Source organism: Thioclava sp. ES.031 (assembly GCF_002563775.1).
Taxonomy (GTDB): Bacteria; Pseudomonadota; Alphaproteobacteria; order Rhodobacterales; family Rhodobacteraceae; genus Thioclava.
This window is the reverse complement of record NZ_PDJO01000001.1, coordinates 2179173-2291631: the sequence shown is the minus strand read 5'-3', so window position 1 is coordinate 2291631 and position 112459 is coordinate 2179173. Positions and strand designations below refer to the sequence as shown.

Genomic DNA, 112459 nt, shown 5'->3' with positions numbered 1-112459 from the left:
TGAACTCGCCCGGATGCGGGGTCAGCACGCAGGTCGCGTGAAGCTGGCCGAAAAGCACGCTCGGATCGTCGGCAAAAGCGCTGAGCGCATCGGCATCGAGCACCGTCGCCCGATTGCCCCAAAGCGCGGCCGGCACCATCTCCTGCGCGCGGGCCATGCCCAGACCGGGGCCGAGGCAGAGCGCATTGAGACGTTCGTCGCCGAGCATCCCGCGCAAGGAATAGGCGTCGGGCAGGGCGCTCAGCATGATCGCGTCGAGATGGGCGGCATTCTCGGCCAGCGCTTTGGGCGGGCAGGCGAGCGTCACCAGCCCCGCGCCGATCCGCAGCGCCGCCCGCGCCGCCATCCGCGCAGCCCCGCCTTTGCCGGCACCACCCGAGAGCACCAGCGCATGGCCGTGGCTGTATTTGTGCCCCGTCCGCTTCATCAGGAAATGCGACGGGCGGTCGATCAGCTGCGCGGCGCCAGGGATCGCATCTTGCGGCAGGCCGATATCGGTCACGACCAGATGGCCGCGCATCGTCGCACCGCCGCCGGGCGCGTCGGGCCCGTCCGAGGAGTCGAGGTAATGGCCGCATTTCGCGCGGTGGAAGCTGACGGTCAGATCGGCGGGAAAAGCGCCCCCGAGATTGCGGCCGCTATCGGAGGAAATCCCGCTGGGAATATCGACCGCGACAAAGCGCGGGCGCTGCTCCGGCGGGTTGGAGAACAGCCGCGGAGAAATCGCGCGCCATGTCTTCGCGGTGTCCTCGGGCATCGGGCGGGTCAGGCCTGTGCCGAACAGCGCGTCGATCACCAGCCCGCCCTCCATCTCGTCGATCCGGTCCTCGATCGCGGCATCGTCCCAGGGCAGGACCGCGCCGATCTGCGCCCAGCGGTCGTGATTGGTCTGTGCATCGGGGGGCAGGCGGGTCGGGTCGCCATAGGCGTAGCAGGCGATGTTCCAGCCGCGCTCGGCCAGAAGGCGCGCGATCACGTAGCCGTCGCCGCCATTATTGCCCGGACCGCACAGCACCACCGCCTGCGAGGGCCCCGGATCGGGCCAGCGCGAGAAGATCGCCGTGACGACGCTTTCTCCGGCGCGCTCCATCAATTCAAGCCCCGTCACCGCGCCGCTCTCGATCTCGGCGCGTTCGCATTGGCGCATTTGGCTCGCGGTCAGGATTTCGGGCATGGTCCTCAGGTCTTCAAAGGAATCGTTTTCAAACTGCTGCTTTTTTGTGCTACTTGCACGAATTGCGGGCGCGGCTTTCGGAATTCCGATCCCCATTCCGCTCCCGTCCAGCCTAGCCGATTGCGGGGGCTTTGGGAAAGTGGTCTGAGGGGGTCGGAACGAAGACCTGACGGAGGAGTCGGCGGCATGAAAAAGGTGGAGGCGATCATCAAGCCCTTCAAACTCGATGAAGTGAAAGAAGCACTTCAGGAAGTTGGTATTCAGGGCCTTTCGGTGATCGAGGTGAAAGGGTTCGGACGCCAGAAAGGCCATACCGAGCTTTATCGCGGCGCCGAATATGTCGTGGATTTCCTGCCCAAGGTGAAGATCGAGATGGTGCTGCCCGACGACCTCGTCGATGCCGCCATCGAAGCGATCACGAACGCCGCGCGCACCGAGAAGATCGGCGACGGCAAGATCTTCGTCTCTCCGATGGAGCAGGCGATCCGTATCCGCACCGGCGAGTCGGGCGACGACGCGCTGTAACTTCCGCCATTCCCGACGGGCCCCGTTGCGGGTCCGGGGATAACCCAAGCTCAACGAAAGGGTAATGTGACATGAGCATCAAGGACGCTCTTAAACTGATGAAGGACGAAGACGTCGAATACGTCGACGTTCGCTTCACCGATCCGCGCGGCAAGCTGCAGCACGTGACGCTGATGCATACCGAGGTCGACGAAGATTTCTTCGAAGAAGGCTTCATGTTCGACGGCTCCTCGATCGCGGGCTGGAAGTCGATCGATCAGTCCGACATGAAACTGATCCCGGACGCGTCCTCGGTCTATATCGACCCCTTCTACGCCGAGAAAACCATGTGCGTGCACTGCACCGTGGTCGAGCCCGACACCGGCGAACCCTATGCCCGCGACCCGCGCGGCACCGCCGAGAAGGCCGAAGCCTATCTCGTCGCCTCGGGCATCGGTGACTCGGCCTTCTTCGGTCCGGAAGCGGAATTCTTCCTCTTCGACGACGTGAAGTTCTCGGTCTCGATGAACAAGGTCTCCTACGAGGTCGACGCGCTCGACGCGGCCTGGAACACCGACACCGATTACGAGATGGGCAACATGGGCCATCGTCCGGGCGTCAAGGGCGGCTACTTCCCGGTCAACCCGGTGGATGACGCGCAGGACCTGCGTTCGGAAATGCTCTCGACCATGAAGCGCATGGGCATGAAGGTCGACAAGCACCACCACGAAGTGGCCTCGTGCCAGCACGAGCTGGGCCTGATCTTCGGGACGCTGACCAAGCAGGCCGACGACATCCAGAAGTACAAATACGTGATCCACAACGTGGCGCACGCCTATGGCAAATCGGCGACCTTCATGCCGAAGCCGATCGCGGGCGACAACGGCACCGGCATGCACGTGAACATGTCGATCTGGAAAGACGGCAAGCCGCTCTTCGCAGGCGACAAATACGCCGACCTGTCGCAGGAAGCGCTGTACTTCATCGGCGGTATCCTGAAGCACGCGAAGACGCTCAACGCCTTCACCAACCCGTCGACCAACTCCTACAAGCGTCTGATCCCGGGCTTCGAGGCTCCGGTTCTGCGCGCGTATTCGGCACGTAACCGTTCGGGCTGTGTCCGTATTCCGTGGGCTGAATCCCCCAAGGCAAAGCGCGTCGAAGCCCGTTTCCCCGATCCGTCGGCGAACCCCTACCTGTGCTTCTCGGCTCTGCTGATGGCTGGCCTCGACGGCATCAAGAACAAGATCGACCCGGGCCCGTCCTCGGACAAGGACCTCTACGATCTGCCGCCGGAAGAACTGGCCGCGATCCCGACCGTTTGCGCCTCGCTGCGTGAAGCGCTGGAATCGCTCGAAGCCGATCACGACTTCCTTCTGGCCGGTGACGTGTTCACCAAGGACCAGATCGAGGGCTACATCGCACTGAAGTGGGAAGAAGTGTACGCGTTCGAGCACACCCCCCACCCGGTGGAATACAAGTACTACTACTCCTGCTAAACGGGAGAGGGACAGTGATAGGAAGGGGCGTCCGGTCGGGCGCCCCTTTCGCTTTGGGTCTGAGATATGGCGCTTTCGCATCGCCCGACGTTGGGTAAGGCCCCGTCCCTTGACAGACTCACCCGCGCCGCCCATCTGTCGGGCCTTGGCTGCCGGATGCCTGCCGCCCGCGGGGTGTGACCCATGGTGAAATCCGGTTCACGATCGCTCTCCATTCTTTCGGGGGCTCTTCGGCAATGCGGGCCCCGAGGCGGTGGATTATCCCCGTGGAGACGAGACGATGACTATGAACACAGTGAAAGACGTGAAGGCGCAGGCGCGCCGTCTGGCCGATGCGATGGCGCGCGCGGGCAATCCCGTTGCGCTGTCGAAAGCCTATGAACTGACCGCGCAGGCGGCGGGTCATGCCGATTGGAACACGATGGTGGCGGCGCTCAAGCGCGCCGAACCCGCGACGGAGGCGCCGGGCTATGCCCTGGGCGATACGGTGCGCGGGCGCTATCTGGGCCATCCGGTGAGCGGGCGCGTCCATGCGCTGCGCCGCAAGGGCGCGACCCATTACGACATCGAGATCGCGCTGGACGAGCCGGTCGATGTGGTTGAAAGCCCGGCCTTTTCCTCGATGCGGCGGCGCGTGCGCGCGACCATCGGCGCGGATGGGCGCTCGATCGGGCGGCGCTCTGACGGGGTCGCGCATCTCGAACTGGACTGAGGGGAAGGGGCGCATCAAGCGCCCCTTTTTCTTTGCGCGCGGCTGGGGCAGGATCATCCGGCGATGGGACGGGGAGGGATCATGCGCTCTGAGAAGGACAAGATGCTGGCGGGCGAGCTGTATCGCGCCGAGGGGCCGGAGATCGAAGCCGATGTGGCGCGTGCGGGCGCATGGATGGACCGGTTCAACGCCACCGTGGCGCATAGCGCCGAGGACTGCCATGCGCTGCTGTCGGAGTTGTTCGCCGAAGTCGGGCAGGGCGCGCGTATCCGCCCGCCCTTTCATTGCGATTACGGCAGCAATATCCGGCTCGGGGCCGGGGTTTTCCTGAATTACGACTGTGTCATTCTCGATGTGGTCGCGGTCACGATCGGCGATCGGACGCAGATCGGGCCGAAGGTGCAGATCCTGACCGCCGATCATCCGCGCGATCTCGAGAGCCGCCGGACGGGGCTGGAATTCGGACGGCCCGTACGGATCGGCGAAGATGTCTGGATCGGCGGCGGCGCGATCATCCTGCCCGGTGTCACGGTGGGCGATGGCGCGATCATCGGCGCGGGTGCGGTGGTGACGCGCGACGTGCCTGCGGGTGCCACGGTCGCGGGCAACCCGGCGCGGATCCTCGGTAAGGCTTGAGCGGGGAGAGGGGCAGCGAACTTGCCCCGCCGCGCCCTTCTCGCTAAGGGAAACCAAAGATCAATCAGGAGGATCAGGCATGAGCCGCGCATTCGTATTCCCCGGTCAGGGCGCACAGGTCATCGGCATGGGCAAGGCATTGGCCGACGCCTACCCCGCGTCGAAAGCGGTGTTCGAAGAGGTCGATGAGGCGCTCGGGCAAAAGCTGAGCACGCTCATCTGGGAAGGCGAGCAGGACGAGTTGACGCTGACCGCCAACGCGCAGCCCGCGCTGATGGCGACCTCGATCGCGGCTTTGCGCGCGCTGGAGGCCGAAGGCTATGCGGTGACTGACGCGGCCTATGTCGCGGGTCACTCGCTGGGCGAATATTCGGCGCTTTGCGCGGCGGGTTCGTTGAGCTTGGCCGATACCGCGCGCCTGCTGCGCGTGCGCGGCGATGCGATGCAATCGGCTGTGCCGGTGGGCGTGGGCGCGATGGCCGCGATCCTCGGCCTCGATTTCGAGGCCGCGTCGAAAGTCGCGGGCGAGGCGGCGCAGGGCGAGGTGTGTCAGGCGGCGAACGATAACGATCCGAGCCAGGTCGTGATCTCGGGCGACAAGGCGGCGGTCGAGCGCGCCACCGTGCTCGCCAAGGAAGCGGGCGCGAAGCGCGCCGTGATGCTGCCGGTCTCCGCCCCGTTCCACTGCGCGCTGATGCAGCCTGCGGCGGATGCGATGGATGCCGCGCTGGCGGGCGTCGAGATCAAGGCGCCGGTCGTGCCGCTGGTCGCCAATGTGCGCGCCGAGGCGGTGAGCGACCCGGCCCTGATCCGCGAGCTGCTGGTCGAGCAGGTCACGGGCTCGGTGCGCTGGCGCGAGAGCGTGGCGTGGATGGCCGGTCAGGGCGTCGATGAGATCTGGGAAATCGGCGCGGGCAAGGCGCTGTCGGGCATGATCCGCCGGATCGCGAAAGAGGTGACCTGCCGCGCGGTCGGCACGCCGGAGGATATCGCCGCGCTGAAGGGCTGAGGGCTGCGCCGGGGGATCCTCCCCCGGACCCCCTGGGATATTTCCGTCAAGAAGAAGCGCAGGCCGACCGGTTCGAAATCGAATTGGTCGGCTTTTTCATGCGTTTGTGATCGCGATGCGCGGCTCCCACGGGCAGCGCAACCATGGCGTGTGGCACTTAGAGTTCCCTAACGGCGCATTCGCTGCTAAGAGAGCGCCAACTTAGATATGAGGTAGCATGATGTTCGATTTGAAAGGCAAACGCGCGCTTGTCACCGGGGCTTCGGGCGGAATCGGCGCCGAGATCGCGCGAGCCCTCCATGCGGGCGGTGCGTCGGTGGCACTGTCGGGCACGCGGGTCGAGCCGCTCGAGGCACTGGCTGCCGAGCTGGGCGAGGGCGCCTATGTCTGCCCCGCGAATCTGAGCGATCCGGAATCGGTCGAGGCGCTGCCGAAAGCGGCGATCGCGGCGATGGGTGGTCTCGACATCCTCGTGAACAATGCCGGCATCACGCGGGATCAGCTGACGATGCGGATGTCGGACGAGGACTGGCAATCGGTGATCGACGTGAACCTGACGGCGGCGTTCCGCCTGATGCGCGCGGTTCTCCGCCCGATGATGAAATCGCGCTGGGGCCGGATCATCAACATCACCTCCGTTGTCGGGCAGACCGGCAATCCCGGTCAGGTGAACTATGCCGCGGCCAAGGCGGGTCTCGTCGGCGCATCGAAATCGCTCGCACAGGAAGTTGCGACGCGCGGCGTGACGGTGAACTGCGTCGCGCCGGGCTTCATCGAGACGCCGATGACGGAAAAGCTCACCGATGCTCAGAAAGACGCGATCCTGTCGGGTATCCCGGCCGGGCGCATGGGCACGCCGGAAGAGATCGCGGCTGCGGTGCGCTACATCGCGAGTCCCGAGGCGGGCTACGTCACCGGTGCGGTGCTGCACGTCAATGGCGGCGGGACAATGGCCTGAGCGCAATGCCGGTCAAATTCTGACTGCGGCTGGCGTGACACAGCTTTGTGACCCAACGGCACTAAGGCGTTTGCTAGGCTAGAGAAACGTCTTGCCATGGCGCATCGCAATCGCTAAGAGCGCAGCAGATGAGCTTGGCGGGTCGCCACAGCTCTGAATTGCGGTCTTCGGGTTGACCCGGGGCGCGCGGGTTGAGACGCTCGTAATCGAGCAAGCATGAACGGGCTACGCCCTATAAACTTTGAGGAATTGACATGAGCGACATCGCTGATCGCGTGAAGAAGATCGTCGTGGAGCATCTCGGCGTGGAAGAGGACAAGGTCACTGAGAGCGCCTCGTTCATCGACGACCTCGGTGCGGACAGCCTCGACACGGTCGAGCTGGTCATGGCCTTCGAAGAAGAGTTCGGCATCGAGATCCCCGATGACGCCGCCGAGAACATTCAGACCGTCGGCGATGCGGTGAAATTCATCTCGGAAGCGCAGTAAGCCTTTTACGGCTGACGCTGAGAGAGAGTTAAGGGCGGCGCTTCGGGGAACCGGAGCGCCGCTTTTCTTTTGCGCAAAGCGCGCGCCTGCGTTCGGGGGAGGGAAGATGCGGAGTTTCGTCGCGATCGAGCTGCCCGAGGCGCATATCGAGGCCATCGAGCGGTTGCAGCAGGCTCTGGGCGCGGGCCGGATTGTGCAGCCCGAGAACCTGCACATGACGCTGGCCTTTCTCGACGAGATCGACGCAGGCCAGCTCGAGGCGCTGGACGAGGGGCTGCGGGTGGTCGACTGGGCGCCCGGGCCGGAGGTGGTGCTGGCGGGGCTGGAGATTTTCGGCAGTGCCGCGCGTCCGGAGGCGCTGGTGCTGGGCGTGCAGGCCGATGCCAACCTTGCACGCTGGCATCGTGCGGTGATGGGCGCTGCGCGGATGGCGGAGATCGACCTGCCGCGGCGCCGGTTTCGTCCGCATGTGACGCTGGCGCGGTTCGGCAAGCGCGCGAGCCCGGGGGAGTTGCTGCGGCTGGGGCGATTCATGGCGGCGCAAGGCGCTGTGAAGCTGCCGGCCTTCGCGCCCGAGCAGGTGGCGTTGGTCCATTCCACGCTGGGACACGGGCCGCCACGGCATGAGGTGTTGATGCGCTATCCGAATGAAAAATTTGTGCAATTCGCAAATACTTGACCGAAAGTGCAATAGCGCCCGCGTGAATGTTAACCCTTCGTTAACGAATTCAGCGTCCTGATAGAGAGGACGCGGGTGCCTAATGCAAAACGTCCTTCTGCCCGCGCAGTTGAGGTCTCGTTATGTCTGTGTTTCGCCGGGCCCGGGTTCTGATCCGTCCTCTTTTGGTTTTCGCCGCAGCGCTTGCGGGGTTGGCTATGCTGGCGCAGGTAGCCACCGCTCTGTCGGGCGAGGACATGGTCGGTCGCGCGCTCACGTCGTGGAACGCGATGGGCGCGTGGACGGCGCTGGCCATTCTGGCGATGGCGGGGGCGATCGCGTTCCGGCGCGAGGCGCCGAATGTGGCGCGCGGGCTGGCGGCGGGAACGCTGCTCCTGTGCCTGTTCTGGAGCGTTGCGGAGGTCTATGACCTGAGCTCAGCGGGGGCGATCGGGGGGAGCGCGGCCGCGCTACTGGGGATCACCGCGGCGGGGTTCTTCGCGCTGGAGGCGGGCGCTTATCTGTTTGGAACGGTTGCCTATCTGACGGTGTTCGGCGGAGCGTTGATGTACCTGCTGTCGCACAGTATCGCGACCAGTCGGCTGGCGGAGGGCGTGTCGATCGGGGCGGCGCTGGCGATCATGTGTCTCGCCTATGCGGGGCTCATCTGCCGCAGCGATCGTGGGGTGATGCGGGTGCTGCTCAACGAGCATGCCTCGGGGCGGCAGGCACGGGCGCAGATGCTTCTGGGGGTCGTCGCGCCCTTCCTGCTGGGCACGTTCTACCTGCTCAACGATCAGGGGAGTCAGGTGCGCGCGGAGCTGCTGTTGCTGGTCGCGACCATCGTGGGGGTGAATATCGGGCTGATCATCCTGATGGCGGTCTCGCTGGAGCGGGTGGATCATGCGCGGCGCAAGGCCGAGCGGGAACTGGTGAACCGGGCGATGCGCGACGGGCTGACGGGGCTGTTCAACCGGGAGATGCTCGGGCGGCGTTTCGCGCAGTATTTCGCGCAAGGAATGCGCGAGCAGGTGCCTTTCACGGCGCTGATGATCGACCTCGACCATTTCAAGCAGATCAACGATCTGGGCGGGCATTCTCTGGGCGATCGCGTTCTCCGCCGGACAGCGCGGGCGATGCGGGCGCAGCTGCGGCTGGAGGATACGATGGCGCGGGTCGGCGGCGAGGAGTTCGCGGTGATCCTGCCGGGGGCGGGGCTGGTCGAGGCGCTCGAAGTGGCGGAGCGGTTGCGCGCCTGTGTGGCGGGGCTGCGTTTCGAGGAGCAGAACGGCGCGGTGCTGCAGGTCACTGTCTCGATCGGGGTGGCCGAATGGGAGCGCGGCGAGGAACTGCGGAGCCTCTATGCGCGCGCCGACGGGGCGCTCTACGCGGCGAAGAATGGCGGGCGCGACCGGGTGCTGCTGGCGCCGCCCACCACTCAGATGCGCTGCACCGCGCTGACGCTGCCGCCGCTGAGCACGGGGCGAGCGCCTACGGCTGTGCCGACGCTCCCGGCACGCCAGACTGAACCGGTTCGCGCCCCGCAACGCTAGCCCCCTCACGCGCCGTCCGTCCTGAACGGTAACCCGCCTGTCGCAATGGGTTATGATTGCGCCTTTGCGCGCCCCCGTGTATCAGGTCTGCCAAGATATTTGGCTGAGAAAGAGGTCGGGCATGCGTCGGGTAGTAGTCACGGGTCTGGGGATGGTCACGCCGCTGGCTTGCGGGGTCGAAGAGACCTGGTCGCGGCTCATCGCGGGTCAGTCGGGGGCGGGGACGATCTCGCGCTTCGATGCGTCCAATGTGACCACGAAATACGCCTGCGAGATTCCGCTGGGCGACGGGTCCGACGGCACGTTCAATGCCGATGACTGGATGGAGCCGAAAGAGCAGCGCAAGGTCGACGATTTCATCCTCTACGGGATGACGGCGGCGACGCAGGCGGTGAAGGATGCGGGCTGGGAGCCCGAGGACGAAGAGAGCCGTCTGCGCACTGGCGTGATGATCGGTTCGGGGATCGGGGGACTCAGCTCGATTGCCGATACCGCCGTTCTGATCAAGGAAAAGGGTGTCCGCCGCGTCAGCCCGTTCTTCATCCCGGGCGCGCTGATCAACCTCGTCTCGGGGCAGGTCTCGATCCGCTTCGGCTTCAAGGGCCCGAACCATGCGGTCGTCACCGCCTGTTCGACCGGCGCGCATGCCATTGGCGATGCCGCGCGTCTGATCATGCTCGGCGATGCCGATGTGATGGTCGCGGGCGGAGCGGAAAGCCCGATCTCGGAGATCGGCATCGCGGGGTTCAACGCCTGTAAGGCGCTGTCCACGAAGCGCGGCAACGAGCCGGAGGCTGCGAGCCGTCCTTGGGATGCCGATCGCGACGGGTTCGTGATGGGCGAGGGCGCGGGCTGCGTCGTGCTGGAGGAATACGAGCACGCCAAGGCGCGCGGCGCGAAGATCTATGCCGAGGTGCTGGGCTATGGCCTGTCGGGCGACGCCTATCACATCACTGCGCCGTCCGAGGATGGCGATGGCGGCTTCCGTGCGATGAAAGCGGCGCTGGAGCGGGCCGATCTGAACCCCGATCAGGTCGATTACATCAACGCGCATGGCACTTCGACCATGGCCGACGTGATCGAGCTGGGCGCGGTGCAGCGCCTGCTGGGCGATGCGGCGAGCAAAGCCACGATGAGCTCGACCAAGTCGTCCGTGGGCCACCTTCTGGGCGCTGCCGGCGCGGTGGAGGCGATCTTCTCGATCCTCGCGATCCGCGACCAGATAGCACCGCCGACGCTGAACCTTGAAAATCCGCCGGAAGAGGCCGTGATCGACCTCGCGCCGAAGGCTGCGGTCAAGCGCAAGATCGACGTCGCGCTGTCCAACAGCTTCGGCTTCGGTGGCACCAATGCGAGCCTCGTGATGGGCAAGGTGGATAGCTGATGTGGCGTAACATCGTCTCGAATTTCCTGACGCTGCTGATCGTCATTCTCGTCGCGCTTGGCGGGTTGGTCGCCTGGGCGAAGAACCAATATGTCGAGCCGGGCCCTCTGGCCGAGGCGATGTGTCTGCGCGTCGCGCCGGGCGAAAGCCTGCAGGGCGTGTCGTCTACTCTGAAAGACAAGGGGGCGATCTCGTCCTCCTATCTGTTCCGCACGGGCGCGCAATATGAGGAAAAGGCCGACAAGCTGAAATTCGGCTCGTATCTGATCGAGCCCAACGCCTCGATGCAGTCCATCGTCGGGCAGATCACCGCGGGCGGTCCGTCGACCTGCGGCTCGGAACTGGTGTTCCGGATCGGGGTGAACGGCAACGAAGTGCTGCTGCGCGAGCTGGACCCGACCACGGGCGATTATCAGAAGGTCGCGGAATACAATCCCGAGAGCGAGAAACCGCCCGAAGGGTTCGAGGACAAGGCCGACCGCGTCGATGTCCGTACCCGCGTGACGGTGGTCGATGGCGTGACCAGCTGGCAGATCGTGCAGGGGCTGCAGGAAGCGAGCTTCCTGTCGGGCAAGATCGACGGGGTGCCGGGCGAAGGCACGCTCGCACCTGACAGCTACGAGGTGACGCGCGGCGCCGACCGGCAGGCGCTGATCGATCTGATGGCCGATCGCCAGTCGAAGATCCTCGCGGATGCCTGGGACGGACGTGCCGAGGGGCTGCCCTATGACAATCCGCAGCAGGCGCTGACCATGGCGTCGATCGTCGAGAAGGAAACCGGTGTGCCGCAAGAGCGCCCGGAAGTGGCGAGCGTCTTCATCAACCGTCTCGAGAAGGGGATGCGGCTGCAGACCGACCCGACGGTGATCTACGGCGTGACCGAAGGCAAGGGCGTGCTGGGCCGCGGTCTGCGCCAGTCCGAGCTGCGCAAGGCGACGCCCTACAACACCTATGTCATCGACGGGCTGCCGCCCGGACCGATCGCGAATCCGGGCAAGGCGGCCATCGAGGCGGCGCTGCATCCCGATTCGACCGACTACCTGTTCTTCGTGGCCGATGGCTCCGGCGGACATGCGTTCTCGAGCACGATCGAGGAGCACAATCGGAACGTAGCGAAGTGGCGCGAGATCGAGAAACAGCGTCAGGAAGATGCGTCAAGCAACTGATAAAGCAGAAAGAACCCCGGTTTGCGCCGGGGTTTTTTCTTGGCCGAATCGCACAACCCAGAATTTAGAGCTTGACTTTCCGAACGCTCTCGGGTAGAGATTTGGCATGCTAGGAGAAGTGGGCAAGCGCCGCGGGGAAACCCGACGGCGTTTTTTCATGTCTCTCGAACGGACCAACTTGGAACGGGTGGGTTCGTAAGTGATGCAAGACAACAAGATGAACGAGGCGGGGGCGCCGGTCGATCTTCTGGATCAGACCGAAGCGCTCTATCGGGACGTGGCCGAGGAGCTGGCGCAGGCGCTGCAGGGGGTGCGGCGCGGCGACATATCCGAGGCGAAAGCGGCGGTGCAGGCGGTCAAGGACCTCCGCACCGCTTTTCATTTGGTGATGGAGGAGCGATCTCGTGTCGAGAAACTCCGCAGACAGCTGGCAGGTGTCGCCGCCGGGCGCGATGGCGCGCTCGACTTCGATGCCGCCAGAGCTGAAATCGGGCGCCGCCTGGCTCGCCTCCGCGACGCCTGAGAGCGTCGAGGCGTTTCTGGATGGGCTCGACGACAATGCATTGCTCGCGCTGCCCTGGATCTTCGAGTTCTGGGCGTTGGATCATCAGCTTCCGCCCGAAGGGGATTGGAAGTCCTGGGTGATCATGGGCGGACGCGGCGCGGGCAAGACGCGGGCCGGGGCCGAGTGGGTGCGTGCGCAGGTCGAAGGCGCACGCCCGCTCGACCCCGGAAGGGCGCGGCGCGTGGCACTGGTAGGCGAGACCTTCGATCAGGTTCGCGATGTGATGGTGATGGGGGAGAGCGGGATATTGGCCTGCTCTCCGCCCGACCGCAGGCCTGATTGGGAAGCGGGAAGACGGCGGCTCGTCTGGCCGAACGGGGCCACGGCGCAGGCCTTCTCGGCCTATGAGCCCGAGGCGCTGCGGGGGCCACAATTCGACGCGGCCTGGGTCGATGAGATGGGCTGTGCCGCGATCGACAAGGGTACGAACGAGCCGAACAAGTTCCTCGATCCGAAAAGCTCGGAAAGCGCGCTGCCGCATTACTCGGATGGGCGACGCGATGACTACATCCAGATGCAATATCTGCGGGCGATGACGTCCTATTGGGGGGATGGCGCGCGGAACCCGGTGTCGGAGTTCTATGGCGGTCCGATGGTGGATATGGCGCGCGCCCATGTCTGGGCGTGGGATGTGCGGCCCTATCCGCAATTTCCCGGTCTGCCGGAGGTATGGGACGACGCGGCGAATTATGCGCGGGGGCATTGGATTTCAGGGCGGGCGACGGCGCAGCCTCTGGCGCATGTCGTGGGCGAGATTTGTGCGCTCGCGGGGGTCGAGATGTTCGATGTGAGCGCGCTGCACGGGGTGGTGCGCGGATATGCGATGCCCGGGGGGATCACGCCGCGCGGCGCGTTGCAGTCGCTGAGCCTAATCTACGGCTTCGATGCGGTGGAGCGCGACGGGGGGCTGGTGTTCCGGATGCGCGATGCGTCGGTCGATGCGGAGGTGATGCCTCCGTTACTGGCGCTGGATGGCGACGATCAGAGTCTGGAGACGCGCCGTGCGCCGGAGGCGGAGATCGCGGGACGCGTGCGACTGGCCTATGTCGAGGCAGATGGTAGCTTCGAGACCCGCGCCGTCGAAGCGATCTTCCCCAACGAGGAAAACGGCCCCGCCTCTGCGAGCGAGGCGCCCCTGGCGCTGACGCGGGCGGAGGGAATGCGCGTCGTGAACCGCTGGCTCTCGGAGGCGCGGGTGGCGCGCGATACGGCGCAGTTCACGCTACCGCCGTCGATGGGCTGGCTCGGGCCGGGGGATGTCGTGGTGCTGCAGACCGAGGAGGGCGCGCGGCGCTACCGGATCGACCGGATGGAGCGCGCCGAGGCGATCCGCATAGAAGCGGTCCGGGTCGAGCCGGGGATCTATGAGGCCTCGGAAGAGACCGACGAGGTTGCGCGGATCGAGAGCTTCACGCCGCCTGTGCCGATCACATCTGTATTCCTTGATTTGCCGTTGCTGACAGGCGCGGAAGACCCTTATGCGCCGCATCTGGCGGTGACGGCGAGCCCTTGGCCGGGAGCTGCAGCTTTGTATTCCGCGCTCGAGGATGCGGGCTATGCGTTGAATACCAGGATCGAGACGCAAGCCGCGATCGGCGTGACACAGACGATCTTGCCGCACGCGCAGAGCGGGCTCTGGGATCGCGGGCCGAGCCTGCGCGTGAAGATGCTGTCGGGGGGGCTGGAAAGCGCGAGCGAAGAGGGTGTGCTGGCGGGGCTTAACGCGATGGCGATTGGGGATGGCTCGTCGGATCGCTGGGAGGTGTTCCAGTTCCGGGCCGCCGAGCCGGTGGAGCCGGGCGTCTGGGATGTCTCGATGCGCTTGCGCGGGCAGGCGGGGAGCGATGCGCTGATGCCCGATGCCTGGCCGGAAGGTTCGGTGGTCGTGCTGCTCGACGGGACGCCCCGCCAGATCGAGGTGCCGCCGTCGGCGCGAAATCAGGCGCGTCACTACCGGGTGGGGCCTGCCGGTCGCGGCTATGATGACCCCTCCTATATCCACACGGTTCAAGCCTTTGCGGGCATCGGGCTGCGACCTTTGTCGCCCTGTCATTTGCGCGCGCAGGCGCTGGGCGGTGATCTGCGGCTGAGTTGGGTGCGGCGGACGCGGATCGGGGGCGACGACTGGGAGGCGCTGGATGTGCCTTTGGGCGAGGTGTCGGAGCGCTACCGGGTGCGGGTGCTCGAGGGGAAGGCGATCCGGCGCGAGGTGATCGTGAGCGCGCCGGATTGGACCTATGGCGCGGCAGAGCGCGCGGAAGACGGGTTGATCGGCGCGCCGAGCTTCGAGGTGGTGCAGATCTCGGATGTCTTCGGGCCGGGGCTGCCGGCGCGGCTGACCTGGACCGGGTGAGATGCGCGCGGTGCTGGACGGCGATCTGATGGCGCTCGCGCGGGTGGTGATGCTCTGGCCCGATGCGCGGCGCATGGACCGGCTTCACCGGCTCCTCGACCGGGTTCATGCGGCGGACCTCTATTGCAAGCGATTCCGCCGCGCGCATCCGCACTGGCGAAACGGCTCGGTTCTGAGCATGGCGCTGGGCTTGCCGCGGGCGAAGGCGGGGCCGGGCGATCCGCGCGATCTGCGCGCACTGGGCTGCGTCTCTGCGGGGATAGCCGCGTGGCGGTTGACGCGACAGCCCCTTAAGCGAAATGACGAAATGTCCCTTCCTCTATTCGCCGGAAAGCCTATGTGTTAAGTTCTTGCGCGCGAAGAGGGAGTAATCCGATGAACAAGCAGATGGCCAAAGTTACCACCGTCGATCCGGTCTGGACGCAGATTTGCGACGAGGCGCGGGCTGCGGTGCGTGACGAGCCGCTTCTGGGATCCTTGATCCATGCCGGGCTCTTGCATCACCCGACGCTAGAACGGGCGCTGGCCTATCGTTTCTCGATGAAATTGGCCTCGGCGGAGATGAGCGAGCAGCTTCTGCGCGAGATCGCCGAGGAAGCTTTCGCTGCCGATCCCGCCCTGGGGCAGGCGGCGCGGGCCGATCTGGTGGCCGTGCATGAGCGCGACCCGGCCTGCCACCGGCTGATCCAGCCGCTGTTGTTCTTCAAAGGATTTCAGGCGCTGCAAAGCTACCGGATCGCGCATTGGCTGTTCACGAACGGTCGCCGCGACATGGCCTATTTCGTGCAGATGCGCACCTCCGAGCTGTTCGGTGTGGACATCCATCCCGGCGCGAAGATCGGGCGCGGCATCATGATGGACCACGCCCATTCGATCGTGATCGGGGAAACGGCTGTCGTGGGCGACAATGTCTCGATGCTGCATTCGGTGACGCTCGGCGGGACCGGCAAGGAAGACGAAGAGCGTCACCCGAAGATCGGCAATGGCGTGCTGATCGGGGCGGGTGCGAAGGTGCTCGGCAATATCCATGTCGGCGATTACAGCCGGATCGCGGCGGGCTCGGTGGTGCTGGAAGACGTGCCCTGCTGCAAGACCGTGGCCGGGGTGCCCGCGAAGATCGTGGGCGAGGCGGGCTGCGACCGTCCCGCGCGCGAGATGGATCAGCTTTTGCACAGCAAGTGAGCATGTCTCACATTGGATAGACAGGCGGGGCTTCGGCCCCGCTTTTTTCATGTCGCGAACAGGTCTGCGATGGGCACGCTCGCGAATTCAGACCTCGCGCATGGGTCTTCTCCTTGGTGGAAATATCCCGGGGGGTGAATTCGCGCATGCGAAAAGGGGGGCAGCGCCCCCCTTTCCAGCGTTTCAGATTGTGCGGCCCGATCAGGCCAGCATCAGCACCGGGTTTTCGAGGTTCTCGCAGATCGCCTTCATGAGCTCAGCGCCGAGCGCGCCGTCGATCACGCGGTGATCGACCGAGAGCGTCATCGACATGACGGTCGCCACTTCGATCTCGCCCTCGTCATTCACGACCGGTTGCTTGATGCCCGCGCCGACGGCGAGGATCGCGCCGTGGGGCGGGTTGATGACCGCGTCGAAATTCTCGATCCCGAACATGCCGAGATTGGAGATCGCGAAGCTGCCGCCCTGATATTCATGCGGCGCGAGCTTGCGGTCGCGGGCACGGGCGGCGAGGTCTTTCATCTCCGCCGACAGCGTCGAGAGCGATTTCGCCTCGGCATCCTTCAGCACCGGCGTGAACAGCCCGCCTTCGATCGCGACCGCGACGGCCACGTCCGAGGGCTTCAGCTTGAACACCTTGTCACCGGCCCAGACCGCATTCGCATCCGGCACCGATTGCAGCGCCAGCGCGCAGGCCTTGATGATGAAGTCGTTGACCGACAGCTTCACGCCGCGCCCCTCGAGCTGCTTGTTGAGCTGCGAGCGGAATTTCATCAGCGCGTCGAGCTTGACCGAGCGGCGCAGGTAGAAATGCGGGATCGTCTGCTTGGCCTCGGCGAGACGCGCGGCGATGGTCTTGCGCATCCCGTTGAGCTCGATCTCCTCGTAATCGCGACCCTCATACATCTTGGCGATGGCCGAGGAGGAGACGGTCGGTGCTGCCGGGGCAGGGGCCGCGGCCTCCGCTTTCGGCGCGTCCGCCTTGGCCGGGGCTGCCTTGCCAGTTTCGGCGGCTTCGACATCGGCCTTCACGATACGACCTTTCGGACCCGACCCCTTGAGCGCGGACAGATCGACGCCCTTGTCGGCGGCGATACGGCGTGCGAGCGGCGAGGCGAAGACGCGCTTGCCATCCGCATCCTGCGGGGCGGCGGGCGCTTTCTCGGTCTTCGGCGCGGCGCTCGGGGCCGACTTCGCGCCGCTCTTTTCGGCGGGCGCGTTGTCGGCGTCCTTGGTCTCTTTCGCATCCTCAGCGGCTTCGGCTTGTGCTTCCCCGGGAACGGGGCTCTCGGCCTCGTCCACGGCGGAGGCGTCTTCGCCTTCTTCCAGCAGCACGGCGATTGGGTCGTTGACCTTCACGCCCGAGGTGCCTTCCGAGACGAGGATCTTGCCGATCACGCCTTCATCCACGGCCTCGAATTCCATCGTGGCCTTGTCGGTCTCGATCTCCGCGATGATGTCGCCAGAGGAGACTTCGTCCCCCTCTTTCACGAGCCATTTCGCGAGCGTGCCTTCCTCCATCGTGGGCGACAGGGCGGGCATCAAAATCTGGGTTGCCATTGCGCTATCCCCTTACCGGTAGGTGACTTTTTTGACCGCATCGACGACCTCGTCCGAGGTCACGAGTGCCATTTTCTCGAGGTTCGCCGCGTAGGGCATGGGCACGTCCTTGCCGGTGCAGTTGATCACCGGCGCGTCGAGCCAGTCGAAGGCGCGCTCCATGATCACGGCCGACAGGTGATTGCCGAAGCTTGCCACGGGGAAGCCTTCCTCGACGGTCACGCAGCGGTTGGTCTTGCGCACCGAGGCGAGCACCGTGTCGTAATCCACCGGGCGCAGGGTGCGCAGGTCGATCACTTCTGCGTCGATGCCCTCTTTCTCGAGCTTGTCCGCCGCTTCGAGCGCGTGGCTCATGCCGATGCCCCAGCTGACGATGGTGACATCCGACCCTTCGCGCCAGATCTTCGCCTTGCCGAAGGGGATGGTGAAGTCCTCCAGATCCGGCACTTCGAACGAACGCCCGTAAAGGATCTCGTTTTCGAGGAAGATCACCGGGTTCGGGTCGCGGATCGCCGATTTCAGCAGGCCTTTCGCATCGGCTGCCGAATAGGGCTGCACGACTTTCAGACCCGGAACGTGGGCATACCATGCGCCGTAATCCTGGCTGTGCTGGGCCGCCACGCGGGCTGCCGCGCCGTTCGGGCCACGGAACACCATAGGCGCGCCCATCTGGCCGCCCGACATATACAGCGTCTTCGCGGCCGAGTTGATGATCTGGTCCATCGCCTGCATGGCGAAGTTGAAGGTCATGAATTCGACGATCGGGCGCAGGCCACCGAAGGCCGCACCGACGCCGAGACCGGCGAAGCCATGCTCGGTGATGGGCGTGTCGATCACGCGGCGGTCGCCAAACTCGTCGAGCAGGCCTTGCGTGACCTTGTAGGCGCCCTGGTATTCGGCGACTTCCTCGCCCATCACGAAGACGCTGTCGTCGGAGCGCATCTCTTCGGCCATCGCATCGCGCAGCGCCTCGCGGACGGTCTGCGTCTTCATCGGCGTGCCTTCGGGCCAGTCCGGCGTGGTGTCGGGCTTGGGCATGTCGTCGTCCGACGATTTCGCCTGAGCGGGGGCCTTCGCGGGTTCGTCGCTCTCGTCGCTTTCAGCCGCATCCGAGCCGGTGCTCGGCGCTTCGGCCTCTTCGGCGGCGGAGGCGTCTTCGCCTTCTTCCAGCATCACCGCGATCGGGTCGTTGACCTTCACGCCGGAGGTGCCTTCCGCGACGAGGATCTTGCCCAGCGTGCCTTCGTCGACCGCTTCGAACTCCATCGTGGCCTTGTCGGTCTCGATCTCGGCGATGATGTCACCGGCCGAAATCTCGTCGCCCTCTTTCTTGAGCCATTTCGCCAGCGTGCCCTCTTCCATCGTGGGCGAGAGCGCGGGCATCAGAATCTTGGTTGCCATCTGTCTTTCCCCCCTCAGGCGTTCTGCGGCGCGACATCGGTATAGATGTCGGTGTAAAGTTCATCCGCGGAGGGCTCGGGGCTCTCCTTGGCGAAATCGGCGGCGCCGTTGACGATCGCCTTGATATCCTTGTCGACCTGCTTGAGCTCGTCCTCGGTCGCATGCTTGCCGGTCAGCAGAAGCTGGCGGATATGCTCGATCGCGTCGCGCTCTTCGCGCATCTTCTGCACCTCTTCGCGGGTCCGGTATTTCGCCGGGTCCGACATCGAGTGGCCGCGATAGCGATAGGTCTTGATCTCGAGGATGTAGGGGCCCTTGCCCGAGCGGCAGTGCGCAACGGCCTTCTCGCCGGCCTGCTTCACCGCCAGCACGTCCATCCCGTCGACCTCTTCGCCCGCGATGCCATAGGCGATTCCGCGCTCGTAGAAGTCGGGCGACTTGGTAGCGCGCTTCACGCTGGTGCCCATCGCATATTGGTTGTTCTCGATCACGAAGACGACCGGGAGATCCCAGAGCTGCGCCATGTTGTAGGTCTCAGCGACCTGACCCTGGTTCGCCGCACCGTCGCCGAAATAGGTGAAGGTGACGTTGTCGTTGCCCTTGTACTTGTCCGCGAAGGCGAGGCCCGCGCCGATCGGCACCTGCGCCGCGACGATGCCGTGGCCGCCGTAGAAATGCTTCTCTTTCGAGAACATGTGCATCGAGCCGCCCTTGCCCTTCGAATAGCCGCCGTCGCGGCCCGTGAGCTCGGCCATCACGCCTTTCGGGTCCATCCCGCAGGCGAGCATATGCCCGTGATCGCGATAGGAGGTGACGCGCTTGTCGCCTTCCTTCGCCGCAGCCTCGAGGCCCACGACCACCGCTTCCTGCCCGATATAGAGGTGGCAGAAGCCGCCGATCAGACCCATGCCGTAAAGCTGACCGGCCTTCTCTTCGAAGCGCCGGATCAGCAGCATGTCATGGTAATATTGCTTGAGTTCCTCGGCCGAGACATTCGCGCCCGCTTTGGCGCCGCTCGCCGAGCCTTTCCGTGCTGCCATTGGTCAGACCTCCCTTGGCCGGAATAGTTTAGCGTTAAACCATTCCTTACAGCAATGCCGGGCTGAAGGCAATGACCCCACGGTATCGCAAGGCAGGAATGGCGTTCACTTTCCAACTAGGGCCGGTGGGGCGGTTTTCGAGCGATGTTTGTGCCGCGAAAATGGGCAGACCGGGAAGCCTCTCAGCGGATCACGATCTCGTCCGAGCGCATCGCGCCCAGCACTTCGCGCGCCCGGCTGTCGAGGAGGTCCAGATCGAGGTAATCGTCGGAGAGGCGATGGGTCAGGTTGGCCATCCGATCCACCTTGGCGCGCAGCGCATCGCGCTCGTCGCGCTTGGCGTCGATCTCCGCTTCGATCTGCACGCGGCTGAGAATGCCGTAACGCCCCTGCACGGCGGCAAAGGCGAAATAGGCGCCCAGCACCACTGCCACGGTCACGAAAATCAGAGGCCCGATCGTGGGGCGTCTCATCACCATTGTCCTGCCTCGCTTCTTCGCTGGTCGCGTGCCTGTCCCCCAGACCCGCGCCACGGCCTCTGACGGGCCCTGTGTCTCGAATCATGTCACATGTGATTCGTCATTGGAATCCCCCGGATGATCAATTCTGCAAAGATTTCGCACGCCGTTGCGCGCTGATTTGCGCGGAGAGTTGCACGCAGGATTGCCCCGTGGGCGGCCCGCCTCTCACGCGTAGCCCCCGGAGGCGCACAGGCTTGCCCCGGCACGCGCATCTGGCTAGGCAGGTTTCGCAGCAGGAAAGGCGCGCATGTGAGCATCTCCGGGTTCATCAAGGCGATCGGGTCGAAGAAGATGCGGCTCTTCGGCATCACCGCGCCGCCCGCGGCCGAAGGGCGCGAGGGGCTGGCCCTCGTCGCCATCGTGAAGAACGTGGGCGACTACATCCTCGAATGGCTGGAATTTCATACGGCGGCCGGGGCGCGCCACGTCTTTCTCTATGACAATGGCTGCACTGACGACACGCTGGCCAAGATCGCGTCCTCGCCCTTCGCGGCGTCCGTCACCGTGACCCCCTGGCGCATGGCGGGCTACGACCCGGCCACGGAGCGCCGCATCTCGCAGCAGGTCGGAGCCTATGCCCATGCGGTGACGACCTTCGGCGCCGATTTCGAGCGGATGGCCTTCATCGATATCGACGAATTCCTCGTCCCCGATCCCGGGCTGAGCCTGATGGAGGCGATCACGCAGCATGGCGATCACTCCAATATCTCGCTGCCCTGGCACATGTTCGGCCATGCGGGCCATGAGACGCGTCCCGACGGCTGGGTGACCCGCGCCTTCACCGACCGCGCACCGGTTCCCTACGCCCGCGACAGCGATCTGCTGCGCTTCAAATGCATCGTCGATCCGGCCCGCGTCTCGGCGGTGGGCGTGCATAGTTTCGAGACCGTGGACATGGGCGACCGCACGGCCAACGCGGCGGGGCAGGTGGTGTCGAACCACGCGCGCAAGCAGGAGAGTTTCTTCACTTCGAGCCCGCTGCAGCTGAACCACTACTACCTGCTCTCGAAAGCCGAGCTGGAGACCAAACTCGCGCGCGGCCCGATCAATTTCGGCGGCGCCGAGGGCTATCGCAAACGCGTGCTGGCGAAAGTCTCCGAGATCGAACGCGCACCGGTCGAGGATCGCAAGGCGGTCGCGTATTTTGAGGGTGTACGCGAGGGCTAAGCGGAGTAGTTTGCCTCCCGGGGAAGCGCCCTTGATTGGGTGGAAGGTGGGGCAAGTGTTCTTTGAGAAAATCAAACGGTCTTACGATGCGAAACGTCAGCGTAAGAAATCGAGAGCCTTGGGGCGGCAGTTCCTCATCGCTCCAAGACCCGGCCTCACGATCGATCTTTCTGAATATGGCACGGACCGGGATGCGTTGACTGCCGCACCTTGCGTGATCTCTTTCGGGACGCGCGACGGGTTTTACGATCGCTTCTGCGAGGCGCTTCAGAAATCCTGTGACGCGCACGGCGTCGCACATTCAATCGAGACGATCCCGCCCTGCGGGCGCATAAATGCGTGTCTGTTCAAGCCCAGCTTCATTAAGTTCAAGTTACTTACGCTTAATCGGCCGGTCATCTGGCTCGATGCGGATGCATCGCTCGAAGGTGAATTTTCGTTGCCAGATTCCAAATGGGATATCGCGACGCTCTCGAATAACCGGGAGTCCGGGATCAATAAGAAAGCGGCCGTTTGTATCGCGTTTCAGCCGACAGTTGCATCGCTCCGATTTGTCGAGACCTGGGAGGGGTTTTGTTCCTCGCAATGGACGGCACCTGGCCTCGATCATGAAAGAATGAATTACACCCGAGAGGTCATGCACGGGCAGTATATCGAAGCGGATCTGAGCCCTTACGTTTCCGGAAAAATCGTTCGGGATTCAGGCCGGAAGAAAGAATTCAGGTTCTGAGGTGTCTCACGGCGATCGGATGGCTTAGCGAAGCGGCGCTGCGCGGTTCACGATCTCGGCCAATTGCCGCGCCAGGGCCGCTGGTTCGACCGTTGCCCGCATCGCGTCCATTCGCTCCAGCGCCTCGGCCCAGATCGGCCCGCCATAGCTGTCCTGCGCAAGCCGGAAAGTCTCGGTGATGCTCTCAGGCGTCGGATCGGTCAGGAAAGGATAGTCCGAGCCGAGCAGCTCCGCCGCATCGTCGACATCGCGATTGACGAGGATATTCGCGTTGCAGGCCGCCGCGGTGAAGCCCTTCGTGAAGGGCTTGTAGCCGCGCTCGACCCCATGCGCTGTCTGGCTTCCGGGGCGCACCCCGTAATGCAGCGCGAATTGTCCGATCCGGGGCAGGGCGCGTTCGAAATCCTCGACGGTCGTGATATCGATCTGCTGGACCGCATCGCGGATCGCTTCGGGGATCATCGCATTGTCGGCCCGGCCGATATAGCCGCAGCTGAAGGCGTGGCGCTCCGGCAGCGGCACCGACAGAAGGCGTGGGTCGAAATGGTGATGCAGCAGCTCGACCGGGCAGGACAGCCCCTTGTCCGCGCAAAGGTCTCGCAGCGCCCGTTGGCCGCGCAGCGAGGCCGCGATCAGCAGGTCGAACAATTCGGGCCGCACATGACGCAGCTTCATGTCGATCACATCCTGCGCCACCGTGATTTCGCGTTTGCGCAGCGGGGCCAGATGGGCGCGCGTCAGATGTTTCGCGGCGGATTTCACGAAGATACACAGCGAGCCGCGCGGAATGCTGCGCGCCACGGCCCGCATCGCAATCGGCGGCATCAGGAGCGCATGGAACGGGCGCACCGACAGGGTGATCCCCGGATCGAGATGAGGGGTAAGCAGGTCGACCAGCTGCTCGGCTCGCATATAGGCCGAGCCGCGCTGTGCGAGCGGTCGGGCCATGCGACGAAACAGAACGACATGTCGTTGCACCTGGCTTACGCCTTTCTTCTCTAGGGGCTACAACTATAACGTGTCTTTAGCCTCTCCGCGCAAGAAGCCGCAAGGGCGCGTGCGATGCAAAAAGCGGGCCGCCTCCCGACGCCCCGCTTCGGCTTGGTCCAAATATCCCGGGGGAGCTCCCGCAGGGAGTGGGGGCAGAGCCCCCTGATCGGTTAACCGATCTTACCCTGCCACCGAGGCCGCGTGGATCGAGGTGATCGCCTCTTCCAGCATCGCGTTGAACGCCTCGTCCGACTGCTGGGCCGAGAGGCCCTCGGTTAGCGCGCGCGAGAAGGACGCGATCATGCCGGTGTTCTTGGCCAGCTTCTCGTTCGCCTCGTCGCGCGAATAGCCGCCCGAGAGCGCCACGACCTTCAGCACCTTCGGGTGATCGACCAGCGGCTTGTAGCGGTTCGGCTCGGTCGGCAGCGAGAGCTTCAGCATCACCTGCTTGCCCTCGGGCACCGTGTCGAGATGGCTCAGGATCTCGGCCAGCAGCATCTGCTCGGCCTCGTCCTTGTCGGAGATCGAGATCGTTACTTCCGGCTCGAGGATCGGCACGAGGCCGTGGCTCAGCACCTGCATGCCCAGCTCGAACTGCTGATCGACGATCGCCTTGATGCCGCCGACATTGGCCGCCGAGATCACCGACCGCTCCTTGGTGCCGAAGATGCCCGCCTTGACGGCCCGCGACAGCAGATCGTCGAGGCCCGGGATCGGCTTCATCAGCTGCACGCCGTTCTCTTCGGCTTCCAGCCCCTTGTCGATCTTCAGGAAGGGCACCACGCCGCGCTTTTCCCAAAGATAGGTGGCGGTGGGCATGCCGTCGATCTCGCGATCCATCGTCTGCTCGAACAGGATCGCGCCGACCACTTTCTCGCCGGTGAAGGCGGGGGATTTGATGATCCGCGCACGCATCTGGTGGATCAGGTCGAACATTTCCTCTTCGCCGTTATAGGCGTCTTCCTCGATCCCGTAGAGCCGCAGCGCCTTGGGGGTCGATCCGCCCGATTGGTCGAGGGCTGCGATGAAGCCGTTGCCCTCGCGCATCTGCTCGGTCTGCTTGGCGTTGGACATGGAAATTCCTCCTGCGGGATATGGTGTTGCCAGAAGGGATAGTTTCCGCGTCGGATCGATGCAACGCTGGTGACGCTAACATCGCGAAATGGCGTGAATTTTGGCGTGACCTCGCCGCCGCGCGCCGTCCCGCGCCGCGAAAAGACGCGCAAATGAAAAGGGCCGGGGCCGCTCTCGCAGCCCCGGCCCGGTCCGTCTCTGCGCCCTGTCGCAGGGCGTGAGGCTCAGCTTTTCTGGTCGAGCGCGGCCACGCCCGGCAGGACCTTGCCTTCCATCCATTCGAGGAAAGCGCCGCCCGCGGTCGAGATATAGGAGAAGTCCTTCGCCGCATCGGCCTTGTTGAGCGCCGCGACCGTATCGCCGCCGCCTGCGACCGAGATCAGCTTCTCGTCGCGGGTCAGCTCGGCCGCTTTCGCCGCCGCCGCATTGGTCGCCGCATCGAAGGGCGCGATCTCGAACGCGCCGAGCGGGCCGTTCCAGATCAGCGTGCGCGAGTTCTCGAAGACCGATCCGATTTCCTCGACCGATTTCGGACCGGCGTCGAGGATCATCGCATCCGCCGGGCAGGCGTCATTGGCGACGGTCTCGTTCTCGGCGCCCGCCTTGAACTCGCGCGCCACGACCACGTCGACGGGCAGGTGGATCTTGCAGCCGGCGTGTTTGGCCTTCTCCATGATCTCTTGCGCGGTGCCTGCCATGTCGCGCTCGGCCAGCGATTTTCCGACATCGATGCCCTGCGCCACCAGGAAGGTGTTCGCCATGCCGCCGCCGATGATCAGGTGATCGACCTTGGCCACCAGATTGCCCAGCAGGTCGAGCTTGGTCGAGACCTTCGCACCGCCCACGACCGCCGTCACCGGGCGCTCGGGGTCGCCGAGGGCCGCGTCGAGCGCTTTCAGCTCGGCTTCCATCAGGCGACCGGCGGCTGCGGGCAGGATCTTCGCGATGCCTTCGGTCGAAGCGTGCGCGCGGTGCGCAGCCGAGAAGGCGTCATTGACATAGACCTCGCCAAGCGCGCCCATCTCGGCGGCCAGCATCGGGTCGTTCTTCTCTTCGCCGGCGTGGAAACGGGTGTTCTCGAGCAGCAGAACCTCGCCTTTCTGCAGCGCGCCCACGGCTTCCTTCGCGGGGCCGCCGACGCAGTCCTTGGCGAATTTCACCGGGAAGCCCAGAGCCTTCTCCAGCGCGGGGACCAGCGGCTCGAGGCTCATCTCGGGCACGACCTGCCCCTTGGGGCGACCGAAATGCGCCAGCAGCACCGGCTTGCCGCCCTTCGACAGGATGTCAGTCACGGTCGGCACGATCTTCTCGATCCGCGTCGCGTCGGTCACTTTTCCGTTCTCCACGGGCACGTTGATATCGACGCGCACCAGCACGACCTTGCCGTCCAGATCGACCTCGTCGAGGGTTTTCCAAGCCATGAAATCACTCTCCCTATCGGCGCAGGGGACCATCGTGAATGTGGCCCGCTCCCGCGGCTTGCGTTCTTCATGCCTGCGGCGATGGGTCGCGTCAACGGGCGCGGCCCAACTGCGGCGCTTTGTCCTTGCCGCGCAGGGGCCTCGCTCCTATGGTCGGGCCAAATTTCAATGGAGGACCCAATGGCCGATATCAAGGATCCCGAGAACACGATCATCATCGAGCTCAAGGACGGGCCGGTCGTGATCGAGCTTCTCAGCGACGTCGCCCCGAAACATGCCGAGCGCATGAAGCAACTCGCCCGCGACGGCGCCTATGACAACGTGGCCTTCCACCGCGTGATCGAGGGCTTCATGGCCCAGACCGGCGATGTCGCGAACGCGAATATGGAAAAGGACTACAATCCGGGCCGCGCCGGCACGGGCGGGTCGCAATATCCCGATCTTCCGGCGGAATTCTCGAAGCTGCCGCATGATCGCGGGACGCTGGGCGCTGCGCGCTCGCAAAACCCGAATTCGGCCAATTCGCAGTTCTTCATCAACTTCAAGGACAACCATTTCCTCAACGGTCAATACACGGTCTATGGCCGCGTGATCGAAGGGATGGAGAATGTCGACAAGATCGCGCGCGGCGAGCCGCCGGCGAACCCCGACCGGATGATCTCGGTGAAGGTGGCCGCCGATGCGTAATATCCTGCGCCGCACCGTTCTCGCCGCCGCCGCAAGCCTCGTCGTCGCAGCGCCGGCTGCCTTCGCACAAGACAGCTCGGGCGTGGCCGATACCGGCGGGCCGAAGCTCGTCCTGAAGATCGGCGGTCAGACCGAGGGCAAGGTCGTGATCGACCTGCTCACCGACAAGGCCCCGAAATCCGCCGAACGGCTGATGACGCTCGCCAAGGAAGGCAAATACGACGATGTCGTCTTCCACCGCGTGATCGACGGCTTCATGGCCCAGACGGGCGATGTGCAATTCGGCAAGAAGGGCGGAGATACGTCGATGGCCGGTATGGGCGGCTCCGATCTGCCCGACCTTCCGGCGGAATTCTCGAACATCTCCTTCCAGCGCGGCATCGTGGGCATGGCCCGCTCGGCCGATCCGAACTCAGCCAATTCGCAGTTCTTCATCATGTTCGCCCCCGCGCCCCATCTCGACGGGCAATATACCGTCGTGGGCCATGTCGTGAGCGGCATGGATGTGGTCGACAAGATCAAGAAGGGCGATGCGGCGCGCAACGGCGTGGTCGATGACCCCGATTACATCGTCAAGGCGACGGTGGAAGACAAGTAAACCGGGCAAGGGGGCTTCGGCCCCCTTTCTCTTGCGCAGGCTACCTCTTTCGGCTTGGCTCAAATATCCCGGGGGGCTTCGCGTCAGCGAAGCGGGGGCAGCGCCCCCTGCCTAATCGATAGTTGCTTGGTAGAACTGAAAATATCGACGATTTTCGGCGCAACCCCACCCGCGGAAAGCAAAGCGCCGAGATCAGTTAAGATCTCGGCGTGAAGGCCATCTGCGGCGTCTGGATCAGGCTTCAACTCGACCCGCCTTATGAGTTCTCGGAGGTGCTCGTTGGCCTGGTGAACGAGCTCAGGGTTGGCGAGCAGTGTTTCGAGTTCCTGCACAGCGCGCGCAAAGAGCGCAGCACTGTCGGTCGGAAGCTGCGGCAGCACCGAGCAGGTCTCTTGATGCTCAGACAGCTCAGTTTCAAGATCGGCGATCTCGCGTTCGAGGTCTTCCGCGCGCGCCTTATAGGCACTGTAGGGTGCGCCTTGCTCGATCGCATCGAATATCCGCTGGCGGCTCATGCGCGCTTTCTTAAGACGACGCTCGAGCCGCGATGCGGCATCTGCGCCCTGGGCGCTCGCCAGCGCCTTGTACTCCGCCTTGAGCGCGACATCGAAGCTCGCGGCCAATTCCGGCGTCAGAAAGGTGCCCCGAAGCTTCGCGAAGATACGAGCCTCGATCCGATCACGGTGAATGGTCGTTTTGTTGTTGCACGCGCCTTTGCGGGCTTCGCGGCATCCGAAATGCGTTCGACCAACTTTTATGTAAGTCGCGCCGCAGCTGCCGCAGACCAGCAGACCGCTCAGAAGATGCTTGCTGCGCCGGGCCCCGACGGGGTTGCCTTTGCTTCGGGTCTTCGAGGCTTGGATCGCAAGCTGCCCCTCCACTCGCTCCCAGAGGTCTTGATCGATGATCCGGAGCGCCGGGACCTCGATCTCCGTAGCCGCGCTCGGGGTTTCGTAGACCTCCTTGCTGCCGGTTTCCGGATGGTAGCGGCGTGACGTCTTCGCGACGCTCGCGATACCAATGTAGAGACGATTGCGCAGCATGCCTTCGAACCGCGCCGGGTTGCCTCGGATGGTACTGATATCCCAGGTGCCACCGCGCGGGGCCGGAATACCGTCTTTGTTCAACCGCTTGACGATCGCCTGGGTCGAGTGCCCGTCAGCGAACTCGCGAAAAATGCGGCGCACAACTTCTGCCTCCTCGGGGTCGATCTCGCGGTTGAGCCCTTCGTCGCCTTCACGCTTGCGGTAGCCGTATGCGCTCGTGTGAAGCCGTTTCCGGGTGAGCCCCTGCACCATTCCGCGGCGCGTGTGTTCTCCGATCATTTGCGAGTAGAACTGCGCGCCGAGCGCGTTGATCAGAACTTTGAAGAAGTCCTGTTGACCCTCGGCAACCGAATAGAGCTCAGCTTGCTGAAACTGGAACAGCTCGTAGTGATTGAGCGCGTCCGCAATCTTGCGGGTGAGACGATCCACGGCTTCGATGACGATCGCGTCAACCTGCCGCGCGTTGACCGCAACGCACAGCGCCTGAAGTCCCTCGCGGCGGGTGTTGCGGCCCGATTTCTCGTAATCCGTGAAACGATGTGTCACCACCCATCCGCGCTCGGCCGCGAAACGCTCCGCCATCGCGACCTGATCGTCGATCGAAGTCTGCTTCTGTAGACCTGAGCTGTAGCGGGCGTAGATCGCGACGCGTTTCGTCATTGTGCTGTCTCCTTCTGAGGCGCGGCGGGGCTGTTGGCGGGGATCGCATTCGCGAGATCCCGGACAACAGCACGCGCCAGCAACCGGGCGATCGCGTTGCAGGCTGGCAGTACTGTCGTCGCTTCATCGAGCGTATCGTTCGCAGCAGTGATGGGGGCGGATGGCATGAAAAGCTCCTTAGTAGCATGGTCCTACTAAGGAAGCTGGGTTCATCGGTCAGAGCGCGGAAACGCGATCATGAAGAAACTGAAATTTGCGATGCGAAAAGGTCGGCATGAAGCTCCAGTTCATTGCGGACGAGCCCGCCCTCGTGTTCGTCTAAGGGGTGGCCTCACATTCGAAATGGGCGGGAAGCGGATCTTAGCCGTCGCGCAGCAGGGATTTGCGGGAAACGTTATAGCGGACCTTCAAAACCACGAACTCGGTGCAGCCCTGTTTCGAGACAGTTGTCAGGGAAGCGGAAGTTTGCCGCACATGTGCGGCCGTACATCTACTGCACCAAAAGGAGATGCACGTCACAATCGCTATTCCAGCACGATTTCAGACCATCGTATCCTATCGGAGAGGGCAGTTCTTCATGGCCCCACAGCATTGGGTCTTCTCCTTTTTCAGGACAGCAACTATCGCTGCCTCAATCGCCCGCCTTCGATGCTCTCGCAGCACGATTTCTTCAACGACCCGCCGATTTGGGCAATCTGCGCGAAGGATCGGCTTGTGCTGTTTTCGACAACCGGTTTCACAGCTATCCAGTTCGCATGAGTTTTTTCTCAGGGACCTATGTTTCCAAGTACAACCACGAGGACAAGGTGTCCTTGCATTCACGACGCGATCTAGATTCTTCGTCGCACGTGGAAGTTTTTCAGCAAGCCACCCTCGACCGCGAAACATCCCTCTAAGGAGTTCGTCGGTCCATCCTAACGGCCCGGCGAGCTCTTCCATGGAGAGCTGTTCAAGCGCAGCTTCGCCATGGCTCAACCCTGCAGCTAGAGGCCATTCCCTGCGTTTTGCAGCGTACTCCTGATTATGAAGAAAGGTCTCTAAGCTCGACCACCATCGATTGACGGCATCGACGTCGCCAAGCCTGTCTTCCGACCCGTATTCGAGGCAGAAGGTGCCCCCTGGATTGATGTGACGCTCCATACAGAATTCAGGAAATCGGCGATGTTCGGACTGTTCTCTGACGGAGACCCCGCCCCTATCTGTAAGCGCGAGGTCGAGGTGGTAGTGAATCGGATCGACACTGCCAGCAAGCGGGGGCGCGACAACTATCGTTGCCCGGTTCCTACTCTTTCCCCGTATCTCAACCCATATTGGGCGGTTCTCCAAGAGGAGCCTCAGCGAATTCATTCCGACTTGAAATGCGCTCGCGGCGCTGCTTGAGGTTCGGCAACATGCGCCCGCGCATAGGTCGGGCTCGCGACGGTCGCTGGCACGGCCGAAAGGCAAACCGCGATTTCACCGTAGTCGAGTTCGCGGGCATACCCATTATCATCAATCAGATCGAACAGCGCAGTCGGTGCAACCTTCAGGGCATCAGGCCCCAACTTCAGTCCCTCGTCCTTGCATTCGCGCTGCATCTTCTCGGAAACCGTAGTCGCTACGCTTGATGCAACCCGCACCGACCGCTCACCCCGAATACCAATCCTGGAAATCGGCGTGGGACCAAGCTCCAGCCCGATGGCAAGGCCGAGATCATCAAGATTCCCAAGGAGGTCTTTGCAGAGCCCAAACGAAGAATGCAAACCGCCAGCACACTGCGTTCCGAGACTCACACTGAGCTACCCCCTGAAATTCGGACACTGACATAAGCTACGATTTGCAGTCTGCTGATCTTCGACGAGAAGGAGATCAGAGATGTCGAAACGCAAGCAGCACGCGCCCGAGTTCAAGGCAAAGGTCGCGCTGGAAGCCCTGAAGGGTGAAGAGACAGCGGCCGAGCTGGCGAGCCGGTTCGGGGTGCATCCAACGATGATCCATCAATGGAAGCGGGCCTTGCTCGAAGGCGCGTCGGGCGTGTTCGAGCGCGGGGGCCGAAGGAAGCCCGAGATCGACGAGGAGCAGGTGAAGGAGCTCCACGCCAAGATCGGGGAGCTGGCGGTGGCCAACTCTTTTTTGGAACGAAAGCTGAAGCCTTGGGGCGGGAAGTGAGGCGTGGCATGATCGAGCCGAACCATTCGGATCTGTCGATTGGGCAGCAGTGCAAGCTGCTGTCGATCGCACGCTCATCCTATTACTACGAGCCGAAGGGCGAAACCGAACAGAACCTCGGCCTGATGCGGCAGATCGACGAGCAGTTCCTGGAGACCCCGTTCTTCGGTGTCCGCCAGATGACCTGGCACCTGCGTAACGACGGCCACCTGGTGAACGAGAAGCGGATACGGCGACTGATGCGCCTGATGGGGCTCATGCCGATTTACCAGAAACCCAACACAAGCAGGCCGGCGAAGGGGCACAAGACCTATCCCTACCTGCTGCGAGGTCTGCGGGTGGATCGCCCGAACCAGGTCTGGTGCTCGGATATCACCTACCTGCCCATGCGGCGCGGGTTCCTCTACCTCGTGGCGATCATGGACTGGCACACCCGCAAGGTTCTGTCTTGGCGGATCTCGAACACCCTGGAGGCCGACTTCTGTGTCGAGGCGCTGAACGAAGCCATCCACAAGTTCGGCCCGCCCGAGATAATGAATACGGATCAGGGTTCTCAGTTCACGTCCTTCGCTTGGACGGATCGGCTCCGCCGGTCGGGCGTGCGCATCTCGATGGATGGGAAAGGCCGATTCCTCGACAACATCTTCATCGAGCGGCTGTGGCGAACCCTGAAATACGAATGCGTCTACCTGCATGCCTGGGAGACAGGATCGGAGACAAAGGCGGCGATCCGGAAATGGATGACCTTCTACAACCACCAGCGCCCTCACTCAGCCCTCGGCGGCAAGCCACCGGCGCTGGTCTATTGGCAGAGACATGATATCAACCAACCCGATCAGCAGGTGCAAAGAGTAGCTTAAATTACGCCAGATCCTGTCCAAGAGACGGGGAGTAGCTCATTACCACCGCCATCTCTTCGACGCAGTTCGGCGTCGTATTTCACTCATGCGGCTCGACGGATCGCGGTCCTCTGCTCGACGCCGAGATCCACAGCGAGGCGGTACGACGCGTTGATTGCGCACCGAAGCCGACGCATGGCACTGTCGAACTCACGCGCAATCGTCTCATCCGGTTCGATCCTGGCGAGGTGGCGCAGGATCTCCGCGCCCACCTCGCGGAAGTCCTCGCCAAAGACGTCGCCCTTGATCACAAGTCGTTCGCAGAAATCGCGATCAAACTCTGCGCCCCGGAGAGCGTCAGCCGGCAGCGCATCGAGAGCGTCGATTGCCGCGCTTGTCATGGTGTTCACAGTGTCGATCCGGCTCGGTTGCTGAAACATCGGACATCCTTTCAAAGCTGAATTGCGGGCGCTGCGGCCCTCGTCGAGGGGCCGCAGCGGTGGCGGTTCAACCGATCCAATCAGGATCATTTCTCGCAAATTCGCGATCACGCATCGCAGCGCATCTCGCCGAGCGCATCGAGCGCCTTCTGCGCCCAATATGCTTGCCCCTCGAGCTGCGTGCGGATCCCTCTCAGATCAGTCGCGACGGCTCGCATCGCGAGATGCGGCGGGGCCTCTTCGACGGAGAAACGCGGTCCGAGGCGCATGTAGCCGTCTTCGAGGTAGGCCCATTCGAGAGTGTCATCGAGCGCGATGAGAGCCCGGGTGATCAGCGTTCGGGTGCGGCCGTTGGCTTCCGTCAGGCGGCCAAAGAGCGAGATGTCTTCGAAGCCAGTGAAAAGCATCCAGTCTTCGAGAAGCGGTGCGTTTTCGAGGTCTTTCGGGGACGGCTTCGCAGTCGCTCCATGGACGACGTTTGCGAGCACGCTGCGCTCTTTGCGGAGTTCTTCGGCGGTGAGTTCGGAGGGATGTTTATCGTGGGTCATATGTGATCTTTCGAAAATTTGGGGGTCAGGAGACGAAGCAGGGCTGCAAGATCCGTCCGCCTCGGTCAGAAGGCGGACGGACGCTGCAGCCCCGATCGGCGGCGCGGTTTACGGTTGGATGAGAGGTTTCGGGCGGTAGATTGCGACACGCGGCCTAAGCCGTGATCGAACCTCGCGCCGTGCAGTTGCGAGCAGCTTCTCAACCGCTTTGAATTGTTCGCGCTGCGCCGGGCCGAGGCGCCCGATACGAGCATTGCGCTCGAACAGGTCAGACCCGGTCGCGATGAAGAGCCGATGAGATGCGCGGAACATCGTTGGACGATAAAGACCGCAGGCGGCCGCTTGCTCGTCATCTGCAATGACGATGTCATCTTCCCGCAGCAGCCGGCCTTCCGGGCTGACACCGGGCGCGACGATGTTCATCGGTGTATCGCCGATCAGCCCGCGCGAGAGGAGCAAGCAAGGACGCGTGCCAGGCGGGATATCGAACTCGCCGTCGCGCCTGCGGTCGGATGCATAAGGGAAGCGCATGAGGAAGATATCGCCGGGTTTGAGCTGCCCCCCCGGGAGCAGTCGAAGGTATCGGTCGTGGAGCATGAGTGCCTCGTGTCGTTGAAAAGGAAAACGACGCGCTGAACCTCACCAACAAACCCCGATACGCGGCCTCGGGGCTTGGCTTGATTGCGTGCGTCAAAGACGCTGCACGCAAGCAAGACATGCGCCGAGGCCGCTTCCCTCCTATGTGCAATCGATCGCTCGCCTGCGGGCAGATCGCGCGGGTGCTGGGGAGAGCGTCGAGAGGGGTGACATCCCTCTCGACCCGCAGGAGGCGCCGGGAGAGTTCGGAGAGGGTGGCGAGCGCCTCTTCGATCCGTCGGAAGGACGCCGAGAGGGTCCGGGGAGATTGGCGAAAGTCTCCCCCGGTCCGCCGGATGGGCGCCTTAGGGTGCAGGGAAAGTGGCGAACGATCCCTGCCCTGGGGGTTTGGGGGATGTGGAGCTTCCCCCATGCGGCGCGCAGCGGCGCCGGGTCTGGGGCTGCGCCCCAGCGAACGCACGGGACGCGCTATCGGCCGAAGGACGATTGCGCGGCCCGTCAAGTGAGTAAAAGACCCTGCGCACCAGGCTCTACGAGAACGACTGGACGCAGGTAATTTCGGGGGAGTTTACTTCGGAGAGAGGCGAGAGCCACTATCGTATTAAGGAGGAACCGGCTGGGAACGTCACCCGCAGTAGACTTCTCCAGTTTTCGGATACGAGCAGCCACTAAACGCCTCGAATTGAGTTTGCCTGTGCTGCTTGAGGCTGCGTCGCAGCTCCGACGGGCCGGTCATTCATGCCGATCATAGCGAAGCCGGCAAATCGACAAGAGCACCAATTGAGACGCCACTGCCAAGTCGAATCGGGAACGGCGCCTTGGTAAACTGGCTCCTGCCCGGCGGCAGTCACGGTGGAGCGAAATCGGACTGTCCCAAATCATTGTTTCTCTGTCGGAATTTTTCGAATCCTAGGTATAGAATTCTTATCAGGGGGCAGTCAGCCTCGAAATGTTGCCTTGATGAACGATTCGATATAGCATTCTCTGCTATGGCTGCTGCGCGAGGGATGCCACATTGGATAAATTTAGAGAAATGAAGGTTCCTCTCGTATTTGCCGCAGTCGTTGCAGCAATGCTATTTTGGGCATATGTATTTGGTCCAAGCTTTGTGGGCGCACCCGAGCCGCTAGAATTTCCGGAAAAGGACTCGGATTTGGTATATGTGCCAATAGAAGAAACGTTAAAGATCAGCTCGCAAATTTCTCAGCTTTTTGTCTCAATATCATTTGGCTTATTTGTAATTGTCGGATATGCGCTGTCTCGGCGAATGCGCGAATTTAATACTTTATCATTTGCCGACACCTTTGCTGGATGCGCATTTGTCGGCTGCACATTCATCTGCTTCTATTTGACCTTTCAGCTTAAGTACGGTCAGTACGCTGCAATCCAACATCACTACCCCGTAGACGGCTTGAGAAAAACAGTGGCGTGGTTCAATGAAATTCACGCGAAGCTGGCTTTTTGGGTCGGTATTTCAGCGATCCCAGCTTTTTTCATTGCCGCCCGCTTACTATTTTCCAGTCAAACCGCAAGCACTCATTCCGACTCGGACGAAGCTCCGCTGCAACAATCTGACCGGAAACCCGCTAGATTTACGTCCGTGTCAGAAGGTGGAACTGGGCTAGATAGGCCGGAAAATGCAGAACACGAGAGGGGCGATGTTTAAAAAAAATAGAAAAAAAATTATTTTAATTGAGGGTGCGGGATCAATTACGCGCCCCCCTGCCTTGCACCCAAATATTGACTCGAAAGAACTTCGATCATTTGAGAAAAGGAGCCCGACAAACATCTTTCTTTTTGAGTCCATAAGGTACGCTTTTGCATTGGCGAGCATACTTTTGATTACGGCTTTGCCATCTGCTGCGGAAGTGTGCACAGTTGAAGACTATAGTCAGTTCGAATATCAAGAACCGATACCATTGGGGAACAAGCCGATACAGTCAGTGATTTCAAATTATTTAGGTTGTGAAGTCGATCTATCCAATAAGGTTAACTTCTACTCTGAAAAAGGAGTAAATCTCGGTGAAGTTAAAGGACTACTGGCTGACCCGCTAGTTTTTGAAGAGCTGGGCGTCCGATCGGATCTTTATTGGATAATTTCCGAAGCGAATACGGGAGAAGAAGTTGCGACACCGGCGGATAGTGTAGATATCCTGTTCGGTGCGCCAGATAATATCGCTTTGGTAGCGAAGGCTGAATCGGTGCCTTTGATTAGTTACAACCCGGCCGCTCAGGGAACCGAACCTAGAGTGGTGGGGCCTGTATCTAACGAACTGTCGCCCACACTGAGAAACCAAATGTTCCTGGCTGCAATCAATGCCTCTGCGGGATTAAATGGCGACCCCCTGCAGGAAATCACTTTCCGATCAGAACCCTCCGCAGCTTCTCTGTGGTTTGGCTCATCATTCAAAGGAAAAACGGAAAAACGATTTGGCATTGCACGTTCGAAGCTGAAATCTGTCAGAATGACACTTGACGGTTATAAAGAATGCAACTCGTCCAATTACAAAAGAGAGGACAATGGCTACAATGTTGCGACAATCATCTGCGAAATGACGAAGCAGTGAATGTTCTATTTGACATTTTATCAAACTCGCCGTAAATATCCCTATCATTTAACAGTGCGCCCTGCATATGCATGCAAGATGATCCGCCCAGAGAAAACGATAGGCAACGAGCCCACTTTTTTATTAGATTTTCCTTGATTTCGTTACGGAATTTCTATTCCTGAAAATCGCAGCGTTAAACTGATACCGGCTGTCCTTTCAAAACGCAGCGGATGCCAGTCACAGTTCATAGTGGCCTCCCTCTTCAACGCAGGGTGTGGGCTAAAACAACCTCATACCGTACGCCCTAGGGTCAGGGTTCATAACCACAGATGACGAGAGTTGTGAAGGCGATAGCTGAGAGGAGCATCTTAGGGCATCGGTCTTAGCGGGTCGCGACGCGCCTCCAGTCTTTGAGCCTGCCGGACATGATCTCGATCCGGTTACGGCGCGTGTAACGGCGGTTGTCATATTTGACCGGCGTCTTGCGTTGCTTTCGGCTTGGGATACAGGCGCGTATCGAATTCTCTCTCAGAGCTTCTCTGACCCAGTCAGCGTCATAGCCGCAATCCCCGAGCAGCCAGTCGACCTTTGGCGAACTAATGAGCAGCGCCCGTGCGCAGATATAATCTGCTGACCTGTTCGGCGGTGGCGAAAAGGTCAATCGGTCGCCCCTGACTGTCACAGATGGCATGCAGCTTCGTGTCCATGCGACCTTTGGTTCGACCGATCAGGCGACCGCGTGCCCCTTATTGGCGACCATGCTGGTCGCCGTTCGATGGGCCTTGAGATACGTCGCGTCGATCAGCACGGTCTTCTCTTTGCCGTGTTCTGCCGCCAACCCCTCCATCATGTGCGCCGAAGATCCCGTTGTCGCTCCACCGCTTCCACCTGCTATAGAGCGTCTTGTGAGGACCAGAGGCGTCAGGAGCATCACGCCGACGCAAACAATGCGATTGAAGACGAGAATCCCGCTCAACACCCGCCTGGCATCGACCGGTGGCTTTCCGTTCAGCTTCGGAGAGAAAGGCTCAAGACCTGCCATCTGGGTGCCGCGCAACCAGAAGATATCAGACATGTCACTGCTCAGTCTTGCGAGCCGTGAAACAAGCAGCGCAGCGGAAACCAATGCATCCTGACCCTAAGGCCGGGGAGATCAGTTATGTGAAAACGCATGCACGATGACGCTGGCTTCCGCTCGTTGCCCCATTCCGCCCTCACCAACTGATGCCGTCGATCATCTGCTTACTGCGCTTTGTCGCCGTTCCTGCTTGGCGCAGCGAAAGTAGGCTCTCCCTTCGTGAATCAGCCGCCCTTGGTCACGTAGCTATCCCCGAGCCCCGTCTCGCAGGCACCCTCTAAGTAGATACCGGGGGAAATTCACAGCGATTTTTGCGCCAAATGACATGAACCCATCTCGATCCCACAAACACGGAGATCGACTATGTCATCAGCACCTAAAACCTATCCCATCGTCATGCGCATGCAAGGCATGCACCCCCGCAATCTTGCCGGTTACGAGAAGCACCGAATGCGCAGTGGGGGCGATCACGGCCATTGCGACGCCAGCCTCATGGCACACAACCGGCGCCTCATCGGCTCGAAAACCTGGGCACAAGATGCTTGGGACGAGATTCAGGACATGCGCCATGCAAACCATCTCCTCGAATTGGAGCAACTGCGCCGTCGACGCCGGAAAACGGAGCTTAAGAACGCGCTTTTTCGGGGGCCGCGCGACCCTTGGCGCGCAACCCGGCACGGTCCGCTGCGCGAAATCATTCTGACGGTAAATAAAGAATGGTTCGACAAAGACCTCACCGAGTTTTTCGGGGAGAGCGGACCGACGCGAGAAATGCAATTCGAGACTCGGGCCACGGAGTGGCTCTTGACCAACTTCGGCGACGACTGCGTTCATGCACGCGCAGATCTCGACGAAACAGCATATCATATCCACGCTGTGATCATTCCCCGCGCAGTGACAGCGGATGGTCGGCGTATGCTGCAGCCGGCGGTCCACCCGCTCATCCGCAGTTACGAGAAGGCGCAAGATAGCGTCGGCGAATGGTTCGCGGAGATTGGGCTCCGGCGCGGCGAGCGTCGCAAGCAAGCCCTGCGGGAGGCCCTTAAACACAACAGGAAAGTCCGCGAAGCGCGAGAGAATGGGGTGGCCGATCCTGGATCCGAGATCGCGCTGCCAGAACATCGCGAACACGTCAGCCCACGGAAATGGCGCGAGAGCCAGGAGATTGAACTGGCCAGTCGAGACAAGGCGGTGAAGCAGTCCGAGAAAACCCTTACTGCCGAAAAATCGATGCTCGCAGACCAAAAGCAGACGGTCACGCAGCAGCAACAAGACGCACAGTCTGTGCTCGATGTCGCGGCTGCGGTGGCCGAGGGTCGCGTGGATATCGTGTCCGATTTGAACGAGACGGTGTCACAGGTCGCTCACGCCGATACGCCATCGCCGGTGCGGGCGCTTTTCGGACGCGCTTTGGAAGTTCTCCGCCAACAGGCACGCAAAGAAGCGCGCGCGGAGCTCACTGATGAGTTCACGCAGATCGAGGCGGCGGACGCAGCGCTTCGCGAGATCGCGAAAACGCTGCCCGGCAAAGCCAGGCATCGTCTCGCACAAGCGCGCAGATCGCTGTCATTGCCACTGAATGCGCTTCGCCGCCGCTTGTCGCGCGCCCGGTTCGACGACACCGATCGGGGCCCGGATGAGAAAACGTGAAAAGTTCGCGAATTCGATTTCCGCGCTCAGCACGATGAACCCACCTCATCATCAGCGGCCAAGAAGCCCCGCGACAGGCGCAGGGCAGACGCCGCAAAGACCGCCGCGAAAGGATTAGACCACATGGCACAGAAAAACCGACATCCTGTCATCGACTGGAACCGCATGACCGACCGCCAGCGCCAAATGAAAGCCCGCGCGGAAAACCTCACTGCCCAGATCGCTCTTGATCAGCACCGCGAACATGACCGCGCGAATAAAGCCCTTTTCGCAAGCCTCGAGAGCGTCTTGGCACAACTTGCAGGCACGCCCAAAGCGGAAGAGTTTTTCCGCCTGTTCAGCGAAACCGCCACGCTGGCGAACGCCAAGCGGATCGCTAATCATCCTGACTGCCCGGACGTCGTGCGCGATGAAATCGCGCAGCGGATCGAAAAGACTGGCGCCACACGTGGAAACGAAGGCGTTGCACGCGCTGCGCTCGGGAAAACGGACCACGCCAGCGAAGGCTGAAGGCGCTTAGATCACCCAACACGAACAGAAAGGGCGAGGTGTAATCCTCGCCCTTTCTCGTTGTCATGGGTCGCGCAGCGGCTCGGCATTGATCGGAACCTATCGGCGCAGACCGGCACGACCAGCCAATTAAGCACTGCAGAGGCACTCACCTGACAATTATCGGTCGGACTAGGCCCCCTCTCCCTTAAGTTTGTCGCCCTACGGCGACGGGGGGCAGCGCCCCCTGAGCGCGTTACAGCCGCGCGATCCGCTCGGTCAGGAGCGTGTAGAACCCTTCGGCATCCAGATCGCCCATGAACATCGCGTTCGGCGCCCGGTCGGTCACGCGCCACCAGTCGGCGACGGTCATGCCCATGGTCAGCTCCGACGTGGTCTCGATTTCCACGTTGATATGCCGCCCCGTGAACAGGTCGGGCTCGAGCAGATAGGCGATCACGCAGGGATCGTGCAGCGGCGCGCCCTCGGAGCCGTATTTCGCCATGTCGAAGCGCTCGAAGAAGTCGGTCCAGCTCGCGACCGCATGGCCGACGCGGGTGCCGAGATTGCGAAACGCCTCGACGCGGGCGCGGGTGGTGAGCGCCTTATGGGTCACGTCGAGCGGCATCACCACCAGCGGCACGCCGGATTTGAACACGATCTCGGCGGCCTGCGGGTCGACATGGATATTGAATTCGGCGGCGGGCGTGGTGTTGCCCACCTCGAAATAGGCGCCGCCCATCAGCACGATCTCTGCGATCTTCTCGGCGATGTCGGGGGCGCGTTGGAGCGCGGTCGCGATATTGGTCAGCGGGCCCAGCGGGCAAAGCGTGACGCTGCCTGCGGGATGGGCGCGCAGCGTCTCGATCAGGAAATCGACCGCGTGCTGGTCCTGCAGCGGCATCTGAGGCTCGGGCAGGTCGATCCCGTCGAGCCCGGTCTTGCCATGGACATATTCCGCCGTGACCAGGTCGCGCGCGAGCGGCCGGTCGCAGCCCGCATAGACCGGCACATCCGTCCGCCCGGCCAATTCGCAGACCACGCGCGCATTCTTCGACGTCAGCGGCAGCGGCACGTTCCCGGCGACACAGGTGATGCCCAGAACTTCGAGGTCGGGGCTGGCCAGCGCCAGCAGGATCGCCACCGCGTCATCCTGTCCGGGATCGGTGTCGATGATGATCTTGCGCGCCATTTTCGCCTCCTTCGCGGGTCCGGCGCGACCTTGGCGCGGTGTTGCGGCGATGTCCAGATATGGGTGCGGATGCCCCTCGGGCACACCAAATGGACATTACCTATGCGTGTGTTCGCCCCGAACCTTTCCTGCGGTCGGCCACATTTGGCCACATTCGGTCTCTAGACCACTACTTGCAGGGAAGGACACCCAGACATGAACCAGCATCACATCTTCATCGCAGCGCCCGCTTCGGGTGGAATGAGTGGCCAGATGGCACGCACGCTTGGCTGTGGGCAGGACGCTTTGGCCCGCGCAGGCTACGGTCCGGCGGTGATCGGGGCTGCGGCTGGCGGGCGTGTCTACCTCGATTCGCAACTGATCGGCGATGCGGCGGCGGGGCTCTATCACCTCTTCGCCCGGGCTCAGGAACGGGCCGAGCGGTTCCGCGAGGCTCTGAGCGGTTCGGTCGGGCGCGTGGTGCTCTACGCGCCGAGCTATGAAGACTATTACCCGGCGCTCTGGCGTGATCTCGCCGCGCGCCGCCCGCTCAAGCCCTTCGCAGAGCTGACGCCGCGCCTGATGGCGCGTCCGCGCCGCTGGGTGAACGTGGTGCGCGATCTGAAAGCCGGTCTCAACCCGCGCGAAATCATCGTGCTGCCGCATGGCTCGAAGATCGGCGAGGCGATGGCCGCGCTGGTGCCGGGCGCATCGCTCGATCCCGCGCCCGATGCCGAGACCGCGCATGCCGATACGGTGATCGCGATGATGCAGCGCCTGCACCATTCGGGCGTCGTGATCGGGCCGAAGCAGAAACGCCGTCTGGCGCGGTTCCATCATCAGCAGCCGCAAGGCACGCCGATCGCCGAGTTCGATCCGCTCGACCGGGCCTCGCTGCAGCGCCGCTACGAGCAGGATCTGGAACAGATGGCCGCCATCGACGGCGTGCGCATCGGCCCCGACGAGGCGCTGCAGATCGCGGCCCAGTAACCGCTGCGGTTGCGCTTCAATTCCGGACAATGAAAAAAGCGGCGCCCGCTGGACGCCGCTTTCTCTGTTTTGATGTGCGATCGCGATCAGCCGTCGAGATCGACCTCGTCGATCAGCTTCAGCGCGGTCGGGCGCAGCTCGGCCAGCGTCGCGAGATCGAGCGTGTCGGGCGTGAACTCGCCCCAGCTTTGCACCAGTTCGGAGCGCGCAACGCCCGGCTTGATCGGGAATTCGTGGTTGGTCTGGGCGTAGATTTCCTGCGCCTCATCCGAGACGAGGAATTCCATCAGCTTGAGCGCATCCTCGCGGTTCGGCGCGGATTTGGTCATCGCCATGCCCGAGACGTTCATATGGGTGCCGCCTTCCTCGAAGACCGGGAAGGTGATGCGCACGGAATTGGCCCATTGCGCCTGCTCGGGATCGGCGAGCATCTGACCCATGTAATAGGTGTTGCCCAGCGAGATGTCGCATTCGCCCGCCCAGATCGATTTCACCTGGCTGCGGTCATTGCCCTCGGGCGTCTTGGCGAGGTTCGCCTTCAGCCCTTCGAGCCATTCCTTGGTCGCCTCTTCGCCGTGATGGGCGAGATAGGCCGAGGTCAGCGCGACGTTGTAATCGGAGGTGAAGGAGCGGGTGCAGATGCGGCCCTTCCATTTGTCGGAGGCGAGGTCTTCATAGGTCGTCACCTCGCCATCGGCTACGCGCTCTTTCGAGGCATAGACGATGCGGGCGCGCGAGGTCAGGCCGAACCAGTGGTTCTGCGGGTCGCGGAATTCGGCGGGGATCGCGTCTTGCAGCGCCGGGTCCTCGACCGCCTGCGTCACGTCCGCATTCACCACTTCGCTCAGCCGCGCGATGTCGACGGTCAGCACCAGATCGGCGGGGGAGCGGTCGCCCTCGGCTTTGAGGCGCTCGACCATGCCTTTCTCGACATAGGCGATGTTCACCGCGATCCCGGTCTCTTCGGTGAAAGCGTCGAGCACGGGCTGGATCAGTTCGGGCTGACGGTGGGAGTAGATGTTCACATCCGCAAGCGTCGGCGTGGCGAGGGCCGTGCCCATCAGGGCGAGGGCGAGGGTCCGGGTCATTGAAGTCTCCATTCGCGTTTTCGTGAGCGAAGAGGTAGCTGCCGTTCACGAACGCGTCAATGCCTGAGTGAAACAATCGGAAATAAATTGCCGCCCGCTTCCTGCCCGCTTTTTGGGCGTTCGATTTCCCAACAGGCAGGGGCAGGGCGCATTTTTCGAAATTGCCGCTTTTACCGAAGCCCTTGCTCCGTCATCGTGATCTGGCGAAGACCTATTGCGGGAGCGAGACTTATGGCGATTCATGCCAGCATTTATCACCTGACCCATTACACCTATGACCGCCCCGTGACGCTCGGCCCGCAGATCATTCGCCTGCGTCCCGCGCCGCATTCGCGCACCCGGGTGATCTCGCATTCGCTCAAGGTCTCGCCCGGCGGGCATTTCGTGAATCACCAGCAGGACCCCTATGGCAACTGGCTCGCGCGCTTCGTCTTCCCCGAGCCGGTGACCGAGCTGAAGATCGAGGTGGACCTGACGGCGGACATGACCGTCTACAACCCGTTCGACTTCTTCACCGAGGAATTCGCCGAGGAATGGCCCTTCGACTACCCCGAGGAGCTGCGTGACGACCTGTCGATCTACCGCACACCCGAGCCGGAAGGCCCGCTGCTGGCGCAGTTCATCGGCGAGATCGACTACACGATCAAAGGGACGGTCAATTTCCTCGTCGCGCTGAATGCGCATCTCTCGAAGGTGGTGGATTACACGATCCGTATGGACCCCGGCGTGCAGACGCCCGAGGAGACCTTGGCGAAACGCTCGGGTTCGTGCCGGGACAGCTCGTGGCTCTTGGTGCAGGTGCTGCGCCATCTCGGCTTCGCGGCGCGGTTCGTCTCGGGCTACCTGATCCAGTTGAAGCCCGATCTGGAAGCGTTGGATGGTCCCTCGGGCACCGATCACGACTTCACCGACCTGCATGCATGGTGCGAGGTCTTCATCCCCGGCGCCGGCTGGATCGGTCTGGACCCGACGTCCGGATTGCTGACCGGCGAGAGCCATATCCCGCTGGCGGCCACACCCCATTTCCGCAATGCCGCGCCGATCTCTGGGGGCTTTTCCTCGGTCGGCAGCCCGGAGGTGAGTTTCGCCTTTGACATGACGGTGGACCGGGTGGCCGAACATCCGCGCATCACCAAGCCGTTTTCCGACGAGGCGTGGGACCGGCTCAATGCGCTGGGGCGCAAGGTGGATGAGAGCCTGAAGGCGGGCGATGTGCGCCTGACCATGGGGGGAGAGCCGACCTTCGTCTCCATCGACGATTTCGAGAGCGACGAGTGGAACACCGCCGCCGTGGGGCCGCAAAAGCGTGCGCTGGCCGATGAGCTGATCCGGCGGCTGCGCGATCGCTTCGCGCCGGGGGGCTTTCTGCATTACGGGCAGGGCAAGTGGTATCCGGGCGAAAGCCTGCCGCGCTGGACCTTCTCGCTCTACTGGCGGCGCGACGGCAAGCCGATCTGGCGCGACGAGGATCTGATCGCCAAGGAGGGCGACAAGACCGGCGCGGGGCCGGAGGAGGCCGGCACGCTGATGCGCGGCATCGCGGAACATCTGGGGATCGAGCCCGATCACGCCCAGCCCGCCTATGAAGACCCGGCCGAATGGATGCTGAAAGAGGGCAATCTGCCCGCCAATGTCACGCCCGAAGACAGCAAGCTGAAGAACCCCGAGGATCGCGCGCGCTTCGCGCGGGTCTTCAATCGCGGGCTGGAGACACCTACGGGCTACATCCTGCCGGTGCAACGCTGGCAGGCCAAGGCGAAGCCCGGCCATCGCTGGCGGTCCGAGAAGTGGAAGACCCGGCGCGGCAAGCTGTTCCTGATCCCGGGCGACAGCCCCGCGGGGTTCCGTCTGCCGCTGGGCGCGCTGCCCTATGTGCCGCCCGCGCAATATCCCTACCACTATGTCACCGACACCTCGCTGCCGAAAAGCGATCTGCCCGATTTCCATGCCGAGATGGAGGCCGCCGCCGCGAAGGGGTTGGTCGACAAGCCCACCGAGGAACACAGCCAACCGGTCTCCGAGGCGCAATCGGCCGAGCCGGGCCAGACCATCGTGGAGCAGGATCTGGATACGGTGGGCGATGTCGTGCGCACCGCGATCTCGGTCGAGCCGCGCGACGGGCGGCTTTGCGTCTTCATGCCGCCGACCGAGGATCTGGAGGATTACCTCGAACTGATCGCCGCCGCCGAGGAAAGCGCCAAGGCGATGGGGCTGCCGATCCATATCGAAGGCTACGCGCCGCCGCATGATCCGCGCCTCAACGTGATCCGGGTCGCGCCCGATCCCGGCGTGATCGAGGTGAATATCCATCCCGCCCATAGCTGGGAGGATTGCGTCGCCACCACCGAGGCGATCTATGAAGAGGCCCGCCAGTCGCGGCTGGGCGCCGACAAGTTTATGATCGACGGGCGCCATACCGGCACGGGGGGTGGCAACCATGTCGTAGTCGGGGGGGAGACGCTGCTCGACAGTCCCTTCCTGCGTCGCCCCGATCTGCTGAAGTCGCTGATCCTGATCTGGCAGCGGCACCCTTCGCTGTCCTACCTGTTCTCTGGCCTCTTCATCGGCCCGACCTCACAGGCCCCTCGGATCGACGAAGCGCGGCACGATACGCTCTACGAGCTGGAAATCGCGCTGAGCCAGATCCACCCGCCCGAGGCTGGCAACGTCCCGCCGCCGTGGCTGGTGGACCGGCTGCTGCGCAACATGCTCACCGACGTCACGGGCAATACCCACCGGGCGGAAATCTGCATCGACAAGATGTATTCGCCCGACGGGCCGACCGGTCGCCTTGGCCTCGTCGAGTTCCGCGGCTTCGAGATGCCGCCGGACCCGCGCATGTCGCTCGCGCAACAACTGCTGCTGCGCGCCATCATCGCGCGGTGCTGGAATGCGCCCGTGGAGGGGCGTCCGGTGCGCTGGGGGACGGTGCTGCACGACCGCTTCATGCTGCCGCATTACCTCTGGGAGGATTTCACCGATCTTCTCGCCGATCTGCGCCGCCACGGTTTCGATCTCGATCCGCAATGGTTCGAGGCGCAATCGGAGTTCCGCTTCCCCTTCTGCGGCCAGATCGAGGCGGAAGGCGTGCATCTCGAGATCCGTCAGGCGCTGGAGCCGTGGCATGTTCTGGGAGAGACCGGCGCCATCGGCGGTACGGTGCGCTACACCGACAGCTCGGTCGAGCGTTTGCAGGTGAAGATGACCTCGCTCCATCAGGACCGCTACAAGGTGATGTGCAACCGTCGTCCCGTGCCGCTTGCGAGGACGCAGGACAGCGGGGTCTCTGTCGCCGGGGTACGGTTCAAGGCATGGCAACCCGCCGAAGCGCTGCATCCGACGCTGCCGGTCAATGCGCCGCTGACCTTCGACATCTATGACGACTGGACGGGCAGGGCGATCGGGGGCTGTGTCTATCACGTGGCCCATCCGGGGGGACGCAATTACGACACCTTCCCGGTGAACGGCAACGAGGCGGAAGCCCGCCGACTGGCGCGCTTCGAGGGGCATGGCCATACGCCGGGGGCCTATCGTCCGGAACCGGAGACCCCCCATCCGGAGTTTCCCCTGACGCTTGACCTGCGACGTCCTGTCGGGCTGAGTTGATCCGAGCCTAACGGAGACCCGATGCAAAGCCCCGATACGCCCGACGCTGCGAGCCCGCTCGAACAGCACCCGCTTCTGGCGGGCTATGCGCCCGTGCCGGGCGTGGCCGACGAGCTGTTCGAACGCTCCGGTGCGATGCGGCGCGTCTGGCGGCCCTTCGTGGAGAAGTTTCTGAAGCTCGAACCGGGGGAAATCCCGCAGCGCTTCGAGCGCGCCAACCAATACCTGAGGGACGCGGGCGTCTATTACCGGCAATATTCCAACGACGTGCTGGCCGAACGCGAATGGCCGCTGAGCCATATCCCCGTGATCTTGCATGAAAGCGAGTGGTCCGGCATCTGCGAGGGGCTCGCACAGCGGGCCGATCTTCTGGAGGCGGTGATGGCCGACCTCTACGGGCCGGGAAGTCTCGTCGCGAACGGACATCTGCCGCCGGAACTGATCGCGGGCAACAAGCACTGGATGCGCCCGATGGTGGGGGTGGAGCCCAAGGGGGGGAATTACCTGCATTTCCTCGCCTTCGAGATCGGGCGCTCGCCGGACGGGTCGTGGTTCGTGCTGGGGGACCGGACGCAGGCGCCCTCGGGGGCGGGCTTCGCGCTGGAGAACCGGATGGCCACGGGGCGGATCTTCCCCGAGAGCTTCCCGCGCGACCATATCCATAAGCTCGCCACTTTCTTCGGCGATTTCCGCGCCGCGCTTGAGGTGCTCGCGGGGCGGGTCGATGGCGATATGCGCCGCGCCGCGATCCTGACGCCGGGTCCGGCCAACGACAGCTACTATGAGCATACCTATATCGCGCGCTACCTCGGCCTATCGCTGCTCGAAGGCGAGGATCTGCTGGTGCAAAATGGCGAGGCGATGGTGCGCACGATCGAGGGGCCGCAACCCCTGGGCGCGCTCTGGCGGCGGATGGATGCGGGCTTCGTCGATCCGCTCGAGATGGACCCCGACACCCAGATCGGCACGCCCGGTCTGATGGAAGCGGTGCGCGAGGGCAATCTCGCGATGGTCAATGCGCTGGGCGCGGGCGTGCTGGAGACCCGCGCGTTGATGGCCTTCCTTCCGAAGATTTCGCGGGTGCTGACGGGTCAGCCGCTCGCGATGCCCAATATCGCGACATGGTGGTGCGGCGGCGCGTCCGAGCGCGCCCATGTCCGCGCCAATGCCGAGACCATGATGATCGGCCCCGCGATGGCGGTGAACCTGCCCTTCGATCTGGATGCCGCGACCGCGCTGGGCGGGCAGTTCCGTTCGGGTGCGGAGGCGTCCATCGCGGATTGGCTGGAGGCCGAGGGGCGGCATCTGGTGGGTCAGGAGGCGGTGACGCTGTCCACGACGCCCGCATGGCATGACGACGGGCAGGGCGGCGGCTCGGTCCGGCCCTGTCCGATGACGGTGCGGGTGTTTGCGGCGCGCACGCCGCAGGGTTGGCAGTTCATGAAGGGCGGCTATGCCCGGATCGGGCCGGAGGGCGATGCGACCGCGCTGTCGATGCAGCAGGGCGGGGCCGTGGCCGATGTCTGGATCGTCTCGGACAAGCCGGTGCCCTCGGCGAGCATGGCGCCGCGCCAGACCGGCACTTTCCGCCGCAAGATCCCCGGCACGCTGCCTGCGCGCGCCGCCGACAACCTCTATTGGCTCGGCCGCTATATCGAACGCTGCGAAGACTCGATCCGGGTGATCCGCGCCTATCACCTGCGCCTCGCCGCGACAGGCAGTCCGGAAGACGAGCGGCTGGCCCGACTGGCGGAGTTCCTCGGGGCGCATGGGTTCGACATCTCGCAACCCGTGCCCGATGCGCTGTTGCAGCGCCTCGATGCGGCGCAGGCCTGTGCGTCGAAACTGCGCGACCGGTTCTCGACCGATGGCTGGCTGGCGCTGAAGGACCTGTCGAAGACCGCCCGCGGGATGGTGAGCACCGCGCGCCCCGGCGACGATACGGCGCGCGCGATGGGGGTGCTTTTGCGCAAGATCACCGGGTTCTCCGGTCTCGTGCACGAGAACATGTACCGCTTCGAGGGCTGGCGCTTCCTGTCGATCGGGCGGGCGCTGGAACGCGCCGACGGGCTGGCCGCGCTGCTGATCCGATTCACTGCGGAGGATGCGCCGGAAGGCGCGCTCGATCTGGCGGTGGAGGTGGCCGACAGCGTCATCACCCACCAGCGCCGCTACCGGGTGCGCACCAATCGCGAGACGGTGCTGGACCTGCTGGTGCTCGACGCCGCCAACCCGCGCGCAATTCTGTTTCATCTCAATCGGTTGAAGGGCCTTCTTGATGAGTTGCCCGAGGCCGAGGTGGCCGGGCGTCCGGGCGATCTGCTGCGCGCGCTGATGCCGTTGCGCACCCAGCTCTCGGTGATGGAACCCGAAGAGGTCACGCCCCAGATGTTGCAGCAGATCCGGTCGGACCTGTTCCGGCTCTCCGATCTCGTTTCGCAGAAATATCTGAGGTAATCCAATGCGTTACGAGGTGAAGTTAAAGCTGAGCTACCGGTATAACGCGCCCTCCGATCACGCGCGGACCGTGCTGCGGGTGCTGCCGTCGGACATTGCGGGGCTGCAGACCGTCACGTCGCGCGCGCTCAGCTTCGATCCGCCCCCCGATGAGCGCCACGACTCGCGCGATTTCTTCGGCAATGCGATGACCTCGGCGGTCTGGCACGCGCCGATCGCGGAGATCGGCGTGACCCTCACCGCAAAGATTGACCGGGGGCTCGCAGAGCCGGGTCTGGACCTGTCCTCGCCGCGCGAGGAACTGGCGCAGGAGATCGCCCAATTCCGCAGCCTCGCGCCCAATGCGCCGCATCATTTCCTCGCGGCCTCGCGCCGTGCGGCGCCGACGAAAGAGATGACGGAGTTCGCTCAGGCGCAGTTGCAACCGGGCCAGACCGCGCGCGGCGCGATCGAGGCCGTGGGCCGCGCGCTGCATCGCGAGATGCGCTTTGATGCGGGCGCGACCGATGTGAATACGCCTGCAGCCGAGGCCTTCGCGAACCGCCACGGGGTCTGTCAGGATTTCAGCCATATCATGATTTCCTGCCTGCGCGGGGTGGGGATCCCTGCGGGCTATGTCTCGGGTTTTCTGCGCACTTATCCGCCGCCCGGCCAGCCCCGTCTGGAAGGCGCGGATGCGATGCATGCCTGGGTGCGCGCCTGGGCGGGCGCCGAGACCGGATGGGTCGAGTTCGACCCGACCAACAATCAATATGCGGGCGAGGATTACATCACCGTCGGCTACGGGCGCGACTATGACGACGTGCCGCCTTTGCGCGGGGCGATGCGCGGCGCGGGCGGGCAGCAAAGCGCGCAGGCGGTGGATGTGATCCCGCTCGATTGAGGCTGCGTCACTCCGGCCGCCGGGCTACGGCGCTGCCCCATAGGCACACGAAAGTTTCACTGGCTCGTGACCCGCGACGTCGCGGCATTCATTGACCACGTGATCAAACCACGATTTACTCCTCACCAGTTTGTGTTTGAACCGTCCCACGATGTCGCCCACGCGACCGGAGGGGGCGGCAGCACTCACGAAAAGACCAACCAACAGGAAGGACAGACCATGACCATTCGCTCGATGCTTTTGGCGGGGGCTGCCGCGGTGATGATGACCGCAGGCGGGGCCGGCGCCAAGACGCTCGTTTATTGTTCGGAAGCGTCGCCGGAAGGCTTCGACCCCGCGCCCTATACCTCGGGCACGACGTTCGATGCCTCCTCGAAGCCGGTCTACGACCAGCTCGTCGAATTCAAGCCGGGCACGACCGAGATCGAACCGGGCCTCGCAGAAAGCTGGAACGTGTCCGATGACGGGCTGACCTATACGTTCAACCTGCGCAAGGGCGTGAAATTCCACTCGGTCGAGGGCTTCACCCCGAGCCGTGATTTCAACGCCGATGACGTGATTTTCTCGTTCGACCGTCAGGGCAACAAGGACAACCCCTATTATTCTTACGCGCCGGGCGTTTCCTATGAATACTACGCCGGCATGGACATGCCGACGATCATCAAATCGATCGAGAAAGTCGACGATTACACGGTGAAGTTCCACCTGTCCGAGCCGAACGCGCCGTTCCTTGCCGACCTCGCGATGGACTTCGCGTCGATCATGTCGAAGGAATATGCCGACAAGCTGGCCAGCGAAGACCGCAAGGCTGACATCAACAACGTGCCCGTCGGCACCGGCCCGTTCGAATTCGTCGCCTACCAGAAGGACGCCGTGATCCGCTACAAGGCGAACCCGGACTACTTCAAGGGCAAAGCGGCGATCGACGATCTGATCTTCGCGATCACCCCCGATCCGGCGGTGCGCATGCAGAAGCTGCAGGCGGGCGAGTGCCAGATCATGCCGTACCCGTCGCCGGCCGACATTCAGGCGCTCAAGGACGACTCGAACATCAAGGTCGACGAGCAGCCCGGTCTGAACGTGGCTTACCTCGCCTACAACACCACGCAGGCTCCGTTCGACAAGGTCGAAGTCCGCAAGGCGCTGAACATGGCGATCAACAAGGACGCGATCATCGACGCGGTCTTCCAGGGCGCGGGCCAGGTTGCCAAGAACCCGATCCCGCCGACCATGTGGTCCTATAACAAGGACATCAAGGATGACGCCTACGATCCGGAAAAAGCAAAGAAAATGCTTGAGGATGCCGGCGTGAAAGACCTCACGATGAACATCTGGGCGATGCCCGTGCAGCGGCCCTACATGCCCAACGCACGCCGCACCGCGGAGCTGATGCAATCGGATCTCGCCAAGGTCGGCGTGACCGCGAACATCGTCTCCTACGAGTGGGGCGAGTACCTGAAGAAGTCGAAAGATCCGAACCGTGACGGTGCGGTGATCCTCGGCTGGACCGGCGACAACGGCGACCCGGACAACTTCCTCGCGGTTCTGCTGGGCTGCTCGGCGGCTGAAAGCGGTTCGAACCGTGCCTTCTGGTGCGATCAGAAATTCGACGATCTGATCACCAAGGCGCGTCAATCGAGCGATCAGGCCGAGCGCACCAAGCTCTATGAGGAGGCGCAGGTCGAGTTCAAGAAACAGGCGCCGTGGGACACCATCGCCCACTCGACCGTGTTCATGCCGATGTCCAACAAGGTCACCGGTTATGTGATGAACCCGCTGGGCGGTCACGACTTCTACGGGGTGGACATCTCGGAGTGATCCTGAGACTACCTGCATGACAGAGGCGCCCGGGAAACTGGGCGCCTCGCAATACATTCAGGGGCCGAAAATCGAGGGGCAAATGACCGCGAGCGCCACGGAGCGCGGCGGGCAGGGGCTGCCGCGAAAGGTATCCTGAAGAACCGCAAACAGGACCGGTGACATGTTACGTTTCATAATCGGCAAGATCCTCTGGCTGATCCCCACGCTGATCGGCATCACGATCGTGGCCTTCGGCTTCGTTCGGGTGCTGCCCGGGGACCCGGTGCTGCTGATGGCAGGCGAGCGCGGGCTGAGCCCCGAACGCCATGCCGAGCTGGCGCATCAGCTTGGCTTCGACCGCCCGCTCTGGCAGCAATATCTCGACTTCATCTGGCAACTCGCGCACGGCAATCTCGGCGACAGCCTCGTGACCCACAAGCCGGTGCTGGGCGAGTTCTTCGCGCTCTTCCCGGCCACGCTTGAACTGGGCATCTGCGCGATGTTCCTCGCCGTCGTGATCGGCGTGCCGATCGGCGTGCTGGCCGCGATCAAGCGCGGCTCGTGGTTCGATCAGGCGACGATGGGCACGGCGCTGGTGGGCTATTCGATGCCGATCTTCTGGTGGGGCCTGCTGCTGATCATCCTGTTCTCGGGCATCCTGCAGTGGACGCCGGTCTCGGGACGCATCTCGCTGATGTATTACTTCCCCAACGGCACGGGATTCATGATCTGGGACGCGCTGATGTCGGGGCAATCCGGCGCGCTGACCTCGGCGCTGAGCCACCTGATCCTGCCTGCGGTCGTGCTCGCCACGATCCCGCTCGCGGTGATCGCGCGCCAGACCCGTTCGGCGATGCTCGAAGTGCTGGGCGAGGATTACGTGCGCACCGCGCGCGCCAAGGGGATGCCGCCGCGCCGCGTCGTGGGCGTCCATGCGCTGCGCAATGCGATGATCCCGGTGATCACCACGATCGGCCTGCAGGTCGGCATGCTGATGGCGGGCGCGATCCTGACCGAGACGATCTTCTCCTGGCCGGGCATCGGCAAATGGATGGTCGATTCGATCTCGCGGCGCGACTACCCCTCCGTGCAGGGCGGGCTGCTGATGATCGCGCTGATCGTGATGTTCGTGAACCTGATCGTGGACCTGCTCTACGGTCTGATTAACCCGCGTATCCGGCATAGGTGAGTGACATGTCCGAAGTGACCGAAACCGATATCCCGGCCGGCACGCGCCGCGCGCAATTCGCCGAGTTCTGGTTCTATTTCAAAGAAAACCGTGGGGCCGTGATCGGTCTGGTGGTGTTCGCGTTGATCGCGCTGGCCGCGATCGCAGCGCCGCTGATCGCGCCCTTCGATCCCGACACGCAGTTCCGCGACGCGCTTCTGGCGACGCCGCTGACGCATGATGCCAACGGCACCTTCCTGATCGGCACCGATGCGGTCGGGCGCGATATTCTCTCGCGCCTGCTGTTCGGCGCGCGCTTCTCGCTGTTCATCGGCGTGATGGTCGTGCTGCTCGCGCTCTCCGTGGGGGTGATCCTCGGCCTGCTCGCCGGCTGGTTCGGCGGCTGGGTCGATACCGTGATCATGCGGGTGATGGATATCATCCTCGCCTTCCCGTCGTTGCTGCTCGCGCTTGTCTTTGTGGCGGTGCTGGGGCCGGGGCTGATCAACGCGATGATCGCCATCGCCATCGTCTATCAGCCGCATTTCGCGCGTCTGACCCGCGCCGCGGTGCTGTCGGAGAAGAACCGCGATTACGTCATGGCCGCTCAGGTCGCGGGCGCGGGCCATATGCGCCTGATGTTCCGCACGGTGCTGCCGAACTGCCTCGCGCCGCTGATCGTGCAGGGCACGCTGAGCTTCTCGAACGCGATCCTCGACGTGGCGGCGCTTGGCTTCCTCGGCATGGGCGCGCAGCCGCCGACCCCGGAATGGGGCACGATGCTGTCGGAAGCGCGCGAGTTCATCCTGCGCGCCTGGTGGGTCGTGACCTTCCCGGGTCTCGCGATCCTCGTGACCGTGCTGGCGATCAACCTGATGGGCGACGGCCTTCGCGACGCGCTCGATCCGAAACTGAAGCGGAGCTAAGCCAATGTCCTTGCTGAAAATCCGCAATCTCACCGTCGAATTCGACACCGCTCAGGGCGCGTTCCGCGCCGTGGACGGGATCGATGTCGAAGTCTCGGGCCGCGAAGTGCTCGCCATCGTGGGCGAATCCGGCTCGGGCAAATCGGTCTCGATGCTCGCGGTGATGGGGCTCTTGCCGCCCACCGCGACGATCACCGCCGACGAGATCACCTATGACGGGCGTGACATGCTGAAAATGTCGGGCCGCGAACGTCGCCGGATCATCGGGAAAGAAATCTCGATGATCTTCCAGGAGCCGATCTCCTCGCTCAACCCTTCCTTCACCTGCGGTTTCCAGGTCGAGGAAGTGCTGACGCGTCACCTTGGCCTGAAGGGCAAGGGTGCCCGCAAACGCGCGCTGGAGCTGTTCGAGCAGGTGGGCATCCCCGAACCCGAGCGGCGGCTGAACAGCTATCCGCACCAGCTTTCGGGCGGGCAGTGTCAGCGCGTGATGATCGCGATGGCCATCGCCTGCAAGCCGCGCCTGCTGATCGCCGACGAGCCGACCACCGCGCTCGACGTGACGATCCAGAAGCAGATCCTCGATCTGCTGATGAGCCTGCAGGAGGAATATGGCATGGGGCTGATCATGATCACCCATGACATGGGCGTCGTGGCCGAGACCGCCGACCGCGTCTCGGTCCAGTTCAAGGGCCGCAAACTGGAGGAGGCCGACGTGCTCTCACTCTTCGAGAACCCGCAGCATCCCTATACGCGCGCGCTTCTGGCCGCGCTGCCGGAGAACGCGACCGGGGACCGTCTGCTGACAGTCGCCGATGGCTGGGAGGGCGTGCAATGAGTGTGATCCTCGAAGGGCGCGACATCACGCGCGACTACATCGTCTCGGGCGGGTTCCTGCGCGGGGCGAAGACGATCCGGGCGCTGCACGGCATCTCGTTCTCGCTCGAGCAGGGCAAGACGCTTGCCATCGTCGGCGAATCCGGCTGCGGCAAGTCCACGCTGGCGCGCATCCTGACGCTGATCGACCCGGCCAATTCGGGCGATCTGTATATTCAGGGCGAGAAGATCGACATCAAGGAAACCAAGGTGACCTCCGCGCTGCGCGCCAAGGTTCAGATCGTCTTCCAGAACCCCTATTCGTCGCTCAACCCGCGTCAGAAGGTGGGCGAGGTTCTGACCGAGCCGCTGATCATCAACACCGACATCCCCGCCAAGGAGCGCCGCAAGCGCGCCGAGGAGATGCTGGAGAAGGTCGGGTTGGAGCGGCAGCACTACAACCGCTACCCGCATATGTTCTCGGGCGGTCAGCGCCAGCGGATCGCGATTGCGCGTGCGCTGATGCTGAACCCGCAGATCCTCGTGCTGGACGAGCCGGTCTCGGCGCTCGATCTGTCGGTGCAGGCGCAGGTGCTGAACCTGCTCAAAGACCTGCAGGACGAGTTCGACCTGTCCTATATCTTCGTGAGCCACGACCTCTCGGTCGTGCGCTATTTCGCGGATGAGGTGATGGTGATGAATGCGGGCGAGGTGGTGGAATACGCCTCGCGCGATCAGATCTTCGCCAATCCGCAGCACGAATATACCAAGACGTTGCTGGCGGCGACGCCGATCGCCGATGTCGAGAAAATCCGCGAGCGGGTCGAGCGCCGCAAGGCGTTCTTGGCTGCGGAGAGCTGAGGGCAGGGCGGTGCCTTAGGGCCGCTTGGAGTTAAGGAATGGGCCCGGGGCGATGCGCCTCGGGCCTTTTTCATTTTGTGAGATGCTTGAAGCCCACTCTTTGGCGCGGGGCGACCAGCCCCGGGCCGCGCCCGACCCTCCCCCCGGGCGGGCGCTTTGGCGATGCCGCTGCGGGCACAGCCGTCATTCGGGCTTGAGAGATAAACTGCCCGGCCACCTGTCTCGGGACGCCCACCCGAGGCTCGGGCGCGGCCCTTTCCGCGAAACACAGGCGCCCCCTGCGCCGCGACGCGCGGCGCGTTCGCCGCTGAAGCCTTCCACAGGAAGCCTTCCGAGACGCGGCTCACCCCAAGGCTCGGGCGCGGCCCTTATCTCCCGGACCACTCCGGCGCGCGTTTCTCGAGGAAGGCGCGGGCGCCTTCGGCGGCGTCTTCGCTCGCCATCACGGCTTTCAAGGTCCGTGCGTTCTCCGCCCAAAGCGGGTCGACCGCACGACGCTCGATCTCGCGCGACAGGCGCAGGGTCTCGCGCAGGGCCAAGGGCGCGTTCTTCGCGACCTCCTCGGCCAGTGCCAGTGCCGCCTCGAACGCTTGCCCGGCCTCGGCGCGCCGGGCGATCAGGCCCAGGTCCCATGCTTCCGCCGTGTCGAACAGCCGCCCCGTCAGGAGCAACTCGCGGGCGCGCGCCGGGGGGATGAGGCTTGCCAGCCGCAGCGCGCCACCGGCACCCGCCACCAGCCCGCGCAGCACCTCGGGCAGGCCGAAGCGGCAGCCGTCTTCGGCCACGATCATGTCGCAGCCCAGGGCGAGTTCGAACCCGCCTGCGAGCGCGGCGCCGTGGCAGGCGGCGATGATCGGTTTCGTGCGGTGGGATTCCGTCAGGCCGCCGAAACCGCCTTCAGCAAATAGTAACTCCTCGACCTTACCTTCGGTGAAAGCGGCGAGGTCCATCCCTGCGCAGAACACTGCGCCTTCGCCGCGCAGGATGCCGATCTGCAGCGCGTCATCCGCTTCCAGACGGGCCACCGCCTCGGCCAGGGCGTGGCCGGCCTCGGCATTGATCGCGTTGCGCCGCTCGGGGCGGTTGAGGGTGATGATCGCGATATTGCCGCGGGTCTCGAACAGGACGGGGCTCATAGGGCGGGCTCCTTGGGTAGGCGGGCGCGTAGCGCGTTGCGGATGATCTTGCCGGTGGTGGTCACGGGCATGTCGTCGATCACGTAGATCGCGCGGGGATATTCGTATTTCGCGAGCCGCGCGCGGACATGGGCGGCAAGGTCGTCGCGCAGCGCCTCGGTGTCGGCATGGCCGGGGCAGAGCGTGACGAAGGCCGCGACGATCTCGCCGCGCAGCGGATCGGGCTGGCCCACGACGCCCGCCATCTGCACCGCCGGGTGCGAGATCAGGCAATCCTCGATCTCGGCGGGGCCGACACGGTAGCCGCCGGTCGAGATGATATCGTCGTCGCGCCCCTTGAAGCGCAGCCGCCCACCGTCGCCGGTGATGCCCCGGTCGCCGGTCAGCAGCCAGCGCCCGTCGAGGCCGGTCACGAATTTCGCCTCGGTCGCGTCGGGCTGGTTGAAATAGCCCAGAAACATCACCGGGTCGGGCGCGCGCACCGCAATCGCGCCTTCCTCGCCATCGGGCAGAACCTGACCTGTCTGGCTGTCGATGATCGCGACCTCATGGCCCGGCACCGGCCAGCCCATCGCGCCGGGTTCGGGCGCCTCGAGGCTCGCGGCGGACGACACCACCATGTTGCATTCGGTCTGGCCGTAGAATTCGTTGATCGTGACGCCAAGCGCCTTGCGCCCCCAGTCGAGGAGCTGCGCGCCCAGAGGCTCGCCCCCCGAGGCGACCGAGCGCATATCGAGGTTCCACGTCAGGCTCTCGGGATCGGCCTTCATCATCTTCAGCGCGGTGGGCGGCAGGAAGGCGTTGCGCACGCTTAGCCGCCGGATCAGATCGGCGGCAGCTTTGGCGGAGAACTTGCGGAAACGGCAGGCCACGACCGGCACGCCGTGATGCAGCGCAGGCAGCAGCACGTCCAAGAGCCCGCCGATCCACGCCCAATCGGCGGGCGTCCAGATACGGTCGCCCTCCTGCGGCAGGAAATCATGGCTCATCTCGACGCCGGGCAGGTGGCCCAGCAGCACCCGGTGGGCATGAAGCGCACCCTTCGGATTGCCTGTGGTGCCCGAGGTGTAGATCAGCACGCCGGGGGTCTCGGCGCTGGTATCGACGGGGGTGAATTCGGGCGAGGCCGCGGCGAGGGCCGCATTGAAATCGGCCACGCCGTCCGCGCCGGTCCCACCGTCATCGGTGACGAAGACGGTCTGCAGATCGGGCAATTCGGAGCGGATCGCGGCGATCACCTCATAGCTCGCCGGATCGGTCACCAGCACCCGCGCGCCGCTGTCGCGCAGCCGGTGGAGCAGCGCCTCGGGGCCGAACAAGGTAAACAGCGGTAGCGAGACGCAGCCCGCCTTGAAGGCCGCGATATGGGCGATGGCGGTCTCGCGGCGTTGCGGCAGCAAGATCGCCACCCGGTCGCCGGTCTCACGCCCATCGCCGCCCACGCCCAGTCCGGCCAGCACATTGGCGAAGCGGTTGGACGCCTCGCGCAACGCGCCAAAGGTGGTCTCGCGCACCGCGCCGTAGCCATCCTCTTCGACCTCGATCAGCGCGACGCGGTCAGGCTCGCGCTCCGCCCATTTGTCGCATGTGTCGACGCCGATATTGTAGCGTTCGGGTATGTCCCATCGAAACGCAGCCCGCGTGGCCGCGTAATCCTTGCCGCGTGACAGCACCGGCTTTCCTCCCATTCTGCAAGCGGCGCGGGGGCCGCTCTCCTCCGCGCGCTACCAAAGCGTGGACGGGGCGGAATGTCCATCTCTGCTCACGGGCTCGTGAGGGATGTCTCGGGCGCAAGCCGCCCCGCCGCGAGCGCGCTCAAACCCACCATCACCGTCGCGGTGATCATCACGGCGGGCAGCCCGCCCATCTGGTAACTCAGCCCCGACAGCAGCGTGCCGATCAGCCGCCCGCCCGCATTGGCCATGTAGTAGAAGCCCACATCCATCGTCACCCGCTCGGCCTGCGTGAAGGCGAGGATGAGATAAGAGTGGAGCGAGGAATTCACCGCGAAGATCGCGCCGAAGGCCAGCAGGCCCACGACCAGCACGGAGCTGAGCCACAGCGACGGCGTCGGGTCGATCAGCACGGCGGCGCTGAGAAGGGCAGGCACGGCAAGCAGCGCCAGCGCCCAGTGCCGCGCGGCCCCGATCAGCGCGCCCTCGGGGCGGGACTTGGCGTTCAGAATGCGCGGGGCGGCGGCCTGCACCGCGCCGTAAAGGATGATCCAGAGCGCCATGAAGGTGCCCACGAGGAAGAAGGCCGCGCGGTCGCCTGCATGTGTGCCGTCCGACAGCACCGCGTAGAAATAGATCGGGATGCCGACGACGAACCAGACGTCGCGCGCACCGAACAGGAAGACCCGCGCCGCTGACAGCCAGTTCACATTGGCCGATTTCGAGAAGACTTCGGAGAATTTCGCGCCTTTGCGCCCGCGCGGCAGGCCCGGCGGCATCGCCACGACGATCGCGGCGAGGATCAGCGCCAGCACCACCGCCATCGCGACCACCGCGTAATCGAACCCGAGCGCGGCCAGCAGCGCCGCTCCCAGCAGGAAGCCCACGCCCTTCACCGCGTTCTTCGACCCGGTCAGCACCGCGACCCATTTGAACAGCCCGCCCTTGCCGGTGGGCGCCAGCAGCTTCACCGCCGATTTCGAGGACATTTTCGCAAGGTCTTTCGCAACCCCGCTGAGGCCCTGTACCACCATCACATAGGCCACCGAGGCCCCGATCGCCCAGGACGGGTTCAGCTGCGCCAGCGCGATCAGCGCCACGACCTGCAGCGACAGCCCCGCATAGAGCGTCGAGACCAGCCCGAACCGCGCCGCGATCCAGCCTGCCGAGAGGTTCGTCACCATCCCCGCCACTTCATACAGGATGAACAGATAAGCCAGCTGCACCGGCGAGAATCCCAGCGTGTGGAAATGCAGCAGCACCAGCATCCGCAGCGCGCCATCGGTGAGCATGAAGGCCCAATAGGCCGCCGTCACCGCGATATAGGCGGAGAAACCCTCGGGGCGGCTGGCGGGGCTCTCGCTCACAGCGACGCCCCCACCATCAGCGCGACATCGGCCAGCCGGTAGGCATAGCCCATCTCGTTGTCATACCACGCATAGACCTTCACCTGCGTGCCGTTCACCACCATCGTCGAGGGCGCGTCGATGATCGAGGAGCGGATGTCGTTGGTGTAATCCGAGGACACGAGCGGGCGCGTCTCGTAGCCGAGGATGCCGGTCAGATCGCCCTCAGCGGCGGATTTGAACAGCGCGTTGACCTCTTCGGCGGTCGTTTCGCGTTCGACCTCGAAGACGCAATCGGTGAGCGAGGCATTGAGCAGCGGCACGCGCACCGCATGGCCGTTCAAGCGCCCCTTCAGCTCGGGATAGATCAGCGTGATCGCGGTGGCCGAGCCGGTCGTGGTCGGGATCAGCGAATTGAGCGCAGAACGCGCGCGGCGCAGGTCCTTGGCGGGGCGGTCCACGATGGTCTGGGTGTTGGTCACGTCATGGATCGTGGTGATCGCACCGTGTTTGATCCGCAGGTTCTCGTGGATGACCTTCACCACCGGGGCGAGGCAGTTGGTGGTGCAGCTGGCCGCCGTCACGATGCTATGCGCAGCCGGGTCATAGGCGTCATTGTTCACGCCATAGACGATATTCGCGGTCGGGCCGTCTTTCACCGGGGCCGAGACCACGACCTTCTTCACGCCCGCCGCGAAATAGGGGGCGAGTGCAGATTCGGATTTGAAGACTCCGGTGCAGTCGATCACCACGTCGACGCCGTCGAGCGGCAGGTCTTCGATGTTTCGCGTGCCGATGAAGGGCAGGCGGGTGCCGTCGATGGTGACGCTGCTCTCGTCGCTCGCGAACTCCGCGTCCCAGCGGCCATGAACGGAGTCGAATTCCAGCAGATGCGCCTGCATCGCCGCATCGCCCACCGCGTCGTTGATCCATGCGATCTTCGCGCCGCGTGCCAGAAGCGGCTTCAAGGCGAGTTTCCCGATGCGGCCGAGGCCATTGAGGGCGTAGGTGGTCATGGTCAGTCCTTTAGTTGCGGCCGATGTCATCGACGGCGGATTGCAGCGCGATGCGGTCGAGCGTTGTAAGTGGCAGGGCGGCGAAGGCCTCGATCCGGCGGTGAAGCGCGCCATAGGCTTGCTGGAAGGCCAGCGCGCGCTCGGCCTCGGTGCCGGTGGCCTTCACCGGGTCCGCCATCCCCCAATGGCCGCTGATCGGTTGGCCCGGCCAGGGCGGGCATTCCTCGTTCGCGGCGAGGTCGCAGACGGTGAAGACGAAATCGAGCGGGGGCGCGTCCTCTCCCTGAAACTCGGAGATGTTCTTCGCCCGCAGGGGGGTGACATCATGGCCCTTGTCGCGCAGCACCTGCACCGCGAAAGGGTTCAGCTCGGAATAGGGTTTCGTGCCCGCCGAATAGGCGTTGAACCGATCGCCCGCGCGGTCTCGCAGGATCGTCTCGGCGAGGATGGAGCGCGCCGAATTTCCGGTGCAGATGAAAAGCACGTTGAATTTCCGGCCCGCCGCAGATCGCGTCATCGTAGGGTCTCCGCTTGGGTCGGGCTGCGCGAGAGGGGAGCAGATATCGGGGCGGCCCTGACAGCAGTCGATCAGCAGCGCATCGAAGAGGGAGCGCACAGTCTCCATCTCGATCCCGTAGCGCAGCGAAGTGCCCGCCCGCGTCTGACCGATCAGTCCGACCTCGCTCAGCGCTGCGAGATAGGCCGAGAGCGTCGAGGGTTTCAGCTCCAGCGCCGCGCCGATCTCGCCTGCGGGCAGCCGGTCGGGATACCGGCGCATCAGGAGCCGGAAGATCGCAAGGCGTTGCGCATGGCCCAGCACGGTGAGCCGCTGAGGTGTCATCTGATCCATATTTCGAGGTTTTACGAAATAAGAGAGTCGGATCAAGTGAAGCTTTGATGACAGGGCGCATTACACGCCAGAGTTGTAAACAATCCCATCGAAACGCCCGTGATATCAATGCAGCCGGAAACACTCACAAATTCGTGAAGAACCAAGGAAATAGGGCCGAAACGAGACTTCCCCAGCGTCACGCAATTGCAGAATCCCCAGCAAAGCAAAGAGAACAAACGCATTTTCACATCGTAGCCGGGAGGGCTAACTGCGCCGAAAACGGCAATTATGGTCGGTCTGCCATAATTTCTGCCGCATTTCGGACATGACTGGGCAAGAGAACTTTAAGCACGAACCGACCCAGCCGGTGCGTCGCCAAGAAGGGGGCGCGCGCCGTCCCTGTAACATTGGTGGTCTCGGGCGGCATGGGCGTGCCGGACCGTGTGTCACCCAAAAATCCGCATCGCCCCTGCGGAAAAGGAGAGCTCCCTCGTGTATGAAGCGAATTCCATCTTTGATTGGCATCGCCGTGGTTTCGAGGCGCTCAATTCTTACTGGGAGACGCTCGATCAGCTCGAACAGGCCGTAAAGGACGTCTCGGACGCCGATCTCGGTTTTGTCGAGGATCAGCTCGACAGCGTTCTGGAGACGATCGACGCGTTCGAGCCGACCGTCAGCGTCATCGGTCAGGTCAAAGCGGGAAAAAGCACCCTTCTCAACGCGTTGATCGGCAAGCCGGGGATGCTGCCCTCGGATGTGAACCCGTGGACCTCGGTGATCACGGCGCTGCATCTGAACGCGCGCCATCGCCCGATGGACACGCGCGCGCTGTTTCGGTTCTTCGACCGCCACGAATGGGATCGGCTTGTGGCGACGGGCGGGCGTCTGGGCGAGATGGCCAACCGTGCGGGCTTCGAGACCGAGGCGGAGAGCGTGCGCAAACAGGTCACCGCGATGCGCGATGCGACCGAGGCGCGGCTTGGCGAACAGTTCGAAGACCTTCTGGGCACCAGCCGCGCGTTCCCGACGCTCGATAAGGCGGTGCTGGATCAATATATCTGCTACGGCGATCCCGACGATCTGGCCGAAGGGGCCATCGAGGGCACCTATGCCGATCTGACGAAATCCGCCGATCTCTATCTCGATCTGCCGCATCTGCCGCGAGGCTTGTGCCTGCGCGACACGCCGGGGGTGAACGACACGTTCATGATGCGCGAGCAGATTACGCTCAACGCGATCGGCGACAGCCGCGCCTGTATCGTCGTGCTTTCCGCCCATCAGGCGCTGACCACGATGGATCTGGCGCTTTTGCGCATCATCTGCGCCATCGACGCGCGCGAGGTGGTGATCTTCGTCAACCGCATCGACGAGCTTGAAGACCCGCGCGGGGCGCAGGCTGCGATCCGCAACTCGATCCGCAAGACGCTGGGCCGCATGGGGCTTGGCGAGGAGATCGAGATCCTGTTCGGCTCGGGCTACTGGGCCAATTGCGCGATGGGCGATGTGAGCGAGATGGCGCCCGCCAGCCGCGCCGCGCTGGAGAAGATGACCGGCACCACGCCCAGCAGCGAGACCGAGCTGCGCCAGCGCGCGATGGAAGCCTCGGGGATCGGCGCGCTGATGCAGGCCGTCGTCTCGCGCATCGTCGAGGGGCCGGGGCAGGCCGTGCTGGGCGATGTGCAAGACGAGCTGGAGCGCATCATCGAGCGCGCCGAGACCGTCGATAGCGTCGCGCGCGTGGCCGATCCGTCCACCATTCTCAGCGAGTCCAAACTGATGCTCCGCCTCGCCGAGATCGAGGAAGAGGCGGTGTCGGCCTTCAATAACGAGGCGGCGGGGCTGCGCGCAGAGCTGCGCGAGCGGCTCGACCGGGCGCAGGAGCAATTCGTGGCCTCGGCGCTGGAGGCGCTGCAATCGCATATCGACACCTATGGCGAGATCGGCGCGTGGACCCACGACCCGACCGCGCTGCGTATGGCGATGAAGACGGCCTTCGCGTCGAATTGCGCGCGGCTGCGGCGCAAGGGGGAATCGGCGCTCGATATGGTCAGCGACGGGATCGACAGCTTCCTCGCCGCCGAGTTCGGCGTAATCCGCGAGGCCGATGTCAGCCGCTTCCCCGAACAGCCGCAACATCGCGCGCCGACCGTGCTGGCGCGGATGATCACGCTGGACATGCAGGGCGCATGGTGGCGTCGTTATTGGCGCTTCAACCGCAAGGGGGCGGCGCAGGCGCGCTATCGCGAGGTGATCATCGCGGAAACCACGCCTCTGATCGAAGATCTGATGACCGAATATTTCGACCCCGCCATCGCGCGCAGCCGCGAGATCGTGGAGCGCTTCGCCTTCGATCAGGGTCAGTTCTGCAAGGCGGTGCGCGAGCGCTGCCTGTCGGGCGCGTCCGGTCACGATAAGGAAAGGCTCTCGGCATGAACTCGCTGCGCAAACGTGAACGCCCCGACTTGCCGGATCTGTCGAAAGCGCAAGCCCCGCAGGCCACTCCGAAACCGCGCAAGCTGCGGGTTCTGGTCGCGGGCGAATTCTCCGCCGGGAAGACCAGTCTTATCAACGGGTTGCTGGGCGAGAAAGTGCTGCCCTCGCATGTCACCGCGACCGCGCTGCCGCCGATCTGGCTGGTGCGCGGCGGGGACCGGGCGCAACTTTGGATCGACAAGGAAGAGGTCGCGCGCCCGCTCGCCGATCTGGCGCAGCTCAATCTGGAGAAGGCGCGCTATTGCGTGATCGCCCATAACGCGCCGATCCTCGATCGGATCGACATCATCGACACGCCCGGTTCGTCGGACCCGAACATGCCGATGGAAAGCTGGCAGCGGATGCTGCGCTATGCCGATCTGGTGATCTGGTGCACCAACGCGACGCAGGCGTGGCGGCAAAGCGAGAAGGCGGTCTGGGACGAGATGCCCGAGGCGCTGCTGGCGCAGCCGATGCTGGTGGTGACTCATGGCGACCGTCTGGCTGATGAACGCACCCGCGCGCGACTGATGCGCCGGGTCGAGCGCGAGGCGGGGGAGGTCTTCCCGACGATCCGTCTGGCCGCGCTGACCGAGCCCTCGGACGTGGCGCAGATCGCGCGCGAGATCGAGCGGCTGGTCGGGCAGATCGACAAGCCTTCGGGGGCCGCGAACGAGACGGTCGCGAAATTCGTGGGCGAGCGCGACGTGATCGCCTTCCCGAAACCGCGCACGCCGGTCAAGCCGCGCCGTCTGCGCTCGGCGCGTCTGGTCAAGGCGGAAAGGGCGGAGCTTCCGGATGTGACGGATGCCGAGCCGCTGATCCTCGACTCGCCGCTGCCCGACTATCCGCCCCTGGAGCGCGCCCCGGCGTCGGGCTCGGCCCGCGCGCTCTGGGAGGAACTCACGGCGGGCCACGCCTTCACGGATGCCGCGGATGTTCTCGCCCATGTCGAGCATCTGCTTGATCGGCTGGACGCCGAGCCCCCGACCGAATCCGAGCCAGCCTACGCGAGCAAGAGGACCAAGCCATGAAGATTGCCCCGCAACTGCGTAAGGAACTCGACTTTCTCAACGGCGCGCTCGACCGGATCGAGGCCTCCGTCGAACGTAGTGCCCGTCCGCGCATCCGCGATCTGCGCTTGCGGCTGCATGACTGGGCGGCGCGCGTTGCGGTGATCGGGCAGGTGAAGGCGGGCAAGTCGACCTTCCTCAACGCCTTCCTGCACCAGCATGACTTCCTTCCCTCGGACGTGAATCCGTGGACCTCGGTCGTGACCAATATGCGCATCAACCTGCCCGAAGACCCGGTGACGGGTGCGCGGTTCGAGTTCTTCTCGGAGGCCGATTGGGACGAGATCATCAATGGCGGCACCCGCATCCGCAAGCTGACCGAAGAGCTGCTGCCGGGGTTCGACACCGACATCTTGCGCGAGCAGTCCGAGCAGATGCGCCGCCGCGCGCAACGACGTCTCGGCAAGCATTACCAGATGCTGCTGGGCCAGCATCACGATTACGACTTCCTCGCCCCCGATCTGCTGCAACGCTATGTCTGCGCGGGGCCCGGCGCGGATGACGGGTTGGAGCGCGAGGCGCTTGGCCGCTATGCGGCGCTCACGAAAAGCGCCAATATCTACATGCGCTTGCCCGAATTTCAGGTGCCCACGATCATCACCGACACGCCCGGCGTGAACGACCCGTTCCTCGTGCGTGACGAGTTCACCTGCCGCTCGCTCGACCGCTCGGACGTGTTCATCATGGTGCTTTCGGCGCATCAGCCGCTGACCGATGTCGACCTCGCCCTGATCCGCATTCTCGCCAAGCAGGACGACAAGGATGTGCTGATCTTCCTCAACCGGATCGACGAGCTCGACGATTACGCGGTCGAAGTGCCCCGCGTGATCGCCGATGTGTCGCGCCGTCTGCGCGCGGCGATCCCCGATATCGATTTCAAGATCGTCGCGGGCAGCGCCTATCTCGCCGACCTCACCCAGCGCTCCGACGAGGAAGCCGCCTGGGCGCGCGCCGAGATGGACTCGATGGAGCTGGCGCAATACCTGTATTCGCGCTTTGGCCGTGTGCCCGAGGATCCGATCGACCGGCTGCTGCTGGCCTCGGGCGTCGAAGAGGTCAAACATGTGCTCTCTGCCGTGATCGACGGCGGGGTGGGACGTCAGCAGCTCGCCCAACTGCGCGGCGATCTGCGCGCGGAGCTGTCGGGGATGCAATTCGTCGCCCGCCGCGAACGCGACACGCTGCAGATGCAGATCGAGAGCATCCGCTCGGACGTGGCGGAGGCCGCGATCGAGGAAATGAGCGGCGAGATCGCGGCGACGGAATCGCTGCGCGGTGCGCTCGAAAACCATGTCGAGAGCGCCGAGCATCAGATCGAAGCGGTGCTCAACCGCGGCTGGTCGGCGCTGGAGACACGGCTCAACAAGAGCATCGAGGATTTCGTCCTGAGCCAGCGCGACCGGTTCGAGGATGTCCTGCGCACCAACCGGATCCGCGACGGTCGTCCGCCGCGCAGTTTCGAGACCGACACGACCGCGCTGCAGATCGCGCTCGAACGCGAGGTGACGAAAAGCTACGCCCGCTCGCGTGCGGCGATCGACGTGCTGCTCGACAATGCGATCCATGCCTGCCGCACCACGGTCGCGGACCGGTTCGACGATCCCAGCGAAGAGATCGACCTGTCGGATATGCCGCATGACACGTTCACCTCGACGCTGACGCTGACCCGGCGCGCGCTGCGCATCAACTTCGCGCTGGAGCGGGGCTGGGCCTTCTGGCGCGGTCCGACCGTGAATATCGAGAAGACCCTCGACGGGTTGCGGATCGTGGCGGCGGAAGAGCTGCGCCCGGCGGTGGAGAAGATCCTGCAAGCCTATGGCGAGGCGCTGGTGGAACGCGCCAGCGCAGGCGGGTCGCGGCTGCGGGTGATGGTGCGGATGATGGAGATGATCGTGCGCGAGCGGACCTTGCAGCTCAAGCAGGAGCGGGCCGAGTTGGAACGGCTGGCCCGTGATCCGCAGATGCAAAGCCGCCTGGCGTCCCGGATCCAGAGCAAGCTGGAAGTGCTCGAACGGCGTCTGATCAATCTCGGGGCGATCGAGAGCGCCGTCAGCAGCACCATGATGCCGCGGCGCAAACCCGCGACGCGCGCCGCGTGAGGGCGAAGGGGCCAATGATGTTCAAGCAAGAGATCAGCCGCGAGGACGCGCCGCCCGATCCGCATCGCGCGCCCCTGCGGGTGGCGATCTGCGGCGAGGTCAATTCCGGCAAGTCCACCGTGCTCAACGCGATTTTGCGCGCGCGCAGCATCGGCGACAATCTGGGCCGGACCGAGCGCCCTACGGTCGTCGCGCGGTACCGCGCGACGCCGGGCGTGGTGATGCGCGATGCGACGGGGCGCGAGATCGACGCGGCGGAGGTCGAAGAAGGCTGGGCCGTGCCCTCCGAGATTTACGTCTATTCCGCGCAGCCGCATCTGCAGGGGTTCGAATTCGTCGAAGTGCCGCTGAGCCGCCCCGAAGACGTGAACGAAGAGCAGATCGGCCTGATCGCGACCTGCGACGTGATGATCTGGGTGACGATCGCCTCGCAGGCATGGCGGCTGACCGAAAAGACGATGATCGAGCGGCTGGGGCCGGCGCGCCCGTCGGATTGCCTGCTCGCGATTTCGCGCGGCGACAAGCTGCGCAACGATACCGACCGGGCAAAGCTGAAAGCGCGGGTGCAGCGCGAGTCGGCGGCCTATTTCTCGCGGGTCGCCTTCCTGCACGGGGCGCGCGATCTCCTGCGCGAGGCCGAGACCTCGGATGAGGCCTTCCAGCGCAGCGGCGGTGCGGCGCTGATCGCGGCGCTCGGGGCGATGACGGGGCGCGCGGTGGTGGGGCTCGACTCGCTCGATCCCGAGACCGAGGCGGATCTGGCGATCGGCACCCATGACGCGCCTTCGCCGCTGCTCTCCGAACATGGGGGCGCGGTCCTGCCGTTCCGCGCGCGCAGCGTCCGCAAGCGCGCGTCGCAACCTGCAAATTCCGGCGCGCCCGTCGCGCCCCCCGGGGCCGAGCCCGAGTTTCGGCCCGACCCGCGGCCTGTCGACCGCACGCCTGAAGTGTCGCCGCGACGGGTCACGCGTTCGTCCAAGCCGGGCCGCGACGCGGAGCGTGAGCCTGTTCGCGAGCCGGGGCCGAATGTCACCGGGTCCGAAATGCCCGAAACCGAAGCCGAGATCGAGACCAAGCAGGAGAGCGCGCTGCTTCTGGCAACGACGCGGCTCAGGCTGGGCATCGAGCTGCCCGAAGGGCTGCAGCTTGCCGGGCGGATCGGCCCGAGTGACCGGATCTTGCGGCCCGTCAAAGGATCGTCGGACGAGATCGTGGCCTGCGCCAAGGCGCTGGAGAATTTGATGGCCGGGTTCGCCGGAAATTACACCACCGTATTCGGCGGCCAGCTCGACTCGATCACGGAGGCGGGCGACGATGTGCGGATCATGTTCGCAAGCGCGCCCGAGACCGGCCTGACCTTCGCGCAATTCACGGTCGACCTGATCGACGAGGCAGAGGCGCATGCGTTGTTCGCCCGCATGGCGGGCACCTTGGTCTGACCGCGCTTGGTCTGACGGGGGCGGCAGGTCGCCTCCGCGATCTTCCGCCGCCCACTCTTCCGCCGCCCGCGAAGTGACGCGAAAACAGGCACCGCCCTTCACGAGAACGCAAGGTCATCCTTCTATCGGTTTGCGCCGTGGCGGAGTGCGGCTAATCTTCCTCCCACGCCCCAGCGCGCCGGTAACTGCGGCCGCTCGGGTTTATGAAAAGTTATTCCGCAGGGAGACCGAAATGTCCGATTTCAAGCGCCGTCTGGCTGCCCTCATGCTGGGCGCCGCCTCGACCGGGCTTCTGGCCGCCGGGCCTATTCAGGCCGAGACGGTGAAGCTCACGATCCTCGGGGTCGGCGATATTTACAATTTCGACGGCGATGGTGAGCGTGGCGGTTTCGCGCGGCTCAACGCGGTCGCCAAGAAAGAGCGCGCGGACAATCCCAACACGCTCTATGTCTTCGATGGCGACATGCTCTCGCCCTCGCTTCTGTCGGGGATCGACGAAGGTCAGAACACGATCGACCTGACCAATATCGTGCCCTTCGACATCGCGGTGCCGGGCAACCATGAGTTCGATTTCGGGCCGGAGAATTTCGAGAAGAAGATGGAAGGCTCGAAATATCCGTGGGCCGCGATCAACATCACCCAGGCCGATGGCTCGCCCATTCAGGGCTTGGGCGGCGTGATGATGAAGGAGATCGCAGGGCTCAAGGTCGCGCTGGTGCCGGTGGCCCAGGACACCACGCCCGAAGTCGCCAATTCGGGCGATCTGAAATTCCAGCCCACCGTCGACACGGCAATCGCGGCCGCCAAGAAGGCCCGCGAGGACGGCGCTGATCTGGTGATCGGCGTCGTGCAGACCGACCAGTCGAACGACCGCAAGCTGATCGCGAGCCAGGATTTCGACGTGATCATGTCGGGCGACGACCACCTCAACGCGATGTTCTATGACGGGATCACGGCTTACGTGGAGACCTCGATCGACGCGCGTTATCTGCAGCCGCTCGATCTGACCGTCGACATCTCCGAGAAGGACGGCAAGCGCAAGATCAGCTGGACCCCGAATTTCCGCTGGATCGACACCGCGAATGTCACGCCGGACCCGGAATCGATGAAGCTGGTCAACGGGTTCAAGAAGCAGCTCGACGACAATCTCGGCCAGCAGATCGGTACGTCGGAGACCGAGATGGACTCGCGGCGCAATGTCGTGCGCTCGCAGGAGAGCACGATGGGCGATCTGATCGCCGATGCGCTGCGCGATGCGACCAAGGCGGACGTCACGCTGATCAATGGCGGCGGCATCCGGGGCGACACGACCTATGATGCGGGCCACAAGATCACCCGCAAGGACGTGCTGACCGAGCTGCCCTTCGGCAACAAGACGGTGGTGACCGAGATCCCCGGCTCGCAGATCGTGAGCGCGCTGGAGAACGGCTTCAGCCAGGTCGAGAAGGGGGCCGGCCGCTTCCCGCAAGTCTCGGGCATGAGCGTGGTCTATGATCCGAGCGCGCCTGCGGGCTCGCGCGTGGTCTCGGTCGAGGTGGGCGGTCAGCCGCTCGACATCAACAAGGTCTACAAGGTCGCGACCAACGATTACATGCTGGGCGGCGGCGACGGCTATACCGCGCTTGGCGGTGGCAAGATCATCGTGAACGCGGGCAACGGCAACCTGATGGCCAATGACGTGATGACCTATATCAAGGGCAAGGGCACGGTTGCGCCCAAGCTCGGCGGTCGGATCAAGAAACAGGGCGAGTGAGTTCGGCCTGATCGGATCGAGGGGCGGCGGGGCGACCTGCCGCCTTTTTTGTATTGCGCTGAGGGACGCGCCCGAGCCTCGGGCGGGCGCTTTGATGCGTGTGTGGCTGGGTGCTTTATCTCGGAAGCCCGAATGACGCGTGGGCCCGCGCTGACATCGCCAATGCGCCCTCCCGTGGGGAGGGGTGAGCCGGGAGAAAGCGGCCTTCCAGTGGAAGGACGCCCCGGCGAACGCCTGAGCATCGCGAAGGCCGGACGGGCGCGGCCCGGGGCTGGTCGCCCCGCGCCAAGTGGAGCCTCTGCCCGGAACAGCCGCGAAGCGGCCCGGGCAGCGCCCGTCCGCCCCCTCGGGCGGGCGCTTGGCGGACCTAAGCGCGCGGGTCGAGGTCATCCGGATTTGGCCGCGATAAAGTGCAGACCACATGCGAGGGACGCCCGCCCGGCGGTCGGGCGCGGCCCTGCGTTGCCCTCACTCCAGCGGCGGAGCACTCGCTTCCACAACGGTCTCCATCGCGACATAGCTCGACGACGAATGGACATGGGGCAGGGTGGACAGATCCTCCGACATGATCCGCCGGTAATCGGCCATGTCGCGGGCGCGGATCTTCACCAGATAATCGAAGCCGCCCGCGATCATGTAGCACTCTTCGACCTCGGGGATCGCGCGCACTGCGGCGTTGAACGCCTTCAGCGCCGTCTCGCGCGTATCGCTCAATTTCAGCTCGATATAGGTGACATGGGTCAGCCCCAGCTTGATCGGCGAGATCATCGCCCGGTAGCCCTTGATGAGCCCGGTTTCCTCCATCTGACGGATGCGCGCGGCCACCGGCGTCTTCGACAAGCCGACCCTGCGCGCTATCTCAGCCACGGGGAGGCGAGCATCGGCGATAAGCTCGTTGAGGATTCGCCTGTCGATCGCATCGATCTCTTCACTCATAGGCTGCGTAGTCTCCTAAAATAAGTCATAGAGACCATCGCTTAGCAAATCTTTGAGCCAATCGCCTAGAGGAAATCGAATAGCATCAGCCAATCAGATTTAGGGAGGATCGCATGGGCGACACGTTCGATCAGTTCACGACGCAGGCGAAATTCGCCGATGAAGCCGCAGTTCTCGAGCGCCTGAAGGGCCAAGCCGAACTGAGCGAGAGTGATCGCACGCAGATCTCTGCCCGCGCGGCGAAGCTTGTGCGCCGCATCCGGACCGAAGCCAAACCGACGCTGATGGAGCACTTCCTCGCGGAATACGGCCTGTCCACGCAGGAAGGCGTCGCTCTGATGTGTCTGGCCGAGGCGATGCTGCGCGTGCCCGATGCCGAGACCATCGACGCGCTGATCGAAGACAAGATCGCACCGTCCGACTGGGGCAAGCATATGGGCACGGCCTCGTCGTCGATGGTCAACGCCTCGACCTGGGCGCTGATGCTGACGGGCCGCGTGCTCGAAGACGAAAAGCCCGGCATGGCTGGCGTGCTGCGCGGGGCTGTGCGCCGTCTGGGCGAGCCGGTGATCCGCGCCGCCGTCAGCCGCGCGATGAAGGAGATGGGCCGCCAGTTCGTCCTCGGCGAGACCATCGAGAACGCGCTGAGCCGCGCCAAGAAGCTCGAAGATCGCGGCTATACCTACAGTTACGACATGCTGGGCGAGGCCGCCCGCACCGCGCGCGACGCCAAGCGCTACGCGAAGGATTATGCCGACGCCATCGCCGCTATCGCGAAGGTCTGCAAGGACCGTCCCGTGGCCGAAAATCCCGGCATCTCGGTAAAGCTCTCGGCGCTGCATCCGCGCTACGAGGTCGCCAAGGAAGAGCGCGCCATGGCCGAGATCGTGCCAGTGCTCAAGGATCTGGCGAAGGCCGCGAAGGCCGGGAATATGGGCCTCAATATCGACGCCGAAGAGCAGGACCGTCTGGTGATCTCACTCAAGATCATCAAGGAGGTTCTGTCGGACCCCGAGCTGGCCGGCTGGGACGGGTTCGGCGTGGTCGTGCAGGCTTACGGCAAGCGCGCGAGCCTCGTGATCGACTGGCTGGGCGCACTGGCCGAAAAGCTCGACCGCAAGATCATGGTGCGTCTGGTGAAGGGCGCCTATTGGGACACCGAGATGAAGCTGGCGCAGGTCGAAGGCCTGCCGGACTTCCCGCTGTTCACCACGAAGGCTGCGACCGATGTCAGCTACCTTGCCAATGCGCGCAAGCTGTTCAGCTATACCGACCGCATCTATCCGCAATTCGCCACCCATAACGCTCATTCGGTCGCGGCGATCCTCGAGATGGCCGAGGGCCGTCCCTACGAGTTCCAGCGCCTGCACGGCATGGGCGAGCGTCTGCACGAGATCGTCCACCGCGAAGAAGGCACCCGCTGCCGCATCTACGCCCCCGTCGGCGCGCATCGCGACCTGCTGGCCTATCTGGTGCGTCGCCTGCTGGAGAACGGCGCGAACTCTTCCTTCGTGCACCAGATCGTCGATGAGGACGTGGCGCCCGAGACCATCGCGGAAGACCCGTTCGTGCAGCTTGCGAATGCCGAGCGTTCGGCGATGCTCAAGCTCCCCTCGGAAGTGTTCGCCGAGTCCCGCGAGAATTCCATGGGTTTCGATCTGACCGATGAGGGCACGCTGGCGCGTATCGACGCCGCCCGCAATGTGGCGATCCCGGATGCGGGCCCGCTGGTGGCGGGCGAGGCGACGGGGCAGGCCGTGGCCGTCATCAACCCCTCGACGGGTGAAGAGGTGGCCCGCGTCACCGAGGCCGACGAGGCCTGTGTCGCGGCTGCCATCGACGCCGCGCGCCCCTGGCAGGCCCCGGTCTTCGAGCGCGCCGCCGTTCTGCGCCGCGTGGCGGAGCTTTACGAGGAAAACTTCGGGCCCTTCTTCGCCGTGCTCGCGAAAGAGGCGGGCAAGAGCCAGCTCGACGCCGTGGGCGAATTGCGCGAGGCGGTCGACTTCCTGCATTACTACTCGGCGCAGGCCGAAGAGAGCGACCCGACCGCACGCGGCATCTTCGCGGCGATCAGCCCGTGGAACTTCCCGCTGGCGATCTTCACCGGGCAGATCTCGGCCGCGCTGGCTGCGGGCAATGGCGTGATCGCGAAACCGGCCGAGCAGACGCCGCTCGTCGCCGCCATCGCTGTGCGCCTGATGCATGAGGCGGGCGTGCCGCGCGACGTGCTGCAACTGCTGCCGGGGCGGGGCGAGACGGTGGGCGCGGCCCTGTCGTCCAACCCGAAGATCGCGGGCATCGCCTTCACCGGCTCGACGGAGACGGCGAAGATGATCCGCCGGTCGATGGCCGACAATCTCGACCCGACCGCGCCGCTGATCGCGGAGACCGGTGGTCTGAACGCGATGATCGTGGACTCGACCGCGCTGCCCGAACAGGCGACGCGCGACATCATCGCCTCGGCTTTCCAGTCGGCGGGTCAACGCTGCTCGGCGCTGCGCTGCCTCTATGTGCAGGAAGACGTGGCCGAGGGGCTGATCTCGATGATCAAGGGCGCGATGGACGAGCTGTCGCTGGGAGATCCGTGGTATCTGTCGACCGATGTCGGCCCGGTGATCGATGACGAGGCGCAGGCCGATATCGCCGCCTATATCGCGACTGCCGAGAAAGAGGGCCGCGTGCTGCACAAGCTCGACGCGCCGTCCAAGGGGCATTTCATCGCGCCGACGCTGGTGAAAGTCTCCGGCGTCGAGGCGCTGGAGCGTGAGGTCTTCGGCCCGGTTCTGCATATCGCGACCTATCGCGCCGAGGATATCGAGAAGGTCTTCGCCGCGATCAACGCCACCGGCTACGGGCTGACGGCGGGCTTGCACAGCCGGATCGACAACCGCGTGCAGGAGGTCTCGGACGCGCTGCATGTCGGTAATCTCTACGTCAACCGCAACCAGATCGGCGCGGTCGTGGGCTCGCAGCCCTTCGGCGGCGAGGGGCTGTCGGGCACGGGGCCGAAAGCGGGCGGTCCGCTGTATCTCACGCGCTTCGCGATGGCGCCCGAGGCGTCGTCGAAGAATGGCGAATGGGGCCACAAGGCCGATCTCGATGCGCTGCGCAAGAAGCTTGCGAAAGCGGCGGCGAAGGCCGAGGCGAGCGAGCCGCTCGAAGCGCTCGAGCTGCCGGGGCCGACGGGCGAGGCGAACACGCTGCGCCGCTATCCGCGCGGACCGATCCTGTGCCTCGGCCCGGGCGAGGCTGCGCAGGTCGCGCAGATCAAGGCGGTCGAGAAGCTGGGCGGCGTGGCCGTCGGGGCCGATGGCAAGATCGCCCCGGAAGTGCTTGAAACGCTTGAGGATATCGCGGGCGTAATCTGGTGGGGCCACGATACCCGCGCCCTCGTGAAAGCACTGGCGAAGCGCGAAGGGCCGATCCTGACGCTGACCACCGGCGCGGTGCAGAAGGCCGATGTCCTCCACGAGCGGCATCTGTGCGTCGACACCACCGCGGCGGGCGGTAACGCGGCGCTGCTGGCGGGGTAAACCCCGCTAGCCCACATCTTCGGAGGCCACCGACATCGCCTTGATGATCGCGTGGCAGGCCATCCCCTCGGTCAGGCGAAGTGCCTCGACCGAGCGGGTGGTGAGCCGGGCCAGCAGGTGTTCGTCGCCCATCTTCAGGCGGACATAGACGCTGGGCGGATCCGCGGGGCGCAGCTCCGCGACCGTCACGGGCAGGATGTTGAGCGCGGACAGCCCCTCGGGGCGACCCACCGCCAGTGTCACGTCGCCCGCATGGATGCGCAGCCGCAGCGACTGGCCGGGCTGGCCTGCCGGATAGGGCAGCAGCACCGGCCCGCCAGCGGTCTCGATCCGGGCCAGCCCATCGGCCTCCTGCGACTGAACGCGACCCGAGATCACCGCGCCCGCTTCGCGCTGCCCGAGGGCGGGGGCGAGCGTCGGGTCGGACAGGATTTCGCGCGCCGGGCCGAAGCCGCGCAGGCGTCCGGTCTCGATCAGCGCGATCGAGGTCGCAAGCCGCGCGACCTCGGCGGGGGCGTGGCTGACATAGAGGATGGGCAGTTTAACTTCGTCGCGTAACCGCTCGATATATTGAAGAATTTCCGCCTTCCGTGCGGCATCCAGCGCGGCCAGCGGCTCGTCCATCAGCAGCATGCGCGGGTTCGACAGGATCGCGCGTCCCAAGGCGACGCGGCTTTTTTCACCCCCCGAGAGCGCGGCGGGACGACGCTCCAGCAGCGCGCCGAGGCCGAGCATCTCGATGATCCGGTCGAACTCCGGCGCGGTCTTGGTTTTGTTGAAGCGCTGACCGTAAAGCAGGTTCGATTTGACGCTCAGATGGGGGAACAGCCGCGCGTCCTGAAAAACATACCCGATGCGCCGCTTATGGGGCGGCAGGCAGATCCCGGCCTCGGTCTCGAGCAGCACCTCGCCATTCACCACGATCCGCCCCCGGTCGGGACGCAACAACCCCGCGACTGCGTTCACCACCGTCGTCTTGCCCGCGCCGGAGGGGCCAAACAGCGCGGTGACGCCTTCGGGCGCGGTGAAATCGACGTCCAGATCGAGCGCGGGCAGGCGATGGCTGAGCGAGATTTCCAGCATCAGGTCTGCCCCGCGATCCGCGCCGCGATTCGTCGCGCCAGCCATTCCGAGACCAACAGCGCGCCAAGCGCCAGCGTGACCGAGATCACCACCAGCCGCGCGGCATCCGCCTCGCCGCCGGGCACCTGCAATTGCGAATAGATCGCGAGCGGCAGGGTCTGGGTCTGGCCGGGAATGTTCGACACGAAGGTGATCGTCGCGCCGAATTCGCCCATCGCCTTGGCGAAGGCGGTGATGCTTCCGGCAAGGATGCCGGGAAGGATCAAGGGCAGGGTGATCGTTGCGAAACTGGCGATGCGCGATGCCCCGAGGGTGGAGGCCGCCTGTTCCAGCTTCGGGTCCACCGCCTCGATCGCGAGCCGGATCGCGCGCACCATCAGCGGAAAGGCCATGATCCCGGCGGCCAGCGCCGCCCCGCGCCACGAAAAGGCGACCGTGATCCCGATCTTCGCCAGCGCCGCCCCGATCACCCCGTTCGGCGCGAAGCCGATCAGCAGCAGGTAGCCGGTGACGACAGGCGGCAGGATCAGCGGCAGATGCACCAGCCCGTTGACGAGGCTGCGCCCGGGAAAACGCCAACGCGCCAGCGCATAGGCCACGAACAGGCCCGGCGGCAGCGAGAGAGCCGTCGCCCAGCCCGCTACTTTCAGCGACAGGACAACCGCTTGCCAGTCAGAGGGCGACAGCCAGCTCATTTCAGCGTCTCGAAGCCTTGGTCGTGGAAGATTTTTGCCGCCGCGTCCGATTTCAGCTCGGCATAGAAGCTTTTGGCCGCGTCGCTCTCGGTGAGGCGGGCGGCGGGGTAGCGGATCGGCGGGTGGCTGTCCGCGGGGAAGGTCGCCACGACATGCACGCGCGGCTCGGCCACGGCGTCGGTCGCGTAGGTGATGCCGTAGGGGGCGGCGCCAAGGGCCACCATTGCCAGTGTCGCGCGCACGTTATCGGCCTGCGCGACTTCGGGTTCGACCTTGGCCCAGAGCCCGTAGTGCTCTAGCGCCGCCTTGCCGTATTGCCCCGCGGGCACCGCGCTCACCAGCGACATCGCGAGCTTGCCGCCATTCAAAAGCTTATCGAAATCCAGATCGGGGGAGATCGTCACCGGCGCGGCCTTCGGGTCATGGGCGATCAGCACGAGGTGGTTGGCCAGAAGGTCCTCTTGCGTCTCGATCCGGCCCGTCTTCGCGACCGTCTCCATCCAGCCCGGATTGGCGGAGATGTAGATGTCCGCAGGCGCCCCGGCGGCGATCTGACGGGCCAGCGCGCCCGAGCCCGCGTAGGAGATATGCGCCACATCGCCGGTCTTTTCCTCCCATGCTTTCGCTACCTGATCGAGCGCGGTCTTCATCGAGGCAGCGGCAAAGATCGTGACGTCCTCGGCGCGGGCGGGCAGCGCGAGGCTCGCCGGGATCAGCGCGAGGGCGAGGATGCGGGGCAGGGACATGAGGCCTCCTTCGATATGTTCCACCAGACATATTGCAGCGCAGGCCGCCAAAGGCAAGCGCGCGGAGGGGGGAGTGGGGCGCAAAAAAGGGCCGGCGCATCGCTGCGCCGGCCCGTTCGGGTCGTCTAAGGGAAAGGCTTAGCCGCCCGAGTTTTCGTTTTGCGCGGGCACGGAGGCCTGATCGCCGGACGGGTAGCCCGGACCCATCAGCTCACCATCGACTTCCTTGCCGTAGTAGCCCTGATGCTTGTGGTGCCATTTGTCGAAGGCGTCCTTCACCGTCACGTTGCCGATCTGGCGCGGGTCGTTCGGGCGCGGATGGCTGTCGACGAAGGCGGCCACGTCCCACGCTTCCTGCACGCTGAGCTTGTTCGGCTCCGACAGCGGCATGTTGTGCTTGATGAAGGCGGCGGCGGCATCGACCTTGTGCATGCCAGCCCCCCAGTTGAAGCTGTGCGGCCCCCAGAGCGGCGGGAAGACGACCTTGCCATTGATGTCCTTCTGGCCCTGACCGTCGGCGCCGTGGCAGACCGCGCAGTTCTCGGCGAAGACCTCTTCGCCGCGCTGGCGCGAGGGGTCTTGCGCGGGCTTGTCGATCTTGCCGAAGCCTGCGCCTTCCGGTTTCTCGCCCGTGGGCAGGCCCTTGGACATCCAGAAGAAATAGGCCTGCAGGTCGCGATAGACATCCGAGCCATAGGGCGGCGGGCCACCCGAGGGCGAGCCTTGTGCGTTCATCGAATAGGTGAAGCAGCCCTTGATGCGGTCCTCCATGGTGTTCACCATTTTGTTCTTGCCGCGATATTTCGGATAGACCGGGTAGGCGGCCCACATCGGCGCGGAATAGGCCTGACGGCCCGCGTCGAGGTGGCAGTTCGAACAGGACAGGTCGTTGCCCACGAAGTCATGCGCGTTGGTGCCGGTATCGTTGAAGATCGCCATGCCGCGGCGCACCGATTTGCCGAAGTCGTCATCGGGGATGGTGCTTTCCGCAGGCGGCTGGAACAGCGCGGCCTGCTTGCCGTCGCCGCCGCTTTGCGCAGCCGCGGTCTCGGCTTCGCTCTGGTCGCGGGTGGCGCCGGTCAGCCAGCTGGGTGCGAGGCCGAAATCGACGAGGAGCGAGCCCAGCACGACCAGCACGAGGCCGCCGCCCACTGCGAGGATCGCCCGCAGCACGGTTTGCCCGCGGGAGGATTTGGTCTCTCCGCGCGGAGGGATATCGGACGGGTGCTTGTTACTCATTGATCCACTCCTTCACGGACCGGGATGTTGCTTTCCATCGCGGCCAGTTCGGTTTTGTCCATCGCCGGCATCGGGGCGAGCGAGGCGAGGTAGTCGGCCACGGCGCGGCGATCCGCGTCGTTCAGGGCCTTGCCGATCCCCGCCATCAGGCCGAGCGGCGAGTTATGGCGCGCGCCGCCCGCCCACATCGCGAGCTGATGCGCGACATAGCTGGGCTGTTGGGCGACGATCCCGGGGAAGTTCGGCGCGACGCCGACGCCCGAGGGCCCGTGACAGGTGAAGCAGGCCGGAACGCCGATCGACCAATCGCCCTGTTTGGCGAGCTGCGCGCCGCGCTTGAGATCGCCCTGCAGCGACGGTTTCGCGCCCGACGGGCTGCTCATGCTCGCGTAGTAATTGGCGAGCTCGCCGATCTCGCGATCGCTGAGACCCTTGGCGACATAGGCCATCGAGTCGTTGAACCGGGTGCCTTTCTGGAAGTCATGCAGCTGCTTGGCCAGATAGGGCGCCGGAAGGCCCGCCAGACGCGGCACGGTCTCGATGCCTTCGCCCTTGTCGCCGTGACAGCTTGCGCAGGCCCAGACGGTGTCGGTGCCTTTGCCCACAAGCTGCGCGACGCGCTCGGAATCGGAGCCCTGATCGGCCGCTTCGGAGTTCGGCTGCGCGGGCAGGTCGTTGATCAGCCCGGCGAGCCCGGCCCCGCCATCGAACGGGTCCTTGTCACCGGCGACCTTGCGGATATCGGCCACCTCGGGGGCGCTGATCGTCTTGGCGTCGTCATTGAGCCCGGTCGCGACGTAGGATGCGATTTCGGAAATCTCGGTGTCGCTGAGAACCGAGCCGAAGGCGGGCATCTGGCCCTCATAGCCGTCGCCATTGACGTTGAGCTTGCCGCCGATGCCGCGCATCACGATATGGGTCACGGCTTTCGCGCCGCCCAGCTTCACGACATCCGAGCCGTGCAGCGGAGGGAAGGCGCCGGCCACGCCTTCGCCCGCATCGCCGTGGCAGGTGGCGCAATTGTCGGCAAACAGCGTCTTGCCCGCGTCCAGATCGGGTGCGGCGGCCTGCGCGAGTTTGGTGCTATCCTCCTTGGCCACCTCTTCTTGCGTCTTGTCGGCAACCTGAACGGCGGTGCTGGTCTGGACCAGCATGATCACCCCCCAGATCGCGAGGGCGATCGCGATCGAATAGACGGGCCACGGGATGCGGCGGGTTTCCTCGAACGGCTCGAAGGTTTCGTCGGGACGCCGGGGATCGGGTTTCTTATCGGTCATTGTTGTCTCCCTGGTCTCAGTTCGAGGCCGTGGTGGCATCGGTCGCGTCGCGTTGCTTTTCGGCGATCAGCGCGTAGCCGTTGTCGCGCAGACCGTCCTTCGGCGGGGCGTATTGGCGCTTCATGCCCTGCAGATAGGTCACGAGGTCGAGCGCATCCTGCTTGGCCACGATCACACCGGATTTCGGCGCGTATTGCGCGGGCAGCTTGACCACCACATCGTCGGGCCCGGCCTTGTCCTTATGCTCGAAGAGGTAGGGATAGGCGGGCATGATCGACCAGCTCGCGATGGCGCGGGGCTGGTAGAGGTGGGTCAGCTGCCAGGCCTGCGAGGGCAGGCGGTCGCCGATATCCATCAGGTCCGGCCCGGTGCGCATCGTGCCCAGCTGGTGGGGGTCGTCATAGGCATAATCGCCCGCGACCGAGGCGCGGCCCCAGCCACGTTCGGCATCGGGGGCCTGCGCCAGCGAGCGCGGCTGCTGCGAGTGGCAGTAAAGGCAGCCCATCGAGACATAGACGGCACGTCCGCGCGCCTCGGCCTCGGTGTAGGGTTTGAGCCCCTGCGACGGGCCTTGCGCGCTGATCTGCATGCCCGGCGCGATCACCAGGAACAGGGTCGCGAGCGCAAGGATCGCCAGCGCCGTGATTGCGAGAGGAAGATAGCGGTTCATTCTGCAGCCACCATGTTTTCGGTTTCGGTCTCACGGGTCTTCTTGGCGAAGCCGATCGCGATGAGGTTGATCGCCAGCAGCACGTGGCCCAGCGTCATCAGCCCGCCGCCGAGCGAACGGCCTTCGAGATAGGGCTTGAGCAGGATCACGCTGTCGGCGAAGGGCTTGGTCGCATCGAGCTGGGCGAGGCCCTGCAGGATGCCGCCGATGGTCAGCGAGAAGAAGTAGACGGCAAAGCCGATCACGTTCAGCCAGAAATGCCATGCGATCATGCGCGGGAAGGGCCAGTATTTGCCCGTCGCGCGCGGCACGATCTGGTAGATCGCGCCCATCAGCACCAGCGACACGAAGGCATAGGCGCCCAGATGCGCGTGCGCCACCGTGTAATGGGTGAAGTGGGTGATCGTGTTGACCGAGCGCAGCGCCTCGATCGATCCCTGGAACGAGGCCAGCGTGTACATCACCGCCCCGAAGGAGATGAAGCGCAGCGGCATCGACTCCTTGAGCGCCCAGAGGTTGCTCGCCACCGTGACGTGCTGGTTGATCGCCACCGCGATGACGGGAACGAACATCATCACCGAATGCACGACCGAAAGCGTCACCAGCCAGGTGGGGACGGGGCCGCCGATCAGGTGGTGGATGCCGACCTGGCTGTAGAACAGCGCCAGCGCCCAGAAGCCCACCAGCGACAGCGCGTAGGAATAGACCGGTTTGCCGATGATTTTCGGGATGAAGTAATAGGCCGTGCCCACGCCCAGCGGCGTCAGCCACAGGCCCAGCACGTTATGCGCATACCACCAGTTCATCGTGGCCTGCTCGACGCCGTGATGGACGCCGGGGATGTTGGCGACGATGAAGAGCACCGGGAACCACAGCACGCCCGCGAGGAAATACCAGCCCGAGACATAGATGTGATGGACGTTACGGTTCTTCGCGGTCGCGATCAGCGGGGCCACGAAGCACGCCGCGCCGGCGGCGAGGATGATGTCGATCTGCCACGGGATCTCGAGCCATTCGAGACCGTCGGTCCAGCCGTTCGCGATGGCCAGAACGCCCGCCGCGAGACCGATATTCCACAGCACGATGCCGAGTTTCAGCAGGCCCGTCATACGCAGGTTGGTGCGGAAGATGCGCGGGATGATCCAGCAGACCGCCGCCAGCCCGCCCTGGCTCGCCCAGCCATAGGCGACCGAGTTCAGGTGGACCGTGCGCATCCGCCCGAAGGTCATCTGCGCGGTCCCCGACATCAGGTCGGGCAGGTGGAGTTCGAGCGAGGCGGCCAGCCCGTGCAGCGAGCCGTAGATCAGCCAGAACACCGCCGCCGCGATGAGCCACATCACGACGCTGGAGGAATTCGCGTCGATGCCGCTGCGGGCGGTGTCGAAATGGTGGGGCTTGTCGGGATAGTCGATATCCGCGCCCTCGCCGGGCTCGAAAATGGTCCGCGCGTCATCGGCGTCTGGCGTGTGGACCTGCTTGTTCGCGATCGCCCAGATCAGGATCGTCAACGCGAGAAGCGAGATGACGAAGCTGAGCGCGAGCAGCAGGCCGAGCGTTTCGGTGATTTGCATAGGCTGGCTCCGGTGTCAGACTTGACCCGGGCCGAGCCGGTGCGACGCGTGGATGCTCGTCACTGTTCCATTCTCCCTTTAGCCCGGTTGGTCGGTTTGTTTTCACGTCTCTTTCACGAACAATGCACGGCGGAGTGACCGGTTCCCAAACATTCAGATATGTGCAGATGTCGGGCGCTCCGACCCCCGCTCAGGGACGATCACGACCATGTGGCGCGGGGCCTTATGTTCGCGAACGCTAAGGATGGTGCAGTCACGGGGGCGCGACCACCTCACCTCACGCGATGATGAATTTGGTTGAACGGACCCCGCATCGCGCCTTCCTGCGCGGAATGTTCGCGCACCGGGTAGGGCTTGTTTTTCTAGCGAAAATGGCACCGAGAGATGCTCGCGAGGCGCTCCCGGAGCGCTGATCGCGGCAACGAACGCGTGATCCGCGCCTCACGTTTGCCGTGAGACGGGTTGAAGCGTGGGCCAAAGTTCCAAGAGGGCCGGGCGGTGTGCCGATTTCAGAGCCGAGGACCCGAGCGGGGAACCGGGCGGGGCCTCAGCGCGATTCTGGTGCAGGAACGGCGCGGCGTACGGCCTCTCAGGCACGCCCGCGACGCGCCGCGACAGATGCGATGGAAAGGCAGGGGTGACAGTGGCCGCGAAGGAGAATTTCAAGGATCACGCCGCGAATGAACGGACCTTTCTGGCCTGGCTGCGCACGGCCATCGCGATCGTCGGCGTCGGGCTGACGGCCGCCAAGCTGACGCGGGCGGATATTCCCGGCTGGTCCGATCTCGCGATGGTGCTGAGCGGCGGGGTGGTGGTGATCCTCGCCTTCGTGCGGATGCGGATGCTGCGCGCCCTGATCGACGCCGAGGAACCGCCGGACGAAAAAGGCACCAACTGGCCCGATCTGCTGCTCTTCGCGCTGGTGATTGCGCTCATGGTTCTGCTCGGAATTTTCATCCTGCATGTCCGCTGACGCCCTTGCATCTTCGCCGCGGCACGGGCTTGATGCCGCCAACATGAAGGAGGACATCACATGAAACTTCTGCGTCATGGGCTGATCGGGGCCGAGAAACCGGGGCTGATGGACGATCAGGGCGTGATCCGCGACCTGTCCGGGCAGGTGGCAGATATCGGGGGCGCGGTGCTCTCGGATGACGGGCTGGCCGCGATCGGCTCGCTCGATGCGTCGGAGCTGCCCGTCGTGCCGGAAGGCACGCGTCTGGGCGCGCCGGTGGCCGGGATCGGCAAGATGATCTGCATCGGGTTGAACTATGCCGATCACGCCGCGGAATCCGGGGCGCAGGTGCCGCCCGAGCCGCTGATCTTCATGAAGGCCACCTCCGCGATCCAAGGCCCGAACGATCCGATCGTGCTGCCGCGCGGCTCCGAGCAGACCGACTGGGAGGTCGAGCTGGGCATCGTGATCGGCAAGCCCGCGAAATACGTCTCGGAAGAGGATGCGATGGATTACGTCGCGGGGTTCGTGCTCGCCAATGACGTCTCCGAGCGCAGCTATCAGAAGGATCGCGCGGGCCAGTGGACCAAGGGCAAGAGCTGCGACAGCTTCGGCCCGCTCGGCCCGTATCTGGTGACGCGCGACGCGGTGGCCGATCCGCAGAAGCTGGCGATGAAGCTGAGCGTGAATGGCGAGGTGATGCAGAACGGCTCGACCGAGACGATGGTCTTCGGCGTGAAGACGCTGGTCAGCTATCTGTCGCAGTTCATGACGCTGCATCCGGGCGACGTGATCTCGACCGGCACCCCTCCGGGCGTCGCGATGGGGATGGAGACCCCGCGCTTCCTGCGTCCGGGCGACGTGGTGGAGCTGGAGATCGAAGGTCTGGGCAAGCAGCGCGCCGAGGTCGTGGCCGACGCCTGAGGCATTTTCAAACATTAGGGCAGGGCGCGCGGGTCTCTCGCGCGCCCTTCCTTATGGGCGCTTACAGCCGGATCGGGTCGTCCTTGGCGATCCGGTCGAACTCCATCAGCGTCTGCACGAGCTTCGGCATCTGGTTCAGCGGGATCATGTTCGGCCCGTCCGAGGGCGCGGTGTCGGGCGCCTCATGGGTCTCGATGAATACCCCCGCGATACCCAGCGACACGGCGGCGCGCGCCATCACCGGCGCGAATTCGCGCTGACCGCCCGAGGAGCCGCCCTGACCGCCGGGCTGTTGCACCGAATGGGTCGCATCCATGATCACCGGGTAGCCGGTCTTCGCCATCTCGGGCAGGCCGCGCATGTCGGCGACCAGCGTGTTGTAGCCGAACGACGTGCCGCGCTCGGTCAGCAGGATATTCTCGTTGCTCGTCGAGGCGACCTTGTCGGCCACGTTCGGCATGTCCCACGGCGCGAGGAACTGGCCCTTCTTGATGTTCACGACGCAGCCGGTCTCGCCCGCGGCCAAGAGCAGATCGGTCTGGCGGCACAGGAAGGCCGGGATCTGGATCACGTCGACCACGGCGCCCGCGATCCGGGCCTGCTCGGCGTCGTGGATGTCGGTAAGCACCGGGCAGCCGATCTCGGCGCGCACCTCTTCGAGGATCTTCAGGCCCGCGTCGATGCCGAGGCCGCGCTTGCCCTTGAGGCTGGTGCGGTTTGCCTTGTCGTAGCTGGCCTTGAAGATGAACTGCGCACCGGCCTGATCGCAGGCGCGGGCCATTTCCTTCGCGATCATCATCGCATGGTCGCGGCTTTCCAGCTGGCAGGGCCCCGCGATCACCGTCAGCGGGCGGTCGTTCGAGACGGTCAGCCCGCCAATTTTCACGTCTTTCATATCTCTCTCCGCAGCCTCGTGACGGGCCGCTCAGGGGTCAGCTCGAGACCTGCTCGCGCAGGACCGAAGCTGTGAGCGACAGCATCAGATAGATGCCCGAGAAGATCAGGAAAGCCAACAGCGTGTTCTCGAAAGCGCGCGGATAGGTGGGCTCGTCCGGCGCGACGGGGCGCACGCCCATCTCCAGATAGCGCACCTGCTTGTTGGCCTCGATCCGGGCGGTTTCCATCTGCTGGGCGGCCGCCGACAGCAGCATCTGCCGGGTCTGCAGCTCGCCCTGGGCGATCTGCAGCTGGCCGGTGACGGCGGCGAGCGACTCGCCGCCGGTGGACTGCCGCGCGGTCGTCAGCTGGCCGCGCGTGGTGTCGAGAAGCGCCTGAATGCGCTTGATGTCGCCTTGCACGCCCGCAACCCGCGCCTGATTGGGCCGCGGATTGTCGAGCAGCTGCCCCAGTTCGAGACGCTTCTGCTGCAACTGGTTTTCCAGATTGGCGACCTGACCCATCACCATCGAATTCTCGCTGACGGGATCGAGCACGCCGACCTTTTCCTGCAGCTGCTGCACCTTGGATTGCGCCGCGAAGACCTTGGCCTCGGCATCCTCATAGCTTTCGCGCGCGCCCTTCATCTGGTCGTCGCGCAGCCGCGAGGTCAGCTGGTCCACCTGCGCCTCGGCATAGGAGATCAGCGACTCGGAGAATTTCTGCGATTTGACCGGATCGGGGGCGATCACTTCCATCTTCACGATGCCCTCGGAGGGGTCGTAGCCGATCTGGACCATCTTGGAATAGAGCCGGTAGGCTTGTTCGTCCGTCGCGTTTTCCGGCAGCCGCTGCAGCGGGTCGATGCTCTGATCCTCGAAGGTCTGCTTGAAGCCCTGATCGCGGTCGAGTCGCTGCATCGCGTCGCGCGATTGCAGATAGGACTGCACCGTGACCGAGTCCTGATTGGTGGCGAGCTGCGTGCCCGAGAACAGCGAGCCCAGCCCGGAATTGCCCATACCTTCGGCTTTCTGGATCACGAAGGCCGATTTCGTCGCATACATCGGCGTGGCCATCGCGAAGTAGTAATAGGCGGCCATCAGCGTCGGCAGTACCACGAAGAAACCCAGCCGCGCGGCCAGCAGCATCAGCTTGCGGCGGCGGCGTTTGGCGATGTCGCGCTGGATGCGCAGGATCTCGGCGGCGCGGCGGTCCGCGTTCATCACCTCGGTGGAGGGGACCTGACCCTGCTTGATCGTCTGCGGCAGGTTCACGCGGGTATCGGCGCCCGGCCCGTCGGTGCGCGCCAGCGCCCGTGAGGTCGCCTCCGCCTCGCCGGGTTTCACCAGCGCCACGATATTCGAGCGGTCGAACGGGTCGATCCCGCGGCGGCGCAGAAGCAGCACGGCCTCGAAATCGGAACTGGCCTGAACGCCGTGTTTCTGGGCCATGCGACGCGCGAGGCGCAACTGGCGGCCGGTCAGCCCCTCGGCGCGGATCGCGTCGATTTCTTCCTCGGGGGTGCGCTGGCCCGCATCGATCACATCTGCGCCGGACTGGCCTGCGGTCGGGAATTTCTGATCGCCGAACCCGTCATCCTGCGGCTCGAACAGGTTGGACGGATCGTCCGGCTGGCGCTGCGGCTTGCGCTGTCGTTGCGGCTGCGGCGCCTTCGCGGAGGGCGCGCTTTGCGCGGCGGAGGCCGCCGAGGCGTTCGAAGCGCGCGGCGTGGCGGGCTCGGAGGCGGCGTAGCCCGCGCCCGATTGCAGCGGCATGGCCCCCAGTTGCAGCGAGCCATCGCTCCCCGTGATTACCGGACCATCGCGGCGGATACGGAATTTCGGGGCCTTAGGACTGGTAGTCATACAACCGCTTCGCTTCTTCCAGAGTGTCGAACTGATAAAGTTGGCCGTCGCGCAGCACCGCCGCGCGATTGCAGAATTTCTCGATCGTGGCGGGCTGGTGCGAGACCACGACCACGGTGGAATCGCGCAGCCGGTCGCGCAGGATCGAGCCTGCCTTGCGGTTGAACTCCACATCGGTGGTCGAGGGCATCCCCTCGTCGATCAGGTAAATGTCGAATTCCAGCGCCAGAAGCAGGGAAAACGTGAACCGCGCGCGCATCCCCGAACTGTAAGTGCCCACGGGCTGGTCGAAATATTCCGCGATGCCGGTCAGCCAGCGCGAGAAGGCTTCGACGTAATCGGGGTCGAGCCCGTAGAGCCGCGCGATGAACCGGGCGTTTTCGCGCGCCGAGTGTTTCGAGACGACGCCGCCCATGAAGCCCAGCGGGAAGGACACGCGGCTGGAGCGGCGAATCTCGCCCTCGTCGGGCTTTTCCAGCCCCGCCATCATGTTGATGATCGTGGTCTTGCCGGTGCCGTTGGGCGCGAGAATGCCGAGGCTATGGCCCAATTCCACACGGAAGCTGGCGCCTTCGAGGATCACCTTGCGCTGCTTACCGGTCCAGAAGGATTTGGAGACGTTCTCGAATACGATCATAAGCTCTCGGTCCGGGTCTCCAATTATACGCGCCTCGCCACTAAATCACGGGGGGCGCAGGCTGAGAACCCACCTAACCTTGGATTTGGGCAGGATTATGTTCACTTGGAGGAGGGTTATGCAACGAGGAACACATTGACACCAGAGAGGAAACTATGACCCGCCCCGTGCAAGAGGATATCCGGGCCTGTCGCATCTGCGCGGCGCGGTTCCGTGCGACGGCCACGGGGCATTCTCCACGTCCTGTCGCGTGGTTCGGTGCGGGGGCGCGCATTCTGGTCGTGGGGCAGGCGCCGGGGCTGCGGGTGCATGAGACGGGCGTGCCGTTCAACGACCGCTCGGGGGACCGTCTGCGCGACTGGATGGGGGTGGACCGCGAGACCTTCTACGACACGTCGCGCATTGCGATCGCGCCGATGGCGTTCTGCTTTCCGGGCTATGACGCGAAGGGCTCGGACCTGCCGCCGCCTTTGATCTGCGCCGAGACATGGCGCGAGCGCGTCATGGCCGAGATCGGCCCGGTCGATCTGACGCTTCTGGTGGGCGGCGCCGCTCAGCGCTGGCATCTGGGCAGCCGCAACGTGACCCAGACCGTGATGGGGTGGCGAGACCACGCGCCGCGCCTCTTCCCCTTGCCTCATCCGTCCTGGCGCAATACGGGATGGCTGAAGAAAAACCCGTGGTTCGAGGCCGACCTGCTGCCGGTCCTGCGCGCGCGGGTGAAGGAGCTGACATGACCCCCTATGACCGCGCCCATGCCGCGATGGAATCTGAGCCCGACAATGAGGCCAAGCGCCTCGCCGTGTTCGACCGTCTCGCCGATGCCGAGCTTTTCCTGCTTCTCGAGGAAGAGCCCGAGGACGAAAACATCAAGCCGCAGGTGTTCTCCACCGAAGAGGGCGATTTCGTCCTCGTCTTCGACACCGAGGATCGTCTGGGCGAGTTCGCCGACGGCCCGCAGCCCTATGCGGCGCTGCCGGGCCGGGTGATCGCGCAGCATCTGGTGGGCGAGAATATCGGGCTGGGCGTCAATCTCGCGGTGGCGGACTCGGCGATGCTTCTGCCGCCCGAGGCGCTCGACTGGCTGACCGAGACGCTCGCGCATACGCCGTCCGAGGCGCAGGGCCGTCCGGTGGAATTCACCGCACCGGGCCTGTCGCCTGCGGTGATCGCGCTGCTGCTGCCCGCCTTCGAGGCGAAGCTGCATCAGCTGGCAGGCATCGCGCAGGCCGCGGTGCTGGGCGGCGTGACCTATGAGGACGGCCACCGGGGCCATGTGCTGGCTGTGATCGGCGCGCATGAGCATTTCCGCGCCGGGATCGCCAAGGCAATGGGCGAGGCGCTGACTTTCTCCGGGCTGGACGCGGGCGAACTGGACGTGACCTTCCTCGAGCCCGAGGAAAAGGCCGCGCAGCTTCTGCTGGACAAAGGGCTCGTGCTGCATGTGCCCGAGCCGGAAGCGGAAGAGGTGCAGGAGATCGTTCCCGGTTCGGCCCCCGGCATGGACCCGAGCAAGCCGCCGAAGCTGCGCTAAGGCGCGCCCGGCGGCACTCGTTTATCGGTCGGACGCCGGGGCTGGCTCGTCGGGCTCGCCCGTCACCTCGTTCTTCACCTGACCCCATGTGAGCAGCGTGAAGACCGCAGTGCCGCCCGCGACATTGCCCGCCAGCACCGGCAGGAAGAACCTGCTGAACGCTTCGGCAAGACTCATCTGGCCCGCCCAGACCAACAGCCCCGCCTCGACCGAGCCCGCGATGACGTGGGCCGAGCCCGAGGCGGCGAGCAGCCATGTCATCGCGAGGATCACGAGGAAAGAGCTGCCCTGCGCTGCGGGCATGATCCATACAACGGCGGCGATGATGATCCCCGCAGGCATCGCGCGGTAGAAGTTCTGCCCCATATCGCCATCGGTCGCGTGACGCGCCACCGCAAGCAGGCTGTCGGTCATCTCGTCGGGGATGACATGCGGGATGCTCAGGAAGCCCGAGGCGATCGCGCAGCCCAGCACGTTGGAGGCCAGCACGATCGCCCAGAGCCGCAGCATCTTCAGCAGACAGGTCAGCGAGCGATCCGCCACCACCGGCAGCACGGTCGTGATCGTGTTCTCGGTGAACAGCTGCATCCGCCCGAAGATCACCACCATGAACCCCGCCGAATAGCCAAGCGACTCGACCAGTATCCGCCAGTCCTCATCGGGCAGACGAGCATGCAGGCTCGCCTGCGCGATGACCGAGAGGCTGATGAGGATGCCCGCCGCGAGCCCCGACCACACGAGCGAGATCAGCGGGCGGTTCAGCTCCTCGTCGCCGTCATGGCGGATCACGGCATAGATCAGCCGCGCCGAGAGGCGCGACGCCTGCATCACCGAGCGCTTTTCGTGTCTTTCGCGCACGGCGTTGGAGGCTTTCGCGCCCTCGTCGTCGGACTGGCTTTGATCGTTACTCTGGGAGCCATGTGATTTCATAAATCCAGAACACCGCCAGGCGTTCTTTGTTCCCGAGCCGCGACCGCATCATCCCTGTTCGCTGGCGAACACCTTGTCGATCATCGCCTGCGTGCCGCGCGCGTCTTCAAGCGTCCACATATAGGGGGCGCCCTCGGTGACGTGGCGCACGAAAGCCTCCACCTGGATCACGTATTGATTGACGCCCGGATAGCGGATCACCTCGTCCGGTTTGCCCTTGCGGATCAGGGTGACTTCGGCCTGATCGAAGACATTCGCGTTGAACGGGCAGGTGACGCGGATCACACCTTCGGAGCCCTGGAATACCGCTTCCTGACGCGGGTGCAGCCGGGTCGAGGTCATCGCGCCATAGGTGAAACGGCCCTTGTCCGAGATCATCTCGCCGGTGACCTGCACGAACGTGTCGACATCGTTCTCGCGATGGATGACGGTGCGCAGCTCGCCCGGCTCGGCGCGCGCGGCGAAGCGCACGCAGGAATAGGCATAGACGCCGATATCGGGGATCGATCCGCCGCCCATCTCCGGCTTGTTGCGGATGTTGGTGGGGTCGGGGTTGTTGAAGGTGAAGGCCACATCGGCGTGACGCAGCTCGCCGATCGCGCCCGCATCGAGCCATGCGCGCACCTGCTGCCATTGCGGGTGATGCACGATCATATAGGCTTCGGTCGCGAATTTGCCGGCGGCGTCGCGCGCGTCTATCAGCCCGTCGATCTCCTCGGCCTTCATCGCGATCGGCTTTTCCGTCAGCACATGCTTGCCTGCCGCCAAAGCCTTCTTCGTCCATTCGACATGGAGCGTGTTGGGCAGCGGGATATAGACCACGTCGATCTCGGGGTCGGCGAGCAGCGCGTCATAGCTGTCATGGACCTTAAGATCGGGCGCGAAGGCCTTGAACGGATCGGCTTTTTCGGGGCTCGACGTCGCGAGCGCCGCCAGCCGCGCGCCCTCAGCCGCGTGGATCGCCCGGCCCATGTGCTCGCGCGCGAATTTCGCAGCTCCCAGAATGCCCCAGTTCAAAACGGTCATAGACTACCCTCCTTTTGGCGACGCGATGGTAGCGCAATCAGGATGAGGTGCAACGGGGGCGCGTTGACCGGGTGTCGTGCATCGCTAGGCTGGGTCGAAACGGAAGGGGGCGCCGGAGATGCGCGTGATCGGGATGCTTTTCAGCCTCGGGCTGACGCTCGCCTTCGGCTATGCTTATTACGCGCAATATTTCCGCTGGCGGGGCTGCTTCAACGAGATGGGGCGCTGCTTCGATCCGGAGGAGGGCGTGGTCTATCATGCGCAATCCGGCGTGGTCTGGCTGGCGCTCGCCTGCGCAGCCTTCGCCGCTTTCCTTTACCAATTGCGGCACATGACGCGGGCGCGGTGATAACGAGCGGCGCGGCGCAAAGAAAATCGCCGCCCCCGGACGGGAACGGCGACAAACAACAGCACTCGTTAACGTTCGCGCGTCAGCTGGGCACGTTCATACCTTTTTCCCGTGCCAATTCGGTCATGCGCTTTTGCAGCTTCTCGAAGGCGCGCACCTCGATCTGGCGGATACGCTCGCGCGAGACGTCATAGACGCCCGAAAGCTCCTCCAGCGTGACCGGGTCGTCGCGCAGGCGGCGCTGCATCAAGATGTCCTTCTCGCGATCGTTGAGGACGTCCATCGAGGCCATCAGCATTTCGCGGCGGGCTTCCATCTCTTCGGACTCGGCATAGGCCTCGGCCTGATCGGCATCCTCGTCTTCGAGCCAATCCTGCCACTGCGCGGCCCCGCCTTCGTCACCGGCGCCGATCTGCGCATTCAGCGACGCGTCCGAGCCCGACATCCGCCGGTTCATCGAGATCACTTCTTCCTCGGTCACGTTCAGATCGGTCGCGATCTGCTTGACGTTCTCGGGGCGCATATCGCCGTCTTCATAGGCACCGATCTTGGATTTCGCCTTGCGCAGGTTGAAGAACAGCTTCTTCTGCGCCGAGGTGGTGCCCAGTTTCACGAGGCTCCACGAGCGCAGGATGTATTCCTGAATCGCCGCGCGGATCCACCACATCGCATAGGTCGCGAGGCGGAACCCCTTCTCGGGATCGAAGCGCTTCACGGCCTGCATCAGACCGACATTGGCCTCCGAGATCACCTCGGCCTGCGGCAAGCCATAGCCGCGATAGCCCATCGCGATCTTCGCGGCGAGACGCAGGTGCGAGGTCACCAGCTGGTGCGCGGCCTCCGTGTCCTGGTGGTCGGCCCAGCTTTTGGCCAGCATATATTCCTGTTCCGGCTCCAGAAGCGGGAACTTCCGGATCTCCTGAAGATAGCGGTTCAGCCCCTGCTCAGGACTCGGGGCCGGAAGGTTCGTGTAGCTCGTCATCGTCTCCCATGTCTCCCTTTTGGCGGCTGCTCAATATGGGGATCGCCCCCCGTTCTTTCAAGAAACGCAGGGCAGTGGCGATTGGTTCACCGAAATCCGCCCTGACGCAGTCGCATAGAAAGATCAACGTATCGTAACGGGATTTCCGTCGCAGATGTGTAAAAAAACATCTGACGCCTCACAAGATCGGGGCGAGGACCGACATCAGATTGTTGATGATTTTCCAGTGCAAAGGCCATTCGGCGATGCGCTCCGGGTCGATCCGGCGGGCCTGCGCGATCCAGTGGCGCTGGCGTTCGCCGAGCGCGAGACCCAGTTCGTGATCCTCGATCAGCACGCAATTCTCGTAATTCAGCTCGAAGCTGCGGCGGTCGAGATTGGCCGAGCCGAGGATCGCCACGCGGCCATCAGCCAGCAGCGTCTTGGCGTGCAACAGGCCCGGCCCATGCTCCCAGATCTCGACGCCCGCCTCGGCCAACACCGGATAGAAGCTGCGCGCGGCATGGGCGACGAAGCGCGAGTCGTTGCGCCTCGGCACGATCACCTGCACCCGCACGCCCCGGCGTTTGGCGGCGCGCAGCGCCGAGGCGATCTCCTCGCCGGGCACGAAATAGGGGGTCGACAGCGTCAGCGTCTCGCGCGCGGCCCCGATCACGGCGAGAAAGACATCCGGCACCCCGCGCGTGTCCAGCATCGGCCCCGTGGCAAAGGCGACCGCCGTGCCCGGGCGCGCGGTCGGCGCGGCGGGGGTCGGGAGCACGAGATCCGAGATTTCCTCGTGGCTGTGGGTCACCCAGTCGGTTGCGAAGATATGCTGGTGTTGCGCGGCGAGCGGCCCCTCGATCCGCAGCATCACATCGGTCCAGGGCGCGAAGCGCGCCTTGATGCGGAATTCGGGGTCGGCGAGGTTGCGCGAGCCGGTATAGGCCACATGCCCGTCGATCACGGCGAGCTTGCGGTGATTGCGCAGATCGATCCGCATCGTCGCGAGCTTGAAAAGCGGCCAGCGGAAGGAAAAGGCGATCGCGGTCTTCACCCCGGCCTTTTTCATCGCCCGCCAGTGGCGCGACTTGATGAAGCCGCGCGCGCCAAGCCCGTCGACGAGGATGCGCACCTGCACCCCGCGTTCCGCCGCGCGGGTCAGCGCCTCGGCCATCGCGATGCCGGTCAGATCGCTCAGCCAGATATAGGTGATCAGGTGGACGCTCTGGGTGGCGGCGTCGATATCGGCGATCAGCGGCTCCAGCTGATCGGCGGGGTCGGGCAGGAAGGCGATCGCATCGCCGGTGCTGGGCGCATAGCCGTTGATGGCGGCGGCCCGCGCGAAAGCGGCGCGATATTCCGGCGTGACGGCCTCTAGGTCTTCAGGCTCGACCGGATCGGGGGCGGGCAGGGCGTCCACCGTCGCCTGCAGCTTGCGCGCGATGCGCTGGTTGAGCCGCGTCTCCCCGATCAGGATGTAGAGGATGACGCCCAGAAACGGCACCGACAGGATCAGCACAGTCCAGCTTGCGCGCACCGCAGGCGGTTTGTCGGGTCGGGTGAGCACCCGCAACAGCGCGAGCACCTGAGAGCCGAAGTGAATCAGCAGCGTCAGAAGCTCGGCCCACCAGACGTTCACGGGCCCGTGCCGCCGGTTGGGGGCGTGGAGGCCGCGCGCAATGCGTCGATCAGCGCGGTCATGTCCTCGGGCAGGGGCGCCTCGAAGGACAGTTCCTCTTCGGTGACCGGATGGATGAAGCCCAGCGTCGCCGCATGAAGCGCCTGACGCGGGAAGGCGCGCACGGCCTCTGCAGCCGCAGGCCCGACCGCTTTTTCCGAGATCTTGCGCTTGCCGCCATAGGTCTGATCGCCGATCAGCCCGTGGCCCGCATAAGCCATATGGACGCGAATCTGATGGGTGCGGCCGGTTTCCAGCCAGCAATCGATCAGCGCCGCCGTGCCGTTGAAATCCTCGATCGTGCGGGCGCGGGTGACGGCGTGACGCCCGCCATTGGCCACCACCGCCTGTTTCTGCCGGTCGGTTTTGTGGCGCGCGAGCTGGGTGACGATTTTCAGCACGCCGCCTTGCTCGAAGCTGACCCCGTTCAGCCCGCGCAGACGCGGATCGGAGGCCTGCGGCACGCCGTGGCAGAGCGCGCGGTAATGGCGATGCACCGTATGCGCCTCGAATTGCGCAGCCAACCCGCGATGCGCCCGGTCCGATTTCGCGACGACCAGCAGCCCCGAGGTGTCCTTGTCGATGCGGTGCACGATGCCGGGGCGCGCCTCGCCGCCGATACCTGAGAGATTGTCGCCGAAATGGTGCAGCAGCGCGTTCACGAGCGTGCCTTCGGGCGTGCCCGGCGCGGGGTGGGTGACCATGCCCGCGGGCTTGTTCACGACGATCAGGTCGTCGTCTTCCCACAGCACTTCGAGCGGAATGTCCTGCGCGACCGTCTCGACCTCTTTCGGAGGCTCCAGCGCGATCTGATAGACCTCGCCCTCGGCGACCTTGGTTTTCTGATCGGTCACGGCCACGCCCTCGCGGCTGACCGAGCCCTCCGCGATCAGTTTCGCCAGACGCGAGCGCGAGAGCGCCGCTTCCTCTGGCACAGCCGCCGCCAAGGCCTTATCAAGGCGGGGACCCATACCGGGTCCGATCTCGATGCTGAGGATTTCCTTATTCATGTCCGACCTGCCTGACGAAGAGCCTGCCACCACGCTGCCACCCGATCTTCGCTTTCTCAAGATACTGGTGACCACGCTCGCGGCTGTGATGATCGTCGGGCTTGTAGCGATCGTGGCGCTGCTTGTCATCCGCTTGCAACAACCCAATCCGCTGCCGCAGCTGCCCGCCGCGATCACGCTCCCCGAGGGCGCGCAGGCAGAGGCCGTGACCTTTGCGCGCAACTATACGGTCGTGGTGACCGATGGGGGCGAAGTGCTGGTCTATGACAAGGCCGGGCAGAAGGTCGGCGATTTGACGCTTGGGGCTGAGGGCGGAATGACCGATGGAAATTGATCTCGAAATCGAAGACCCCCGCTGGGAAACCGTTGGTCTGGAAGACCTGATGACCCGCGCAGCGACACTGGTGCTGGAGGATCGCGGGATCGAGGCGGAGCTGTGCCGCCTCTCGGTTCTCGCCTGCGATGATGCCCGCATCGCCGAGCTGAACGGCGAATATCGCGACAAGGCGAAACCGACCAATGTGCTCAGCTGGCCCGCCGAAGAGCGCGGCGCGGAAGACCCCGGCACCCATCCCGAGCCGCCCACGCCCGATGTCTTCGGCGAAATCGAGCTCGGCGACCTCGCGATCGCCTATGAAACCTGCGCCCGCGAGGCCGAAGAACAAGGCAAAACGATCTCCGATCACACGCTGCATTTGCTCATCCACGCGGTGCTGCATCTGCTGGGTTATGACCATATTCGCGACGAAGATGCGCAAGTAATGGAACAAATCGAAATCCGGCTTCTTGAAAGCGTAGGAATTCGTAACCCATATGTGTAAGACTAGGCGCATTCCGCGTCATCTTTCGGAAAGGAACAATGGGACAGGTCGCCGACGGAGTTACCTCCGCCAATGCCGGTAGTTCGGAGAATTCGGAACCCGGTCAGTCTTCGGAGCCCGCTTCGCGCGGGTTGCTCAGCCGCTTTTTCGGGCAACGCCCCATGGAAGAAGAGGCCCCACAGGTAGAAATGCCGCCGAAACCCGCGCCAGCGCCGCTGGGGCTGGGAAACCTGCGCAAGATGCGGGTGGGCGACGTCGCCATTCCCAAAGTCGAGATCGAGGCCGTTCCGGTCTCCATCAGCCGCGACGAGTTGGTGGAGAAGTTCCGCCAGCACGGCTATTCGCGACTGCCGGTCTTTAAGGAAACGCTCGATACGCCGCTGGGCCTCGTCCACCTGAAGGACTTGGCGCTGGAATACGGGTTCGGATCGGGTAATGGCCGGTTCTCCCTGCGCAAGCTGATCCGTCCGCTTCTCTACGTTCCGCCCTCGATGCCGATCGGTGTGCTTCTGCAGAAGATGCAGGTGCAGCGCACCCATATGGCGCTGGTGATCGACGAATATGGCGGGGTCGACGGCTTGCTCACGCTCGAGGATCTGATCGAACAGGTGATCGGCGAGATCGAGGACGAGCATGACGAGGCCGACGACGCCTATTGGCGCGAGGAAAAGCCCGGCCAATGGGTCGTGCTGGCCCGCGCGCCGGTCAACGAGTTCGAAGCGCAGATCGGGATGCGGCTCTCCGACGAGGAGGCCGATGACGAGATCGATTCGATGGGCGGTCTGGTCTTCATGCAGCTTGGCCGGGTGCCCGCCCGTGGCGAGGTCGTGGTGACCGAGAACGGCGTCGAATACGAGGTGGTCGATGCCGATCCGCGCCGGATCAAACGTCTGCGCGTGCGTCTGCCGGGAGTGGCGCCCGCCGAGTGAGCGGGCTATGACGCGCCCATGATCGCGACCCTCCGAGACGGCTTCCGTGCCCCCTTGCGCCCGCGCTGGCAGAGCTTGGCTCTGGCCGCGCTCTTCGGTGCGCTTTTCGCTCTGGGCCAAGCGCCGCTGGGTCTGTGGTGGATCGCGCTGCCCGCTTTGGCGGCCTCGATCTGGTTCGCCTCCGCCGAACGTTGGCGCGCCTCCGTGATCTGGATCGGCTTTGCCACCGGCTTCGGCTATGCGCTGGCCGCGATGTTCTGGATCGTCGAGCCTTTCATGGTCGAGGCCGATATCTATGGCTGGATGGCGCCGTTCGCGCTGGTCCTGATGGCCGCAGGCATGGGCGTCTTCTGGGCGATCGGCTATGGGCTCGGGGCCAATGCGGGGCAGGGGCCGCGCTCGCGCGCGCTGGGAATAGCGCTCGGCATGGCGGCCTCGGACGCACTGCGCTCCTACGTCTTCACCGGGTTTCCGTGGGTGCTGGTCGGCCATATCTGGATCGACTCGCCGGTCGCGCAGGCGGCGGCCTTTGTCGGGCCGCTGGGGCTCAGCCTGATCACCCTGCTGATCGCGGCGGCACCGGCGATGACGCGCGGGATGCGGATGCCCGCGGCGCTCGGGATCGTGGGCGCGGCGCTGGTCGTGCTGGTCGGGCTGTGGCTCGGCGGGGTGGCGCGGCTCAATGCGCCGGTGGCCCCGCGGCCCGAGCCAATCACCCTGCGGCTGGTGCAGCCAAATGCGCCGCAGGACCTGAAATGGCTGCCGCAATACCGGATGAAATTCTTCCAGCGGCTTCTGGACCTGACGAAAGCCGATCCCGCACCCGGCCAGCCCAAGCCGGACCTGATCGTCTGGCCGGAAACGGCGGTGCCGTTCCTGCTCGATCACCCGCAGGGCGGGCTCGAGATGTCGACCGAGGCGGCGGGAGGCATTCCGCTCGCGATGGGGGTGCAGCGCAGCCAGGGCAGCCGCTATTTCAACTCGCTGGCCGTCATCAGCCCCGATGATCAAATCGAGGCGCTTTACGACAAATCCCACCTCGTGCCCTTCGGCGAATACATGCCCTTCGGCGATACGTTGGCGAAGGTCGGGATCACCGCCTTCGCGGCGCAGGTCGGCAATGGCTATTCGGCGGGGCCGGGGGAGAAGCTGCTGAACTTGGGCAAGCTCGGCCATGTCGCGCCGCTCATTTGCTACGAGGCGATCTTCCCGCAGGACCTGCGCGGCTTTTCGCAGCGTCCCGACTGGATCTTGCAGGTCACCAATGACGCGTGGTTCGGCACGCTCAGCGGACCCTATCAGCATTTCGCACAGGCGCGGCTTCGCGCGATCGAGCAGGGCCTGCCGCTGGCGCGCGATGCCAATACCGGGGTCACCGCGATGATCGACGCGAAGGGGCGGATCACGGCGAGCCTCGGGCTGGACAAGATGGGCAAACTCGACGTGGAACTGCCGCCGAGCCTGCCGCCGACGCTCTATTCGAAGCTGGGTGACGCACCGTTCATCGCGCTGATTGTTGCAGCCTTAGCGCTTCTTTCAATCTTTGCGCGTATTTCGATTGACCCGACCGGCAGGCGCTCCTAGCTAGAAGGCCGAACCACCCCAACGGCTTCCTGACGGGGTGGGGATATCAACAACGGAGCACCCCTTCATGGCACGCGCGAATTACGTCTTCACCTCCGAATCCGTTTCGGAGGGGCATCCCGATAAGGTCTGTGACCGCATTTCGGATGCCGTTCTCGATACTTTCCTGGCTGCAGAGCCCAACGCGCGGGTGGCCTGCGAGACCTTCGCGACGACCAATCAGGTCGTGGTCGGCGGCGAGGTCGGTCTGGCCGACAAAACCAAGCTCGCCGAATATCTCGAAGGCATCGACAAGATCGTGCGCGAATGCGTCAAGGATATCGGCTACGAGCAGGACGAGTTTCACTGGGCGACGCTGAAAGTCGCGAATTTCCTGCATCCGCAATCGGCCCATATCTCTCAGGGCGTCGACAAGGACGGGGCCGGCGATCAGGGGATCATGTTCGGCTTCGCCTCCGACGAGACGCCCGAACTGATGCCCGCACCGATCCACTATTCGCACGCGATCCTGCGCCGTCTCGCCGAGGCGCGCAAATCGGGCGCCGAGCCCGAGCTGCGCCCCGATGCGAAATCCCAGCTGTCGGTGCGCTACGAGAATGGCCGCCCTGTCGGCGTCAGCCAGATCGTGCTCTCGACCCAGCACGCGCATGAGCATCAGACCTCGGATGACATCCGCGCGATCGTCGAGCCTTACATCCGCGAGACCCTGCCCGAGGGCTGGATCACGCCGGAAACCGAATGGTGGGTGAACCCGACCGGGACCTTCGTGATCGGCGGTCCGGATGGCGATGCGGGCCTCACCGGGCGCAAGATCATCGTGGACACCTATGGCGGCTCGGCCCCGCATGGCGGCGGCGCGTTCTCGGGTAAGGATCCGACCAAGGTGGACCGCTCGGCGGCCTATGCGGCGCGCTATCTGGCGAAGAACGTGGTCGCGGCAGGCATGGCGCGCAAATGCGTGATCCAGGTGTCCTACGCGATCGGCGTGGCGAAACCGCTGTCGATCTATGTCGACACGTTCGGCACCGGCGAAGTGCCTGACGAGGTGATCGAAAAGGCCGTGGGGCAGGTGATGGACCTGACGCCGAAAGGCATCCGCGACACGCTCGACCTGTGCAAGCCGATCTACGAGCGCACCGCGGCTTACGGCCATTTCGGCCGCGCCCCCGAGGCCGATGGCGGCTTCTCGTGGGAGAAGACCGATCTGGTCGAGGCGCTGAAGAAAGCGGTCTGAGGCGAGAGCTTCCGGAATTCGCGACGGGCAGGGGGCAACCTCTGCCCGTTTGCTTTTGCGTGAGGGGCGCGCCCGACCTCGGGTGGGCGCATAGGAAGGGGTGTGCTTGGCACTTTATGGGGCCGCATACCTCCGACGGAGGTGCGGGATGCGACGTAGCAATGCGCCCTCCCGGGGGGAGGTCGGGCGCGGCCCGGGGCTGGTCGCCCCGGGCGACGTCTGCCGGACCGCATTACGGCTAAGATGGCTCCAACGATCAGAACCTCCGCCCGCTGATCCACCTTGCGCCCTCCGACGGTCCGCGCCACTCTCCGCCGAAAACCGGAGGAGAGAGACCATGCCCGACGCCCTGCGCTATGCCGCGATCATGCTTGCTGCCGGGATCGGCATTCCGGTGCTCGCCGCACTCAACGCCCAGCTTGGCAGTCGCATCGGCTCGCCTGCGGTGGCGGCGGTGGTGCTGTTCTCCGTGGCGCTCTTGGGCGCGGTGCTGGCCGTCGCGGTCACGACAGGGCCCTCGGGCTTCGCGCGCATCCCCGATCAGCCGAAATACCTGTTTCTCGCAGGCGTGCTGATCGCCTTCTACGTGCTCTCGATCACCTTCATCGCGCCGCGCTTCGGGGTCGGCAATGCGGTGTTCTTCGTGCTGCTGGGACAGATGATTTCGGCCGCCGCGATCGACCAGTTCGGGCTCTTCGGGGCACTCGTGCGGCCCATCACCTTGATGCGCGGGGCGGGGATCGGCTTCATGTGTCTCGGGCTGTTCCTCATTCAGAAGGCTTGAACCTTTCGAGCGACGCGGCTAGAGGCCCCTCCCATGAGCGAGAATGACACCCCCGAACAACCCTGGCGCAACTTCTACGGTCGCCGCCACGGCAAGACGCTGAACAAGGCGCAGAAGGAATATCTGCGCGAGGACCTGCCGGGCCGTCTGCCCGGTCCCGTCGGTTGGGAGGAGAACCCCGACCGCGAGCCGCTCGACATGGAGACGCGGTTCAAGGGCAAGCCTGTCTGGCTCGAAGTGGGCTTCGGCGGGGGTGAGCATCTGGCGCATATGGCGCAGACCTATCCGGATGTGGAGTTCATCGGCTGCGAGCCTTTCGTGAATGGTGTCGCGATGCTGCTGGGCAAGCTGCGGCGCGAGAAGATCCCGAACGTCGCGGTCCATCCCGGCGATGCGCGCGACCTGATGGACGTGCTGCCCGCGGGCTCGATCTCGAAGGCGTTTCTCCTCTATCCCGATCCGTGGCCGAAATCGAAACACCACCGCAGGCGTTTCGTCACGCAGGAGCATCTCGAGCCGCTGCACCGCGCGCTCAAACCGGGATCGGAATTCCGCGTGGCGACCGACATTCCCGATTACGTCCGCCAGACCGTCGAAGAAGTCCCGCAAGCCGGATTCGAGCCTCTGTTCGAGGTGCCCCCCGCCTTCGATTTCGACGATCCGCAGCCGGTTTCGGGCGATTGGGATACGCCGTGGGAGGACTGGCTCTCGACGCGCTACGAGCAGAAAGCGCTGCGCGAAGGCCGCAAGCCGCATTACCTGACCTATCGGCGGATCTGAGCCCTTCCGCCTCCCGCCAGATCGCGCTAACAGGGGCGCGTTGAAATAAGGGAGGCACTATGTCCGGCCACGGCACTCCGATCAAGATGACTTCGCGCAAATGCGGGCCCCTCAAGGGCACGGCGGAGGTTCCCGGCGACAAGTCGATCAGCCACCGCGCGCTGATCCTTGGCGCGCTCTCGGTGGGCGAGACGAAGATCACCGGCCTGCTCGAAGGCGAAGACGTGCTCGACACGGCCAAGGCGATGCGCGCCTTCGGGGCCGAGGTCACGCAGCACGGTCCCGGCAGCTGGTCTGTGCATGGCGTGGGCGTGGGCGGCTTCGCCGAGCCCGAGGACGTGATCGATTGCGGCAATTCCGGCACCGGCGTGCGCCTGATCATGGGCGCGATGGCGACCTCGCCGATCGTTGCGACCTTTACCGGCGACGGCTCTTTGCGCAAACGCCCGATGGGTCGCGTCACCGATCCGATCCGGCTGTTCGGCGCGCAGGCTTTCGGGCGTCATGGCGGGCGTCTGCCGATGACCATTCTCGGCGCGCCGAGCCCCGCACCCGTGCGCTACGCGACGCCGATGGCCTCTGCGCAGGTGAAATCGGCTGTGCTGCTGGCGGGTCTGAACGCGCCGGGGCAGACCGTGGTGATCGAGAAGACCCCGACCCGCGATCATACCGAGCGGATGCTGCGCGGCTTCGGTGCCGAGATCACCACCGAAGAGACCGAGCAGGGCCATGTCATCACGCTGCAGGGTCAGCCGGAGCTCAAAGCCCAGGAGGTCGCCGTACCGCGCGACCCGTCGTCTGCCGCCTTCCCGGTATGCGCCGCGCTGATCGTGCCCGGCTCGGAGATCGTCGTGCCGGGCGTCAGCCAGAACCCCACCCGCAACGGGATTTTCATCACGCTGCGCGAGATGGGCGCCGATCTGACCTTCGAGAACGAACGCGAAGAGGGTGGCGAGCCGGTGGCCGATCTGCGCGTGCGCTATTCCAAGCTGCACGGGATCGACGTGCCCGCCGAGCGCGCCTCGGCCCAGATCGACGAATATCCCGTTCTCTCGGTCGTCGCGGCCTTTGCCGAAGGCACGACCCGGATGCCCGGCGTGCATGAGCTGCGCGTGAAGGAAAGCGACCGGATCGACGCGATGGCGCGTGGGCTGGAAGCCAATGGCATCAAGATCGAGGAAGACGAGGACACCCTGATCGTGCATGGCTGCGGCCCCGAGGGCGTGCCGGGCGGCGGCACCGCCGTGACCCATCTCGACCACCGGATCGCGATGAGCTTCATGGTGCTGGGCATGGCCGCGCAACAGCCTGTCTCGGTCGATGACGGCTCGCCCATTGCAACATCTTTCCCGATCTTCGAGGACCTGATGGCCGGGCTTGGCGCGGAGATCGCCCGGGCGGACCGGTGAGCCGGGCGCAGGTCGCCTTTGTCCTGCTCGCGGCCCTGACCGGGGCGGTCTATCTTGCGATGACGCTCGTTACCTTGCCGCATCTTCGGGATGCGGCGGGCGGTCTGGCGCCGTTCGATTTGCGTCCGGGTGGCTACAGTGCTGCGCAGGCCCGGGCGCTCCTCGATTCCTTAGACGCACCGGCGCGACAGTATTACCTCTCGGTTCAGCAGCGGCTCGATCTTGTCTTTCCGGCCCTGGAGGCGGTGACGCTGATTGTCGCGTTCCGTGCCCTTGCAAAGGGCTGGCTAGCCGTGGTGTTGTCGATCCTGGCTACTCTTGGTGCTGCGTTTGACTATCTCGAAAATCATGCCGTTGCCGCATTGTTGCGGTCCGGCACGGTCACGGATGACATGATCGCCTTTGCGAGCAGATGGACGCTTCTGAAGAGCGTTGCAGTCACTTTGAGCCTGACGGCCCTGACGCTATTGATCCTGCGGACAGTTTATTTGCGGATGAAACGATGAAGTTCACAGTCGCCATCGATGGCCCCGCCGCTGCGGGCAAAGGTACGATCAGTCGGGCCGTGGCCGAGCGCTTCGGGCTGGCGCATCTCGATACCGGTGCGCTCTATCGCGCGGTCGGCATGAAATCCGAGACCGAGGGGCTGGAGCCCATCGCGGCGGCCAAGGCGCTGTGTCCCGAGGATCTTGCGCGCGACGACCTGCGCACGATGGAAGCGGGGCAGGCGGCCTCGATCGTCGCCGCGATCCCCGAGGTGCGCGCGGCATTGGTGGCGTTTCAACGCGACTTCGCGGCGCGCGAGGGCGGTGCGGTGCTCGATGGGCGCGATATCGGCACGGTGATCTGCCCGCAGGCGGAGGTGAAGCTGTTCGTGACCGCCTCGCCGGAGGTGCGCGCGCATCGGCGCTGGCTGGAGCTGGGCGGCGATGAGGCCGACGTGCTGGAGCAGGTGCGCGAGCGCGACGCCCGCGACATGGGCCGCGCCGACAGTCCGCTGCGCCCGGCGGTGGATGCGCTGGTGATCGACACTTCTGACCTCAGCATCGAAGAGGCGGTCGCACGCGCCGCCGATCAGATCGAGGCCCGCCGCGCGGGCGATCTGGACTAGGGGGGGCGGGGATGCTGCGCTGGGTTCTCCTCTCGCTGGTTCTTGCAACGCAGGCCACGGCCGAGGGGCGCCCGCAGGGTCTGTTGTGGAGCGAGACAGACCTGCCTCGCACCATGCCGCTGCAGATCAAATCGGCCCCGGATCGCGATCTCTATATCGTGCTGCGCGATGCCAAGACCGGGCAGGACGTGATGGGCGCCTATGCGCAGGGCGGTGAATTCTTTCGCCTGCTGGTGCCGCCGGGACGGTTCGAAGTGCAGGTGGCGCTCGGGCCTGCGCAGGACTGGCAGGGCGGCGCTGCGCTGTTCGGCCCCGAGACGGAAAGGCTACGCCTCGACCCGCCGCTCGATTTCGGGGTCACGGGCTATGCGCGGAAGGGCGGTCATCTGATCGATCTGCGCGATCTCGGCGATATCGGCCAGAAAAGCCTTGGAATCTGTCAGCGCCTCGCGCTCGATTTCGACAGCGTGAACACCGCGCCGGAAGCGGTGCGCCCCGGCGTAAAGCCCCGTGACCCAATGGAAATACCGGAGTTCCCGGAGCCGAAATACCGCCGCGTCGACCGCATCTGCGATTGATGTAAAGGGACGCTTGAAATATATCTTCACGAAGTGGTGAACTTTTTTCCCAACTCTCGCGTTGGGTATTGGTGGATGTATTTCGAGGGTGGACCGATGCGCTTGTCCCTGATTCTGGCCTGCATGCTGTCATGCGTGTCCTTTGCGACCGCTCCGGCACGCGCCGACGGCCCGGCGGCGACGCCCGAACCGATCGCGGTGAAGGCTCACTCATCGATGCCGGTGCCGGGGGATTTGTCCTTCGATCTGGTGGAGGGCGAGACGGTCTCGCTCGCCGATTTCCGTGGCAAGGTCGTGCTCGTGGTCAACACCGCCTCGAAATGCGGCTTCGCCCCGCAATTCACCGAGCTGCAGCAGATGTCGGAGACTTACGGCCGCGAGGGGCTGGTGATCCTCACCGTGCCGTCGAACGATTTCCGGCAGGAACTCTCCAGTGCCGAGGAAGCCAAGCGCTATTGCGCGCTGACCTTCGGGGCCGAATTGCCGATGGCGCAGCTCGCCAAGGTGAAGGGGCCGCAGGCGCATCCGTTCTATCGCTGGATGCGCGAAACCGAGGGGTTCGAGCCGAGCTGGAACTTCAACAAGGTGCTACTGGGCCGCGACGGCTCGGTGATCGCGACCTATCCCGCCAGCGCCGAGCCCCTTTCGGCCTGGATGCTGGGCGACGTCAAAGCCGCTCTCGCCAGCGCGAGCCGAGGCTGAGCGAGAGGCCGCGCAGCCTGTCTATGACGCAATAAATGCTTGCGATACTGGCCGATCGCGCCTATATGGGCGCGGTCTGAGACAGGTTGGGACTCACCCGACCCGTATGCTATTGCAGCACAGACATTCCAACGAAAGACCGGCGGAGCCAACCGCAAGGCCAGAAAACCGAAGATGAAAAGGAAAATCTGAACGCATGTCGCAAAATGCAACCATGGACGAATTCGAAGCCCTTCTGAACGAGAGCCTCGAAATCGACACCCCGAACGAAGGTTCGGTTGTTAAAGGCAAGGTCATCGCCATCGAGGCGGGCCAGGCCATCATCGATGTCGGCTACAAAATGGAAGGCCGCGTCGAACTCAAAGAATTCGCCAACCCCGGCGAGGCTCCGCAGATCGAAGTCGGCGACGAAGTCGAAGTGTATCTCGACCGTGTCGAGAACGCTCGCGGCGAAGCCGTTATCTCGCGTGAGAAAGCCCGCCGCGAAGAGGCATGGGATCGTCTCGAAGCAGCTTACGCCAAAGAAGAGCGCGTCGAAGGCGCTATCTTCGGTCGCGTCAAAGGCGGCTTCACCGTCGATCTGGGCGGCGCTGTCGCGTTCCTGCCCGGCTCGCAAGTGGACGTGCGCCCGGTGCGCGACGCTGGCCCGCTCATGGGTCTCAAGCAGCCGTTCCAAATCCTCAAGATGGACCGTCGTCGTGGCAACATCGTTGTCTCGCGTCGTGCGATCCTCGAAGAGAGCCGCGCCGAACAGCGCGCCGAAGTCATCGCCAACCTCTCCGAGGGTCAGGTCGTCGATGGTGTGGTCAAGAACATCACCGAATACGGTGCGTTCGTTGATCTGGGCGGCGTCGACGGTCTGCTGCACGTCACCGACATGGCATGGCGCCGCGTGAACCACCCGTCCGAGATCCTGTCGATCGGCGAGACCGTCAAGGTCCAGGTCGTCAAGATCAACAAGGAAACCCACCGCATCTCGCTCGGCATGAAGCAGCTGCAGTCGGATCCGTGGGACTCGGTGGAATCGAAGTACGCTCTGGGTTCGGTGCACACCGGCCGCGTGACCAACATCACCGACTACGGCGCGTTCGTCGAGCTGGAGCCGGGTGTCGAAGGTCTCGTGCACGTGTCCGAGATGTCCTGGACCAAGAAGAACGTCCACCCCGGCAAGATCGTTTCGACGAGCCAGGAAGTCGACGTCATGGTCCTCGAGATCGACACCGCGAAGCGCCGCGTCTCGCTTGGCCTCAAGCAGACCATGCGCAACCCGTGGGAAGTCTTCGCAGAGACCCACCCGGTCGGCACCGTCATCGAAGGCGAAGTCAAGAACATCACCGAGTTCGGTCTGTTCGTTGGCCTCGAGAACGACATCGACGGCATGGTTCACCTCTCGGACCTCAGCTGGGAACAGCGTGGCGAGGATGCGATCCAGGACTACCGCAAAGGCGACATGGTCAAGGCCGCTGTCACCGAAGTGGACACCGACAAGGAGCGTATCTCGCTCTCGATCAAGGCGCTCGACGCCGACACGTTCTCCGATGCTGTTGACGGCGTGAAGCGTGGTTCGATCGTGACCGTGACCGTGACCGCGATCGAAGACGGTGGCGTCGAGGTGGAATACAACGGCATGAAGTCGTTCATCCGCCGTTCGGACCTCGCCCGCGATCGTGCCGACCAGCGCCCCGAGCGCTTCCAGGTTGGCGATCACGTCGATGTCCGCGTGACCAACGTCGACTCCAAGACCCGTAAGCTGGGTGTGTCGATCAAGGCGCGTGAGATCGCTGAAGAGAAAGAAGCCGTGGAACAGTACGGTTCGTCGGACTCGGGTGCGTCGCTGGGCGACATCCTGGGTGCCGCGCTCAAGGGCGACCAATAAGAGATCGAGCCGCTTGGCTCAACGAGAGGCCCCGCCGATTGGCGGGGCCTTTTTCGTTCCGCAAAGCCTTGGCGATCTGCAACGACGATTCGCTTAACGGGTGACGCGTGGGCGGGCGAAGCGCCGAATTTCTGCGTTTGCGAAGGCGGTTCCGTCGGCGGCAGACCGCTAGGGGCTCGATTTTACGTGGATTTTCCGGGTCTTTGCTGTTCCGCGTTGCAACGATTGGTCCTATAATTGCGAAATGACGCATGTGAGAGCCGGGGGGACACCCGGCCAAGCCCGTGGGGGGAGATAACAAGATGATCCGCTCTGAGTTGATCACCAAGATTGCCGAGGAGAATCCGCATCTCTACCAGCGGGATGTCGAAAAAATCGTAAATACGATCTTCGACGAGATCACCGAGGCGCTGGCCTCGGGCGACCGCGTCGAGCTTCGTGGGTTCGGGGCTTTTTCCGTCAAGAAGCGCGACGCGCGCACCGGTCGGAACCCGCGCACCGGCGAGGCGGTTGAGGTCGAGGAAAAACACGTACCCTTCTTCAAGACCGGTAAGCTGCTGCGCGACCGGCTGAACGGGAAAGAGGAATAAGAGCTAATGATTCGAGCGCTTCGGCTGCTGTTTCTCGGTCTGCTCGCCGTGGTCCTGATCGGGCTGGCGCTGGCCAATCGTCAAATCGTCACGCTGCGGGTGCTGCCGCTCGAGGCGGGCAGCTTCCTGGGCTGGGACTGGGCGATTCAGGTGCCGCTGTTCCTCGTGATCCTCGCGGGCGTCCTGCTGGGTCTTCTGATCGGCTTCGTCTGGGAATGGGCGCGCGAGTCGCGTCTGCGCCGCAATGCCCGCCAGTCGGACCGCAAGGCGCGCAAGCTCGAAGCAGAGGTTCAGACCCTGCGCCACGACAAGACCGGCCCGAAGGACGACGTGCTGGCGCTGCTCGAACAGCCCTCGCGCTGAGATGCCCACCGTCGCCATAGACCGCAACGCGCAGGGTCTCGCCCGCGTGAAGATCTGCGGGCTGCGCAAGGCCGAGGATATCGCCGCCGCCGTCGAGGCGGGCGCGCGCTATGTGGGCTTCGTCTTCTTCGCCAAATCCCCGCGCCATCTGGAGATCGCCGAGGCGCGCGCGCTGGCCCAGGAGGTCGAGCCGGGCATCGCCAAGGTCGGTCTAGTGGTGAACCCGAGCGATGAGCTGCTCACTGAGATCACCGACGCCGTGCCGCTCGACATGATCCAGCTTCACGGTTCGGAGACGCCTGAGCGCGTGACGGAAATCCGCGCCAAGTTCGGCCTGCCGGTGATGAAAGCCGTAGGCGTGGCCGATGCCGCCGATCTGCCGAAGATCGCGGCGTATGAGGCGGTGGCCGATCAGATCCTGCTCGACGCCAAACCGCCGAAAGAGGCGGAGCTTCCGGGCGGCAACGGGCTGTCCTTCGACTGGCGGCTGATCGCCGGGCGCACCTGGGAAAAGCCGTGGATGCTGGCCGGCGGGCTGACGCCGGAGAATGTGGCCGAGGCGATCCTGCTGACCGGCGCGCGGCAGGTCGATGTCTCCTCGGGCGTGGAAAGCGAGCCGGGCGTCAAAGACCCCGAGAAAATCCGCGCTTTCATCCAGACGGCCCGTCAGGGCGCAGCCTGAGCGGCGCCGGACCCCCCGCAGAGGCGAGTATTTTTGGCCAGATGCAGGGGCGGGGATTTATCTCGCCCCGCTTTGACGCTAGACCGATCCTCACGATAAGCGCGAGGTGTGCCATGGCTGACGATCTGATCAATTCCTTCATGAATGTGCCCGATGAAAACGGGCGCTTCGGCATTTTCGGCGGCCGCTTCGTGTCCGAGACGCTGATGCCGCTGATCCTCGCGCTCGAAGAGGAATACGAGAAGGCCAAGACCGATCCCGATTTCTGGGCGGAGATGGACGATCTGTGGAAGCACTATGTCGGCCGTCCGTCGCCGCTTTATTTCGCGCCCCGCATCACCGAAGAGCTGGGCGGCGCGAAAATCTATCTCAAGCGCGACGAGCTGAACCATACCGGCGCGCATAAGATCAACAACGTGCTGGGGCAGATCCTGCTGGCGCGGCGCATGGGCAAGACCCGGATCATCGCCGAGACCGGCGCGGGCCAGCATGGCGTCGCCACCGCGACGGTTTGCGCGAAATTCGGCCTCAAATGCGTGGTCTATATGGGTGCCACGGATGTCGAGCGTCAGGCGCCGAACGTCTTCCGGATGCGCCTGCTGGGCGCCGAAGTCGTCCCGGTGAAATCGGGCCGCGGCACGCTGAAGGATGCGATGAACGATGCGCTGCGCGACTGGGTGACCAATGTGCGCGACACGTTCTACTGCATCGGCACGGTGGCGGGGCCGCATCCCTATCCGGCGATGGTCCGCGATTTCCAGTCGGTCATCGGCAAGGAAGTGCGCTGGCAGCTTGAAGAGCAGGAAGGCGAGGGTCGTCTGCCCGACACCGTGATCGCGGCGATCGGCGGGGGCTCGAACGCGATGGGCCTGTTCCATCCGTTCCTCGACGACAAATCCGTGCGCATCATCGGGGTTGAGGCCGGCGGTCATGGCGTCGACGAGAAGATGGAGCATTGCGCCTCGCTCACCGGCGGGCGTCCGGGCGTGCTGCATGGCAACCGGACCTATCTGCTGCAAGACGAGGACGGGCAGATCCTTGAAGGGCACTCGATCTCGGCCGGCCTCGATTATCCGGGCATCGGGCCGGAGCATAGCTGGCTGCACGACACGGGCCGCGCGGAATATGTGAACATCACCGATAAGGAGGCGCTGGAGGCGTTCCAGTTCTCCTGCCGTCTCGAAGGGATCATCCCCGCGCTGGAGCCCAGCCACGCTCTGGCCCATGTGATGAAGATCGCACCGGAGCTGCCGAAAGATCATATCATCGTGATGAACATGTGCGGGCGCGGTGATAAGGACATTTTTGCTGTGGCGAAGCATCTCGGCTTCGACATGGACGCATAAACTCAGGTTTACGACATACAACCTGAGGTTTATTGAGCCTCCATAACCCAATTGGCAATGGACCGGCGGGCGTTGTCCGCCGACCCTTTGCTCCGACGTCGCAGCCCGCGGCGGACAATTGTTCCGGAGGAGATAAAAGATGAAAATGAAACCTACCCTCGCCGTGTTTGCGGCTCTCGCGGTCTCGGCCCATATGGCCCAGGCGGAAGTGTCGACCCAAGGCATCGCGGACAATCTTCAGGCCAACGGCTTCACCAATATCGAGATCAAGGTCGGCCCGACCCAGGTGAAGGCCGAGGGTTACAACCCCGACGGCACCAAGATCGAAGTCATCTACGATCGCACCACCGGCAAGATCCAGAAACAGGAAACCTCCCGGACGCGCGCGGGCGAAGACATGACGCAGGGCGTGAGCGTCCGCGAGCAGTCGGAAGATTTCATGAACGCTGGCGAAGACGACCATATGGATGATCAAGGCGACGACCATTCGGGCAGCGACGATCACAGCATGGATGACGGCAGCGACGACGATCACACCACGTCTGATTCCGATCACAGCTCGGACGACAGCGGCTCGGACGACAGCGGCTCGCATGATAGCGGTTCCGACGACGGCGGCTCGCACGACAGCGGCTCGCATGACAGCGGCGGCTCGGACGGCGGCGACGACGACTGATCCGAACGGACTTGCCCGGTGCCATGTGCGCCGGGCATAATCCTCTGAAATGCCGCGTTCGCGCGCGGGGGGAGTTTTGCCGATGAGACTGCGCAGAGATCTGGCGATAGCCGCGCTGATCGGCGCGCTGAGCGTGCCCGTGGCGCCCGGGCTTGCCCGTGCCGAGACCGCGAGCGAAGCGGTCACCCGGCAGCTCAAATCCTACGGCTATCAGAACATCGATGTGCACCGCACCCTGCTGGGCCGCGTGCGCATCACCGGCACCCGCAAGGGCGTCGAGCGCGAAATCGTCATCGATCCGCGCAGCGGCGAGATCCTGCGCGACCTGTCGCGCTCCAGTCGCAGGCCGATCCTGAGCGACACCCCGCTGGGCGGCAACGCCTCGGGGACCTCTACCGAGACGTCCACCTCCGACCGCACCACGACGACATCCGATGACGACTCCTCCGACCACGATTCCTCCGACGACGCCTCGGACGATAGCAGCAGCGCGTCGAGCGGCGATGACGGCGGAAGCGATGACAGCAGCGACAGCGGCAGCAGTGATAGCAGTGATAGTAGCGACAGCGGCGATAGCGGTGGCAGCGACGATGGCGGGGACAGCGGCGATGATTGACGCCTTGCGCTGGCGGCCGGGAGGCGCGCAATGAACTCGCGTCTGCGCCGGGCGGTGTTTGTGGGGGCAATCTTGCTTTTCCAGGCGGTCTGCGCGCTTTTCTTCATCTCCGATATCCTGCTGTCTGTCTTCGGCCTCTATCCCGCGCCGATCAGCTGGCAGAACCGTGAAATCCTCGAACTCGGGGCGGCGCTCGGCCTCGTTCTGGGCCTCGCGCTCGGGGCCTTGGCCCTGGCAAGCGCTCTGCGCGAGGGCGCACGGGCAAAGGCGCGTCTGCGACGGGCGACCTCGGCCTTCGAGGACCTGCTGGAAGAGCGTTTCTCCGACTGGGGTCTCACCGGGGCTGAGCGCGAGGTCGCGCTTTTTGCGATCAAGGGGCTGAGCACGGCGGAAATCGCGGCGCTCCGCGAGACCTCCGAGGGCACCGCCAAGGCACAAAGCGCCGCGATCTACCGCAAGGCGGGGGTGAACGGGCGCGGTGCGCTTCTGAGCCTTTTCGTCGAGGACATGATGGATCAGCGCGCCGAGGCGGCGCAGCGCGAAGACACGGCGACGAAGCGCGGCGTGACGGCGGTGGCCAAGGGCTGAGCGCTCAGGCCCGGAGCGAGCGCGTATCCTCATAGGCGAAATCGATCAGCGCGCGCAGCTTGCGCGGCAGGCGCGGCCCGTCGAGATAGACCGCATGAAGCGGAATACGCAGCAGCGTCTCGGGCGGGAAAAGCGAGACCAGCCGCCCCGCCGCGATCTCCGGCTCCAGCACGAATTCCGGCCCGTAGGTGATGCCATGCCCCGCCAGCGCCAGTTCGCAGGCGGCGCGCCCGCTATTGACGCGGATCTGCGCCGGAACGGGCAGGGCGGCGATCTCTCCGCCCTCGCGATAGCGCCAATGCGGGATCGCACTGTGATTGGTGTCATGGATGCAGCGGTGGTCGGTCAGATCGGCGATCTGGGCCGGGCGGCCCGCGCGTTCGAGATAGGCGGGAGAGGCCACGACGCGCATCCCGATCTCGCCCAGCTTGCGCGCGCGCAGCGCCTGGTCGCGCAGCTGCCCGATCCGAAAGGCGAGGTCGATCCCCTCGGCGGCCAGATCGGTCGCCGCATCCGAGAGCGTCAGGTCGATCACCAGATCGGGGTGGGGGGCGGCGAAGCGCGCGAGCATCTCCGCCAGATAGACCTCGCCGAAGGTGACCGGCGCGGAAATCCGCAACACGCCCGAGAACCCGCGCGATTGTTCCGACACCGCGCCCAGAAGATCGTCGAGCCCGTCGAGCACGCTTGGCGCCTCGGCCAGCAGACGCTCGCCCGCAGGCGTCAGCCCGATCCGCCGCGTCGTGCGTTGCAGAAGGCGCGTGCCAAGGCGGTCCTCCAGCTCGGCCACGTATTTCGAGGCGAGCCGGTTGGAGATGCCCAGCTGCTCTGCCCCCGCGGTGAAAGAGCCCGCGCGGGCGGTGGCGACGAAGGCGCGGAGTTGTTCGGTGATATCCATCGCTATTCAGAACAAAACGGTAAAAGTCATTCCTGATAATATCCATTTTATTCGCGAACGGAATGGCTAATTTCCTCGCTGTAACGCGAACACACCGCACAGAGAGTGCGGTTACAGGAGACAGACCATGATCGACACCAAACTCGCCCCTTACGGCATCTTCGTTTTGCGCCTTCTGATCGGCGCGCTGTTCCTCGTCCACGGGCTGACGAAGCTGTTCGTCTTTACCCCGGCCGGCACGATGGGCTTCTTTGAATCTCTGGGCCTGCCCGGCTGGCTCGGCATCGTGACGATGGCGGCGGAAATCCTCGGCGGTATCGCCTTGATCACCGGCATCTATGCGCGGATCGTGTCCTTCGGGCTGGGGTTCATCCTGCTCGGCGCGGCCTTCACGGCGCATTGGGGCAACGGCTTCAGCTTCTCGAACCAGGGCGGCGGCTGGGAATATCCGGTGATGTGGGCCATCGTGCAATTCGCGCTCGCGGCTCTGGGTGACGGTGCCTATGCGCTGCGCCCGACCAAGCTGAAATGACAGGAGGAGACGATGGCGACCAGTGACGCAAATGTTGAAATCGGCCATGTGACCCTCGTGGTGCATGACCTCCCGGCGGTGGGTGCGTTCTACGAGAGCGTGCTCGGGCTGGAGCGGATCGCGGGCGACGCAAATGAGGCCCGCTACGGCGTCGATGGCAAGGTCCTCGTGATCCTCAAGGCC

Annotated in this window: 105 protein-coding genes, 2 pseudogenes and 1 riboswitch (2 of these 108 only partly in view); of the genes and pseudogenes, 67 read left to right on the top strand and 40 right to left on the bottom strand. The window is 64.4% G+C overall.

From position 1 onward, the window contains the following. Window positions 1-1174 carry the 5' portion of an NAD(P)H-hydrate dehydratase gene (locus AXZ77_RS10950; protein WP_098411179.1) on the bottom strand. The gene continues 392 nt to the left of window position 1, outside the view, so only the first 1174 of its 1566 coding nucleotides appear in the window; its start codon is at window positions 1172-1174; its stop codon lies beyond the left edge, outside the window. Between the two features lie 186 nt (window positions 1175-1360). Between AXZ77_RS10950 and AXZ77_RS10945 the strand changes: the two genes are divergently transcribed. The 15 genes from AXZ77_RS10945 to cysE all read left to right on the top strand — a co-directional run bounded on the left by AXZ77_RS10945 (window position 1361) and on the right by cysE (window position 15841). Further along, window positions 1361-1699, top strand: a complete 339-nt coding sequence (locus AXZ77_RS10945) for a P-II family nitrogen regulator (RefSeq protein ID WP_075775041.1) — start codon at window positions 1361-1363, stop codon at window positions 1697-1699. A 71-nt stretch (window positions 1700-1770) separates the two neighbouring features. After that, window positions 1771-3177, top strand: coding sequence for a type I glutamate--ammonia ligase (gene glnA / locus AXZ77_RS10940; protein WP_098411178.1), 1407 nt, complete (start codon window positions 1771-1773; stop codon window positions 3175-3177). A gap of 280 nt (window positions 3178-3457) precedes the next feature. Then, window positions 3458-3889 carry a glyoxalase superfamily protein gene (locus AXZ77_RS10935; protein ID WP_141536260.1) on the top strand — a complete coding sequence of 144 codons (432 nt, stop codon included), beginning with the start codon at window positions 3458-3460 and terminating at the stop codon, window positions 3887-3889. 81 nt (window positions 3890-3970) lie between these two features. After that, window positions 3971-4525 (top strand): sugar O-acetyltransferase, encoded by a 555-nt coding sequence (locus tag AXZ77_RS10930; RefSeq protein ID WP_098411176.1) that lies wholly within the window; start codon window positions 3971-3973, stop codon window positions 4523-4525. Between the two features lie 79 nt (window positions 4526-4604). Continuing rightward, window positions 4605-5534, top strand: coding sequence for an ACP S-malonyltransferase (gene fabD, locus AXZ77_RS10925; RefSeq protein ID WP_098411175.1), 930 nt, complete (start codon window positions 4605-4607; stop codon window positions 5532-5534). Between the two features lie 220 nt (window positions 5535-5754). Then, window positions 5755-6492 carry a 3-oxoacyl-[acyl-carrier-protein] reductase gene (fabG, locus tag AXZ77_RS10920; protein ID WP_078571083.1) on the top strand — a complete coding sequence of 246 codons (738 nt, stop codon included), beginning with the start codon at window positions 5755-5757 and terminating at the stop codon, window positions 6490-6492. A gap of 254 nt (window positions 6493-6746) precedes the next feature. Beyond that, window positions 6747-6980: an acyl carrier protein gene (locus tag AXZ77_RS10915; RefSeq protein ID WP_075775036.1), complete on the top strand. Its 234-nt coding sequence runs from the start codon at window positions 6747-6749 to the stop codon at window positions 6978-6980. A gap of 106 nt (window positions 6981-7086) precedes the next feature. Continuing rightward, a complete protein-coding gene (gene thpR, locus AXZ77_RS10910) occupies window positions 7087-7659 on the top strand; it encodes an RNA 2',3'-cyclic phosphodiesterase (RefSeq protein ID WP_098411174.1) in 573 nt (190 codons plus the stop codon). Between the two features lie 197 nt (window positions 7660-7856). Then, the gene (locus tag AXZ77_RS10905; protein ID WP_176536021.1) at window positions 7857-9191 is read left to right on the top strand and encodes a GGDEF domain-containing protein; all 1335 of its coding nucleotides are present in this window, start codon (window positions 7857-7859) and stop codon (window positions 9189-9191) included. Window positions 9192-9312: 121 nt separating this feature from the next. After that, window positions 9313-10575 carry a beta-ketoacyl-ACP synthase II gene (gene fabF / locus AXZ77_RS10900; RefSeq protein ID WP_098411172.1) on the top strand — a complete coding sequence of 421 codons (1263 nt, stop codon included), beginning with the start codon at window positions 9313-9315 and terminating at the stop codon, window positions 10573-10575. Beyond that, entirely contained in the window at window positions 10575-11741 is a 1167-nt protein-coding gene (gene mltG / locus AXZ77_RS10895) for an endolytic transglycosylase MltG (protein WP_098411171.1), read from the top strand. The genes fabF and mltG overlap by 1 nt, the downstream gene beginning before the upstream one ends. A 202-nt stretch (window positions 11742-11943) precedes the next feature. After that, entirely contained in the window at window positions 11944-12264 is a 321-nt protein-coding gene (locus tag AXZ77_RS10890) for a hypothetical protein (protein WP_255266474.1), read from the top strand. After that, window positions 12146-14659, top strand: a complete 2514-nt coding sequence (locus AXZ77_RS10885) for a glycoside hydrolase TIM-barrel-like domain-containing protein (RefSeq protein ID WP_176536020.1) — start codon at window positions 12146-12148, stop codon at window positions 14657-14659. Before AXZ77_RS10890 ends, AXZ77_RS10885 begins: the two co-directional genes overlap by 119 nt. Window position 14660: 1 nt before the next feature. After that, window positions 14661-15005 (top strand): hypothetical protein, encoded by a 345-nt coding sequence (locus AXZ77_RS10880; RefSeq protein WP_098411169.1) that lies wholly within the window; start codon window positions 14661-14663, stop codon window positions 15003-15005. A 29-nt stretch (window positions 15006-15034) separates the two neighbouring features. Beyond that, window positions 15035-15841, top strand: a complete 807-nt coding sequence (cysE, locus tag AXZ77_RS10875; protein ID WP_078540612.1) for a serine O-acetyltransferase — start codon at window positions 15035-15037, stop codon at window positions 15839-15841. A 201-nt stretch (window positions 15842-16042) separates the two neighbouring features. On the opposite strand, the gene AXZ77_RS10870 is transcribed toward cysE, so the two are convergent. The 4 genes from AXZ77_RS10870 to AXZ77_RS10855 form a co-directional block, all read right to left on the bottom strand. Beyond that, window positions 16043-17401, bottom strand: a complete 1359-nt coding sequence (locus tag AXZ77_RS10870) for a pyruvate dehydrogenase complex dihydrolipoamide acetyltransferase (protein WP_098411168.1) — start codon at window positions 17399-17401, stop codon at window positions 16043-16045. A 12-nt stretch (window positions 17402-17413) separates the two neighbouring features. After that, window positions 17414-18802, bottom strand: coding sequence for a pyruvate dehydrogenase complex E1 component subunit beta (locus tag AXZ77_RS10865; protein ID WP_098411167.1), 1389 nt, complete (start codon window positions 18800-18802; stop codon window positions 17414-17416). Between the two features lie 14 nt (window positions 18803-18816). After that, window positions 18817-19842, bottom strand: a complete 1026-nt coding sequence (pdhA, locus tag AXZ77_RS10860; protein WP_078520888.1) for a pyruvate dehydrogenase (acetyl-transferring) E1 component subunit alpha — start codon at window positions 19840-19842, stop codon at window positions 18817-18819. A gap of 182 nt (window positions 19843-20024) precedes the next feature. Then, window positions 20025-20321 carry a septum formation initiator family protein gene (locus AXZ77_RS10855; protein ID WP_176536019.1) on the bottom strand — a complete coding sequence of 99 codons (297 nt, stop codon included), beginning with the start codon at window positions 20319-20321 and terminating at the stop codon, window positions 20025-20027. 291 nt (window positions 20322-20612) lie between these two features. Between AXZ77_RS10855 and AXZ77_RS10850 the strand changes: the two genes are divergently transcribed. Together AXZ77_RS10850 and AXZ77_RS10845 are read left to right on the top strand one after the other, a co-directional pair. Beyond that, on the top strand, window positions 20613-21530 hold the full coding sequence (locus tag AXZ77_RS10850; RefSeq protein ID WP_098411166.1) for a glycosyltransferase family 92 protein: 918 nt from the start codon (window positions 20613-20615) through the stop codon (window positions 21528-21530). Between the two features lie 55 nt (window positions 21531-21585). Next, on the top strand, window positions 21586-22260 hold the full coding sequence (locus tag AXZ77_RS10845) for a hypothetical protein (RefSeq protein ID WP_141536259.1): 675 nt from the start codon (window positions 21586-21588) through the stop codon (window positions 22258-22260). A gap of 24 nt (window positions 22261-22284) precedes the next feature. On the opposite strand, the gene AXZ77_RS10840 is transcribed toward AXZ77_RS10845, so the two are convergent. The 3 genes from AXZ77_RS10840 to pgk all read right to left on the bottom strand — a co-directional run bounded on the left by AXZ77_RS10840 (window position 22285) and on the right by pgk (window position 25745). Continuing rightward, complete coding sequence (locus AXZ77_RS10840) at window positions 22285-23238, bottom strand: hypothetical protein (protein ID WP_141536258.1); 954 nt, start codon at window positions 23236-23238, stop codon at window positions 22285-22287. Window positions 23239-23430: 192 nt separating this feature from the next. Next, complete coding sequence (locus AXZ77_RS10835) at window positions 23431-24324, bottom strand: fructose bisphosphate aldolase (protein ID WP_098411163.1); 894 nt, start codon at window positions 24322-24324, stop codon at window positions 23431-23433. Between the two features lie 224 nt (window positions 24325-24548). After that, on the bottom strand, window positions 24549-25745 hold the full coding sequence (gene pgk / locus AXZ77_RS10830) for a phosphoglycerate kinase (protein ID WP_098411162.1): 1197 nt from the start codon (window positions 25743-25745) through the stop codon (window positions 24549-24551). A 180-nt stretch (window positions 25746-25925) separates the two neighbouring features. On the opposite strand from pgk, the gene AXZ77_RS10825 reads away from it, so the two are divergent. Together AXZ77_RS10825 and AXZ77_RS10820 are read left to right on the top strand one after the other, a co-directional pair. Further along, window positions 25926-26432, top strand: a complete 507-nt coding sequence (locus AXZ77_RS10825) for a peptidylprolyl isomerase (RefSeq protein ID WP_098411161.1) — start codon at window positions 25926-25928, stop codon at window positions 26430-26432. Further along, window positions 26425-27030, top strand: a complete 606-nt coding sequence (locus tag AXZ77_RS10820) for a peptidylprolyl isomerase (RefSeq protein WP_098411160.1) — start codon at window positions 26425-26427, stop codon at window positions 27028-27030. Before AXZ77_RS10825 ends, AXZ77_RS10820 begins: the two co-directional genes overlap by 8 nt. A gap of 83 nt (window positions 27031-27113) precedes the next feature. On the opposite strand, the gene AXZ77_RS10815 is transcribed toward AXZ77_RS10820, so the two are convergent. After that, entirely contained in the window at window positions 27114-28736 is a 1623-nt protein-coding gene (locus tag AXZ77_RS10815) for a recombinase family protein (RefSeq protein WP_098411159.1), read from the bottom strand. Next, the gene (locus tag AXZ77_RS19585) at window positions 28733-28903 is read right to left on the bottom strand and encodes a hypothetical protein (RefSeq protein ID WP_176536018.1); all 171 of its coding nucleotides are present in this window, start codon (window positions 28901-28903) and stop codon (window positions 28733-28735) included. The genes AXZ77_RS10815 and AXZ77_RS19585 overlap by 4 nt, the downstream gene beginning before the upstream one ends. Before the next feature lie 70 nt (window positions 28904-28973). Between AXZ77_RS19585 and AXZ77_RS19360 the strand changes: the two genes are divergently transcribed. Further along, window positions 28974-29495, top strand: coding sequence for a hypothetical protein (locus AXZ77_RS19360; RefSeq protein WP_141536257.1), 522 nt, complete (start codon window positions 28974-28976; stop codon window positions 29493-29495). Between the two features lie 240 nt (window positions 29496-29735). Here AXZ77_RS19360 and AXZ77_RS19840 read toward each other — a convergent pair. Then, window positions 29736-30083 (bottom strand): annotated as a pseudogene (locus AXZ77_RS19840) (E2 domain-containing protein); the annotation flags it as partial. Next, window positions 30080-30508, bottom strand: a complete 429-nt coding sequence (locus tag AXZ77_RS10810) for a hypothetical protein (protein WP_176536017.1) — start codon at window positions 30506-30508, stop codon at window positions 30080-30082. The gene AXZ77_RS10810 and the pseudogene AXZ77_RS19840, both read right to left, overlap by 4 nt. A gap of 82 nt (window positions 30509-30590) precedes the next feature. On the opposite strand from AXZ77_RS10810, the gene AXZ77_RS10805 reads away from it, so the two are divergent. Next, window positions 30591-31744, top strand: a protein-coding gene (locus tag AXZ77_RS10805) for an IS3 family transposase (RefSeq protein ID WP_255266452.1) whose coding sequence is annotated in 2 segments (ribosomal slippage) — window positions 30591-30843 and window positions 30843-31744 — 1155 coding nt in all. Because the reading frame shifts where the segments join, the coding sequence is not laid out codon by codon here. A gap of 83 nt (window positions 31745-31827) precedes the next feature. On the opposite strand, the gene AXZ77_RS10800 is transcribed toward AXZ77_RS10805, so the two are convergent. The 3 genes from AXZ77_RS10800 to AXZ77_RS10790 form a co-directional block, all read right to left on the bottom strand. Next, window positions 31828-32163: a hypothetical protein gene (locus tag AXZ77_RS10800; protein ID WP_098411158.1), complete on the bottom strand. Its 336-nt coding sequence runs from the start codon at window positions 32161-32163 to the stop codon at window positions 31828-31830. A gap of 107 nt (window positions 32164-32270) precedes the next feature. Next, on the bottom strand, window positions 32271-32711 hold the full coding sequence (locus AXZ77_RS10795; RefSeq protein WP_098411157.1) for a hypothetical protein: 441 nt from the start codon (window positions 32709-32711) through the stop codon (window positions 32271-32273). A 108-nt stretch (window positions 32712-32819) separates the two neighbouring features. Beyond that, window positions 32820-33308 (bottom strand): hypothetical protein, encoded by a 489-nt coding sequence (locus AXZ77_RS10790; protein ID WP_098411156.1) that lies wholly within the window; start codon window positions 33306-33308, stop codon window positions 32820-32822. A 1015-nt stretch (window positions 33309-34323) separates the two neighbouring features. On the opposite strand from AXZ77_RS10790, the gene AXZ77_RS19355 reads away from it, so the two are divergent. Together AXZ77_RS19355 and AXZ77_RS19350 are read left to right on the top strand one after the other, a co-directional pair. Then, window positions 34324-34974 carry a hypothetical protein gene (locus AXZ77_RS19355; RefSeq protein WP_141536256.1) on the top strand — a complete coding sequence of 217 codons (651 nt, stop codon included), beginning with the start codon at window positions 34324-34326 and terminating at the stop codon, window positions 34972-34974. After that, a complete protein-coding gene (locus tag AXZ77_RS19350; protein WP_141536255.1) occupies window positions 34967-35875 on the top strand; it encodes a hypothetical protein in 909 nt (302 codons plus the stop codon). Before AXZ77_RS19355 ends, AXZ77_RS19350 begins: the two co-directional genes overlap by 8 nt. Window positions 35876-36242: 367 nt before the next feature. Here AXZ77_RS19350 and AXZ77_RS10785 read toward each other — a convergent pair. After that, a pseudogene (locus tag AXZ77_RS10785) lies at window positions 36243-36932 on the bottom strand (IS5 family transposase); the annotation flags it as partial. A gap of 366 nt (window positions 36933-37298) precedes the next feature. Between AXZ77_RS10785 and AXZ77_RS10780 the strand changes: the two are divergent. Next, window positions 37299-38585 carry a plasmid recombination protein gene (locus AXZ77_RS10780; RefSeq protein ID WP_141536254.1) on the top strand — a complete coding sequence of 429 codons (1287 nt, stop codon included), beginning with the start codon at window positions 37299-37301 and terminating at the stop codon, window positions 38583-38585. A 123-nt stretch (window positions 38586-38708) separates the two neighbouring features. Further along, window positions 38709-39095, top strand: a complete 387-nt coding sequence (locus AXZ77_RS10775) for a hypothetical protein (protein WP_098411154.1) — start codon at window positions 38709-38711, stop codon at window positions 39093-39095. 235 nt (window positions 39096-39330) lie between these two features. On the opposite strand, the gene AXZ77_RS10770 is transcribed toward AXZ77_RS10775, so the two are convergent. After that, complete coding sequence (locus AXZ77_RS10770; RefSeq protein WP_098411153.1) at window positions 39331-40266, bottom strand: nucleoside hydrolase; 936 nt, start codon at window positions 40264-40266, stop codon at window positions 39331-39333. A gap of 195 nt (window positions 40267-40461) precedes the next feature. Between AXZ77_RS10770 and AXZ77_RS10765 the strand changes: the two genes are divergently transcribed. After that, window positions 40462-41235, top strand: a complete 774-nt coding sequence (locus AXZ77_RS10765; RefSeq protein WP_098411152.1) for a hypothetical protein — start codon at window positions 40462-40464, stop codon at window positions 41233-41235. A gap of 86 nt (window positions 41236-41321) precedes the next feature. Here the strand turns inward: AXZ77_RS10765 and AXZ77_RS10760 are convergent, their stop codons facing one another. Further along, window positions 41322-42323 carry a Fe(3+) ABC transporter substrate-binding protein gene (locus AXZ77_RS10760; RefSeq protein ID WP_255266473.1) on the bottom strand — a complete coding sequence of 334 codons (1002 nt, stop codon included), beginning with the start codon at window positions 42321-42323 and terminating at the stop codon, window positions 41322-41324. 231 nt (window positions 42324-42554) lie between these two features. On the opposite strand from AXZ77_RS10760, the gene AXZ77_RS10755 reads away from it, so the two are divergent. The 8 genes from AXZ77_RS10755 (at window position 42555) to AXZ77_RS10720 (ending at window position 54840) form a co-directional block, all read left to right on the top strand. After that, on the top strand, window positions 42555-45929 hold the full coding sequence (locus AXZ77_RS10755) for a DUF2126 domain-containing protein (RefSeq protein ID WP_098411150.1): 3375 nt from the start codon (window positions 42555-42557) through the stop codon (window positions 45927-45929). Window positions 45930-45950: 21 nt separating this feature from the next. Then, complete coding sequence (locus AXZ77_RS10750; protein ID WP_098411149.1) at window positions 45951-48386, top strand: circularly permuted type 2 ATP-grasp protein; 2436 nt, start codon at window positions 45951-45953, stop codon at window positions 48384-48386. Between the two features lie 4 nt (window positions 48387-48390). Then, window positions 48391-49269, top strand: coding sequence for a transglutaminase family protein (locus AXZ77_RS10745; protein ID WP_098411148.1), 879 nt, complete (start codon window positions 48391-48393; stop codon window positions 49267-49269). Window positions 49270-49488: 219 nt separating this feature from the next. Next, entirely contained in the window at window positions 49489-51087 is a 1599-nt protein-coding gene (locus AXZ77_RS10740; protein ID WP_176536016.1) for an ABC transporter substrate-binding protein, read from the top strand. A 163-nt stretch (window positions 51088-51250) separates the two neighbouring features. Next, window positions 51251-52258, top strand: a complete 1008-nt coding sequence (locus tag AXZ77_RS10735) for an ABC transporter permease subunit (protein ID WP_098411147.1) — start codon at window positions 51251-51253, stop codon at window positions 52256-52258. A gap of 5 nt (window positions 52259-52263) precedes the next feature. Beyond that, window positions 52264-53163 (top strand): ABC transporter permease subunit, encoded by a 900-nt coding sequence (locus AXZ77_RS10730; protein WP_098411146.1) that lies wholly within the window; start codon window positions 52264-52266, stop codon window positions 53161-53163. A gap of 4 nt (window positions 53164-53167) precedes the next feature. Further along, on the top strand, window positions 53168-54001 hold the full coding sequence (locus AXZ77_RS10725) for an ABC transporter ATP-binding protein (protein WP_098411145.1): 834 nt from the start codon (window positions 53168-53170) through the stop codon (window positions 53999-54001). After that, window positions 53998-54840 carry a dipeptide ABC transporter ATP-binding protein gene (locus tag AXZ77_RS10720; protein ID WP_078520871.1) on the top strand — a complete coding sequence of 281 codons (843 nt, stop codon included), beginning with the start codon at window positions 53998-54000 and terminating at the stop codon, window positions 54838-54840. The genes AXZ77_RS10725 and AXZ77_RS10720 overlap by 4 nt, the downstream gene beginning before the upstream one ends. A gap of 368 nt (window positions 54841-55208) precedes the next feature. Here AXZ77_RS10720 and AXZ77_RS10715 read toward each other — a convergent pair whose 3' ends face one another. The 5 genes from AXZ77_RS10715 to AXZ77_RS10695 all read right to left on the bottom strand — a co-directional run bounded on the left by AXZ77_RS10715 (window position 55209) and on the right by AXZ77_RS10695 (window position 60861). Next, window positions 55209-55976, bottom strand: coding sequence for a crotonase/enoyl-CoA hydratase family protein (locus tag AXZ77_RS10715; protein WP_098411144.1), 768 nt, complete (start codon window positions 55974-55976; stop codon window positions 55209-55211). Then, window positions 55973-57649, bottom strand: coding sequence for an AMP-binding protein (locus AXZ77_RS10710; RefSeq protein WP_255266472.1), 1677 nt, complete (start codon window positions 57647-57649; stop codon window positions 55973-55975). The genes AXZ77_RS10715 and AXZ77_RS10710 overlap by 4 nt, the downstream gene beginning before the upstream one ends. Window positions 57650-57738: 89 nt before the next feature. Next, complete coding sequence (gene arsJ, locus AXZ77_RS10705) at window positions 57739-59016, bottom strand: organoarsenical effux MFS transporter ArsJ (protein WP_098411142.1); 1278 nt, start codon at window positions 59014-59016, stop codon at window positions 57739-57741. Further along, the gene (locus tag AXZ77_RS10700; RefSeq protein ID WP_098411141.1) at window positions 59013-60011 is read right to left on the bottom strand and encodes an ArsJ-associated glyceraldehyde-3-phosphate dehydrogenase; all 999 of its coding nucleotides are present in this window, start codon (window positions 60009-60011) and stop codon (window positions 59013-59015) included. Before AXZ77_RS10700 ends, arsJ begins: the two co-directional genes overlap by 4 nt. Before the next feature lie 10 nt (window positions 60012-60021). Beyond that, window positions 60022-60861: a helix-turn-helix domain-containing protein gene (locus AXZ77_RS10695; protein WP_098411140.1), complete on the bottom strand. Its 840-nt coding sequence runs from the start codon at window positions 60859-60861 to the stop codon at window positions 60022-60024. A 474-nt stretch (window positions 60862-61335) separates the two neighbouring features. Between AXZ77_RS10695 and AXZ77_RS10690 the strand changes: the two genes are divergently transcribed. The 5 genes from AXZ77_RS10690 to AXZ77_RS10670 all read left to right on the top strand — a co-directional run bounded on the left by AXZ77_RS10690 (window position 61336) and on the right by AXZ77_RS10670 (window position 69679). After that, window positions 61336-63276 carry a dynamin family protein gene (locus AXZ77_RS10690; RefSeq protein ID WP_176536015.1) on the top strand — a complete coding sequence of 647 codons (1941 nt, stop codon included), beginning with the start codon at window positions 61336-61338 and terminating at the stop codon, window positions 63274-63276. Further along, complete coding sequence (locus tag AXZ77_RS10685) at window positions 63273-64349, top strand: dynamin family protein (protein WP_098411138.1); 1077 nt, start codon at window positions 63273-63275, stop codon at window positions 64347-64349. The genes AXZ77_RS10690 and AXZ77_RS10685 overlap by 4 nt, the downstream gene beginning before the upstream one ends. Further along, on the top strand, window positions 64346-66487 hold the full coding sequence (locus tag AXZ77_RS10680) for a dynamin family protein (RefSeq protein ID WP_078540636.1): 2142 nt from the start codon (window positions 64346-64348) through the stop codon (window positions 66485-66487). Before AXZ77_RS10685 ends, AXZ77_RS10680 begins: the two co-directional genes overlap by 4 nt. A 14-nt stretch (window positions 66488-66501) precedes the next feature. After that, entirely contained in the window at window positions 66502-67926 is a 1425-nt protein-coding gene (locus tag AXZ77_RS10675) for a GTPase (protein WP_098411137.1), read from the top strand. A 232-nt stretch (window positions 67927-68158) separates the two neighbouring features. Next, window positions 68159-69679, top strand: a complete 1521-nt coding sequence (locus tag AXZ77_RS10670) for a bifunctional UDP-sugar hydrolase/5'-nucleotidase (protein WP_176536014.1) — start codon at window positions 68159-68161, stop codon at window positions 69677-69679. A gap of 468 nt (window positions 69680-70147) precedes the next feature. Here the strand turns inward: AXZ77_RS10670 and AXZ77_RS10665 are convergent, their stop codons facing one another. Next, the gene (locus AXZ77_RS10665; protein ID WP_098411135.1) at window positions 70148-70615 is read right to left on the bottom strand and encodes an Lrp/AsnC family transcriptional regulator; all 468 of its coding nucleotides are present in this window, start codon (window positions 70613-70615) and stop codon (window positions 70148-70150) included. Window positions 70616-70728: 113 nt separating this feature from the next. Between AXZ77_RS10665 and putA the strand changes: the two genes are divergently transcribed. Continuing rightward, the gene (gene putA / locus AXZ77_RS10660) at window positions 70729-74148 is read left to right on the top strand and encodes a bifunctional proline dehydrogenase/L-glutamate gamma-semialdehyde dehydrogenase PutA (protein WP_098411134.1); all 3420 of its coding nucleotides are present in this window, start codon (window positions 70729-70731) and stop codon (window positions 74146-74148) included. Between the two features lie 6 nt (window positions 74149-74154). On the opposite strand, the gene modC is transcribed toward putA, so the two are convergent. From modC to AXZ77_RS10625, 7 genes are all read right to left on the bottom strand, one after another. After that, a complete protein-coding gene (modC, locus tag AXZ77_RS10655; RefSeq protein WP_098412516.1) occupies window positions 74155-75231 on the bottom strand; it encodes a molybdenum ABC transporter ATP-binding protein in 1077 nt (358 codons plus the stop codon). Next, on the bottom strand, window positions 75231-75926 hold the full coding sequence (modB, locus tag AXZ77_RS10650) for a molybdate ABC transporter permease subunit (protein WP_098411133.1): 696 nt from the start codon (window positions 75924-75926) through the stop codon (window positions 75231-75233). The genes modC and modB overlap by 1 nt, the downstream gene beginning before the upstream one ends. Continuing rightward, complete coding sequence (gene modA / locus AXZ77_RS10645) at window positions 75923-76672, bottom strand: molybdate ABC transporter substrate-binding protein (protein WP_098411132.1); 750 nt, start codon at window positions 76670-76672, stop codon at window positions 75923-75925. Before modA ends, modB begins: the two co-directional genes overlap by 4 nt. 138 nt (window positions 76673-76810) lie before the next feature. Beyond that, window positions 76811-77911, bottom strand: a complete 1101-nt coding sequence (locus tag AXZ77_RS10640; RefSeq protein ID WP_098411131.1) for a c-type cytochrome — start codon at window positions 77909-77911, stop codon at window positions 76811-76813. Then, a complete protein-coding gene (locus AXZ77_RS10635; RefSeq protein WP_176536013.1) occupies window positions 77908-79188 on the bottom strand; it encodes a c-type cytochrome in 1281 nt (426 codons plus the stop codon). Before AXZ77_RS10635 ends, AXZ77_RS10640 begins: the two co-directional genes overlap by 4 nt. A 16-nt stretch (window positions 79189-79204) precedes the next feature. Continuing rightward, entirely contained in the window at window positions 79205-79858 is a 654-nt protein-coding gene (locus tag AXZ77_RS10630) for a cbb3-type cytochrome c oxidase subunit II (RefSeq protein ID WP_078540647.1), read from the bottom strand. Next, entirely contained in the window at window positions 79855-81429 is a 1575-nt protein-coding gene (locus tag AXZ77_RS10625) for a cbb3-type cytochrome c oxidase subunit I (protein ID WP_232621603.1), read from the bottom strand. Before AXZ77_RS10625 ends, AXZ77_RS10630 begins: the two co-directional genes overlap by 4 nt. A gap of 637 nt (window positions 81430-82066) precedes the next feature. Here AXZ77_RS10625 and AXZ77_RS10620 point away from each other — a divergent pair. Continuing rightward, window positions 82067-82402 (top strand): YidH family protein, encoded by a 336-nt coding sequence (locus AXZ77_RS10620; protein WP_255266471.1) that lies wholly within the window; start codon window positions 82067-82069, stop codon window positions 82400-82402. Between the two features lie 60 nt (window positions 82403-82462). Then, window positions 82463-83308 carry a fumarylacetoacetate hydrolase family protein gene (locus AXZ77_RS10615; protein WP_083077185.1) on the top strand — a complete coding sequence of 282 codons (846 nt, stop codon included), beginning with the start codon at window positions 82463-82465 and terminating at the stop codon, window positions 83306-83308. Between the two features lie 61 nt (window positions 83309-83369). Here the strand turns inward: AXZ77_RS10615 and kdsA are convergent, their stop codons facing one another. Genes kdsA through AXZ77_RS10600 form a run of 3 tightly spaced genes read right to left on the bottom strand, consistent with a single transcriptional unit; the run spans window position 83370 to window position 86686 of the window. Next, on the bottom strand, window positions 83370-84203 hold the full coding sequence (kdsA, locus tag AXZ77_RS10610) for a 3-deoxy-8-phosphooctulonate synthase (RefSeq protein ID WP_098411128.1): 834 nt from the start codon (window positions 84201-84203) through the stop codon (window positions 83370-83372). Between the two features lie 37 nt (window positions 84204-84240). Then, complete coding sequence (locus AXZ77_RS10605) at window positions 84241-86049, bottom strand: capsule biosynthesis protein (RefSeq protein WP_098411127.1); 1809 nt, start codon at window positions 86047-86049, stop codon at window positions 84241-84243. Further along, window positions 86033-86686 carry an ABC transporter ATP-binding protein gene (locus tag AXZ77_RS10600; protein ID WP_098411126.1) on the bottom strand — a complete coding sequence of 218 codons (654 nt, stop codon included), beginning with the start codon at window positions 86684-86686 and terminating at the stop codon, window positions 86033-86035. The genes AXZ77_RS10605 and AXZ77_RS10600 overlap by 17 nt, the downstream gene beginning before the upstream one ends. A 155-nt stretch (window positions 86687-86841) precedes the next feature. Here AXZ77_RS10600 and AXZ77_RS10595 point away from each other — a divergent pair, with 155 nt between their 5' ends. Beyond that, window positions 86842-87423, top strand: a complete 582-nt coding sequence (locus tag AXZ77_RS10595) for a uracil-DNA glycosylase family protein (RefSeq protein ID WP_098411125.1) — start codon at window positions 86842-86844, stop codon at window positions 87421-87423. Further along, a complete protein-coding gene (locus AXZ77_RS10590; protein ID WP_098411124.1) occupies window positions 87420-88220 on the top strand; it encodes an SseB family protein in 801 nt (266 codons plus the stop codon). Before AXZ77_RS10595 ends, AXZ77_RS10590 begins: the two co-directional genes overlap by 4 nt. A 21-nt stretch (window positions 88221-88241) precedes the next feature. Here AXZ77_RS10590 and AXZ77_RS10585 read toward each other — a convergent pair whose 3' ends face one another. Continuing rightward, the gene (locus tag AXZ77_RS10585) at window positions 88242-89150 is read right to left on the bottom strand and encodes a formate/nitrite transporter family protein (RefSeq protein WP_098411123.1); all 909 of its coding nucleotides are present in this window, start codon (window positions 89148-89150) and stop codon (window positions 88242-88244) included. Between the two features lie 48 nt (window positions 89151-89198). Continuing rightward, window positions 89199-90176: a Gfo/Idh/MocA family protein gene (locus tag AXZ77_RS10580; RefSeq protein ID WP_098411122.1), complete on the bottom strand. Its 978-nt coding sequence runs from the start codon at window positions 90174-90176 to the stop codon at window positions 89199-89201. Between the two features lie 124 nt (window positions 90177-90300). Between AXZ77_RS10580 and AXZ77_RS10575 the strand changes: the two genes are divergently transcribed. Next, entirely contained in the window at window positions 90301-90525 is a 225-nt protein-coding gene (locus AXZ77_RS10575; protein WP_141536253.1) for a hypothetical protein, read from the top strand. An 82-nt stretch (window positions 90526-90607) separates the two neighbouring features. Here the strand turns inward: AXZ77_RS10575 and rpoH are convergent, their stop codons facing one another. The 3 genes from rpoH to AXZ77_RS10560 form a co-directional block, all read right to left on the bottom strand. Beyond that, entirely contained in the window at window positions 90608-91507 is a 900-nt protein-coding gene (gene rpoH, locus AXZ77_RS10570; protein WP_098411120.1) for an RNA polymerase sigma factor RpoH, read from the bottom strand. A 178-nt stretch (window positions 91508-91685) separates the two neighbouring features. After that, complete coding sequence (gene cls / locus AXZ77_RS10565) at window positions 91686-93128, bottom strand: cardiolipin synthase (RefSeq protein ID WP_176536012.1); 1443 nt, start codon at window positions 93126-93128, stop codon at window positions 91686-91688. Beyond that, entirely contained in the window at window positions 93125-94177 is a 1053-nt protein-coding gene (locus AXZ77_RS10560; RefSeq protein ID WP_098411118.1) for an RluA family pseudouridine synthase, read from the bottom strand. Before AXZ77_RS10560 ends, cls begins: the two co-directional genes overlap by 4 nt. Between AXZ77_RS10560 and AXZ77_RS10555 the strand changes: the two genes are divergently transcribed. The 20 genes from AXZ77_RS10555 to AXZ77_RS10460 all read left to right on the top strand — a co-directional run bounded on the left by AXZ77_RS10555 (window position 94176) and on the right by AXZ77_RS10460 (window position 110846). Then, a complete protein-coding gene (locus AXZ77_RS10555) occupies window positions 94176-94511 on the top strand; it encodes a DUF6476 family protein (RefSeq protein ID WP_098411117.1) in 336 nt (111 codons plus the stop codon). The two genes, AXZ77_RS10560 and AXZ77_RS10555, sit on opposite strands and share 2 nt — an antisense overlap. Further along, window positions 94501-94998 carry an rRNA maturation RNase YbeY gene (ybeY, locus tag AXZ77_RS10550; protein ID WP_098411116.1) on the top strand — a complete coding sequence of 166 codons (498 nt, stop codon included), beginning with the start codon at window positions 94501-94503 and terminating at the stop codon, window positions 94996-94998. The genes AXZ77_RS10555 and ybeY overlap by 11 nt, the downstream gene beginning before the upstream one ends. A 188-nt stretch (window positions 94999-95186) precedes the next feature. Next, window positions 95187-95927, top strand: a complete 741-nt coding sequence (locus AXZ77_RS10545; protein WP_369679776.1) for a hemolysin family protein — start codon at window positions 95187-95189, stop codon at window positions 95925-95927. 18 nt (window positions 95928-95945) lie between these two features. Further along, on the top strand, window positions 95946-97511 hold the full coding sequence (lnt, locus tag AXZ77_RS10540) for an apolipoprotein N-acyltransferase (protein WP_098411114.1): 1566 nt from the start codon (window positions 95946-95948) through the stop codon (window positions 97509-97511). Between the two features lie 10 nt (window positions 97512-97521). Then, window positions 97522-97571: riboswitch (SAM-SAH riboswitch) on the top strand. 7 nt (window positions 97572-97578) lie between these two features. Beyond that, a complete protein-coding gene (gene metK / locus AXZ77_RS10535; protein ID WP_098411113.1) occupies window positions 97579-98745 on the top strand; it encodes a methionine adenosyltransferase in 1167 nt (388 codons plus the stop codon). A 337-nt stretch (window positions 98746-99082) separates the two neighbouring features. Beyond that, a complete protein-coding gene (locus AXZ77_RS10530) occupies window positions 99083-99529 on the top strand; it encodes a DMT family transporter (RefSeq protein WP_078570975.1) in 447 nt (148 codons plus the stop codon). 33 nt (window positions 99530-99562) lie between these two features. Next, a complete protein-coding gene (locus AXZ77_RS10525) occupies window positions 99563-100309 on the top strand; it encodes a tRNA (guanosine(46)-N(7))-methyltransferase TrmB (protein WP_098411112.1) in 747 nt (248 codons plus the stop codon). 59 nt (window positions 100310-100368) lie between these two features. Then, window positions 100369-101718, top strand: coding sequence for a 3-phosphoshikimate 1-carboxyvinyltransferase (gene aroA, locus AXZ77_RS10520; protein WP_098411111.1), 1350 nt, complete (start codon window positions 100369-100371; stop codon window positions 101716-101718). Continuing rightward, on the top strand, window positions 101715-102224 hold the full coding sequence (locus tag AXZ77_RS10515) for a hypothetical protein (protein ID WP_098411110.1): 510 nt from the start codon (window positions 101715-101717) through the stop codon (window positions 102222-102224). The genes aroA and AXZ77_RS10515 overlap by 4 nt, the downstream gene beginning before the upstream one ends. Further along, window positions 102221-102829, top strand: a complete 609-nt coding sequence (locus AXZ77_RS10510; RefSeq protein WP_098411109.1) for a d(CMP) kinase — start codon at window positions 102221-102223, stop codon at window positions 102827-102829. Before AXZ77_RS10515 ends, AXZ77_RS10510 begins: the two co-directional genes overlap by 4 nt. Window positions 102830-102840: 11 nt before the next feature. Then, window positions 102841-103407, top strand: a complete 567-nt coding sequence (locus AXZ77_RS10505) for a hypothetical protein (protein ID WP_098411108.1) — start codon at window positions 102841-102843, stop codon at window positions 103405-103407. A gap of 96 nt (window positions 103408-103503) precedes the next feature. Further along, window positions 103504-104109 (top strand): glutathione peroxidase, encoded by a 606-nt coding sequence (locus tag AXZ77_RS10500; protein ID WP_255266469.1) that lies wholly within the window; start codon window positions 103504-103506, stop codon window positions 104107-104109. A gap of 196 nt (window positions 104110-104305) precedes the next feature. Beyond that, on the top strand, window positions 104306-105985 hold the full coding sequence (gene rpsA, locus AXZ77_RS10495) for a 30S ribosomal protein S1 (protein ID WP_078540696.1): 1680 nt from the start codon (window positions 104306-104308) through the stop codon (window positions 105983-105985). A gap of 302 nt (window positions 105986-106287) precedes the next feature. Continuing rightward, entirely contained in the window at window positions 106288-106575 is a 288-nt protein-coding gene (ihfB, locus tag AXZ77_RS10490) for an integration host factor subunit beta (protein ID WP_075774953.1), read from the top strand. A 6-nt stretch (window positions 106576-106581) separates the two neighbouring features. Further along, window positions 106582-106938, top strand: coding sequence for a LapA family protein (locus AXZ77_RS10485; RefSeq protein ID WP_255266468.1), 357 nt, complete (start codon window positions 106582-106584; stop codon window positions 106936-106938). 1 nt (window position 106939) lies between these two features. Then, entirely contained in the window at window positions 106940-107620 is a 681-nt protein-coding gene (locus AXZ77_RS10480) for a phosphoribosylanthranilate isomerase (protein WP_098411107.1), read from the top strand. Window positions 107621-107733: 113 nt separating this feature from the next. Beyond that, window positions 107734-108966, top strand: a complete 1233-nt coding sequence (trpB, locus tag AXZ77_RS10475; RefSeq protein ID WP_098411106.1) for a tryptophan synthase subunit beta — start codon at window positions 107734-107736, stop codon at window positions 108964-108966. Between the two features lie 139 nt (window positions 108967-109105). After that, window positions 109106-109642, top strand: coding sequence for a PepSY domain-containing protein (locus AXZ77_RS10470; RefSeq protein ID WP_098411105.1), 537 nt, complete (start codon window positions 109106-109108; stop codon window positions 109640-109642). Window positions 109643-109724: 82 nt separating this feature from the next. After that, complete coding sequence (locus tag AXZ77_RS10465) at window positions 109725-110258, top strand: PepSY domain-containing protein (protein WP_098411104.1); 534 nt, start codon at window positions 109725-109727, stop codon at window positions 110256-110258. A 30-nt stretch (window positions 110259-110288) separates the two neighbouring features. Beyond that, a complete protein-coding gene (locus AXZ77_RS10460) occupies window positions 110289-110846 on the top strand; it encodes a helix-turn-helix transcriptional regulator (RefSeq protein WP_098411103.1) in 558 nt (185 codons plus the stop codon). Between the two features lie 4 nt (window positions 110847-110850). On the opposite strand, the gene AXZ77_RS10455 is transcribed toward AXZ77_RS10460, so the two are convergent. Continuing rightward, window positions 110851-111744 (bottom strand): LysR family transcriptional regulator, encoded by an 894-nt coding sequence (locus AXZ77_RS10455; protein WP_098411102.1) that lies wholly within the window; start codon window positions 111742-111744, stop codon window positions 110851-110853. Between the two features lie 127 nt (window positions 111745-111871). Between AXZ77_RS10455 and AXZ77_RS10450 the strand changes: the two genes are divergently transcribed. After that, window positions 111872-112276, top strand: coding sequence for a DoxX family protein (locus AXZ77_RS10450; RefSeq protein WP_098411101.1), 405 nt, complete (start codon window positions 111872-111874; stop codon window positions 112274-112276). Window positions 112277-112288: 12 nt separating this feature from the next. Next, window positions 112289-112459 carry the start of a VOC family protein gene (locus tag AXZ77_RS10445; protein ID WP_098411100.1) on the top strand. It continues 633 nt past the right edge of the window, so 171 of the gene's 804 nt are visible here — the first part of the coding sequence; the start codon lies at window positions 112289-112291; the stop codon falls past the right edge of the window.

What these genes read in the sequence shown, in the direction of transcription:
- rpsA (WP_078540696.1), top strand. Translation starts at nt 104,306, where the DNA reads ATGTCGCAAAATGCAACCATGGACGAATTCGAAGCCCTTCTGAACGAG.
- modC (WP_098412516.1), bottom strand. Translation starts at nt 75,231, where the DNA reads ATGCTGGAAATCTCGCTCAGCCATCGCCTGCCCGCGCTCGATCTGGAC.
- AXZ77_RS10745 (WP_098411148.1), top strand. Translation starts at nt 48,391, where the DNA reads ATGCGTTACGAGGTGAAGTTAAAGCTGAGCTACCGGTATAACGCGCCC.
- AXZ77_RS10715 (WP_098411144.1), bottom strand. Translation starts at nt 55,976, where the DNA reads ATGAGCCCCGTCCTGTTCGAGACCCGCGGCAATATCGCGATCATCACC.
- AXZ77_RS10735 (WP_098411147.1), top strand. Translation starts at nt 51,251, where the DNA reads ATGTTACGTTTCATAATCGGCAAGATCCTCTGGCTGATCCCCACGCTG.
- AXZ77_RS10635 (WP_176536013.1), bottom strand. Translation starts at nt 79,188, where the DNA reads ATGACCGATAAGAAACCCGATCCCCGGCGTCCCGACGAAACCTTCGAG.
- AXZ77_RS10790 (WP_098411156.1), bottom strand. Translation starts at nt 33,308, where the DNA reads ATGCTCCACGACCGATACCTTCGACTGCTCCCGGGGGGGCAGCTCAAA.
- AXZ77_RS10580 (WP_098411122.1), bottom strand. Translation starts at nt 90,176, where the DNA reads ATGACCGTTTTGAACTGGGGCATTCTGGGAGCTGCGAAATTCGCGCGC.
- AXZ77_RS10820 (WP_098411160.1), top strand. Translation starts at nt 26,425, where the DNA reads ATGCGTAATATCCTGCGCCGCACCGTTCTCGCCGCCGCCGCAAGCCTC.
- aroA (WP_098411111.1), top strand. Translation starts at nt 100,369, where the DNA reads ATGTCCGGCCACGGCACTCCGATCAAGATGACTTCGCGCAAATGCGGG.
- AXZ77_RS10740 (WP_176536016.1), top strand. Translation starts at nt 49,489, where the DNA reads ATGACCATTCGCTCGATGCTTTTGGCGGGGGCTGCCGCGGTGATGATG.
- AXZ77_RS10835 (WP_098411163.1), bottom strand. Translation starts at nt 24,324, where the DNA reads ATGTCCAACGCCAAGCAGACCGAGCAGATGCGCGAGGGCAACGGCTTC.
- AXZ77_RS10730 (WP_098411146.1), top strand. Translation starts at nt 52,264, where the DNA reads ATGTCCGAAGTGACCGAAACCGATATCCCGGCCGGCACGCGCCGCGCG.
- AXZ77_RS10825 (WP_098411161.1), top strand. Translation starts at nt 25,926, where the DNA reads ATGGCCGATATCAAGGATCCCGAGAACACGATCATCATCGAGCTCAAG.
- AXZ77_RS10460 (WP_098411103.1), top strand. Translation starts at nt 110,289, where the DNA reads ATGAACTCGCGTCTGCGCCGGGCGGTGTTTGTGGGGGCAATCTTGCTT.
- AXZ77_RS10480 (WP_098411107.1), top strand. Translation starts at nt 106,940, where the DNA reads ATGCCCACCGTCGCCATAGACCGCAACGCGCAGGGTCTCGCCCGCGTG.
- AXZ77_RS10585 (WP_098411123.1), bottom strand. Translation starts at nt 89,150, where the DNA reads ATGAAATCACATGGCTCCCAGAGTAACGATCAAAGCCAGTCCGACGAC.
- AXZ77_RS10780 (WP_141536254.1), top strand. Translation starts at nt 37,299, where the DNA reads ATGTCATCAGCACCTAAAACCTATCCCATCGTCATGCGCATGCAAGGC.
- AXZ77_RS10555 (WP_098411117.1), top strand. Translation starts at nt 94,176, where the DNA reads ATGTCCGACCTGCCTGACGAAGAGCCTGCCACCACGCTGCCACCCGAT.
- AXZ77_RS10880 (WP_098411169.1), top strand. Translation starts at nt 14,661, where the DNA reads ATGCGCGCGGTGCTGGACGGCGATCTGATGGCGCTCGCGCGGGTGGTG.
- AXZ77_RS10670 (WP_176536014.1), top strand. Translation starts at nt 68,159, where the DNA reads ATGTCCGATTTCAAGCGCCGTCTGGCTGCCCTCATGCTGGGCGCCGCC.
- fabF (WP_098411172.1), top strand. Translation starts at nt 9,313, where the DNA reads ATGCGTCGGGTAGTAGTCACGGGTCTGGGGATGGTCACGCCGCTGGCT.
- fabD (WP_098411175.1), top strand. Translation starts at nt 4,605, where the DNA reads ATGAGCCGCGCATTCGTATTCCCCGGTCAGGGCGCACAGGTCATCGGC.
- AXZ77_RS10560 (WP_098411118.1), bottom strand. Translation starts at nt 94,177, where the DNA reads ATGAATAAGGAAATCCTCAGCATCGAGATCGGACCCGGTATGGGTCCC.
- AXZ77_RS10865 (WP_098411167.1), bottom strand. Translation starts at nt 18,802, where the DNA reads ATGGCAACCAAGATTCTGATGCCCGCGCTCTCGCCCACGATGGAAGAG.
- AXZ77_RS10675 (WP_098411137.1), top strand. Translation starts at nt 66,502, where the DNA reads ATGATGTTCAAGCAAGAGATCAGCCGCGAGGACGCGCCGCCCGATCCG.
- modA (WP_098411132.1), bottom strand. Translation starts at nt 76,672, where the DNA reads ATGTCCCTGCCCCGCATCCTCGCCCTCGCGCTGATCCCGGCGAGCCTC.
- AXZ77_RS10470 (WP_098411105.1), top strand. Translation starts at nt 109,106, where the DNA reads ATGAAAATGAAACCTACCCTCGCCGTGTTTGCGGCTCTCGCGGTCTCG.
- kdsA (WP_098411128.1), bottom strand. Translation starts at nt 84,203, where the DNA reads ATGAAAGACGTGAAAATTGGCGGGCTGACCGTCTCGAACGACCGCCCG.
- AXZ77_RS10760 (WP_255266473.1), bottom strand. Translation starts at nt 42,323, where the DNA reads ATGACCCGGACCCTCGCCCTCGCCCTGATGGGCACGGCCCTCGCCACG.
- AXZ77_RS10590 (WP_098411124.1), top strand. Translation starts at nt 87,420, where the DNA reads ATGACCCCCTATGACCGCGCCCATGCCGCGATGGAATCTGAGCCCGAC.
- pdhA (WP_078520888.1), bottom strand. Translation starts at nt 19,842, where the DNA reads ATGGCAGCACGGAAAGGCTCGGCGAGCGGCGCCAAAGCGGGCGCGAAT.
- AXZ77_RS10765 (WP_098411152.1), top strand. Translation starts at nt 40,462, where the DNA reads ATGAACCAGCATCACATCTTCATCGCAGCGCCCGCTTCGGGTGGAATG.
- AXZ77_RS19360 (WP_141536257.1), top strand. Translation starts at nt 28,974, where the DNA reads ATGAAGAAACTGAAATTTGCGATGCGAAAAGGTCGGCATGAAGCTCCA.
- putA (WP_098411134.1), top strand. Translation starts at nt 70,729, where the DNA reads ATGGGCGACACGTTCGATCAGTTCACGACGCAGGCGAAATTCGCCGAT.
- mltG (WP_098411171.1), top strand. Translation starts at nt 10,575, where the DNA reads ATGTGGCGTAACATCGTCTCGAATTTCCTGACGCTGCTGATCGTCATT.
- fabG (WP_078571083.1), top strand. Translation starts at nt 5,755, where the DNA reads ATGTTCGATTTGAAAGGCAAACGCGCGCTTGTCACCGGGGCTTCGGGC.
- modB (WP_098411133.1), bottom strand. Translation starts at nt 75,926, where the DNA reads ATGAGCTGGCTGTCGCCCTCTGACTGGCAAGCGGTTGTCCTGTCGCTG.
- AXZ77_RS10530 (WP_078570975.1), top strand. Translation starts at nt 99,083, where the DNA reads ATGCCCGACGCCCTGCGCTATGCCGCGATCATGCTTGCTGCCGGGATC.
- AXZ77_RS19350 (WP_141536255.1), top strand. Translation starts at nt 34,967, where the DNA reads ATGTTTAAAAAAAATAGAAAAAAAATTATTTTAATTGAGGGTGCGGGA.
- AXZ77_RS10870 (WP_098411168.1), bottom strand. Translation starts at nt 17,401, where the DNA reads ATGGCAACCCAGATTTTGATGCCCGCCCTGTCGCCCACGATGGAGGAA.
- AXZ77_RS10615 (WP_083077185.1), top strand. Translation starts at nt 82,463, where the DNA reads ATGAAACTTCTGCGTCATGGGCTGATCGGGGCCGAGAAACCGGGGCTG.
- AXZ77_RS10750 (WP_098411149.1), top strand. Translation starts at nt 45,951, where the DNA reads ATGCAAAGCCCCGATACGCCCGACGCTGCGAGCCCGCTCGAACAGCAC.
- AXZ77_RS10755 (WP_098411150.1), top strand. Translation starts at nt 42,555, where the DNA reads ATGGCGATTCATGCCAGCATTTATCACCTGACCCATTACACCTATGAC.
- AXZ77_RS10815 (WP_098411159.1), bottom strand. Translation starts at nt 28,736, where the DNA reads ATGACGAAACGCGTCGCGATCTACGCCCGCTACAGCTCAGGTCTACAG.
- AXZ77_RS10800 (WP_098411158.1), bottom strand. Translation starts at nt 32,163, where the DNA reads ATGTTTCAGCAACCGAGCCGGATCGACACTGTGAACACCATGACAAGC.
- AXZ77_RS10625 (WP_232621603.1), bottom strand. Translation starts at nt 81,429, where the DNA reads ATGCAAATCACCGAAACGCTCGGCCTGCTGCTCGCGCTCAGCTTCGTC.
- AXZ77_RS10640 (WP_098411131.1), bottom strand. Translation starts at nt 77,911, where the DNA reads ATGAGTAACAAGCACCCGTCCGATATCCCTCCGCGCGGAGAGACCAAA.
- AXZ77_RS10545 (WP_369679776.1), top strand. Translation starts at nt 95,187, where the DNA reads ATGCCGCCGAAACCCGCGCCAGCGCCGCTGGGGCTGGGAAACCTGCGC.
- AXZ77_RS10485 (WP_255266468.1), top strand. Translation starts at nt 106,582, where the DNA reads ATGATTCGAGCGCTTCGGCTGCTGTTTCTCGGTCTGCTCGCCGTGGTC.
- AXZ77_RS10510 (WP_098411109.1), top strand. Translation starts at nt 102,221, where the DNA reads ATGAAGTTCACAGTCGCCATCGATGGCCCCGCCGCTGCGGGCAAAGGT.
- AXZ77_RS10450 (WP_098411101.1), top strand. Translation starts at nt 111,872, where the DNA reads ATGATCGACACCAAACTCGCCCCTTACGGCATCTTCGTTTTGCGCCTT.
- AXZ77_RS10795 (WP_098411157.1), bottom strand. Translation starts at nt 32,711, where the DNA reads ATGACCCACGATAAACATCCCTCCGAACTCACCGCCGAAGAACTCCGC.
- AXZ77_RS10930 (WP_098411176.1), top strand. Translation starts at nt 3,971, where the DNA reads ATGCGCTCTGAGAAGGACAAGATGCTGGCGGGCGAGCTGTATCGCGCC.
- AXZ77_RS10605 (WP_098411127.1), bottom strand. Translation starts at nt 86,049, where the DNA reads ATGACTACCAGTCCTAAGGCCCCGAAATTCCGTATCCGCCGCGATGGT.
- AXZ77_RS10935 (WP_141536260.1), top strand. Translation starts at nt 3,458, where the DNA reads ATGACTATGAACACAGTGAAAGACGTGAAGGCGCAGGCGCGCCGTCTG.
- AXZ77_RS10700 (WP_098411141.1), bottom strand. Translation starts at nt 60,011, where the DNA reads ATGACCACCTACGCCCTCAATGGCCTCGGCCGCATCGGGAAACTCGCC.
- AXZ77_RS10500 (WP_255266469.1), top strand. Translation starts at nt 103,504, where the DNA reads ATGCGCTTGTCCCTGATTCTGGCCTGCATGCTGTCATGCGTGTCCTTT.
- AXZ77_RS10665 (WP_098411135.1), bottom strand. Translation starts at nt 70,615, where the DNA reads ATGAGTGAAGAGATCGATGCGATCGACAGGCGAATCCTCAACGAGCTT.
- AXZ77_RS10465 (WP_098411104.1), top strand. Translation starts at nt 109,725, where the DNA reads ATGAGACTGCGCAGAGATCTGGCGATAGCCGCGCTGATCGGCGCGCTG.
- AXZ77_RS10905 (WP_176536021.1), top strand. Translation starts at nt 7,857, where the DNA reads ATGCTGGCGCAGGTAGCCACCGCTCTGTCGGGCGAGGACATGGTCGGT.
- AXZ77_RS10525 (WP_098411112.1), top strand. Translation starts at nt 99,563, where the DNA reads ATGAGCGAGAATGACACCCCCGAACAACCCTGGCGCAACTTCTACGGT.
- cysE (WP_078540612.1), top strand. Translation starts at nt 15,035, where the DNA reads ATGAACAAGCAGATGGCCAAAGTTACCACCGTCGATCCGGTCTGGACG.
- AXZ77_RS10630 (WP_078540647.1), bottom strand. Translation starts at nt 79,858, where the DNA reads ATGAACCGCTATCTTCCTCTCGCAATCACGGCGCTGGCGATCCTTGCG.
- AXZ77_RS10855 (WP_176536019.1), bottom strand. Translation starts at nt 20,321, where the DNA reads ATGGTGATGAGACGCCCCACGATCGGGCCTCTGATTTTCGTGACCGTG.
- AXZ77_RS10595 (WP_098411125.1), top strand. Translation starts at nt 86,842, where the DNA reads ATGACCCGCCCCGTGCAAGAGGATATCCGGGCCTGTCGCATCTGCGCG.
- AXZ77_RS10685 (WP_098411138.1), top strand. Translation starts at nt 63,273, where the DNA reads ATGAACTCGCTGCGCAAACGTGAACGCCCCGACTTGCCGGATCTGTCG.
- lnt (WP_098411114.1), top strand. Translation starts at nt 95,946, where the DNA reads ATGATCGCGACCCTCCGAGACGGCTTCCGTGCCCCCTTGCGCCCGCGC.
- ihfB (WP_075774953.1), top strand. Translation starts at nt 106,288, where the DNA reads ATGATCCGCTCTGAGTTGATCACCAAGATTGCCGAGGAGAATCCGCAT.
- AXZ77_RS10720 (WP_078520871.1), top strand. Translation starts at nt 53,998, where the DNA reads ATGAGTGTGATCCTCGAAGGGCGCGACATCACGCGCGACTACATCGTC.
- AXZ77_RS10945 (WP_075775041.1), top strand. Translation starts at nt 1,361, where the DNA reads ATGAAAAAGGTGGAGGCGATCATCAAGCCCTTCAAACTCGATGAAGTG.
- AXZ77_RS10600 (WP_098411126.1), bottom strand. Translation starts at nt 86,686, where the DNA reads ATGATCGTATTCGAGAACGTCTCCAAATCCTTCTGGACCGGTAAGCAG.
- AXZ77_RS10770 (WP_098411153.1), bottom strand. Translation starts at nt 40,266, where the DNA reads ATGGCGCGCAAGATCATCATCGACACCGATCCCGGACAGGATGACGCG.
- metK (WP_098411113.1), top strand. Translation starts at nt 97,579, where the DNA reads ATGGCACGCGCGAATTACGTCTTCACCTCCGAATCCGTTTCGGAGGGG.
- pgk (WP_098411162.1), bottom strand. Translation starts at nt 25,745, where the DNA reads ATGGCTTGGAAAACCCTCGACGAGGTCGATCTGGACGGCAAGGTCGTG.
- thpR (WP_098411174.1), top strand. Translation starts at nt 7,087, where the DNA reads ATGCGGAGTTTCGTCGCGATCGAGCTGCCCGAGGCGCATATCGAGGCC.
- AXZ77_RS10775 (WP_098411154.1), top strand. Translation starts at nt 38,709, where the DNA reads ATGGCACAGAAAAACCGACATCCTGTCATCGACTGGAACCGCATGACC.
- AXZ77_RS10725 (WP_098411145.1), top strand. Translation starts at nt 53,168, where the DNA reads ATGTCCTTGCTGAAAATCCGCAATCTCACCGTCGAATTCGACACCGCT.
- AXZ77_RS19585 (WP_176536018.1), bottom strand. Translation starts at nt 28,903, where the DNA reads ATGCCATCCGCCCCCATCACTGCTGCGAACGATACGCTCGATGAAGCG.
- AXZ77_RS10890 (WP_255266474.1), top strand. Translation starts at nt 11,944, where the DNA reads ATGCAAGACAACAAGATGAACGAGGCGGGGGCGCCGGTCGATCTTCTG.
- AXZ77_RS10455 (WP_098411102.1), bottom strand. Translation starts at nt 111,744, where the DNA reads ATGGATATCACCGAACAACTCCGCGCCTTCGTCGCCACCGCCCGCGCG.
- glnA (WP_098411178.1), top strand. Translation starts at nt 1,771, where the DNA reads ATGAGCATCAAGGACGCTCTTAAACTGATGAAGGACGAAGACGTCGAA.
- AXZ77_RS10505 (WP_098411108.1), top strand. Translation starts at nt 102,841, where the DNA reads ATGCTGCGCTGGGTTCTCCTCTCGCTGGTTCTTGCAACGCAGGCCACG.
- ybeY (WP_098411116.1), top strand. Translation starts at nt 94,501, where the DNA reads ATGGAAATTGATCTCGAAATCGAAGACCCCCGCTGGGAAACCGTTGGT.
- AXZ77_RS10915 (WP_075775036.1), top strand. Translation starts at nt 6,747, where the DNA reads ATGAGCGACATCGCTGATCGCGTGAAGAAGATCGTCGTGGAGCATCTC.
- rpoH (WP_098411120.1), bottom strand. Translation starts at nt 91,507, where the DNA reads ATGACGAGCTACACGAACCTTCCGGCCCCGAGTCCTGAGCAGGGGCTG.
- AXZ77_RS10680 (WP_078540636.1), top strand. Translation starts at nt 64,346, where the DNA reads ATGAAGATTGCCCCGCAACTGCGTAAGGAACTCGACTTTCTCAACGGC.
- AXZ77_RS10695 (WP_098411140.1), bottom strand. Translation starts at nt 60,861, where the DNA reads ATGGATCAGATGACACCTCAGCGGCTCACCGTGCTGGGCCATGCGCAA.
- trpB (WP_098411106.1), top strand. Translation starts at nt 107,734, where the DNA reads ATGGCTGACGATCTGATCAATTCCTTCATGAATGTGCCCGATGAAAAC.